Here is a 112,255-nt window from a genome sequence, read left to right as displayed (position 1 = left end):
CGCAGCTTGCCGGACGAAAGGCGGGCGGATTCAGGGTTTTTTGTCGGCGGCCTTGAGCTGAAAAGTTTCGAGAAAAGTGCGGCTCATAAGTTAAAAGAAGGCTCTAGACCAACGTGGGGGGTGGTCTTTGAGAACAGTAGCGCTACACTCGAAACGCTGTCTTTCTGTCCACCCTGGCTGGGATAAAAAAATGAAAAATAATAATAGCCTGCTGCGCCATGTCCCTTGGCTGCTGCTGGCAATCGTAGGAGCGTGCGCCCTCGGCGTAGTTGCATTGCGTCGCGGCGAGGCGATCAACGCCTTGTGGATTGTGGTGGCCGCGGTGGCCATCTATCTGGTGGCGTACCGGTATTACAGTCTGTTCATTGCCAATAATGTGATGCAGCTGGACCCTCGTCGGGCCACTCCCGCTGTGCTCAACAACGATGGTCTGGACTATGTGCCGACCAACAAACACATTCTCTTCGGTCACCACTTCGCGGCCATTGCCGGCGCAGGTCCCTTGGTGGGCCCGGTTCTGGCGGCGCAGATGGGCTACCTGCCCGGCACCCTGTGGCTGATTGCCGGGGTGGTCCTGGCCGGTGCGGTACAGGACTTCATGGTGCTGTTCCTGTCCACCCGGCGTAACGGTCGCTCCCTGGGCGACATGGTTCGTGAGGAAATGGGCCGTATCCCCGGCACCATCGCGCTGTTCGGCTGCTTCCTGATCATGATCATCATCCTCGCGGTGCTGGCGCTGATCGTGGTCAAGGCCCTGGCCGAGAGCCCGTGGGGCATTTTCACGGTGATGGCGACCATCCCGATCGCGGTGTTCATGGGCGTGTACATGCGCTACATCCGCCCGGGGCGCATCGGCGAAATTTCGTTGATCGGCGTGCTATTGCTGCTCGGCTCCATCTGGCTGGGGGGCCAGGTGGCCGCCGATCCGGTCTGGGGCAAGATGTTTACCTTCACCGGCATCCAGATCACCTGGATGCTGATCGGCTACGGTTTTGTCGCTGCGGTGCTGCCGGTGTGGCTGATCCTGGCGCCCCGTGACTACCTGTCGACCTTCCTCAAGATCGGTACCATCATCGCCCTGGCGATTGGCATCCTGATCACCATGCCCGAGCTGAAAATGCCGGCCCTGACCCAGTTCACCGATGGCACTGGCCCGGTATGGAAGGGCGGCCTGTTCCCGTTCCTGTTCATCACCATCGCTTGTGGCGCGGTGTCCGGCTTCCACGCGCTGATCTCCTCGGGGACCACGCCGAAGCTGCTGGATAACGAAGCCAACGCTCGCTACATCGGCTATGGCGGCATGCTCATGGAGTCCTTCGTGGCGATCATGGCCATGGTCGCGGCCTCGGTGATCGAGCCCGGCGTTTACTTCGCCATGAACAGCCCGGCGGCCATTGTTGGCGGTGATGTGGTGGCTGTGGCCCAAACCGTCAGTAGCTGGGGTTTTGTCATCAGCCCGGAACAACTCCAGGCTGTGGCCAAGGACATCGGTGAAAACACCATCCTGGCCCGTGCCGGCGGTGCGCCGACCCTGGCGGTGGGTATCGCACAGATCCTCCACCATGTACTGCCGGGTGAAAACACCATGGCGTTCTGGTACCACTTCGCGATCCTGTTCGAAGCCCTGTTCATTCTTACCGCTGTGGATGCCGGTACCCGTGCCGGTCGTTTCATGCTCCAGGATCTGCTGGGGTCTTTCGTTCCCGCGCTGAAACGCACTGAATCCTGGACCGCCAACCTGATCGCCACGGCCGGCTGTGTCGCCCTCTGGGGTTACCTGCTGTACCAGGGCGTGATCGATCCGCTGGGTGGCATCAACACCTTGTGGCCGCTGTTCGGCATCTCCAACCAGATGCTGGCCGGTATCGCCCTGATGCTGGGCACCGTGGTCCTGATCAAGATGAAGCGTCAGCGCTACATCTGGGTCACCCTGCTGCCGGCTGTCTGGCTGCTGATCTGCACCACTACCGCAGGCTTCATCAAGCTGTTCGACGCCAACCCGGCGATCGGCTTCCTGTCGCTGGCGAAGAAATACAGCGATGCGATGGCCAATGGTCAGATCCTCGCTCCGGCCAAGGACATCACGCAGATGCAGCACGTGATCTTCAACGCCTACACCAACGCGACCCTGACGGCATTGTTCCTGCTGGTGGTGTTCAGCATCCTGTTCTACGCGCTCAAGGTCGGTATTGCGGCTTGGGGCACCAAGGAACGTACGGATAAAGAATCGCCCTTCCAGGCTGTGCCAGACGCGTAACCCGAGGATTGCAACGATGTTCAATGACCTGAGTCGCCTCGGTAAATACCTCGGTCAGGCCGCGCGCCTGATGGTCGGCATGCCCGACTACGACAACTACGTCGAGCATATGCAAACCAAGCACCCGGACAAGCCGGTGATGTCGTACGAGGCGTTCTTCCGTGAACGCCAGGAAGCCCGGTACGGCGGCAAGGGCGGTCCGAAGTGCTGTTGAAGTACAGCGTGTAAGTCACACCCATGTAGGAGCCGGCTTGCCGGCGATAGCGATTCTTCGGACGCCATCGCCGACCAGCCGGCTTCTACGTTTTCATGCGTGGGAGATCCTGTTTTGCAAAATCCTATTCCTGTCACCGTGCTCAGCGGTTTCCTCGGTGCCGGCAAGACCACCTTGTTGCGTCACCTGCTCAAGGCCGAGCATGGTTTGAAGATCGCCGTGATCGAGAATGAGTTCAGTGATGCCGGTATCGACACCCAGCTGCTGGGGGACGAGCCGGTCCAGGTCATGACCCTGTCCAATGGCTGTGTCTGCTGCACCATCCACACCGACCTGACCAAGGCCCTGTACTTGCTGCTGGAACGCCTGGACAGTGGCGAGATCGCCTTTGATCGACTGGTGATCGAGTGCACCGGATTGGCCGATCCGGCGCCGGTGGCGCAGACCTTTTTCATTGATGAAGAGTTGCGCGAGCGCTACATCCTCGACGGCATCATCACCCTGGTGGATGCCAAGCACGCCGAGTTCCACCTGACCCAGACCATCGCCCAGGCGCAGATCGGCTTTGCCGACCGGCTGCTGGTGAGCAAGCGCGACCTGGTGGATGAACAGACCTTCGACGCCCTCAGCCAGCGCCTGACGCGGATCAACCGCCGGGCGCCGATTCGTCTGGTGGAGCAGGGCCAGATCGATCTGGCGGAGCTGCTGGATGTACGGGGCTTCAACTTGAATGCTGATCTGGGCGGCGGCATCAGTCTGCGACCGGTGAGCCAGGCACCCTCGGTGGACCGGATTTCCAGTCTGGTACTGCGCACCGAGCAGGCCCTGGATCTGGATCGCCTCAGCGAGTTCATGAATGAGCTGCTGGAGGATCATGGCAAGCAATTGCTGCGTTACAAGGGCGTGCTGAATGTGATCGACGAGCCACGGCGCATGGTGTTCCAGGGCGTGCTCAAGCTTTATGGCTTTGACTGGGATACCCAATGGGCTGAGGGCGAGGCGCGGGAGAGTGTGATGGTGTTCATTGCCGACGATCTGCCGGAAGAGAAGATCCGGCAGGGCTTCGAGAAAATGCTGGGGGGCTGAGGTTTTCGCCGGCAAGCCGGCTCCTACAGGTCGGCGGGTGCTGTGCCTAGCAGGCGTTGTTGCAGATGATCCAGGTGTCGGTTCATCAGGGCTTCGGCCTTTTCGACGTCGGCCGCCTGTAGCGCGTCGATGATCGTCGCGTGCTCTTGCCAGGCGCAGCAGTGGCGGGCGCGGCCTTCAAACTGAGCGATGGCCAGGGAGGTCAGCGGCACCAGACTGCCGAGAAACTGCGCCAGTGGTGCATTGCCGGCCACTTCAGCCAGTTGCAGGTGGAACTCCCCGGACAGGCGAATGGCCGGGCCTCGTTGGTCGCGCTCGATGGCCTCTCGTTCCCGGGCGATCAGTTGCCGAAGGGACTGCAACTGGCGCCGGGGTTGCTGGCAGGCCAGGCGCACCAGGGTGATTTCCGTCAGGCGCCGGGCGTGCAGGATCTGCCGGGTCTGCTCCAGGTCAGGAGCCGCGACCTGGGGGCGGTAATTGGGCCGCAGGATCACCACTTGCTGGTGGGACAACCGCGCCAGGACCTGGCGGATGATGCTGCGGCTGACGCCGAAGGCCTGCCCGAGGCTGTCTTCGGTGAAGCGGCTGCCGGGGGCGATGCGCTGTTCGAGAATAGCGTCGAAGATCTGCGGATAGACATCATCGACCAGCAGTTTTTTTTCGCCGCACTGACGCCGAGGCAGGCTGGCCACCAGGGTGAAGGGGTTGTTTTTCAGGGCGTAGCTGACCATGGCCTGTCTCCAGTCCAGTTGCTGACTCGGGGGTTGATTACAGGGCGTTGGAGCCCAGGTGATCGTCCGGAATATTCAGTTCGATGCCCATGCGCTGGCCCTCCTGGAGGATGTGCCGACGCATCTCGGCGCTGGCCAGGGCGCTGTTCTTGTTACGGATCGCCCGCACTACCGCTTCATTCTCTTCCAGGCGCTCGGCCAGGTGCTCCGGCGAATTGCGCAGGATCTGCGCACTTTGCTTGAGGGCATTGCTGGTCTGTTGCACCACGTTCTGGAAGATCGGGTTGCTGGTCAGGGTGAACAGTTCCTCGTGGAAAGCGATGTAGGCATTGACCCCGGCTTCGCTGTCATTGGCCTCCAGGGCTTCGCGCATGTCCATCAGGGTCAGGCGCAGTTGGCCGACTTCCTTGCTGCTGATGGATTGCGCCACCAGCCCGACGATGAAGGGTTCCAGGGTGTAGCGCAGTTGCAGCACGTCCTCGAGGCTGGCGCCGGCCACACTGCTCTCGGCACCCTGGGCTTCGCCCAGGGGGGCGTCCAGCACCACCACGCCCTTGCCGGGCATGGAGCGCACCAGGCCCAGGGTCTCCAGGACGATCACTGCTTCACGCAGGCTGGGGCGGCTGATGCCCAGTTGCTCGGCCAATTCACGTTGCCCGGGCAGCATGTCGCCGGAGCGCCACTGGCCTCGGGCAAGGGCGGCCCGGAGCTTTTCTACCACTGAATTCACAACCGTTGACGAGCTGATCACTGTTGACTCCATGAGCTATCGGTAGCGCGCTGTTGCCGCGCTGATTGTTGTGCCTGCCGTCGGCAGGCACAAGGTCGGATCAAAATTCCTGCTGGTGGGCACCGGCCACCGGTTTTCGTGCCTGGAAGGTATAGCCCTGTTGACCACTGAGCACTTTGTTGGCCCGTTGCACGTCGATGTCCTTTTCCCAGCGGGCGATGGCCACGGTGGCCACGCAGTTGCCGATCAGGTTGGTCAGGGCGCGGCCGATGCCCATGAACCAGTCCACTGCCAGCACCAGCACCAGGCCCACCACCGGAATCGCCGGGATCGCGGTCAGCGTCGCTGCCAGAATCACCAGGGCCGAACCGGGAATACCGTGGGCGCCCTTGGAGGTGATCAGCGACACCAGGAGGATGGTCAAAAGGTCCGACATGGACAACGGCGTGCCGGTGGCATTGGCGATAAAGACGATGGCCAGGGTCAGGTAGATGGAGAAACCGTCCAGGTTGAAGGAGTAGCCGGTGGGAATCACCAGACCCACGGTGGAGCTGCCGATGCCCAGATGCTCCAGCTTGCGCATGATCTGCGGCAGGACAGCGTCGGAGGAGGCGGTGCCGAGGACGATCAGCAACTCTTCCCGCAGGTATTTGAGGAAGGGCAGCATGCGCAGGCCCGACAGCCGCATGACCAGGCCGAGGATCACCGCGACGAAGGCGAAGCAGGTCAGGTAAAACAGGCCCACCAGGCTGCCCAGGTGCTGTAGCGAATCCAGGCCGTATTTGCTGGTGGTGAAGGCGATGGCACCGAACACGCCGATGGGCGCCAGGCGCACGATCATGCCCATGATGCGGAAGATCACATGGCTCAGTTCATTGATCAGCCGGGAGATGCCGGAGGCGGCTTCGCCCACCAGGTTCAGGGCACTGCCGAACAGTACTGAGAACAGCAGCACCTGGAGGATATTGTTCTCGGCAAAGGCACCGATCACCGAGGTGGGGATCAGGTCCATGAGGAACTGGGTGGTGGTGTGCATGTGCTGGCTGCGCTGGGCGATATCGCCCATGTCGGCGGTGGACAGCTGCTCCAGGTGGATATTGGCGCCGCTGCCGATGCCGGTGCTGAAGGCCATGACCAGGCCGATCACCAGGGCGATGGTGGTGAGTATTTCGAAGTAGATCACTGATTTGAGGCCGATGCGGCCGACCTTCTTCAGGTCGCCGGCGCCGGATATGCCGCTAACCACCACGCAGAACACGATCAGGCCGATGAGCATCTTGATCAGCTTGATGAAGCCGTCGCCCAGTGGTTTGAGTTGTGAGGAGTATTCGGGGAGGGTGAGTCCGCAGACGATGCCGAGCATCAGTCCGAGCACAACCTGGAGGAAAATCGAACGCGAGCACCATCTGAGCATGGGGAGGAATCCTGGTCGGTGTCCTGTCTGCCGTGCGCCGGGAGCGCAGCGGATGGAGGACTTAATTATTGTGGTCTTACCGGTATGTCCAGTGCAGGCGCAGTCTACGCTCGGCTTTCAGCGGTTTACAAGAGGAATGGCGCAAATTGGCATGACCGGTCTGACCAGTGGTTTGGCTCTATGGATCATGCGTTGCGAACGCTGCTGGTCGCAGCTTGTGGCATGGCCTGCAAGAGGCGCTTGGGTAGGCTCGCTGGTATTTCGCCGGCATAAAAAAGCCCGGCACTGAGGCCGGGCTTCTTGTACTGCAGTCTGCGGGCTGATTAAGCGCCGTATACCGGCAGCTTCTTGCAGATGGCCTTGACCTTCTCACGTACGGCGTCGATCACCGCTTCGTTGGAAAGGTCCGCCAGGATGTCGCAGATCCAGCCGGCCAGTTCCTTGCACTCGGCTTCCTTGAAGCCGCGGGTGGTCACAGCCGGAGTACCGAAGCGCAGGCCGGAGGTGACGAACGGAGAGCGTGGATCGTTTGGCACGGAGTTCTTGTTCACGGTGATGAACGCTTTGCCCAGAGCGGCGTCGGCGTCTTTACCGGAGATGTCCTGCTTGATCAGCGACAGCAGGAACAGGTGGTTCTTGGTACCGCCGGAAACCACGTCGAAACCGCGTGCGATGAACACTTCGGCCATGGCCTGGGCGTTCTTCACCACTTGTTCCTGGTAGGCCTTGAACTCAGGCTGCAGTGCTTCCTTGAAGCAGATCGCTTTAGCGGCGATCACGTGCTCCAGCGGGCCACCTTGGGCGCCCGGGAATACCGCGGAGTTCAGCTTCTTCTCGATGTCGGCGTTGGCGCGAGCCAGGATCAGGCCGCCACGTGGACCGCGCAGGGTCTTGTGGGTCGTGGTGGTGACCACGTCGGCGAATGGCACTGGGTTCGGGTAGACGCCAGCGGCGACCAGACCGGCCACGTGGGCCATGTCGACGAACAGGTAGGCACCGACCTTGTCGGCGATTTCGCGGAAGCGCGGGAAGTCGAGAATCTGCGAGTAGGCGGAGAAACCGGCCACGATCATTTTTGGCTTGTGCTCAACGGCCAGGCGCTCGACTTCGTCGTAGTCGATCAGGCCGTTGGCGTCGATGCCGTACTGAACAGCGTTGTACAGCTTGCCGGAGGAGGATACCGCGGCACCGTGGGTCAGGTGACCACCGTGGGCCAGGCTCATGCCCAGGATGGTGTCGCCGCCTTGCAGCAGGGCCAGGTAGACCGCAGCGTTGGCTTGGGAGCCGGCGTGTGGCTGGACGTTGGCGTAGTCGGCGCCGAACAGCTCCTTGGCTCTGTCAATTGCAAGCTGTTCAACCACGTCGACGTACTCGCAGCCGCCGTAGTAGCGCTTGCCTGGGTAACCTTCGGCGTATTTGTTGGTCAATACCGAGCCTTGAGCTTCCATCACCGCTGGGCTGGTGTAGTTTTCCGAAGCGATCAGCTCAATGTGCTCTTCCTGGCGCTGAGCTTCTTGCTCCATGGCGGCAAAGAGATCGGCGTCGTACTTGGCAATAGTCAAATCACGGCTGAACATGGCGGTCCTCAAGGATCGGGGGCAGAAAAGGGAGGCATTCTAACCCAATGGGTTTTAGATGGCATATGAAAGGACATCATGTCGCAGACAAGTGGCCTTCACGTCGTAAGTGATCTCTCGTAGGAGCTGGCTTGCCAGCGAAGAGGCCCCTGAATCGCCTTCGCCGGCAAGCCGGCTCCTACGCATGCGAGAGATTTAGTCGAACATGAACAGGGCGTCGTTGCTGAATTGCGCTTCGAAGCGGTTGGCCGGCATCGGTCGGCCGAACAGGTAGCCCTGGACTTCATCGCAGCCGTGCTCACGCAGGAAGTCCAGCTGCTCATGAGTTTCCACGCCCTCGGCGATCACCGCCAGGTTCAGGCTGTGGGCCATGGCGATAATGGCTCGGGCGATCTGCGCGTCCTGCTCGCCGGACGGCAGGCCGTCGACGAAGGTGCGGTCGATTTTCAGCACGTCGATGGGGAACTGCTTGAGGTAGTTCAGCGATGAATAGCCTGTGCCGAAGTCGTCCACCGCGATGCTCAGGCCAAGGTTTTTCAGGCCGTCGAGGATCTGCATCGCCTCGCTGACTTCGCGCATCAGGATACTTTCGGTGAGCTCCAGTTCCAGGCACGCCGGTGGCAGCCCCGTGTCCTTGAGGATGGTGGCGATGCGCATGCCCAACTGGCCGTCGGAGAACTGCCGTGCGGAAATGTTCACCGAGACCTTCGGTACCCGCACCTTGGCCTGGTGCCAGGACTTGAGCTGGCGGCAGGCTTCGCTGATCACCCAGTCGCCGACATCCACCACCAGGCCCAGTTCTTCCAGGACCGGAATGAAGTCGCCCGGCGGCACCAGCCCGCGGCGCGGATGACGCCAGCGCAGCAGCGCCTCGGCACCGGTCAGGCGTTTGCCGTCGCCGCTGAACTGTGGCTGGTAATAAAGCACGAACTCTTCCTGTTCCAGGGCGTGGCGCAGGTCGCTTTCCAGCTCCAGGCGCTCCAGGGCACTGGCGTTCATGTCGGCCTGGTAGAACTGGAAGTTGTTCTTGCCGCGCTCCTTGGCGTGGTACATCGCGGTGTCGGCGTTCTTCATCAACTGGCTCAGTTCGTTGCCGTCCTGAGGGCTCAGGGCGATGCCGATACTGGCGGTGACAAAGAATTCCCGGCCTTCCAGGACGAAGGGCTTGACTAGGCTGGCGAGGATCTTCTCGGCCACATTGATGGCCCGGTTCAGGGCAATCTCGCGGCTGGAGCGGGGTTGCAAGAGCAGGGTGAATTCGTCACCACCCATGCGCGCCACGGTGTCGTCATCGTCGACGCAACCCAGCAGGCGGGTGGCCATTTCCTTGAGCATGCGATCGCCCGCGGCGTGGCCCAGGGAGTCGTTGATCGGCTTGAAGCGGTCCAGATCGAGGAACATCAGCACCACCCAGGACTTCTGCCGCTCTGCCGATTGCAGCGCAGTGTGCAGACGGTCCTGGAACAGGGTGCGGTTGGGCAAGTGGGTCAGGGCGTCGTAGTAGGCCAGGCGGTGAATCCGCTGTTCGCTGGCCTTGCGCTCGCTGATGTCGCTGAAGAAGCACACGTAGCTGGCCAGGTCGCCTTCATCGTCGAGCACCGCAGTGATGCCGACCCAGGCCGGGTAGTGCTCGCCATTGCGGCGCTTGAGCCAGACTTCGCCTTCCCAGGTGCTGTGCTGGTTCAACTGCTTGAGCACATAACGCAGGTGGGCTTCTTGCTGGTCGTCGACGGTGAGCATGTTCGGCAACTGATCGAGCACCTGGGACACCGCGTAGCCGCTGACCCGGCTGAAGGCTTCGTTGGCCTGGACGATGTAGCCGGCGGGGTCGGTGATCAGGATCGCCGAGGTCGAGTGTTCGAATACCGTGGCCGCCATGCGCAGGTCTTTTTCCGCGCGGCGCTGCTGGCTGATATCGCGGCCGACCCCGAGTACGCCCTCAAAGGCGCCATGCTCGTCCCACACCAATACCAGGCGCAGTTCGATGGGAATCTTGCGCCCATCGGCCCGCAGGCAGTCGAACAGAAACAGCTGGGTCTGCACCTGGCTGCGCAATTGCGCCAGTTGCTCGGGTTTGTCCAGAGCTTTGCTGACCCGGTCCATCAGGGTGTAGATGCCGGCCAGTTGCTGTGGATTGGCGATGGTGGACTGCCAGCCATTCTGGAAAATCCACTCCACGTCGTAGCCGAGCACCGCATGCACCGAGGGGCTGACGTAGTTCAGCGACAGCTTGTTGTCAGTGGAGAAGATCACGTCGCTGATGCTTTCGGCGAGCATGCGGTAGCGCTGTTCGCTGTCGCGCAGGGATTCGCTGGCCTCGATCTGGTCGGTGATGTCCTTGGCCACGCCAATGATTCGCGTCACCTGGTCGTAGCGATCCCGGGCCAGGGCCTGCTCGCGGATCTCGAAGCGCCGCCACTGGCCGCTGCGGTGGCGGAAGCGCAGTTGGCATTGCAGGAGTTGGGCATAGGCCGAATGACGCTGTTCCTGGCGCAGGCGGTGATAGAGGTCGGCGTCTTCCGGGTGCAGGAGGATTTCCCAGAAATATTCGCCCATCTGGTGCAGCTCGGTCTTGTTGTAGCCGAGGGTCTGGCCCAGGTGGTGGTTGCTGAAGATCATCCGTTGGCTGATCACGTCCTGCACATACAGGTGATCGGGCACGGTGCGCACTACGTCCGACCAGAAACCTTCGCGCTCCAGCAGCGACAGCTCGATCAGCTTGCGACTGGTGATGTCGCTGATGCTGAGGATCACTGCGCTGTAGTCTTCTGTCGCTTCCGGCAGGCGCAGCACCAGCCATAGATGCTGGTCATTGCCCTGGGCGTCGCTGAGCTTGATCTCCAGTTCCAGCTGTTTCTGCTGGTTGACCACGGCTTCCAGTAACTGGCCGCCGATGGCGTTGCCGTTCTTCGGGCAGCCTTCGATCAGCAGTTGCCAGGCCTGGTCGCTGGATTCGACGTTGAGCAGGCGCAGCGCCACCTGATTGACTTCGGTGATGCGCAATTCTTCCAGCAACTGGCGACGGTGGTCCGGGTGGCTGGTCTGCCAGCGCTTGAGCTGGTCGCTGTTGTGTAAATGGTATTTGCCGAGCAGGTCCGGGAGCCCGGAGATATCCATAACGCAGAGGGCCACCCCTGTGCCCTCGAAAATATCCTGATAGCGTCGCCGGCCCTCGTGGAGCTGGCGTTGGCGCCGACGCATGTTGAGCAGGGCAATCACCGGCAGCAGGGAGAACGCCAGGCCCAGCAGGCACTTGCCGATAAAGGCCGGCAGCAGCTCCTCGATCACCGCACGCTGGTCGAACAGCCCGCGCAGTTGCCAGTCGCTATTGTTCAATGGCACCAGCAGCACACTGCTGGCCATCTCGTCGGGGTCCAGCATGCCCGGGGTCGGCGTGCTGCGTTCGTCGCGCTTGATCACCTGGCGGCTCAGGCGGTTCTCGATCACCCAGGTCGGTTTGAAACCTTCCTCGCTTTGCCGCACCAGGGTCTGCAGGAAGCTGGGGGCCATGCGCAGTATCCAGAAACTGCGGGTCGAGCCGCTGGCCTGGTGTAGCAAGACATGCACCACTGAACCGTCGGCAGGATTGCTGTAGTAATAGCGCTGGGAACGGCTGCGCTGGACCAGTTCGGTGAGCCAGAGAGTGTCCTGGCTGTCGCTGGCGCTGTCGCTGAGGATCTGCCCCTGGCTGTCCAGCAGGGCGAAACTGCGTACGTCCGGCAGGGAGCGCTGGAGCTTTTGCAGCAATTGCTGTTGCTGCTGGCGGTCTTGGGGGGCTTCGACGATCGGTAGCAGATTGAGGGCGATCTGGGCATTGAGCGCCAGGTTCAGGCTCAGGTGGTCGGCCAGGTCGGCGCTGTAGTCGATGGCGTGCTGGCGCTGGTCCTTGCGGGTTTGCTGCAGTTGATCGAGCAGCTGCCAGAACAACAGGGCCAGGAGTAATAGCACCAGGGTAGCCAGTGCGCCTTTGAGTGTGCCCCGCAAAGGATAGGCCGACGCGGAGGCTTTAGCGCGCGCGGGCTGTGGCGAAATGACGTTGGACAAGCTGTGATCCTGCGGTTTGGCTGGGCTGGCGCGACGTGCACTATAAGCCGGACGCCCGAAGGGCGGCTAGCATGCCTTGAGTTGTGGCAAAGTGCCAGTCCCGCCTGGCTGGACCTGGATCGTGCATTGAGGTAGTTTTGCTGGTTACGCGGGAGCGTTCCAGCTCCAGACAATCAGGCTTTTTCCGCCCGCCGGTATTGATCATGGTCAATACCGGTGCAGCGCATGGCCTGGCCCGGGCCCGGCCCGTTCTATTCATCTGTCACTGACGCTAGGTTCACCATGGCTCAATACGTCTTCACCATGCATCGGCTGGGCAAAGTTGTTCCACCGAAGCGGGAAATCCTGAAAAACATCTCTCTGTCTTTTTTCCCCGGCGCCAAGATTGGCGTATTGGGCCTCAACGGTTCGGGTAAGTCCACGCTGCTGAAAATCATGGCCGGCGTCGATACCGAGTTCGAAGGCGAAGCCCGTCCGATGCCGGACCTGAACATCGGCTACCTGCCTCAGGAACCCCAGCTCGATCCAGCCAAGACCGTGCGTGAAGTGGTCGAGGAAGCGGTCAGCGTGATCAAGGATGCCCAGGCTCGCCTGGACGAGGTCTACGCGGCCTACGCCGAGCCGGATGCCGATTTCGACAAGCTGGCCGCCGAGCAAGCCAAGCTCGAAGCCATCCTGCAAGCCAGCGACGGCCATAACCTGGAGCGCCAGCTGGAAGTGGCCGCCGACGCCCTGCGCCTGCCGGCCTGGGACGCCAAGGTCGAGCACCTGTCCGGTGGTGAAAAGCGTCGTGTGGCCCTGTGCCGCCTGCTGCTGTCCGCTCCGGACATGCTGCTGCTCGACGAGCCAACCAACCACTTGGACGCCGACTCCGTGGCCTGGCTGGAGCATTTCCTCCACGACTTCCCGGGCACCGTGGTCGCGATCACGCACGACCGTTACTTCCTGGACAACGTCGCCGGCTGGATTCTCGAACTCGACCGCGGCGCCGGTATTCCTTACGAGGGCAACTATTCGGGTTGGCTGGAAGCCAAGTCCGATCGTCTGGCCCAGGAATCCAAGCAGCAGTCGGCCCATGAAAAGGCCATGAAGGAAGAGCTGGAGTGGGTGCGCAAAGGCGCCAAGGCCCGCCAGTCGAAATCCAAGGCTCGTCTGCAACGCTTCGAGGAAATGCAGTCCCAGGAATTCCAGAAGCGCAGCGAAACCAACGAGATTTACATCCCGGCCGGTCCGCGCCTGGGTGACAAGGTCATCGAGTTCAAGAACGTCACCAAGGGCTATGGCGATCGCGTGCTGATCGACAACCTGTCGTTCTCCATGCCTAAAGGCGCCATCGTCGGCGTGATCGGCGGTAACGGTGCTGGTAAATCCACCCTGTTCCGCATGCTCATGGGCAAGGAAACCCCGGATTCGGGCAGCATCGAAATCGGTGAAACCGTGCAGCTTGCCTGCGTGGATCAGAGCCGTGAGGACCTGGACGGCAGCAAGACCGTGTTCCAGCAGATTTCCGACGGTTCCGACCAGATCCGCATCGGCAACTACGAGATTCCGTCGCGCACTTACGTCGGTCGTTTCAACTTCAAGGGCGGCGATCAGCAGAAGTTCGTCAAGGATCTGTCCGGTGGTGAGCGCGGCCGTCTGCATCTGGCCCTGACCCTGAAAGAGGGCGGCAACGTCCTGCTGCTCGACGAACCGTCCAACGACCTCGACGTTGAAACCCTGCGTTCCCTGGAAGAAGCCCTGCTGGACTTCCCGGGCGCCGCCATTGTGATCTCTCACGATCGGTGGTTCCTGGACCGGGTGGCCACTCACATCCTGGCGTATGAAGACGACTCACAAGCAGTGTTCTTCGAAGGCAACTACACCGAGTACGAAGCCGATCGCAAGAAACGCCTGGGCGAAGCGGCTGCGCAACCGCACCGTGTGCGGCACAAGAAGCTGGCCTGACCGGGTCGCTGCTTGAAAACGAAACGGAGCCCTCGGGCTCCGTTTTTTTTGTTCGTCGGCGAGCCGGTTCCTGCAAAAACAGCACCGTTCCTGTAGAAGCCGGCTTGCCGGCGAAGAGTTTTCTGCTGCTCCCCAAAAACGTGCAAACCCTGAATTTTTTTCCACCAAACCGGTGCACAAAACCCCTGCAAATCGTCGCCATTTATATTTATTGCACCATTTAAATTCAGATCTGCGACATTTTGCGCTGTCGCGGTGCGATTTGAATTGATAAAGTCCGGGGCAAATCTCCCCTTAACGACAATAAATTTGCCGAGACTTCCCATGATCGAATCCGTCGAAGATTTCCTCGCCCGCCTGAAAAAGCGCGATCCGGACCAACCTGAGTTTCATCAGGCGGTGGAAGAGGTTCTGCGCAGCCTCTGGCCATTTCTCGAGGCCAATCCGCACTACCTGAGCTCCGGTATTCTCGAGCGAATCTGCGAACCGGAGCGCACAGTGGTGTTTCGCGTGTCCTGGGTCGACGATCAGGGCAAGGTCCGGGTCAATCGCGGCTTCCGCATCCAGATGAACAGCGCCATCGGTCCCTACAAGGGCGGCTTGCGGTTCCATCCATCGGTCAACATGGGCGTGCTGAAATTCCTCGCCTTCGAGCAGACCTTCAAGAATTCCCTGACGTCCCTGCCCATGGGCGGCGGCAAGGGTGGCTCGGACTTCAACCCCAAAGGCAAGAGCGACGCCGAGGTGATGCGCTTCTGCCAGGCCTTCATGACCGAGCTGTATCGGCATATCGGTGCCGACGTGGACGTGCCGGCGGGAGACATTGGTGTGGGGGGCCGGGAAATCGGTTTCCTCTTCGGTCAGTACAAGCGCCTGAGCAACCAGTTCACTTCGGTGCTGACCGGCAAGGGCATCAGCTATGGCGGCAGCCTGATCCGCCCGGAGGCCACAGGTTTCGGTTGCGTGTACTTCGCCGAGGAGATGCTCAAACGTCGTGGCGACCGGGTCGAGGGCAAGCGCGTGGCGATCTCCGGCTCCGGCAATGTGGCGCAATATGCGGCGCGCAAGGTCATGGATCTGGGGGGCAAGGTGATTTCCCTGTCCGATTCCGAGGGCACCTTGTACTGCGAGTCAGGCTTGAGCGAAGAACAATGGCTGGCGGTGCTGGAGCTGAAGAACGTCACCCGGGGGCGGATCAGCGAGCTGGCAAGCCGCTTCGGCCTGGAGTTCCGTGCCGGTAAGACGCCGTGGGACCTGGCCTGCGACATCGCCCTGCCGTGCGCCACACAGAACGAACTGGATGCCGATGCCGCCCGCAGCTTGCTGCGCAACGGCTGCACCTGTGTTGCCGAAGGCGCCAACATGCCCACCACCCTGGAAGCTGTGGATATCTTTATCGACGCCGGCATCCTGTTTGCTCCGGGCAAGGCATCCAATGCCGGCGGAGTGGCGGTGAGCGGGCTGGAGATGTCGCAGAACGCCATGCGCCTGCTATGGACTGCCGGTGAGGTGGACAGCAAGCTGCACGCCATCATGCAGTCGATCCACCATGCCTGCGTGCATTACGGCGAAGAGAACGGTCGGATCAACTACGTCAAAGGGGCGAACATCGCCGGCTTCGTCAAGGTTGCCGATGCCATGCTGGCCCAGGGCGTGGTCTGAGTCGTCTCAGGCCAGTTCGATCCGGATGATTTCGATCAACTGATCCCCTGCCGGTCGTTGCCACAGGACTTCGTCACCGGGTTGTGCCCCCAACAGGGCACGGCCCAGGGGCGAGGCCCAATTGATCAGCCCCCTGGCTGCATCGGCTTGATCCTCACCGACCAGCTGCACGCTCTGCTGTTGATCCTGTTCATCAGCGAAGGTCACCCGACTGCCGATCTGCACCTTGTCGCAGGTGCTCGCATTGACCACCTGGGCGCTGTGCAGGCGCGACGAAAAATAGCGCAGGTCCCGTTCCAGCTCCGCCACCTGCTGCTGATCTGCGGCGTCACCCAAGTCGGTTTGTGTCGAATGCTGGCTGTGCAGTTCTGCCACCTTGGCCTGCAATTCGGCAAGACCCAGGGGGGTGACGTAGTTGGGCAGGGTGCTGATCTGACGTTCCACGGGTTGCTCGACCTGGGCAGCGGCCAGATCTTCATTGACGAAAGCGCGGCTCATGGTTGTTCTCCTTCAAGGGAGGGATGGACCATGGTTGCAGGCTTTTGACCCGGGCGGTTAGCTGAAAACGACTTATTGCGAGCGATAGGCTCGAGCCGCGTCACGGTCCTTCTCCTGCTGCCAGGCGCGCTCCCGTTCGTCCCAGTGACGTTCCCGGTACTCATTGCGGTCCTGGTTCTCCAGCATGCCCTGGCACTGGCGGAAACCATCGTTCCAGCCCTCGGCATACTGCGGGTCCTTGAGGTAGCGCGGAACGTCCTTGCGATACTCCCCGCTCATCGATCCTGCCGCTTGACGGCCGCTGACGCAGCCAGCGTCGAACCCGTCGACAAAGGCCGGCGGATAGCCTTGCTTGAGCAAATACTCGTGGTTTGACTCACAACCACCGATGAGTGCCAGTGCCAGCACTGCCCAACCATAACGCCACATCGAGTAACTCCCAGGCTTCACCTGAGTGAAGTCTAGAAGGACGAGTGTCAGCGACGCGTGAAAACCTTGTCGCTAGCAGCTTGAAGCTCCCAGCAGCCCTTAATAGTGATACCACTTGAGTTCGAGCATGACTTCGTTGACGGGGGTAGCCAGCTGGCTGAACTCACGCTGTGCGCTCAGGCGCAGGCCCAGGTTGCGGGACAGTTCCCATTGCTGGTTGAGGCTCAGGCTGCGGCGGACTTCGCCGTTGGTGAAGTAGTCACCCTTGGCTTCGAGGCTGAAGTTGCCCAGGGGGTTCTTCCACAGCAGCCCTGAGTTGAAGCCCGCCGCCGGAGCGATGAACCCGGCGAAATCGGTGTTGTGTTCTACCCGAACGGTGCCCAGGACAAACCCCAGGGTGTCCTCGCCCAACTGCCAGGTACCGCCAGCGCCGCCATTGACGTGGCTGACCAGGGTTTCATCGTCATGCTTGCCAGGCACCCGCTCCAGGCCGCCAGTGACTTGCCAGGACCAGGGTTGCAGCAGTTCGTTGCGTGGAGTCAGGGAGCGGATGGTCGCCAGGTCCAGTTGCTGCAACTGCCAGTGGTTGCCTTCGTACTGGCGCAGCTTCATCTGCAGGATTTCGATCTGCGCCCCCAGTGGGAAGCCCTCGGCGTTGTCGTTGAGGTCGTGGTACGCCATGCGCAGGCCGTATTCGGCAAAGGCCTTGTCGTCCCGGGTCCCGAGCCCCAGTTGCCAGGTACGGGACTGGTGACCGTCTTCCGGCAGGCCGGGGCGTTCGATCTGCAGTTCCGGCGCGGGGTTCTGGTTGATCGCCCGCAACAGTTCGAAGCTGCGCTGGGAGCGCTCGGTATCGCGCTCCAGCCCGTTGGCCCGGTAACGCTCAAGACGGTAGGCAGCGTCGACGATCAAGGCCTGGCGAGCCCGAGGCAGGGCCTTGAACTCGGCGCCCTGCAGTTGTTTCTGATCGGCGCTGACCTTGAGTACCCATTGCTGTTCGTCGTGGCTCAGGGGCTGGGCGCGGCTGAGCAGCTCCCGCTCCCGGGAAGGGCGATAGTCGATGCGCTCCACCAGCCCGGCGTCCTTGACCGCCTTCACCGTATCGGTGGGAATGGCGGTCAAGGGGAATTGTCCGGTCAGGCGCAGGCTGGGCCTGGCGACCTGTAGCAACTCCAGCAGGCGGTAGGAGCAGTTCTCGTCGAAGAAGAAGTAGTCGAACTTGATCTGCTTGAGTTCCCAGACGTGCTCCACCATGCGCTCGGTTTCAACTTGCGTCAGGTTCAGGCGGTACTCCCACAGGTCGCGGTTTTCCAGGCTGCGGTACTCCGACAGCTTCTCCTGGTAGGGCACCAGGGCGAACAGTCCGGGGTAGCCGCCCATCAGGCCTTTCCAGGCGTAGAGGATGCTGTTGTCCGAACCTTCGATATAGGCACCGAAGTTGATCGCGTAGCTGAGCAGGGCCGTGTTGTTGCTTTGCACGTCGGCCTGGTCGATGCGTAGCAGGGTATGGCCGAACATCGAGGATGGGCTGTTGAGGTAGGCCGCGGGGAAAATCATCACGGTGCTGTGGGGCGAGACATCCTTGAACCATTGTTTGAATTCGGTGCATTGAACCTGGGGCAAGTCGTTCAGCCCCAGTTGCGTCTTGAGCCAGCGGGTGCGGGACGGATAGACGCACTGCGCATGCCGGTCACCGGCATCGGGGGCAGCGTACAGGGCGTTCAGAGTCGCGCTCAGCTCTGCATCGGGATGGTGGGCGCCATCGGCTGCGAGAAAGAACTTCGGATCACTGACATAACTGCGCCAGCCGCCCAGTTTGGAGGTTTCATAGTGTCCGATGGAAATCCAGAACGGGTCATTGGCCAGTTGCTGCAAACGTTGGGGATCGATGTGGGGCGCGGCATACAGCGGGGCGCAGACAAAGAGCGCCAGGTAGGCAAGGCGTTTGAGCATGGTGGGCAACTTAAGTCGGAAATACAAAGACCCAAGATGGGCAAGGTCCAGAAGACAAAACCCGCTCCCCGGGGGGGAGCGGGCGGGTCGAGCTTAAGCCGGAGTGGCGTATTTCGCCAGGCGCGCATCGTTCTTCAACACGGCCAGGGTATTGGTGTGCACATCTTCCGCGGTCACGTCAGCCTTGCTGAAGATCTGTTGGAAGTGTTCGTGGGTGACCGCAGCAAAGTGCGCACGGTCTTCAGGAGCGACACCGAGTACCACGGCGTAGGTGGTCAAGGCTTCGCCTTGCCCCTTGGCCATGTCTTCGGAGAGCTCGTTCATCATGCCGTTCATGGCGAACCAGGATTTACCACCGTAAGTCAGTGACGCATTGGTGGAGCAGCCGTTGGTGCCGGAAGTCATGCCGAAGGTCGCGTTGCCGGAGGTGCCGTTGGTGGTGGACGCCAGGAAGTGCGCTGGAGTGCCACGCTGACCTTCGAACAGCATGTTGCCCCAACCGCAATCCGGACCGCCGGGTGCTTGTGCCATGGCGTTGAGGGATACAGCGGTGAAAAGAGTACCGAGAAGAATCCGTTTCATAGCGTTGTTCTCTTTGTGTGCATACCAATGGACGGGGGAGACTGGCCCTTAGGGGCGCCAGTGGGCCGGTTATCTATCCAGCCGCGCAGTTTGGAGTTTAGGCATGTTCCATGGGTTCCGTAGAATTTTACAAAACAATGCCTGAAACAGCTGGTTTTACATGGGACGGGTAGCTGCATCCGCCTTGTCTATGCTTTCCCCTGAGGCGCGCCTTGCCAGCCGGGCATACCCGGCGCCAGAATGCCGCCATCTGCCCCGCCTGATGTAAGGAAGCCCGATGCCTGATCCTGTTGCTGCCAGCCTGCGTCTTGCGCCTGAAGCGCTGACCCGCCCTTTTTCTGCTGAACAGTTCAGCTTCTCGACCACCAATGATTTGGAGCCCTTTCGCGGTGTGCTTGGCCAGGAACGTGCGGTCGAAGCCTTGCAGTTCGGCGTCGCCATGCCACGCCCCGGTTACAACGTGTTTGTCATGGGTGAACCGGGCACGGGACGCTTCTCTTTCGTAAAGCGCTATCTGAAGGCTGAAGGCAAGCGCCTGCAGACCCCGTCTGACTGGGTCTATGTCAACAATTTCGACGAGCCCCGGGAGCCTCGGGCGCTGGAACTACCGGCCGGTGCCGCGGGCAGTTTCATCAGCGACATCAACGGTTTGATCGATAACCTGCTGGCGACGTTCCCGGCAGTCTTCGAGCATCCGTCCTATCAGCAGAAGAAGAGCGCCATCGACCGCGCCTTCAACCAGCGTTATGACCGCGCGCTGGACGTGATCGAGCGCCTGGCCCTGGAAAAGGATGTGGCGCTGTACCGCGACAGCAGCAATATCGCCTTTACCCCGATGCTCGATGGCAAGGCCCTGGACGAAGCCGAGTTCGCCCAACTGCCGGAGGCTGATCGCGAGCGTTTTCACGAGGATATTTCCGCTCTGGAAGAGCGCCTTAATGAAGAGCTGGCGAGCTTGCCGCAGTGGAAGCGCGAGTCGAGCAACCAACTGCGTCAGCTCAATGAAGAAACCATCACCCTGGCTCTGCAGCCGTTGCTGGCGCCACTGTCCGAGAAGTACGCCGAGAACGCTGCGGTCTGCGGTTACTTGCAAGCCATGCAGGTCTATCTGCTGAAGACTGTGGTCGAGCAACTGGTTGACGACAGCAAGACCGATGCGGTGGCACGCAAGTTGTTGGAAGAGCAGTACTGCCCAAGCCTGGTGGTGGGCCACCCGGCCAGTGGCGGCGCTCCGGTGGTGTTCGAGCCTCATCCGACCTACGACAACCTGTTCGGCCGGATCGAGTACAGCACCGACCAGGGCGCGCTCTACACCACGTACCGGCAGTTGCGTCCCGGTGCACTGCATCGAGCCAATGGCGGCTTCCTGATCCTGGAAGCCGAGAAGATGCTCAGCGAACCCTTTGTCTGGGACGCCCTCAAGCGCGCCTTGCAGTCGCGTAAGCTGAAGATGGAGTCGCCCCTGGGCGAGATGGGTCGTCTGGCCACCGTGACCCTGACGCCGCAGATGATTCCGCTGCAGGTCAAGGTCATCATCATTGGTGCTCGCCAGCTGTATTACACGCTGCAGGACCTGGATCCGGACTTCCAGGAAATGTTTCGGGTGCTGGTGGACTTCGACGAAGACATCCCGATGGTGGATGAAAGCCTGGAGCAATTTGCCCAGTTGCTGAAAACCCGCACCTCGGAGGAGGGCATGGCCCCGCTGACCGCTGATGCGGTAGCGCGCCTGGCCACTTACAGTGCGCGTCTTGCAGAGCACCAGGGGCGTCTGTCGGCGCGGATCGGCGACCTGTTCCAATTGGTCAGCGAGGCCGACTTCATCCGCCACCTGGCTTCCGACGAGATGACTGACGCCGGGCATATCGAAAGGGCGCTGAAGGCCAAGGCCACTCGTACCGGTCGGGTATCGGCGCGGATTCTCGATGACATGCTGGCCGGCATCATTCTCATCGACACCGATGGTGCCGCCGTGGGCAAGTGCAACGGCCTGACTGTACTGGAAGTGGGGGATTCGGCGTTCGGCGTGCCGGCGCGGATTTCCGCCACGGTCTACCCCGGTGGCAGTGGCATCGTCGACATCGAGCGTGAGGTCAATCTTGGCCAGCCCATCCACTCCAAGGGGGTGATGATCCTGACCGGTTACCTGGGCAGTCGCTATGCCCAGGAGTTCCCCCTGGCGATTTCCGCGAGCATTGCCCTTGAGCAGTCCTATGGTTATGTGGACGGCGACAGTGCTTCCCTGGGGGAGGCCTGCACGTTGATTTCGGCGCTGTCGAAAACTCCGCTCAAACAGTGTTTCGCCATCACCGGCTCGATCAACCAGTTCGGTGAGGTGCAGGCCGTGGGCGGGGTCAACGAGAAGATCGAAGGCTTCTTCCGCCTGTGCGAAGCCCGCGGCTTGACGGGAGAGCAGGGCGCGATCATTCCCCAGGCCAACGTCGCCACTCTGATGCTCGACGAGAAGGTGCTGCAGGCAGTACGTGCCGGAAAGTTCCACGTGTACGCGGTGCGTCAGGCTGATGAGGCCCTGAGTCTGCTGGTGGGCGAGCCGGCGGGTGAACCGGATGCCGAAGGGCAGTTCCCCGAAGGCAGCGTCAACGCGCGGGTGGTGGAGCGCCTGCGGGTCATTGCCGAGATGATCAGCGAAGAAGACCTGAAAGAAGCGGAAAAGGAACTGGCGCAAGAGGCTCTGACAGAGACCAAGCCGGCGTGACGGTGGCTGCTGGCGAGGGCACTGATCCTCGCCAGTGGCGTCAGGGGGCTGACGCCAATTTCTCAAAATAGACCATTCGGCGCCTGTTGGATCGGTCAACTTTGTTTATCAGGCTTTTCTTCTATTCTCAGGGCAAGGAGAACGACAGTCGTCGCTGGATCGAAACAGCCCTCTACTGAAGGCTGAACAGTGGTTCTACCGAGGGTCGCCGCCATGTCGCGCAACCTTTGCCTCACCCGCCAATGCCTTGGCCTGGTCACCCGTATCGAATGCAGCGTCCGCCCACTGGCGGGGGACAACGGTATGTGGACCCTTCTCTTCGCCGCCGGAATGGCGGGTGAACAACCCTCAGCGATCAAATCCCAGGGCCCGTTCTGTGGGCCTGTGGTGGCGGAGTCGATCCTTGATTCGATTGTTGAAAGCCTGACCACCCACGGCTATCAGCTGGCCGATGATCCACAGATCTGGTGCCTGCATCTGCAGGCCCAGTTACGTCAGATCAATGGTGAGCGGGGACGCAATGCCGGTGATTTCCAGTTCCATCCCGAACACTGATCCCTAGGGGGCCGGAGGCGCCGACTCGGCTTTTTCGAGTTTGACCTCGAAGCCGTATTCCACAGTGTCGAGCTCGCTGCGGGTGTAGCTTTCCAATTGGCTGGGCTGGCCGTAGAAGTAGTGCACATCGAACAAGGCCGGACCGTCGGCCGAGGCGCTGTGGCTGCTTGCAAGAATCTCCTTCAAGTATTGGCCGCTGGCGTCCTTGGCATAGAAGCGCCAGGCGTCAGCGGGAAAGAGTTTCTGATCGACGATCAAGGCGTTGCCCTTGAGTTCGAGGCCTTTGGGCAGCTGTTGAGCGTTGATGCTGCTCTTCTCGATGGTGGCCAGGAACAGAGGAATGGAGCCCACGGCGTAGGCGGGGGTTTCCGGAAAAAGGTTGAGGTCGTAGGTGATGACGCTCCGCAATGGATCGATGTCGAAGGCTTCGTCCGGCAGTTCGATCGGTTCGCCCCTCTGGCCCTTCTCGTTCTGGGTGAAGAAGGTCAGCGGGGTATTGCTGGTGCTGAACTCCGAGCCCAGCAACTCGTCATTGAAGGTTCGTGGATGGCTGAACTCGATACGCGCCGCGCTGGCATCTTCCACCGACTGGCTGATGGTCACGGATTTTTTCAGTGACTCTTCGTCCAGCTGTGCGCCCTTGAGGTAGTGGGTGGCTTGATCGTCATAGACCACCACCGGCATTGGCAGCGGTTGAATATTCCTGTCGGTGGTATTGCGGTCGAAACGATGTACCGGCAGGTCAAGGTCCTTGCGCGTCACACTGGCCTGGGAGAAATCCAGTACTGCGACCTCCAGCCGATCCACCAGGCCATTGAAATACACCTTGGCGTAATGATTGGTGTGTTGTTGGTCGAAGACCTGTTGCTCGTCCTCCAGTTGTTTTTCGAATGCCTCGCTCCACCCCTTCTGCTTTTGCATCTCGGCCAACTGCTGTCTGTAGAAGGCAATCTGCTGGGCACTTTCGTTGATCGAGCCGGCGCGGGAAAGAATCTGTCCACTGCTGTCGCGGGCCTGGGTCAGCAAGGGATTGAGGGAAGCATCGTTGGCTTCTTCGGGAAGGGGGGCGCTATTGCTCAGCTCGATCTCGGCGACGTTCCTGTCCAGTGTCAACAGGGTCAGGCGGATATTGCCGTCCTGGCGCGGTTTGCCGATGTCGGCCCTGGTCAGTTCAAAATCGAGTACCCGACCTGGGGCTATCACCTCCAGCTTGCCTTGCAGGGAAACCGGCTGCGGTTGGTTCTTGTTGTCCACCTCCAGGCCCTCGATGAAGGGGTAGGTGATGGTCAAGTCATCCGGATTGGTCAGGTTGGAGCTGGAAGGGCTTAGCTGGATACCCGGATCGGTCTCTGACCATTCGGGTTGGAAGGGGATGACTTTTTTGTTGCTGAGGGTCACCGACTGCCATTCCAGGCCGTGGGGAAACGGGAACTGTGCGGGCATGTTGAAGCTGAAGGGGAAGACTGGCTGCAGATCGGTCAAATAGTCGGAGCTGGAGGATTTGCGCAGTACGAACAGACCGTTGACGTAGGTGTCCACCAGAGCTTGGGCGGTGGGGTAGTGCTTGAGCAGGGCCAGGCTGTCGTCGCCGTATTCGGTTTCCAGTGGCTTGCTGTCGAGCTTGAGCTGTGCCCGTTCCAGCAGCAGAAGGGAGCCGCCAAGATCGGCGATGGCGTCCTTGAGCTTAGGGTCCTGGATGGCATCCAGCGACTGTTCAAACTGTGCGGTTTTCTCTTCGAGGCTCGCCTGTTTCTTTTCGTCGCTGGGGGAACAGCCGCTGATCAGCAGCGCCAGACCAAGGCCGACACTGGCCAAAGGCAATCGCACATCCATTTCCAGTCTTCCTGTCCAATGTCGGTGAGCGTTAGCAATGGCTTCGACACTAGCAGAAAAAACCACCGGAAAAACCCGTGGGTCAGGTGATTGTCTGTGGTTTATGGGGTTTTCGGGCGCTGATATACTCGCCGCCGTTTTTACACCGGGTGCGAGATTCAATGGAACGTTTTATCGAAAATGCAATGTATGCCTCACGCTGGCTGCTGGCGCCGATCTACTTCGGTTTGTCCCTGGGCCTGCTGGCACTGGCATTGAAGTTCTTCCAGGAAGTCTTCCACGTCATTCCCAATGTGTTTTCCATGGCTGAGTCCGACCTGATCCTGGTGCTGTTGTCGTTGATCGACATGGCGCTGGTGGGTGGCCTGCTGGTGATGGTGATGATCTCCGGTTATGAGAACTTCGTGTCGCAACTGGACATCGACGAAGACAAGGAGAAGCTCAGTTGGCTGGGCAAGATGGACTCGTCGTCGTTGAAGATGAAGGTGGCCGCGTCCATCGTGGCGATTTCGTCGATCCACCTGTTGCGAGTGTTCATGGACGCCAAGAACACCCCCACCGAATACCTGTTGTGGTACGTGGTGATTCACATGACGTTCGTGATTTCGGCGTTTGCCATGGGTTACCTGGACAAGCTGACCAAGCACTGACAGGTCCCGCTGCTTGATTGAATGCCGCCCGGCCGTTGCGAAACGGACGGGCGGCGTTGTTTGTGGCTTGTGCTTTTCCTGGCTGGGGCATATGCCTGTAGCTGTCAGGGCTGTAAAAGCACGAGGTGCGCTCATGAACCTGCAGGAAATGAATGCCTACGCTATTGCCGGAAAGGTCGACGAATTGAACCTGATCTCCCTGGAGGGCGGGATCTATCTGCTTGAGGCGCGCATGCATGGGGCGGCTTATCCTCTGAGTGATGCCCAGGGCCAGATGTTTCATCTGCGCTCTGTGGAGCATGCCCGTGAAGTCCTGCAGTCCTTTCCCAGGTTGCCGTTCAACCTGATTCACACCTCAGTGCATGACGAGATGTGTGGTTTGTCCGCGGGTGTCGAGGAAAGCCTGAAAGTGCCCATCACCTTGCACTCGGGGGGGTAAGGCCCTGTACGGCGATGATCCGTGCCGGGCTTCTGTGCTAGTCTGCTCGCCCTTTTGATTCCGGGCGCTCCGGGAGGCGCTGTGTTCCTGCGGCCTTTCCCGAGCCGTCCGCACAGCGGAGCAGTGTCATGTCCGAAGTAAATCTGTCCACCGACGAAACCCGCGTCAGCTACGGCATTGGCCGTCAGTTGGGCGACCAACTGCGCGACAACCCTCCACCGGGCGTGAGCCTGGACGCGATCCTCGCGGGTCTGACTGATGCTTTCGCCGGTGAGCCAAGCCGTGTGGGTCAGGAAGAGATGTCCGCGAGCTTCAAGGTCATCCGCGAAATCATGCAGGCTGAAGCCGCTGCCAAAGCCGAAGCTGCTGCAGGTGCCGGTCTGGCCTTCCTGGCAGAAAACGCCAAGCGTGAAGGCATCACCACTCTGGCTTCCGGCCTGCAATTCGAAGTGCTGACCCAGGGCGATGGCGCCAAGCCATCTCGTGAAGATAGCGTGCGTACTCACTACCACGGCACCCTGATCGACGGCACTGTATTCGACAGCTCCTACGAGCGCGGCCAACCTGCTGAATTCCCGGTAGGCGGCGTGATCGCTGGCTGGACCGAAGCGCTGCAACTGATGAACGCCGGTAGCAAGTGGCGTCTGTACGTGCCGAGCGAACTGGCTTACGGCGCACAAGGCGTGGGCAGCATCCCGCCGCACAGCGTTCTGGTGTTCGACGTCGAGCTGCTGGACGTTCTGTAACCTGTGTAGGAGCCAGCCAGCTGGCGATGACGGTAGCGCATTGCACTTTGTTCATCGCCAGTTAGCTTGCCCCTTCATCGGCTTGGGTTTCATAGACGGATCTTTGCGCTCAGGCTGTGGCCATCGGTTCCGGTCGGCCGCAAGGCTCTGGCGTAGCAGAACAAAAACAGGTTGCGCACCAATTCCTTGAGTACCAGCGGTTCGCTGGAGCTCAAGCCGTTCAGGTCCAGATCTCCCTGGTCCTGCAGCTCGCTCAGGGCTTCCTCTTCCAGTACCGCACAGACTTCCCCGGTTTCCCGATGCAGGATTCGCAGGTAAGGGTGTGGGCGGTCCAGCCAGGCATCAATCAAATAAGTCATGGTCGTTATCTCCTTGAATGGGGTTCAATGAGAATAATTCTTATTCAATGAATAGCAAGTGCCTATTGGCGGTTTCTGTCTTTTTCTGTGTAGAAATTGTTTTCGATCAAATCGACTGGCTTTGTGCTAGCAAGTGCTTGGATCAAGTGGGGCGGGGGGATTGGGGGGTACCCTCTCGCGGCGGGCGCGAGAGGGGGTAGGCATCACACTTTGCGGACGAACTCGGATTTGAGCTTCATCGGGCCGATGCCATCGATCTTGCAGTCGATGTCGTGGTCGCCATCGCACAGGCGGATGTTCTTGACCTTGGTGCCGACCTTGACCACCAGGGACGTGCCCTTGACCTTGAGGTCCTTGATGACGGTGATGGTGTCGCCGTCTTGCAGCACATTGCCCACTGAATCTTTTTTCACGGCTTCATCGGATGCGGCCTCGGCTTCGCCACTGGCGGACCACTCGTGGGCGCACTCAGGGCAGATCAGCTGGGTGCCGTCCTCGTAGGTGTATTCGGAATTGCATTTTGGGCAGGGTGGCAAAGTGCTCACTTAAGCTCCTCAAAGTCAGGATGGCTAAAAAGCGCACATTGTATAGGGTTTTGTTGGGGAGGGGGGCGTAGGGAGTTTCGTCGGTGGCCCGGCTCCTACGGGTCAGTAGGAGCCGAGGCTGTCAGTGGGTGCGGGCGACCGCAAATTCACTGAGCTCCACCAGGGCATCGCGATATTCGCTGGGAGGCAGGGCTTCCAGGCAAGTGATGGCACGAGCGACATAGTCGCGGGCCAGTTGTGCGGTGTAGTCCAGGGAGCCCGAGGCTTCAACGGCTGCACGGATGCTTTCCAGGTCTTCGATACCGCCTTTCTGAATGGCCTGGCGAACCAGAGCTGCTTGCTCTGGGGTGCCTTCGCGCATGGTGTAGATCAGCGGCAGGGTGGGTTTGCCTTCCGCCAGATCGTCACCCACGTTCTTGCCCAGGGTTTCGGCGTCGCCACGGTAGTCCAGCAGGTCGTCCACCAGTTGGAAGGCTACGCCCAGGTGATCGCCGAAGGTGCGCAGGGCTTCAGCCTGTTCCGCTGTGGCACCGGCCAGGGCGGCAGCGCTGTGGGTTGAGGCTTCGAAGAGCATCGCGGTCTTGCCGCGGATGACTTCCATATAGGTTTCTTCGGTGGTGCTGGCGTCGCGTACCTTGGACAGTTGCAGGACTTCGCCTTCGGCGATGATCCGCGTGGCCTGGGACAGGATGCGCATGACTGGCATCGAGCCGAGTTCGACCATCATTTCGAACGAGCGAGAGTACAGGAAGTCTCCCACCAGCACGCTGGGCGCATTGCCCCACATGGCGTTGGCGGTCGAGCGGCCACGGCGCATGCCGGACATGTCGACTACGTCGTCATGCAGCAGGGTGGCGGTGTGCAGGAACTCGATGGTGGCAGCCAGCAGGCGCAAATCGTCGCCTTCGCGCCCCAGTGCCTTGCCACACAGCAGCACTAATAAAGGACGCAGGCGCTTGCCTCCGGCCGAAGTGATGTAGTCGCCGATTTTTGAAACCAGCGGCACTCGGGAAGTCAGCTGTTTCTTGATGATGCCGTCGACGGCGCTAAAATCGTCCGCCACCGCGCGGTAGAAAGCTTGGGGTTGCATCAGCGACAGGTGCTCCAGAAGGGTTGCGCGGCATGCTAGGACCCGCGTCCGCAGGTGTCAAGGCGCGGTCCTGGCGGGACTCCGCGCCGCCTGAACGGCACTTGCATCGCTATTGTGCCTTGCGTACAATCGCGCACCCTGAACTTCCTGGGCAGCACCTGCCTTACGCAATTGCACTTGGGCCGTTCCAGCCCCATGCAGCCATGCCAGCCAATACCTCTTCTTATAAAGAGCTGGGTGAGCAGGATTATCGGAGAAATACCATGTACGCAGTAATCGTTACCGGCGGTAAGCAATACAAGGTCGCTGAAGGTGAATACCTGAAGATCGAAAAACTGGAAATCGCCACTGGCGAATCCGTGACTTTTGACCGCGTTCTGTTGGTTGCCAATGGCGACGACGTGAACATCGGTGCACCTGTTGTTGCTGGCGCAACCGTCAAGGCTGAAGTGATCTCCCAAGGTCGTCACGATAAAGTCCGCATCATCAAGTTCCGTCGCCGTAAGCACCACATGAAGCGTATGGGCCACCGCCAGTGGTTCACCGAGATCAAAATCACCGGTATTCAGGCTTAATTTCAGCCTAATTCCTCACTAGGAGAATTGAACTCATGGCACACAAAAAAGCTGGTGGTAGTACTCGTAACGGTCGCGACTCAGAAGCCAAACGCCTTGGCGTGAAGATGTATGGCGGCCAGGTCATCAAGGCCGGCAACATCATCGTGCGTCAGCGCGGCACCCAATTCCACGCTGGCTACGGCGTTGGCATGGGTAAAGATCACACCCTGTTCGCGAAAATCGAAGGCGTGATCAAGTTTGAAGTAAAAGGCGCCTTCGGTCGTCGTTACGTGAGCGTCGTCGCAGCTTAATTGCGCGATCGCTGGAAAAGCCCTGTCTCGCGACGGGGCTTTTTCGTTTGTGGGATGAGTCTCTTGCAAAACTGTTTGTACGAGCTGCCAGCGTTGGATGTTTCGGTCGTTGATTGAGGTCGCTGCGCTCATTTTTGCAAGAGTCTTATGTCTTGGTTTCTTCAGCTCGCCCGTGCGGCGAGAGGCGTTTGATCATGAAGTTTGTTGATGAAGTTTCGATTCGAGTAAAAGCTGGCGACGGCGGCAATGGCTGCATGAGTTTCCGTCGGGAAAAATTCATCGAGAACGGTGGCCCCAACGGCGGTGATGGTGGTGACGGTGGCTCGATCTACATGGTTGCCGACGAAAACCTCAACACCCTGGTGGACTACCGTTATACCCGGCACTTCGATGCCGAGCGCGGCTCCAACGGTGGCAGCACCGACTGCACCGGCAAGAAGGGTGAGGATCTGGAGCTGCGAGTTCCGGTTGGTACCACCATCATTGATGCCGGTACTCAGGAAGTCATCGGCGACCTGACCAAGGCTGGTCAGCGTCTGATGGTGGTGCAGGGTGGCTGGCACGGCCTGGGTAACACCCGGTTCAAGTCCAGTACCAACCGTGCGCCACGACAGACCACGCCGGGCAAACCGGGTGAGCAGCGTGATCTCAAGCTGGAATTGAAGGTGTTGGCGGACGTCGGTCTGCTGGGTTTACCGAATGCCGGTAAAAGTACCTTCATTCGCTCGGTTTCCGCCGCCAAGCCGAAAGTGGCCGACTACCCGTTCACCACGCTGGTGCCAAACCTGGGCGTGGTCAGTGTCGACCGCTGGAAGAGTTTCGTGATCGCCGATATTCCTGGTCTGATCGAAGGGGCTTCCGATGGTGCTGGCCTGGGGATTCGCTTCCTCAAGCACTTGGCGCGTACACGCATCCTGCTGCACCTGGTGGACATGGCGCCGCTGGATGAAAGCAGTCCGGCGGATGCGGCTGAAGTGATTGTCAATGAATTGGTCAAGTTCAGTCCGTCTCTGGCTGAGCGTGAGCGCTGGCTGGTGCTGAACAAGAGCGACCAGATCCTTGAGGAGGAGCACGAGGAGCGCGTCAAGGAGATCGTTGATCGCCTGGAGTGGACTGGCCCGGTGTATGTGATTTCGGCCATCTCCAAGGATGGTACCGAGCGTCTGAGTCGCGACATCATGCGTTATCTGGAAGATCGTGCTGATCGCCTGGCAGCTGACCCGGCCTACGCCGATGAGTTGGCTGAGCTGGATCAGCGCATCGAAGATGAGGCGCGTGCCCAGTTGCAAGCGCTGGATGATCAGCGTGCCCTGCGCCGCAGCGGCGTCAAGAGTGTCCACGACATCGGCGACGATGATTGGGATGAAGAAGATGTGGATGACGAGGACGGCCCGGAAATCATCTACGTCCGCGACTGATCCTGTGGGTGCGGGCTCGCCCGCGAACACGGTTTATCTGGGCGGGCGCGGTGTTATCATCGCTGCCAGCCAGCTCCCAAGGCGCCGCTCATTCGAGCGGCGTTTTGGTATCTGCAAGGCTTAAATACGAATAACCCCATGAGTGGCGCTCGGTCGCGCCGCTCGCTGGCAAAGGTTGAATAAGATGCGGAGCAAGGTGACGGGTGCGCAGCGCTGGGTCGTTAAGATCGGCAGTGCACTGCTGACGGCGGACGGCAAAGGGCTGGATCGCGCGGCAATGGGCGTGTGGGTCGAGCAGATGGTGGCCTTGCATGAGGCCGGTGTCGAATTGGTACTGGTCTCTTCGGGCGCCGTGGCGGCCGGAATGAGTCGCCTTGGCTGGACCGCACGACCGAGTGCGATGCATGAGCTGCAGGCGGCTGCGGCTATCGGCCAGATGGGTCTGGTGCAGGCCTGGGAGTCGAGCTTTGCCGAGCATGGTCGGCATACGGCGCAAATTCTCCTGACCCATGACGACCTGTCGGACCGTAAGCGTTACCTCAATGCTCGCAGTACCCTGCGGGCGCTGGTGGAGCTCAAGGTGATTCCGGTGATCAATGAAAATGACACCGTGGTGACCGATGAAATCCGCTTCGGCGATAACGACACCCTGGCGGCGCTGGTGGCCAATCTAGTGGAGGCTGACCTGCTGGTAATCCTCACGGATCGCGATGGTATGTTCGATGCTGATCCGCGCAACAATCCCGATGCGCGGCTGATTTACGAGGCGCGGGCCGATGATCCGGCGCTGGACGCCGTGGCTGGTGGTACCGGTGGGGCGTTGGGGCGTGGCGGTATGCAAACCAAGCTGCGAGCGGCGCGGCTGGCGGCGCGCTCCGGGGCGCACACCATTATTGTTGGTGGGCGTCTGGAGCGGGTGCTGGATCGCCTGAAGGCGGGGGAGCGCATTGGTACCCTGCTGTCGCCGGAGCGTGGCATGTTGGCGGCGCGCAAGCAGTGGCTTGCCGGGCATCTGCAAACCCGCGGTACCCTGGTGCTGGATGAGGGGGCTGTGTCGGCCCTGTCTCAGGGCAACAAGAGTCTGTTGCCGGTGGGGGTCAAGCAGGTCCAGGGTGGTTTCCGTCGCGGCGAAATGGTGGTGTGCGTGGCGCCTGATGGGCGTGAAATTGCCCGTGGTCTGGCCAACTACAGTGCGCTTGAGGCGCAGAAAATCATCGGTCAGCCCTCTGATGCGATTGTCGGTGTCCTGGGTTATATGGCTGAGCCGGAATTGGTTCACCGCGATAACCTGATTCTGGTGTAAGTGACCTAAGGAAAAGCGAATGCGCATAGCAAAAGGATTGTTGGGTCTGCTCTTGGCGATGCCGCTCATGGTGTCGGCCGAGGAAATTGGCCAGGTGTCCACGGTGTTCAAATTTGTCGGGCCGAACGACCGGATCGTGGTCGAGGCTTTCGATGATCCCAAGGTGGATGGTGTGACTTGTTATCTGTCGCGAGCCAAGACGGGTGGTCTCAAGGGTGGGCTGGGCTTGGCGGAGGATCGTGCCGAGGCGTCCATTGCCTGTCGTCAGGTGGGGCCGATCGCGTTCAAGGGTGAGCTCAAGGATGGTGATGAGGTCTTCAAGGAGCGCACCTCGCTAGTGTTCAAGACCATGCAGGTGGTGCGCTTCCTTGATAAGAAACGCAACACCCTGGTGTATCTGGTTTATAGCGATCGTGTGATCGAGGGTAGTCCGCAGAATGCGGTAACGGCGATCCCGATTCTGCCTTGGCCTCATCAGTGATCTGTTGAGCGCTGGCGAGCCGGCTCCTGGTGGGGGCTGGCTTGTTGTGGTGGGATAAATTGCAGGCAATAAAAAACCGACCCTTGGGTCGGTTTTTTAACAAGCGTGTCGCTTAGGCTGCAGCAGCAAGGTTCAGAGCCTTGATGTGGCCATTCAGACGACCTTTATGGCGAGCAGCTTTGTTCTTGTGGATGATGCCTTTATCGGCCATACGGTCGATAACTGGCACGGCCAGAACATAAGCAGCTTGCGCTTTAGCAGCGTCTTTGGCGTCGATGGCCTTAACTACGTTCTTGATGTAGGTACGAACCATGGAACGCAGGCTGGCGTTGTGGCTGCGACGCTTCTCAGCCTGTTTTGCACGTTTTTTGGCGGAAGGTGTGTTGGCCACCGTCGAGCTCCTCGAAAGACTTTTTGGGAAATAGCAAACAAAATAGGCCGCGAATCATGCCGATGAGTTGAAGTCTTGTCAAGGGCAGCTGATGCGTTCCGCTGAGTGGTCGATCTGAAGAGGCGGGATATTTATTTCCGGCGCTTGACCTGTAAACTCGCGAGCTTTGGCTCTGTGCTGTTGCGGCGCGGAGTATCGCATAAGTGGGCGTCTTTTCGCCTGCTGTTTATCTACAGGCAAACAACCTTTTCATGAACCTGCTCAAGTCATTGGCCGCGGTCAGCTCTATCACGATGCTTTCCAGGGTACTGGGGTTTGTCCGCGATACCATCATCGCGCGCACGTTCGGCGCCGGGATGGCTACGGATGCCTTCTTCATTGCCTTCAAGTTGCCCAACCTGTTGCGGCGAATCTTTGCCGAGGGGGCCTTTTCCCAAGCCTTCGTGCCGATTCTGGCGGAGTACAAGAGTCAGCAGGGGGAGGAGGCGACTCGAACCTTCATTGCCTATGTTTCGGGCTTACTGACCCTGGTCCTGGCCCTGGTCACTGCCCTGGGCATCATCGCTGCACCCTGGGTGATCTGGGCGACGGCGCCGGGTTTTGTCGACTCCCCGGAAAAATTTGCCCTGACCTCCGATCTGCTCCGGGTGACCTTTCCTTATATATTGCTGATCTCGCTGTCTTCCCTGGCCGGGGCGATTCTCAATACCTGGAACCGCTTCTCGGTGCCTGCGTTCGTGCCGACCCTGCTCAACGTCAGCATGATCATCTTTGCGGTGTTCCTGACGCCTTACTTCGATCCGCCGGTCATGGCCCTGGGCTGGGCGGTGCTGGCCGGTGGCCTGGCGCAGTTGCTCTATCAACTGCCGCATCTGAAGAAGATCGGCATGCTGGTGCTGCCACGCCTGAATTTGCGCGATACCGGCGTCTGGCGGGTGCTGAAGCAAATGTTGCCGGCGATCCTCGGGGTCTCGGTGAGCCAGATTTCGCTGATTATCAACACTATCTTCGCCTCCTTTCTGGTGGCCGGTTCGGTGTCCTGGATGTATTACGCCGACCGCCTGATGGAGTTGCCGTCCGGTGTGCTGGGGGTGGCGCTGGGCACCATTCTGCTGCCGACCCTGGCCAAAACCTACGCTAGCAAGGACCGTCAAGAGTATTCGCGGATTCTCGATTGGGGCCTGCGCCTGTGTTTCATCCTGGTGTTGCCGTGCTCCCTGGCGCTGGGCATCCTCGCCGAGCCGCTGACCGTGTCACTGTTTCAGTACGGTGAATTCAGCGCTTTCGACGCGTCCATGACCCAGCGTGCCCTGGTGGCTTACGCCGTAGGTTTGCTGGGGATCATTGTGATCAAGGTGCTGGCGCCGGGGTTCTATGCGCAGCAGAACATTCGCACGCCGGTGAAGATCGCCATCTTTACGCTGATCGTCACCCAACTGCTCAACCTGGCGTTTATCGGTCCCTTGAAGCATGCGGGCCTGGCTCTGGCCATCAGTGCCGGGGCATGTATCAATGCCGGTCTTCTGTTCTATCAGTTGCGCAAGCAGCAGATGTTCCAGCCGCAACCCGGCTGGGGGGGATTCACCTTGAAGTTGCTGCTGGCGGTAGCCGTCATGTCCGCGGTATTGCTGGGCCTGATGCACTTCATGCCGGCTTGGGACCAGGGCCACATGCTCCAGCGTTTTCTGCGCCTGGGCATGCTAGTGGTGGCTGGGGTGGTGGCGTATTTCGGCATGTTGGCACTGCTGGGCTTCCGTTTGCGCGACTTCAATCGCAAGGCCTTGAACTGACGGCTGTTTAGCTACCAGGGCAGGGCAGACATCGGTTTTGTCGGTTCAACCACATTGGGTGCGGTGCTGCCTGTCGTCGGCCGCCGGGTGTGGTTATAATCGACCACTTTATGAGCAAGAAGCGCGTTATGCAGCTGGTTCGAGGCCTCCACAATCTGCGCCCCCAGCATCGGGGCTGCGTCGCCACTATTGGCAACTTTGACGGTGTTCACCGTGGTCACCAGGCTATCCTGGGCCGGCTGCGTGAACGTGCGCTCGAGTTGGGCGTGCCCAGCTGCGTGGTGATTTTCGAGCCCCAGCCGCGGGAGTTCTTTGCCCCCGAGACGGCCCCGGCGCGTCTGGCCCGCCTGCGTGACAAGCTGCAGTTGCTGGCTGATGCCGGTGTCGACCGGGTGTTATGCCTGGCCTTCAACCAGCGCCTGAGCAAGCTCAGCGCCAGCGAATTTGTCGAGCGAATCCTGGTAGACGGCCTCGGTGTACAGCACCTGGAAGTGGGTGATGACTTCCGCTTCGGTTGCGACCGGGTCGGCGATTTCGACTTCCTGCAGCAGGCCGGCGCGACCCACGGTTTTACCGTCGAGGCGGCGCAGACCGTCGAACTCGATGGCCTGCGCGTCAGCAGCACCCAGGTTCGTAATGCCCTGGCCGCTGCCGATTTCGATCTGGCCGAGCGTCTGCTGGGCCGTCCGTACCGGATTGCCGGTCGGGTACTGCACGGCCAGAAACTGGCGCGCCAGCTGGGAACGCCCACGGCCAATGTGCAGTTGAAACGCCGTCGCGTGCCGCTTTCCGGGGTGTACCTGGTGAGTGTCGAGATCGACGGCAAGACCTGGCCCGGCGTCGCCAATATCGGCGTGCGGCCCACGGTCGCAGGTGATGGCAAGGCCCACCTGGAAGTCCATCTTTTAGATTTTGCCGGCGATCTGTATGACCGGCGTTTGACGGTGGTTTTCCACCACAAGCTGCGTGAAGAGCAGCGTTTCGCCTCCCTGGAGGCGTTGAAGACGGCGATCAATGCGGATGTTGCCGCCGCCCGTGCCCAAGTGGCACGTATCCATAGCGCCAATCGCTAATGAAGAGCCTTAAATGACCGACTATAAAGCCACGTTAAACCTTCCGGACACCGCCTTCCCAATGAAGGCCGGCCTGCCTCAGCGCGAACCACAGATTCTGCAGCGTTGGGACAGCATTGGCCTGTACGGAAAGTTGCGCGAGATTGGCAAGGATCGTCCGAAATTCGTCCTGCACGACGGCCCTCCTTATGCCAACGGCACGATTCACATCGGTCATGCGCTGAACAAAATTCTCAAGGACATGATCCTGCGCTCGAAAACCCTGTCGGGTTTCGACGCGCCTTATGTTCCGGGCTGGGACTGCCACGGCCTGCCGATCGAGCACAAAGTCGAAGTGACCTACGGCAAGAACCTGGGCGCGGATAAAACCCGCGAACTGTGCCGTGCCTACGCCACCGAACAGATCGAGGGGCAGAAGTCCGAATTCATCCGTCTGGGCGTTTTGGGCGAGTGGGACAACCCCTACAAGACCATGAACTTCAAGAACGAGGCCGGTGAAATCCGCGCCTTGGCCGAAATCGTCAAGGGCGGTTTCGTGTTCAAGGGCCTCAAGCCTGTGAACTGGTGCTTCGACTGCGGTTCGGCCTTGGCCGAAGCGGAAGTCGAGTACGAAGACAAGAAGTCCTCGACCATCGACGTGGCCTTCCCGGTCGCTGACGACGTAAAGCTGGCTGAGGCTTTTGGTCTGGCAAGCCTGCCCAAGCCGGCCGCCATCGTCATCTGGACCACCACCCCATGGACCATCCCGGCCAACCAGGCGCTGAACGTGCACCCGGAATTCACCTACGCCCTGGTGGACGTCGGCGATCGCCTGCTGCTGCTGGCCGAGGAGATGGTCGAGGCGTGCCTGGCTCGCTACGAACTGCAAGGTTCGGTGATCGCCACCACTACCGGTACCGCGCTGGAACTGATCAACTTCCGTCACCCGTTCTATGACCGTCTGTCGCCGGTGTACCTGGCTGACTACGTGGAGCTGGGTTCGGGCACCGGCATTGTTCACTGCTCGCCCGCCTACGGCGTGGATGACTTTGTCATCTGCAAGAAGTACGGCATGGTGAATGACGACATCATCAACCCGGTGCAGAGCAATGGTGTTTACGCGCCTTCGCTGGAGTTCTTCGGCGGCCAGTTCATCTTCAAGGCCGACCCGTCGATCATCGAGAAGCTGCGCGAAGTCGGTGCACTGGTGCAATCCGACACTATCAAGCACAGCTACATGCACTGCTGGCGTCACAAGAGTCCGTTGATCTACCGTGCCACCGCGCAGTGGTTCATCGGCATGGACAAAGAGCCAGTCAGCGGAGGCACCCTGCGTGCGCGCTCGCTCAAAGCGATCGAAGACACCAAGTTCGTCCCGGCCTGGGGGCAGGCGCGCCTGCATTCGATGATCGCCAACCGTCCGGACTGGTGCATTTCCCGCCAGCGCAATTGGGGCGTGCCGATCCCGTTCTTCCTGAACAAGGAAAGCGGCGAGCTGCACCCACGCACTGTCGAGCTGATGGAAGAAGTGGCTCAGCGTGTTGAGCAGGAAGGCATCGAAGCCTGGTTCAAGCTGGATGCCGCCGAGCTGCTGGGCGACGAAGCGCCGCTGTACGACAAGATCAGCGACACCCTCGACGTGTGGTTCGATTCCGGCACCACTCACTGGCACGTGCTGCGCGGATCGCACCCGATGGGCCACGTGAACGGCCCACGTGCCGACCTGTACCTGGAAGGCTCTGACCAACACCGCGGCTGGTTCCACTCTTCGCTGCTGACCGGTTGCGCCATCGACAACCACGCGCCGTACCGCGAACTGCTGACCCACGGTTTCACCGTCGACGAGACGGGCCGCAAGATGTCCAAGTCGCTGAAGAACGTGATCGAGCCGAAAAAGATCAACGACACCTTGGGCGCCGACATCATGCGTCTGTGGGTAGCTTCGACCGATTACTCGGGCGAAATCGCCGTGTCGGACCAGATCCTGGCCCGTAGCGCCGACGCCTACCGCCGTATCCGCAATACCGCACGCTTCCTGCTGTCGAACCTGACCGGCTTCAACCCGGCCACTGACATCCTGCCGGCCGAGGACATGCTTGCCCTGGACCGTTGGGCCGTGGACCGTACCCTGTTGCTGCAGCGCGAGTTGCAGGAGCACTACGGCGAATACCGCTTCTGGAACGTGTACTCGAAGATCCACAACTTCTGCGTGCAGGAGTTGGGTGGTTTCTATCTCGACATCATCAAGGACCGCCAGTACACCACCGGCGCCAACAGCAAGGCACGTCGTTCGGCGCAGACCGCGCTGTATCACATCTCTGAAGCGCTGGTGCGCTGGATCGCTCCGATCCTGGCCTTCACCGCCGACGAGCTGTGGGAATACCTGCCGGGCGAGCGCAACGAGTCTGTGATGCTCAACACCTGGTACGAAGGCCTGACCGAACTGCCGGCCGACTTCGAGCTGGGCCGCGAGTATTGGGAAGGCGTGATGGCGGTCAAGGTAGCGGTGAACAAGGAGCTGGAAGTTCAGCGTGCGGCCAAGGCCGTCGGTGGCAACCTGCAAGCCGAAGTCACCCTGTTTGCCGAGGATGGCCTGACCGCCGACTTGGCCAAACTGAGCAACGAGCTGCGTTTCGTACTGATCACCTCGACCGCCAGCCTGGCACCGTTTGCCCAGGCACCAGCAGACGCCGTGGCTACCGAAGTACCAGGCCTCAAGCTCAAAGTCGTCAAGTCGGCCTTCCCTAAGTGCGCCCGTTGCTGGCACTGCCGTGAAGACGTTGGCGTGAACCCTGAGCACCCGGAAATCTGCGGTCGTTGTGTGGATAACATCAGCGGTTCGGGCGAGGTTCGTCACTATGCCTAACGCCGCAGGCCGTTTTGGCCGTTTGGGCTGGCTGTGGTTGAGCGTGCTGGTCCTGGTCATTGACCAGGTCAGCAAGCTGCACTTCGAAAGTTCGCTGACCATGTACCAGCAGATCGTGGTGATCCCTGAGTACTTCAGCTGGACCCTGGCCTATAACACCGGTGCAGCCTTCAGCTTCCTTGCGGACAGCTCCGGCTGGCAGCGCTGGCTGTTCGCCCTGATCGCGATCGTGGTCAGCGCGGTGCTGGTGGTCTGGCTCAAGCGCCTGGGGCGTAACGAAACCTGGCTGGCCATCGCCCTGGCCCTGGTGCTGGGCGGTGCCCTGGGCAACCTGTATGACCGCATTGCCCTGGGCCATGTGATCGATTTCATCCTGGTGCACTGGCAGAACCGCTGGTACTTCCCGGCATTCAACTTCGCCGACAGTGCTATCACTGTTGGTGCAGTGATGCTGGCCCTGGATATGTTCAAGAGCAAGAAAACCGGAGAAGCCGTTCATGACTGAACAGGTATTGACTGAGCAACGCATCGGTCAGAACACGGAAGTCACTTTGCACTTCGCATTGCGCCTGGAGAACGGCGATACCGTAGACAGCACTTTCGACAAGGCCCCGGCGACCTTCAAGGTCGGCGATGGCAACCTGCTCCCTGGTTTCGAGGCGGCGCTGTTCGGCTTCAAGGCCGGTGACAAGCGCAACCTGACGATTGAGCCGGAAAACGCCTTTGGCCAGCCCAACCCGCAGAACGTGCAGGTCATCCCGCGTTCGCAGTTCCAGGACATGGAGTTGTCGGAAGGTTTGCTGGTGATCTTCAATGACGCGGCGAACACTGAGTTGCCGGGTGTGGTCAAAGCCTTCGATGATGCTCAAGTCACCGTCGACTTCAACCACCCGCTGGCCGGCAAGACCTTGACCTTCGACGTGGAAATCATCGACGTCAAAGCGCTTTAACCGTATCGCTGGCATGCCGTGCCCTATTCTGTAGGAGCCGGCTTGCCGGCGATCGGCTGTCTACAACGATCTAACTTCTTGCGCGCAAGACACGAGGCACAGCATGCAAATCAAACTCGCCAACCCCCGTGGCTTCTGCGCCGGTGTGGACCGGGCGATTGAAATCGTCAATCGCGCCCTGGAAGTCTTCGGGCCGCCGATCTACGTCCGGCATGAAGTGGTGCACAACAAATTTGTCGTGGAGGATCTGCGCAATCGTGGCGCGATCTTCGTCGAAGAGCTGGAGCAGGTGCCGGATGACGTCATCGTCATCTTCAGCGCCCACGGTGTCTCCCAGGCGGTGCGCAGCGAAGCCGCCGGCCGCGGTCTCAAGGTGTTCGATGCCACTTGCCCTTTGGTAACCAAGGTGCATATCGAGGTGGCGCGCTACAGCCGCGACGGTCGTGAGTGCATCCTCATCGGACACGCCGGCCACCCTGAAGTCGAAGGCACCATGGGACAGTACGACGCCAGCAACGGCGGCGCCATCTACCTGGTGGAAGACGAAAAGGATGTAGCCGAGCTGCAGGTGCAGAACCCCGAGCGCCTGGCGTTCGTGACCCAGACCACCTTGTCCATGGACGACACCAGCCGGGTGATCGATGCCCTGCGCACGCGTTTCCCGGCCATCGGCGGGCCGCGCAAGGACGATATCTGCTACGCCACGCAAAACCGTCAGGATGCGGTCAAGCAACTGGCCGACGAGTGCGATGTCGTGCTGGTGGTGGGCAGTCCCAACAGTTCGAACTCCAACCGCCTGCGCGAGCTGGCCGAGCGCATGGCCACTCCCGCCTACCTGATCGACGGTGCCGAGGACCTGCAGCGCAGCTGGTTCGATGGTGTCGAACGCATCGGTATCACTGCGGGGGCTTCGGCGCCGGAGGTCCTGGTGCGTGGGGTGATCCAGCAGTTGCAGGCCTGGGGCGCCACGGGTGCCGACGAGTTGGCCGGTCGCGAAGAGAACATCACCTTCTCCATGCCCAAAGAGCTGCGGGTTCGTTCCCTGCTCTGATCAGCCCACTCCCGCGCAAAGGGCCTGCTCAGCGGTTTCGCTGCGCAGGCTGACCCGCCCGCTGCGCGACAGCACCACTTGATGGCGACTGTGTTCCTGGTCTGCCTGGCAGATATGCAAGGTGCCGGCCTGGAAAGCGCCACTCGGTAGCAACGGATTGCCCTGGGCACTGAAACGCACGAAGTGCTGTACCGGACGGTTGCCCACAATCAGCACTTGCCCACCGCTCTGGCGTTCGATCAGCAGCGGATTCTTCGGGTCCTCCAAACCCTTGCCACTGACATCCAGAATGACGCGCCAGCCCTGGCTCCAGTCGTCGTTCAGGCTGTGTATCAGCGCGGTGCGCTGATACAGGATGGCCGCCGCCCGTGCATTGCGCAGGCCGCTGGCGAGTGTTTGCGCCGCGTCCTGCTGTCGATTGGTACGTAATAGTTCACTGAGCGCAGCCGTGGACAGCGGCAGCAAAAGTGCCAGCAAGGCCAGCGCGGTCAGCAGTTCAATCAGGCTGAAGCCCTTTTCATGCATGGTGTCTCCTCCCTGGAGATGAGGCTTTCACGCTATCCGTGCGTAGGCGCTGAGCACATGATCAAAGCGCCTTTCTGGGATGGATCGAGTCGCAGTCCGTTATAGCCGATGCCTGTTCCAGGGCGGGTGGTGTATTTGCGTACAAAGGGTTTCAAGCCGTTGAAGCTGCTCGGCGCCTGGGCCGTTGCGCCTGTGTCTCAAGGGCGCGGGTTGTTGGCAAGGAGGCTGGGGGCAATGTATTGCGGGTTGTTCCGAGAAGCAGCCCGGGGCTGACTCTGGCACTAACCTTTGAAGTCGAGGGCATTGGCTTCCATCGTTTCTGCGGGCTCACACGATCCCGCTTCATCGGCTATCGGTGGTTGCCTCCATGGACCGAGGGGTGTGACGGAGATTGAAAGATGAGGGAGCGGCATGCACAGGATGGCATGACCCTGATCGAGGTGCTGGTGGCGCTGTTGATTCTCTCGGTGGGGCTGCTGGGGGCTGCCGCGGTCCAGATCAAGGCCCTGCAGTACACCGACAGTTCACGGATGAGCACCCAGGCCAGCTTTATCGCCTACGACATGCTTGACCGGATCCGTGCCAATGCGGCGGCCGACTATGGTGTTGTCACGCCCACCGTGGGCAGCCCGGGCAATGTGCGGGATCAGGACCTGCATGATTTTGCCGGCAACGTGGCGAACTTCGGTGGCCCGAGCGCCAAGGGCAGTATCGGTGTCAACCAGCAGGTCTACACCATCCGCATCACGTGGGACGATTCCCGGGCCGAGGGTCATCCGGAGAGTGAGCGCAGTCTGGTGCTCAGCAGTCGTGTGGCCGTGGATTCGGGAGGTGTTCGATGAGGTCGGGCAGCCATGGCTTTGGCCTGGTGGAGATAATGCTGGCGCTGGCTTTGGGCCTGGTACTGGTGCTGGGTGTGGCTCAGGTATTTATCGCGACAAAGGCTACTTACCTTAGCCAGAACGCCTCGGCCTACTTGCAGGAGGATGCGCGTTTTGTTCTGAGCAAGATGCTCCAGGAAATTCGCATGACGGGACTTTTCGGTTGCCTGCGCACCGTCAGTGATCGCAGTACGGCGAAGGAGTTTTCCCGCTACGCCGCCACCCCGATTCAGTGGAGCAATGTCGAGCGCAAGCTGACCTTGGTCACCGCCGACATCGGTGATGATGGTGGGGTGCCGACCTGGAGCCTGGTCACCGACTGTCGGCGCAGCGCCGTGGTCTATTCGGGGGCTCATCAAGGGGGGAGCGGGCAACAGGTCCTGGCCTTGCGTCGGCTTTTCTATAGCTTCCAGGACCATCAACTAATGCTGGGCAGCGGCTTGGGCAGGCAGCAGGCGGTGCTGTTGGATAATGTCGAGGCCTTCGATGTTAGTTTCGGCATGGCCCGTACCGCAACGGATAATGCCGCCTCCAGCTACAGCCGCAACCCGGTAGATCCAGCACGTATCCGCAGCGTGCGGCTGCAACTGATCTTGGCTGATCCCCAGAAGCGTGTGCGTCCACAGCGCTTTACGCTAGTGGCAGCCTTGCGTAACAGGTTGCCCTGATGCCTGGCGTCAATGGAGCAGGGCGCTCCAGGGAGAGAGGCATGGCGCTGTTGGTGAGCCTGGTGTTCTTGCTGCTGCTGACCATGATCGGCCTGTCATCGCTGCAGAACGCCATCCTCCAGGAAAAGATGAGCGCCAGCTTGAGCTTGAACAACCGCGCATTCCAGGCTGCAGAAACCGCCTTGCGCATAGGGGAAAACGCAGTGCGCATGGATGACTATCGTTTGCCGGTATGCGCCGGTCCTTCTCAATGTGTCCCTCCCGCTGAGTCTGCAGCGGTCAGCAGCGCAGGCTTCAACAGTGTTTCCGCCGTGACCTGGATCGCCACCGGAGAGGGTTTCTATGGGGTACAGAACCTGGGGGCTTCTGCGGATGCGGTCAACTTGCCGATCAATACCGCCGCCACCTTGTATCGAGTGACTGCAGTGGGTTTGGCCGGTCATTCGCGCAGCGTGTTGGAGAGCATTTATGCCAAGTATTGAACCCGGCTCGAAAGGTCGTCGGCTTTTGCTCGCCGTTGCCGCTACGTTGCTGGGCAGTTTGTGGCAGGGGGCACCTGCTCAGGCTTGCTGCCCCGCCGATAGCCCGCTCCCAGGCGCGGTTGCAGTGGCGCCTGAAGTCGTAACCAGCATTCCTTATGTTCGGCAGTTAACTGCGCCCGTAGCACGCAGACCGGTCTGGCCTTGTGCAGCAGTAGGTAGTACCGGCCAGCCCATGGGTGTGATTCCGTGGCGGTTGGAGCATGTTCGTGACACTAGGCGGGTGGCCTGCACGCCCCTGAAGTTCAAGGCCGGTGGCCCCGACTCAAACACTGGCAGCGGGAAATTGATCGAGCTGCAAGCGTTCAGCGGTAAGATGCTCGACGCTGCGGTTGCGGATACCCATGGCACCCGCAAGAGCATCCGCGATTCCAGTGCTGGCATCAGCGCTCGGGTGGAAAAAACCGGCGGTGGCAGCCGGCGCATCCTGTGGCGACAAATTCAGTAAGCGAGATTCTTGACCATGCGCAGATTCAACCAAGGGCTCACCCTGATCGAAATCATGATCGTGATTGCGATCATCGGTCTGGTCCTTACCTTGAGCCTTCCCAGCATCACCGAGTACATGAAGAAGCCCCATCGCAGTGAAATTGCCGTGCTGCTCACCGAGCAGGCGCAGCAGCTTGAGCGCCACTTCTCCAAGACCGGTGCTTACAGCAACGCCCCGGACCTGAGTGCCGGCAATGATTACTACAGTATCACTCCGACTCTGAGCGACAGCGGGTTCTCGCTGACCGCGACGCCAAAAGCCGATGGAGTGATGGCGGGTGACAAATGCGGCAACTTCAGCATCGATCAGACAGGTGCCACCAGCATCAGCGGTCAGGCCGACGGTCTGGCGGCGAAGGATTGCTGGGGACGCTGAGTCCCTGTATCGGGGAGCTGCGGCGCCCACTGTCTTTCTCATGATTGGATCGGATTATGGCTAAGCAACAGCAAGTGCTGGTGGTGGGCGGCGGAGTGATCGGCCTGCTCACTGCTTTCAATCTGGCATCCCAGGGTCAGCAGGTGCGGCTTGTAGAGCGTTCGGACCTGGGACGCGAGTCGTCGTGGGCCGGCGGAGGCATCGTCTCGCCGCTGTACCCTTGGCGCTACAGCCCGGCAGTCACGGCGCTGGCTCATTGGTCCCAGGACTTTTATCCACAGCTGGCGGAGCAATTGCTGGGGGCCACCGGGGTCGACCCCGAGGTGCATACCACCGGGCTCTACTGGCTGGACCTGGACGATGAGGCTCAGGCCCTGCAATGGGCGCAGCGTGAGGGGCGGCCACTGAGTGCTGTGGATATCTCGGCGGTACATGATGGGGTGCCGGTGCTGGGCAGCGGCTACCAGCGGGCGATCTACATGGCCGATGTGGCCAATGTGCGTAATCCGCGGCTGGTCAAATCCCTCAAGGCCGCTTTGCAGGCTTTGCCCAACGTGCACATCGACGAGCAGTGCAGCGTCAGCGGCTTTATTTGTGAAGGCCGGCAGGTGGTAGGCGTGCACAGTTCGCTGGGTGAGATTCGCGCCGATCAGGTGGTGCTCTGCGCGGGGGCCTGGAGTGGTGAGTTGCTGGGCAGCCTGGGGCTTGTATTACCGGTGGAGCCGGTCAAAGGGCAGATGATCCTGTACAAATGCGCTGCCGACTTCCTGTCCAGCATGGTCCTGGCCAAGGGCCGTTATGCGATTCCCCGGCGTGACGGACACATCCTGGTGGGCAGTACCCTGGAGCACGAAGGGTTCGACAAGACGCCGACTGCATCCGCTCTGGAAAGTCTCAAGGCTTCTGCTGTCGAGCTGATTCCAGCACTGGCGGACGCTGAGGTAGTGGGGCATTGGGCCGGGCTGCGTCCGGGGTCACCAGAGGGCATTCCCTACATCGGGCCAGTTCCAGGATTTGCCGGTTTGTGGCTCAACTGCGGGCATTACCGTAACGGCTTGGTGCTGGCACCTGCTTCCTGCCAACTCTTCTGCAACCTGCTGCTGGGACAGGCACCGATTATCGATCCGGCACCCTATGCGCCCGAAGGTCGAATTTAATCCAGGCCGAGCTTTTTCATGCGGTAACGCATCGAACGCAGGGACAGACTCAGGCGTCGGGCCGCCGCTGTACGGTTCCAGCGATTTTCCTCCAGGGCCTGGAGCAGCAGATGGCGCTCCACCTGTTGCAGGTGCAGCGCGAGGTCCAGGTTGGGGAGGCGCGAGGGAGAAGGGGGGGCCTGGTTTTCACTGACAGGCAGATGCAGGTCGGCCAGTTCAATCCACGGGCCCTCGCAAAGGGTCTGGGCCCGTTCCAGTAGGTTCTCCAGTTCACGTACGTTGCCGGGAAAGTCGTAGCGCTCCAGGGCTTGCAGTGCTTGCCGGTGTAGTTGGGTGGCAGGCTTGTCGCTGGCGTCGGCCAGGCGTTGCAGAATGTGCCGCGCCAGTATCCCGATATCGTCCGGGCGCTCGCGCAGGGCGGGGACTCGCAGTTCGATGACATTCAGGCGGTAGTAGAGATCCTGGCGAAAGCGGCCGGACTCTACCTCGCACTTCAGGTCCTTGTGAGTGGCGCAGAGAATCCGCACATCGACGGCTCTTTCCTCCTGGCTGCCTAGCGGGCGCACGGACTTTTCCTGTAGCGCACGCAGGAGCTTCACCTGCATGGCTAGAGGCAGGTCGGCGACCTCGTCGAGGAACAGGGTGCCCCCCTGAGCGGCCTGGAACAGGCCGGGCTGATCAGTCAGGGCGCCGCTGAAGCTGCCTTTGCGGTGACCGAAAAACTCACTCTCCATCAATTCGCCAGGAATGGCCCCACAGTTGACCGGAATGAAGGGCTCCCTGGCCCTGGGGCCCAACTGGTGGATCAGGCGTGCCACTCGCTCTTTGCCACTGCCGGATTCGCCGCTGATGTAGACCGCCGCCAGGCTGGGGGCCAACTTGTCGATGTGTCGGCGCAGGTTGTCCATGGGCAGTGAGTCCCCCAACAACTGATGCTCGGGTAGGTTTTTTGTGGCAGTGGACAGCCGTTTCAGCCTGCTGCTTATCCATTCTCGGAGGCGCACGGGGTGAAGAGGCTTGTGCAACAGGTCGCAAGCCCCGGCTTCCAGGGCTCTGGCCTGCATGCCAGGGGCATCGCTTAAAAGCGCGACCGGCAGTTGAGGGTGGCATTGGCGAATATGCAGCAGCAGATCCAGTCCGCTGCCATCCGGCAGATGCAGGTCGGTCAGGCACAGGTCGAAGTGCTCTCGGGCCAGGTGAGCCCGGGCTTCCTGCAAGGTGCGGGCACTTTGGGTGTGCAGGCGCATGCGGCCGAGGGTGATTTCCACCAGGGCGCGGACTTCCGTGGCCTCATCGACCACCAGCACCCTGTGCATTGGGCTCATGGCGGCTGCCGTTTTCATTGGTGAGTCAACAGCGGGCAATAGCGCCCGTGTTGGGGGGCGAGAGTTCAGTCTAGGCCGCCAGGATGGGCGGCGCAGGGGGCTGGGGGCGGGTTATTTTGTCGCCAATTGTGCGGGCGATCAGGTAGGACTCAGCGTTGCTGGTTGTCCGGGCCCTGCTCCAGATGCGCCTGGCTGCAGTACCACTGTTGCGACAGGCTCAGCGCCCGGTCCTGAGGCAGATGTACGCCGCAGTGGGCGCAGCGCACCATTGGCGTGCTGGCCGGCTCGTGGGGTGTGCGGGGAGTTGCAGCGGGGCGCTTGAATTTGCGCCAGAACCATACCGCAGCGGCAATCAGAGCGATCCAGAACAGTAGACGAACCATGGTGACCAGCTTTATGGGAAAAAGAGCGAGCAGTTTATCCAAGCGCCCGGCGGGCGCACAGGCCCATAAAGCTGCGGGCATGAAAAAGGGAGACTTAAAGTCTCCCTTTTTTTACTGCGGCACTGTTCAGTCGAACACGCCGAAGGTCATGTAGCTGAACCAGGAGCGGTCACTGTTGTTGCCAGTAGCCTCGTGCTCTTCTTCCTCGACCACGTCGCCATTGCTGTCTTTAGGCTTGAGCTCCGACGGGATCGCGTCCTTGGCATCCTGGTACTGCTTCATCACGTCCTGGTTGGCGCGGGTTTCTCCCGGCGGCAGCGGTGGACGGGACTCGATCAGGCCCAGGGTGGCTTTGCTCAGCCAGGAGCGGTTGTCGGCTTCGGCCACTCGTGGCACGAACTGACCGTCAACCAGACTTGGGTGGTTCGGGTAGTTGAGCTTCAGGGTTTCCAGGCTGGTGGCAGCCAGTTCGTCCAGATGCAGGCGCTGATAGGCCTCGGTCATCACCGCCAGGCCGTCACCCACGGAAGGGGTTTCCTGGAAGTTTTCCACCACATAGCGGCCACGGTTGGCGGCGGCGACATAGGCCTGACGGGTCAGGTAATAGTCGGCCACGTGGATTTCGTAGGCAGCCAGCAGGTTGCGCAGGTAAATCATGCGCTGCTTGGCGTCCGGGGCGTAGCGGCTGTTGGGGAAGCGGCTGGTGAGTTGGGCGAACTCGTTGTAGGAGTCGCGGGCGGCACCCGGGTCACGCTTGGTCATGTCCAGTGGCAGGAAGCGCGCCAGCAGGCCTACGTCCTGGTCGAAGGAGGTCAGGCCCTTGAGGTAGTAGGCGTAGTCCACGTTCGGGTGCTGGGGGTGCAGGCGAATGAAGCGCTCGGCGGCGGATTTCGCGGCCTCGGGCTCGGCATTCTTGTAGTTGGCGTAGATCAGCTCGAGCTGTGCCTGATCGGCGTAGCGACCAAAGGGATAGCGCGATTCCAGGGCCTTGAGCTTGGCGGTGGCGCTGGTAAAGCTGTGGTTGTCCAGGTCGGTCTGCGCCTGCTGGTACAACTCGACTTCGCTCAGGTTTTCGTCAACGACTTCCTTCGATGAGCAAGCAGCGGTCAGTGCGAGGATGGCGATCAGCAGCAGGTGTTTCACTTGCATGGCGGCTTGCGTCCCTATGACGGCCGCTGTCTTGGGCGGGGCCGTCCTGTTATGATGAGCGCCCCGTTGAAAGCCTCGGGGCAAAAGACGCCGTATTTAACCACAAGCGCGCAGCCGAAACCAAAGGCTGTGCCGACGCCCAGTCCGAGCATGTCCGATAAAATTGAACTTCGCGCAGAGGTGCCGTCCGAACTGGGCGGTCAACGCCTCGATCAAGTCGCCGCCCAACTATTCGCTGAGCATTCGCGCTCGCGCCTTTCCGCCTGGATCAAAGACGGCCGCCTGACTGTGGACGGAGCGGTGATCCGCCCTCGGGACATTGTGCACGGCGGTGCCGTTCTCGAACTGACCGCCGAGCAGGAGGCCCAGGGTGAGTGGATCGCCCAGGACATCGAGCTGGACATCGTCTATGAAGACGATGACATCCTGGTGATCAACAAGCCTGCGGGCCTGGTGGTGCACCCGGCTGCCGGCCATGCCGATGGCACCCTGCTCAATGCCCTGCTGCATCACATCCCCGACATTATCAATGTGCCGCGGGCGGGTATCGTCCACCGTCTGGACAAGGACACCACCGGTCTGATGGTGGTGGCCAAGACCATTCAAGCGCAGACCCAGTTGGTGGCTCAGTTGCAGAGCCGCAGCGTCAGCCGCATCTATGAATGCATCGTGATTGGTGTAGTGACTGCGGGGGGCAAGATCAATGCGCCCATCGGTCGCCACGGCCAGCAGCGCCAGCGCATGGCGGTGATGGAGGGTGGCAAGCAGGCTGTCAGCCACTACCGCGTGCTGGAACGCTTCCGTTCCCATACCCACGTGCGGGTCAAGTTGGAAACCGGTCGCACCCACCAGATCCGGGTGCACATGGCGCACATCAATTTCCCGTTGGTGGGCGATCCGGCTTACGGCGGTCGCTTCCGCATTCCGCCGGCGGCCAGCCAGACCATGGTCGAGTCGCTGAAAAACTTCCCGCGTCAGGCCCTGCACGCGCGTTTCCTGGAGTTGGACCATCCGACCACCGGTCAACGCATGAGCTGGGAGTCGCCGTTGCCGGATGACTTCGTCTGGCTGTTGTCGCTGCTCAAGCAGGACCGTGAGGCGTTCATCGGATGAGTGATTGGCTGATTCCTGACTGGCCCGCGCCGGCCGGGGTCAAAGCCTGTGTTACCACCCGCGATGGCGGCGTCAGCCTGGCGCCGTTCGACAGCCTCAATCTGGGCGACCACGTTGAGGATCAGCCTCAAGCGGTGGCCGAGAATCGCCGGCGCCTGACCGAGCACTTCGATATAGCCCCGGCCTGGTTGCAGCAGGTGCATGGGGTCGCTGTGGCCCACGCCGATCCTGGCGTAGTGGTCTGCGCCGATGCCAGCTGGTCTGCCACGCCCGGCGTTGCCTGTACGGTGATGACCGCCGACTGCCTGCCTGCGTTGTTCTGCAACCGTGCCGGAACCCGGGTCGCGGCAGCCCATGCCGGCTGGCGCGGGCTGGCAGCCGGCGTGCTGGAAGCCACTCTCGACAGCCTGGATGTACCGCCCGCTGAGGTACTGGTATGGCTGGGACCCGCCATAGGCGCACAGAGCTTTGAGGTCGGGGCGGAAGTGCGTGAAGCGTTCGTTGCCCAATTGGCGGCAGCGGAGCAAGCCTTTGTCCCTAGTGTCAATGCCGGGCGCTTCATGGCCGATATCTATCAGTTGGCGCGCCTGCGTCTGGCGGCCCGAGGTGTGACGGCGGTCTATGGCGGTGGCTACTGTACGGTGACCGACCCACGCTTCTTCTCTTATCGACGCAGCCCGCGTACTGGGCGTTTCGCCTCCCTTATCTGGCTTGAGCGCTAGACTAATCTGACTTGCGTCAAGCAGCTGACGCTTGAATCTCCCAGAATCGACCGCATCTAGAGAATCATCTGGCAGGTTTCTCTATTTAGGTGTGTCCATCGCTCCGGCCTGCTCAAAAGGAAGGTGACTAATGCGTATAGACCGATTAACCAGCAAATTGCAGCTGGCTTTATCCGATTCTCAATCCCTGGCGGTTGGCCTCGATCATCCAGCCATTGAACCGGCGCACCTGATGCAAGCGCTGCTTGAACAGCAGGGCGGCTCAATCAAGCCCTTGCTGATGCAAGTGGGCTTTGACGTCAACAGCCTGCGCAAGGAACTGAGCAAAGAGCTCGACCAACTGCCGAAAATCCAGAACCCCACTGGCGACGTGAACATGTCCCAGGATCTGGCGCGCCTGCTCAACCAGGCCGACCGCCTGGCGCAGCAGAAAGGTGACCAGTTCATTTCCAGTGAGCTGGTGCTGCTGGCAGCCATGGACGAAAACAGCAAGCTCGGCAAATTGTTGCTGGGTCAGGGCGTGAGCAAGAAAGCCCTGGAAAACGCCATCAATAACCTGCGCGGCGGCGAGGCGGTGAATGATGCCAACGTCGAGGAGTCGCGTCAGGCCTTGGATAAATACACCGTCGACCTGACCAAGCGTGCCGAAGACGGCAAGCTCGATCCGGTGATCGGCCGTGACGATGAAATTCGCCGGACCATCCAGGTACTGCAACGCCGGACCAAGAACAACCCGGTATTGATCGGTGAGCCCGGTGTGGGCAAGACCGCCATCGCCGAGGGCCTGGCCCAGCGAATCATCAATGGCGAAGTGCCCGATGGCCTGAAAGGCAAACGTCTGCTGTCCCTGGATATGGGCGCGCTGATTGCCGGTGCCAAGTACCGTGGCGAGTTTGAAGAGCGCCTGAAGTCCCTGCTTAACGAGCTGTCGAAGCAGGAAGGGCAGATCATCCTGTTTATCGACGAACTGCACACCATGGTCGGCGCCGGCAAGGGCGAGGGCTCGATGGATGCGGGCAACATGCTCAAGCCGGCCCTGGCCCGTGGCGAGTTGCATTGTGTGGGTGCCACCACGCTCAACGAGTACCGCCAATATATAGAGAAGGATGCAGCCCTCGAGCGACGCTTCCAGAAAGTGTTGGTGGATGAGCCGAGCGAGGAGGACACCATTGCTATCCTCCGCGGCCTGAAGGAGCGCTATGAAGTGCACCACAAGGTGGCGATCACCGACGGTGCGATCATTGCTGCGGCCAAGCTCAGCCACCGCTATATCACTGACCGGCAACTACCGGACAAGGCCATCGACCTGATCGACGAGGCTGCCAGCCGCATCCGCATGGAGATCGATTCCAAGCCGGAAGTGCTGGATCGTCTGGAGCGGCGCCTGATTCAACTGAAAGTCGAATCCCAGGCGCTGAAGAAGGAAGACGACGAGGCGGCGATCAAGCGCCTGGAAAAACTCCAGGAAGAGATTGTCCGACTGGAGCGCGAGTACGCTGACCTGGAAGAAGTCTGGACCTCGGAAAAAGCCGAAGTGCAGGGTTCCGCGCAGATCCAGCAGAAAATCGAGCAGTCGCGTCAGGAACTGGAGGCGGCGCGGCGTAAAGGCGATCTGAACCGCATGGCTGAGCTGCAGTACGGGGTAATCCCGGATCTGGAACGCAGCCTGCAAATGGTCGACCAGCACGGCCACAGCGAGAACCAGTTGCTGCGCAGCAAGGTCACCGAGGAGGAAATCGCCGAGGTGGTGTCCAAGTGGACCGGTATTCCAGTGTCGAAAATGCTCGAAGGTGAGCGCGACAAGTTGCTGAAGATGGAAAGCCTGTTGCATCAACGGGTGATCGGCCAGAACGAGGCTGTGGTGGCAGTGGCCAACGCAGTGCGTCGCTCCCGGGCCGGCTTGTCCGATCCGAACCGGCCAAGTGGCTCGTTCATGTTCCTCGGCCCGACTGGGGTGGGTAAGACTGAACTGTGCAAGGCCCTGGCGGAATTCCTCTTCGACACAGAGGAGGCCATGGTGCGAATCGACATGTCCGAGTTCATGGAAAAACACTCCGTGGCTCGCTTGATCGGTGCGCCGCCTGGCTATGTCGGTTATGAAGAGGGCGGCTACCTGACCGAAGCCGTGCGTCGCAAGCCGTATTCGGTGATCCTGCTGGACGAAGTGGAAAAGGCCCATCCGGATGTGTTCAACATCCTCTTGCAGGTCCTGGAAGATGGCCGCCTGACGGACAGTCACGGGCGTACTGTGGACTTTCGCAACACGGTGATCGTCATGACCTCCAACCTGGGCTCGGCACAGATCCAGGAACTGGTAGGGGATCGCGAGGCGCAACGTGCGGCGGTGATGGACGCGGTGTCCACCCACTTCCGGCCGGAGTTCATCAACCGGGTCGACGAAGTGGTGATCTTCGAGCCTTTGGCGCGGGATCAGATCGCCGGTATCACGCAGATCCAGCTGGGTCGCCTGCGTAGCCGTCTGGCGGAGCGCGAGTTGAGCCTGGAGCTGAGTGACGAGGCCTTGGACAAGCTGATCGCCGTCGGTTACGACCCGGTGTATGGCGCGAGGCCGCTGAAGCGGGCGATCCAGCGCTGGATCGAGAACCCGTTGGCCCAGTTGATCCTGTCTGGTGGTTTCCTGCCAGGAGCGACAGTCACTGCGTCGGTGCAGGACGATGAAATCGTCTTTGCCTGATCGCACGGTGGCGTATTGATAAAGAGGCCTCGCATTACGAGGCCTTTTTTTTCACTAGGGCGTTGAACTGAAAGGAAAAGGCTTGTAAAGTGCGCCCCGCAGTCAGTCACCCCCAGGGTTTTTTCTGATCAGGAAGAAGCCGGCAATGAAGTCGCAAATCATTGTCTTAAAAGCAATTTAAGGGGTTGACAGGGGTTTTTAAGATTGTAAAATAGCGCGCCTCAGAGACATGAACGTAGCGATACGGGCAAGTCGAAGAGGATGAAGTAAAAACGTTGTAGCTTGAAATATGTAGTTCCGTGATAGCTCAGTCGGTAGAGCAAATGACTGTTAATCATTGGGTCCCAGGTTCGAGTCCTGGTCACGGAGCCAATTTCAAACCGGGGTATAGCGCAGTCCGGTAGCGCGCCTGCTTTGGGAGCAGGATGTCAGGAGTTCGAATCCCCTTACCCCGACCATTTTTGGGTCGTTAGCTCAGTTGGTAGAGCAGTTGGCTTTTAACCAATTGGTCGTAGGTTCGAATCCCACACGACCCACCATTTTTGAAACCAGTTCGCTGGAATCGAATCTTAAGATCAGAGGCCAAAAGCGCTGATCGAGGAAGGCGCCTCTTGTAGGTGCCTTTTTTTTACCGGGGTATAGCGCAGTCCGGTAGCGCGCCTGCTTTGGGAGCAGGATGTCAGGAGTTCGAATCCCCTTACCCCGACCATATTCACGAAAAAGGGCACCTCTAGAGGTGCCCTTTTTCGTTTGTCTGCAAAAAAGCGCTGAATCAAGGGGCCGCCCGGGAGGCAGCCGCCTTGTTGTCAGCCGAGGGGCAGTTCCTCCCAGGCCTTGCGTTGTTCAAGCAGGCGCTGTTCGAGGGTGACGATGGCCTGTTTCACCTGTTCCACGCATTCCGTGACCATGTCCAGGGACAGGTCAGGGCTCAGGCAGGCATCTTCTAGCTGGCGACAGCTCTCTACCAATTGTTCGCCCTTGACCACGCGCGCAGCACCCTTGATGCGGTGCGCCAACTCTGCCAGCTCGGCTGTCGCCTGCTTCTGGAGCGAGGTGTCGAGGCTCTGCATGTCCGTGCGATTGTTGCTGAGCAACTCACTCAAAATGTGATGCAACATCGTCGGTTCGCTGCCCACCAAGGTATGCAAGGACTCCAGGTCGAATACCCGGGGAGAGCGGGCGCTGGCTGGCTTCGGGGGCTGTTGGTTCTCGCGTTCCCCCTCATCGGCCTGTCCCATGGACAGCAGACGTTCTTCCAGCTCATCCAGGCTGATGGGTTTGATCAGGCAATCATTCATTCCCGCCTGGATGCAACGCTCCACTTCCTCCTGCTGGGCGTCGGCGGTCAGGCCGATGATCATCATTGGCTCGCAGGCGTTGTCCCGTTCCTCCTGGCGAATTGCCCGGGTCATCTGGGCGCCATTCATGATCGGCATGTGACAGTCGGTGATGATCACGTCAAAGGCCTGCTCACGCCAGAGATGCAGTGCTTCCAGGCCGTTCTCCGCCTCGAACACGTCATGTCCGAGAAAGCACAGTTGTTGCTGCAGGACCTGGCGGTTCACCGGATGATCGTCCACCACCAGAATCTGCAAACGGTACATGTGGCGCTTCCTGACCTGAGGCGGACGCTCAGAGGTGGCCACGCGCTCCAGTGCTTGCAGGCGCAGCTCCACATCCACCCGGGTGCCATGGCCCAGGGCGCTGCTCATCGACACCTGTCCACCCATCATTTCGCACAGGGAACGGCAAATCACCAGGCCCAGGCCTGTGCCCTCGATGTTCTGCACATTGCGCTCTACTTGGGCGAACGGTTGGAACAGATGCTGCTGGCTGCAGGGAGAAATACCAATTCCCGAGTCTTCGACACTGAGCCTGACCCGTAGCAAAGAGTTTTCCACCAGATCGCCGGAGATGGTCACCTTGATAAAGCCGGCTTCGGTGAACTTGATGGCATTGCTCACCAGATTGGACAGGATCTGCTTGAAGCGCATCCCGTCCACCAGCACGTCGCCGTTGATGCTGGAGTCGATCTCGAGGATCAGGCTCAGGCATTTCTGCCGAGCGAGTCCCTCGAATACCCGGGCCACCGACTCCACCAGTTCGCGCAGGTTGGCGCGTTTTGGCGAGAGGCTCAGGCGTCCGGACTCGATGCGGGCGATGTCGAGGATATCGCCGATGAGCTCCAGCAGGCTTTTGGCCGAGCTGTAAGCGATTTCAATGCTGGAGCGCTCGATCCGATCGCTGTCGGCGCGTTTGAGCGCCAGTTCCAGAATGCCGATGATGGCGTTCATCGGCGTGCGTATTTCATGGCTCATGGTGGCCAGGAAGGTGGTCTTGGCCCGGCTGGCCTCGTCGGCGAGATTCTTCGCCTCCTTCAACTCCTGGACCAGATGACGGTGCTTGGTAATGTCCAACCAGCCACAGATCACGCCCTTAGTGACACCGTTGGCGTCCTGGAATGGCTGAATCCAGTGCTCGATCCAGACGTCCTTTCCCTGCAATTGCACGGCATACACGGAGGTAATGGTCTTGCCGTCGTTGATCGCTTGCAGGTAGTTCTGGTGCAGGTCGGGCTCTGCTGAAAAGTGCTCATTGGGCAGTTGCTGCACGGTCTTGTTCAAGACTTCTTCGGCAGTCAGCCCGACGCTCTGCAGATAGCTGCGGTTGCAGGACAGCATGTTGCCTTCGATGTCCCGGATATAGAGGGCCGGAGGCATGTTTTCTGCCAGGGTCTCGATAAAGCGCAATTGTTCATTGAGGGTTTTCTCGGCCTTGACCCTGCGGCGCAGATAGACGACCCAGAGCAGCGACAGTAGAAGCAGCAACGAAGCGCCGGCAATGATCTCGGCGATCATCAACGCATAGTCGCGCCAGGTTTCGCTGCTCATGCCCGGTGGCGAGCGCCAGTGGTTGGCGATGGCGTTCAAGTCGTCCGTCGGGAGGCTGATCAGGGCCTTGTCGAGGATGGACTGCAGTTCCGAATCGCTTCGTCGCAGGGCAAAGCTAGCGGTTGCCTGGCTGGTGTGAATCAGGTCGGCAACCGCCAGGCGATTCTGGAACAGGCGGACAATGTAGTAACGCGAGGCCGGTAATGACACCACTGCGGCATCGGCGCCGCCGGCATAGACCATGTTCATGGCGTCCAGCGAGGTACCAACTTCGATCACTTCGGCTTTCGGGTAGAGCTTGCGCACATGTTGCAGTGTCACGTGCCCGGTAGGGATGGCCAGGCGCTTGTCTGTCAGGTCCCCTGGCCGTTGTGCCTTGCCTTCTTTGTCGGTCTGGGTCACGAGGACGAAGGGGCTGGTCAGAAAGGGACGGGTAAAGCGCAGGTTGTCCTCACGTTGTGTACTGGCGGTCATGATGGCCAGGTCGGCCTCTGATTTGCGCAAGGCTTCAATCTGTTCCGGGTAGCCGCCGTTGCGAGCGGTGACTTGGAAGTACAGCCCGGTGCGCTGTGATATTACTTCCAGCAGTTCAGCGGTGACGCCCGAGAAAATGCCGTTAGCGTCGAAGAAGGCAATGGGCGCCAGGTCGTCATTGATCACCAGGCGTATCACCGGATTACGGGCGATCCAGCGCGACTCTTCAGGCGTCAGTGCCACCTTTTCGTCCGACGGAATGAAGCCGCTACCTACCCAGCGTCGACTCAGGCTGAGGAGCTTTTCCTTACCGATAGCGTCGATGCTCTGGTTGAGAATCCGCAGCAGGCGCTGGTTATCCTCTTGCAGCGCATAGCTGTAGCCGCCTCGGGAAAAGTCGGCGAAGCGCTCGAACTTGAGAAAGCCGTAGTAGGAACGATTGATACGGAAGTAGGCGCTGAGGACATCGTCCACGTACATGTCGGTATGACCAAAGGCGGCTGCGGCTATGGCCTCGTCATGGGTGGGATAGACCATCAAGCGGGCCAAGGGAAAGCGTGACTGCAGTTGCGCGCTGTGTTCCTGGGCCACAGAAACTCGTAATCCGGCCAGATTGGAGGGAGATTTGCGTGACTCGTCATTGCGTTTGAACAGCGCCAAACGACCCTCGGCGAAAGGTCGGCTGAACCTGATGGCGTCGGCAGGCGGCTCGGAGCTGAAGCTGCCCAGCAGGTCGATGTTGTCAGTCTGCAACGCCTGCATGGCCTCGGCCCGGGTGGCGAAGGGTACGATCTTGATGCGAACCCCGAGCATCTGCCCAATCAGAGCGCTGACGTCAGCGGTAATGCCCTCGTAGTGATTGTCGTTGTAGCTGACGTTGAAGGGGGGCGGTTCTGTAGTCACGGCGCCGATTTTCAGTTCCGACTTGTGGCGCAGCCAGCGCCAGTCTTCATCCTCAAGGGCGAGGTCGTGGTGATCGAGGCGTACCGTGCTGTACAGCGTATTGGGCAACGTCGGAGGCTGGGCCGCTGCCGGTTGAGCACTCAATATCGCCAAGCAGATAAAAAGCCAGAAAAGTCGTGAATGCATGATCGCTTCAGATAGTAGGGGGCCAGATGACTCTATCAATGAGTAACAACGCAATGAGCGCGGGGCGGACGGTACAGGAACCTGTGCGACGGGTCGCCACTTTGATCTGTTGTCACAAGGGACTAACGGGTGCAGTAGGCAATGAAATGACTTTCCGGCATCGGCCGTGCGAACAGAAAACCCTGGGCTACTTCGCATCCCAGCTCCAGTAGGCGATCCTGCTGCTCGCGGGTTTCCACTCCTTCGATAATCAACGACATGCCCAATGAGCGGGCGAGCGCCACCGTATAGCTGATGACGGCGCTGCGTCTGGGTTGATGCCCCATCTTGCGCACGAAAGTGCCGTCAAGCTTGATCTGGCTGAAGGGCAGCTCGCACAGGCGATCCAGGGAGGAGTAGCCCGCACCGAAATCGTCCATGGCCAGACCGCAGCCCATCACCCGCAGGCGTACCAGGTTCTCCAGGCTACTGGCGGGGGCGCTGATCAGGCTGGTTTCGGTGATTTCAAAGGTGATGCTGCTGGGTGGAACCTGAAACAGCGTGAGCAGTGAGGCGATGGATTCGGTCAGAGTCTGGGACGCCAGCTGTGATGGATGCAGATTGAACGAGAAACCCAGGGGGATGCCTTTTTGCGCCAGTTTGCGGCGCAGGGCCAGGCCCTGGTCGAACAGCTGCCAGAACAGGCGGTCCAGCAAGCAGTGGTGTTCCATGATGTGCAGGAAGTGTGAAGGCGGCAGTACTCCCAACTGTGGATGATTCCAGCGAGCCAGCGCTTCCGCACCCTGCAGAGACGCGTTGTCGAGTGTCACCTTGGGTTGGTAGTAGGGTTCGAATTCGCCGTTGTCCAGGCCGCGAATCACGTCCGTCAGGGTGGGGAGTTCGGACTTTTTCAGCGTTGTGACCAGACTGTGGCGCTGGTTCTGATAACGCGTCAGCAAGGTGGTCAGACGCTCCAGATTGAAGGGCTTGCCCAGATCACCGAGGAAGTTCAAGCCCAGGCGCTTGATCATCGAGACGGTGGTGTGTCGCAGAACCGGATCGATCTGGCTGCACAGGATCACCGAGTGCAGCTTTGCGCTTTGGCTGGCATGGCGCAGAAATGCCAAGCCGTCCATTCCGGGCATTTTCAAGTCACAGATGGCAATGTCCATCCTTTCGCACTGCTCCAGCAGCGCGAGTGCCTCACTGCCACTGGCCGCCTCATGCACCTGCCCGGGCATCACTTTTTTCAATGCCGTGACGGTAACCAGGCGTTGCAGCGGTTCATCTTCCAGAACCAGAACATTTAAATGTCGCATTGCCGGCTCATGTCATTATTTGACGGTCATAGTGCTTAAGGCTCTTGAGTCGCGGCCATGAGGCAAATCCCCATGTACAGTAGGAAATTTCCTATTGAAAAATCAGACCGTCTGATTCCTTAAGGAGAAGTCATTAACCCCTTGTATCGTTGGTTATTTGCCAGGAATCTGAATTTTCTGGGGGGCATCAAGGTATTACACACGCAATACCTATATGACATCAGCGTTTTATACAGATACGTAAGTTGCAGCTGATTGAGGTGCGGTTACGTATATTTTCCGGGCGGTCCGGCTCACCCGAAGGCCGGGTTTTTAAGGTGAAGTGACAATATGCACAGCGTATTGATAGTTGACGATCATCCCGTTGTTCGGCTCGCCGTTAAGGTTTTGCTGGAAAAGAACAACATGCGGGTGGTGGCCGAAACAGACAATGGATTGGATGCGCTGGAGCTGGTGCGCGAGCATGGGCCGGATGTGGTGATCCTCGATATCGGTATTCCCAAACTGGATGGCCTCAAGGTGCTTGCGCGCATCAAGGCACTGGGCCTGCCTACTGAAGTGCTGGTGCTGACCTCGCAGTCGATTGAGAGCTTCTGCCGACGCTGCATTCAGCTTGGTGCTCGGGGCTTTGTCAACAAGGAGGAGGACTTGGGCAATCTGGTAGTGGCTCTGAATGCAGTGTTGGCCGGTTACACCTTTTATCCGTCCCTGGCTTTGGACGTTTCCATTCCCGCAGCGGAGCAGCAGTCCGAGGCCGAGCAGATAGGCCAGCTGACCGATCGGGAAATGATTGTGTTGCAGTACCTGGCACAGGGTTATTCCAACAAGGCCATTGGAGAAAAACTGTTCTTGAGCAACAAGACAGTCAGCACCTACAAGACCCGACTGTTGCAGAAGCTGGGGTTGGGGTCGCAAGTAAGCCTGGCGGAGTTTGCCAAGCGCAATGCGTTGATTCCGTGAAGTGAACAGGGTCGGCTACTTGTAATGTCTGGTTTCACTTAGTTGTGTCTGTATCGCAACTGAACCATAGGGGCATGCTGATTTTGTTCTTTCTGCATGACTTGAAAAGTGCCAGGGCAGGCACCTAAGTGAAATGGACGGCATATGTTTTGATTGGGTTTCAGGGCCCATCCTGGATAAGCCCTGAAAGCTCTTGTTGCTTAAGATTTTTCTTGTTGGATTTCAGCGGTAATCGCTGCACTCTTCACGGTTTTTTTGCTTTGCAGATGCAGAGTCATCAAGAGAGCATTGAATATCCGAGCCGGGCGGTTCTGATCGTCGCTTCAGCGGTCGATGATGTTGTGCTGTGGTCCATAGGGTAGCCGGGTGATGTTTTCCGCGCCCCGGGAACTGACGATCAGAATGTCGTGCTCCCGATAGCCACCGGCACCTGGCCTGCCTTCGGGCAACCTGATCATCGGCTCCATGGACACCACCATGCCGGGCTCCAGCACTGTGTCCACGTCCTCACGAAACTCCAGCCCGGTCTCGCGTCCGTAGTAGTGATTGAGGATGCCGAACGAGTGGCCGTAGCCGAAGGTTCGGTATTGCAGCAGGTCGTGTTCCAGGTAGATTTCGTTCAACTCTCGGGCAATGTCGCTGCAGCGGACGCCGGGTTTGATCAACCGCAATCCGGCCTCATGCACCTTGAGGTTGATTTCCCAAACCCGCAGATGAGCGTCGGGGCAATGGCCAAGGAACAGTGTGCGCTCCAGCGCGGTGTAGTAACCGGCGATCATCGGGAAGCAGTTGAGGCTGAGGATCTCTCCCGGCCTGATTCGCCTCGAGGTCAGCGGATTGTGTGCGCCGTCGGTATTGATCCCTGATTGAAACCAGGTCCAGGTGTCCATCAATTCGGCTGCGGGAAAGGTCCTGGCGATTTCCCGAACCATGGCCTGTGTGGCGTGCAGGGCCACATCGTACTCCGGCACCTGATCCTGCAGGGCGTCGATGGCGGCGGCCCCACCGATGTCGGCGATGCGTGCGCCCTGGCGGATCAGCGCCTGTTCTTCTGCTGACTTGAGCATGCGCATGGTCATGCACTGCGCGGCGATATCCAGTAGTTGTGCCCGGGGATAAAGCTCGACGAAGGCTTGGTGGCTGGGCAGGGTGAGCTGGTCGAACTCCAGGCCCAGCCGTGTTGCCTGGGGCAAGGCCTGTTTGACCGCAACGAAGAAATTGCCCCGTTGCCAGTCGGTGTAGACCACCTGAGCATCACAGACTGCGCGACGCCCAGGCTGCCCTCCGTCGATATTGGCGCTGATCAGCACCGTGCGCTCCCGGGTCACTACCAGGGCGTACTGGCGGCCGAAAGAGCAATACAGGAAGTCGGCGTAGTAGTTGATGTTGTGATACGAGGTGAACAGCGCCGCGTCGATATCCTGTCGGGCCATGTAGGCTCGCAGCGTGCTCAGGCGCTGGGCGTACTCCTGCGCTGAGAAGGTTGAAGGGACTTTTTCACCGTTGCGGATCTGAAGGGTCTTGGGCATCTGCATGGCACGGGTCCTTGTCTGCAATGAGCGATGCGCGGCGCCACACTCGGGTGGGCCATGAAGTGGCATTGCAACAGATAGGGGCGGTGCAGGCATGCGTGGTACCGACCTTGAGGTGGTCGCCAGCGCTGCTTTTCAAAGGGGCTGGGGGAGGGTGCAACATGGGCCTCGTTAATGAAGAGCACGTCGACGGCGGGTAGCACAACCTGGTAGTTCTTATAGGTTTTGCCTGGCCGGTTCCTATCGAGCGTGGCATTCTAGGCCCTGCTGTTAAGGATCAGACAGTAAGGAAACTGAACGGATGCAAAGCAGGCTCGCGGAAGTTAACACACGCCTTTTGCCAGGAAACTCATTGCATGAGCGAATGGCGGGGACCATGGACATGGCCTCGGCGCTGGGGTTCGATGCCCTGGTTTACGACTACAGTCCGGTGCCCTTTGATCAGCAAGGCGAGCTGATCATTCCCAGTGCAATGGTCTGCAATACCCCAAAGGACTGGCTGGAGCTCTGGTGCGACGAGGGGTATTACCATATCGACCCGGTCCAGCAGGTGGCTCTGGACAGCACCTCTCCCTTTATCTGGTCCTACAGGCCCGAGGCGGAAACCGTCTTGCGCCAGGCCATGGGTCAGCAGCACGCGCCGGTATCGAGTTACCTGCAGCATCATCAGATGTCCCATGGCATGACCGTTCCCATCCACTTGCCTGGGGGTGGTTTCGCCAGCCTGACCGGTTTGCGCTCGGGCAGTACCCAGGTGGCCTTGCATGACCTGCAACAGGTCCTGAGGGATTTCACACTTCTTTCTCATGCGCTGCAGGAACACCTCTATCCGCAGCTCAGTAAAAGTATTCGCAGCTATCCGGTTCAACTGACCAGGCGTGAGCGCGAGTGCCTGAAATGGGCGGCCGAGGGCATGACCTCCGGCGAAATTGCTGAGCGCCTGCAGCGTTCCGTGGCCACCATCAACCTGCATCTGACCTCGGCGATGCACAAGTTGGGCGCCAAGAATCGGGTTCAGGCCGTGGTTCGAGCAGTTCACTATCGTTTGTTGGAAAACTGAAGCGAGCACAAGTGGCCCTGTCTTATCGCTGATGCTGGGTGCAGGCCGAAGATTGAAAGACACAGGGTGATCGTCATCAGGGAGTGATGCGCAATGAAAGCAAGTAAACCACCACAGGAAGGTTATGCCTCCTTTGGCTCCTGGCAGACCTGGTATCGGGTGACGGGGGATCTGCGGAATGGTCTGACGCCCCTGGTGATACTGCACGGTGGCCCGGGCTGCACTTATGACACTGTGGATGCCTTCAGGGATGTGGCTGCCAGTGGCCGGGCAATCGTTCAGTTCGATCACCTCGGCAGTGGATTCTCCACTCACCTGGAGGGCAAGCCCTCTTCATTCTGGAGCGTCGAGTTGTATCTGGAGGAGCTGAACAATCTTCTGGATCACCTGCGCATCAGTGAGGATTACGCCTTGCTCGGGCATTCCTGGGGTGGGGCTCTGGCCAGCGAGCATGCCGCGTTGGCCCCAGCGGGCCTGCGTGCCCTGATCATTGCCAATGCTCCGGCCGACATGCGGACCTGGCAGGCTGAAACCCTGGGTTTGCGTGAGGCTTTGCCAGAGGGGGTCTTGCAGACGCTGATTGGCCACGAACAGGCTGGAACCCTCCATAGCGCCGAATATGTGCAGGCCTCGCAAGTATATTTTGAGCGGCACGTTTGCCGGCTTCGGCCTTGGCCGGAAGAGGTGGTGCGAATCTTTTCCAGGGGATGTTGCGCTACCGCGATGGAAGGTGCGCCGCAGCGGGCTGAGAACTTCCCTCTACTGAGCAACCTGCAGGACTGGAGCATTGTCGAGCGCCTGCCACGGATCAAGGTGCCGAGTCTGCTGATCTCAGGACGTTACGACGAAGCGACTCCAGCAGTGGTCAAGCCCTATCTGGAGAACGTTCCGGACATCCGCTGGGCACTGTTCGAGAACTCCAGCCACATGCCTCATATCGAGGAGCGGGTTGCCTGTATGGGAACGGTGGTGAGCTTTCTGGATGAGTGCCTGTAGCCCACCCATGCGCCCCGCTACCTTGCGTAGCGGGGCGTACGTTCAAGCGCTTAGTGCAACTTCAAGCGTGGGTCGGTGCCTCGTCCAATCCGGCTGCCGAGCATCAGCATCGCCGTGCGGAACACCCCGTACAGGGCCATCTGGTGCATGCGGTAGAGCGAGATGTAGAACATCCTCGCCAGCCAGCCTTCGAGCATCACACTGCCGGTGAGATTGCCCATCAGGTTGCCCACCGCCGAGAAGCGCGATAGGGAGATCAGCGAGCCGTAGTCGGTGTACTTGTAGGTCGGCAGATCCTTGCCTTCGATGCGCAGTTTCAGCGACTTGGCCAGCAATGAGGCTTGCTGGTGCGCAGCCTGGGCCCGTGGCGGCACATTACGGTCGCTGCCCGGTTGCGGGCAGGCGGCGCAGTCGCCGAAGGCGAAGATGTTCTCGTCACGGGTGGTCTGCAGGGTTGGCAGTACTTGGAGCTGGTTGATTCGGTTGGTTTCCAGGCCGTCGATGTCCTTGAGGAAGCCCGGCGCGCGAATGCCTGCTGCCCACACCTTGAGGCTGGCGGGAATGGTTTGGCCATCAGCGGTGATCAGACTGTCGGCGGTGACTTCACTGACTGACGCGTTGGTCAGCACCTTGACCCCGAGTTTCTCCAGGGTCTTGTGCACCGGCCCGCTGATGCGCTCGGGCAGGGCCGGCAGCACCCGTGGACCAGCTTCGATCAGGGTGATGTGCATGTTTTCCGGGAGGATCCGGTCCAGACCGTAGGCGGCCAGCTCATGGGCGGCGTTGTGCAGTTCCGCCGCCAACTCCACACCGGTGGCACCGGCGCCGACGATGGCTACGCTGATCTGTTCCACGGCATCTGTCTGCCCGGCGTGGGCTCGCAGGTAGTGATTGAGCAGTTGCTGGTGAAAGCGCTCGGCCTGCTTGCGGGTGTCGAGGAACAGGCAATGCTGGGCGGCACCCTGGGTGCCGAAGTCGTTGGTGGTACTGCCCACGGCGATCACCAAGGTGTCGTAGCCCAATTCACGGGCCGGCAACAGTTCTGTGCCTTCCTCGTCATAGGTGGCAGCCAGTTGGATCTTTTTCTGTTGACGATCGAGCCCGCTCATACGGCCCAGCTGGAACTCGAAGTGGTTCCATTTTGCTTGGGCAACGTAGTTGAGTTCGTCTTCAGAGGAGTTCAGTGAGCCGGCGGCCACTTCATGCAGCAGGGGTTTCCAGATATGGGTCAGGTTGGCGTCCACCAGCATCACACTGGCGGTGCCGCGCTTGCCCAGAGTCTTACCCAGGCGGGTCGCCAACTCCAGGCCGCCGGCGCCGCCGCCAACGATGACAATACGATGAGTCATGGGGATATCTCGCAAGGCTAAAAGAAATCGGTGCAGTCAACCGAGCGAGCGCGATGCAGCTCATAGCGTCAGGTAACTGATAAAACGGCTCAACAGGCCCAGGGCGACCGTCACCACGACCACCACCACAAGGAGCATCCACGGCCGAAAGGGCCGGCGCTCGACTCGGTGCTGGGGCAGTTGCAGGTATTCTTCGACATGGCGTTGGTCGTCGGGGTTCAGGCGGCTGCTCATAAAGGGCCTCGTCAGGTAGACGTCGCAACACAGGGGAATGTTACAGCGCGATGCAATCGAGCATTTACCGAGCATAGCCGCTGCCGCGTGGGGGCTCGATGACGAGGTCCCGGCGTTGGCAGGCAAGAGCGCTTTTTTACCATTGCTCGGGATATTGCGCCATGCCCACGGGAGGCGGATTGACGGACTTTACAAACTGATGCCGACGTCGAAAACGATACTGCGGCCCAGGTTGCTGCGCAGAAACTCCGGCGCATCCGGGTGGGCGAACAGCACCCGGGCGAAGGTCGGTCCCACCAGCGACAGCGACCGCCAGCCCTGGCGCAGGTATTCGGTGGGCGGTGGGAAGTGGCTGTTCAGGTCCAGCACTTCGCGCTTGAGGGCGGCGAAGGCAATGATGTCCAGCTCCCCCAGGTCCATCCCCCGCTCCTTGTAGTTATGGGCCTTTTTGCGCAGGGTCGGCGCCAGGCGCAGCAACAGTTCGTTGGCCGGGATGCGCTTGGGCTTGGCTTCGCGCCGTACCAGTTGGCTCAGGGAAAATGCGCTGCGCCGGCGTTGCAGCTCGTCGCGCCATTCATCATTGAGTCGGCGGCCTTCATCAAGGACGAAGAACACCTCGAAGCTGGCATCGCGAAACAGCACATCCGGCGGCTCCTGCCCAGCGGCGCTGAATTCGTCGTTGCGATAGGGAATATTCAGGCCTTGCAGCAGGCGCTGGCAGACCCAACGCTCACGCTCCCATTTGCGGGCATTGGACAGAAACGCGTTGGCTTGTTCGGCCTGAATGGTGAGCAGGCGCAAAAAATCTGAGTCATCCATATCCCCAAGCTTAGCGCTCAAATATGACCTTAAAAACTACGCTTCTCGAAAAACCTCTGCACCCGGTCTCCGGCAGTGCCTGCTGGAGGCTGCCAAGGGGCGGTGTAGACTGTTTGCCGTCCTACCCCTCGATAAGGAGTGTGCAGTGAAGCGCTGGTCAATTCTGTTGCTGGGCCTGTTGCCCTTGTGGGCCCAGGCCCTTGAAGTCGGTGAGCGTCTGGCACCCTGGACCTTGCTGGATCAGTTCGATCAAGCCTACAGCCTCGATTCCCAGGCGCAGATCCTTCTGGTGGCGCGAGGTATGGACGCGGCCAAGGTGGTGAACGGGGCGCTCAAGGACAAGCCCAAGGATTATCTGCAGGCGCGTCACGGGGTGTTTGTCGCGGATATCCAGCGCATGCCAGCGCTGATCGCCAAGCTGTTCGCGGTGCCGGCCATGCGTGACTATCCCTACCGGGTGATGCTCGACCGCGAAGGGCGTGTGGCCTCTCGTTACCCTGCCGCCGAGGACAAGGTCCTGTGGCTGCAACTGCAGGATGGCCAATTGGTGTCTCGGCAGGAATTCGCTACCGTCGAGCAACTGCAGGCCGCGCTGGAGAAAGTCCGGCCATGATCAGCGCGGCGCTGCTGTCACCGGAAAGCCTGAGCATCGGCTGGCTGCTGTATGTGGCGGTAGTGATCTGGGCGGTGCTGAGGGCGCCCTGGGTCGAGCTGTTCACCGATAGTCGCCGTCAGCATTTACTGTTCGGAACAGTGTTTGCGCTGTTTCTGCTGTGGTTGGTGCGCCGGGATTTCGACACAGGAGTGTCCTATCACTTCATCGGCATGACGGCGGTGACCTTACTGCTGGACTGGCCTCTGGCGATTGTCGGTGGCCTGATTGCGCAACTGGGGTTGCTGGCCCTGGGGCGGCAGGACCTGGCGGCGCTGGGGGTCAATGGCGTTTTGCTGATCCTGTTGCCGGTGGCGGTAACCGAGGCCTGTGCCTGGCTGGTGGAACGGGCCCAGCCGCGCAACCCCTTCGTCTATATCTTCTGCTCCGGGTTCTTCGCGGCGGCCCTGTCGGCGCTGTTCTGCCTGCTTTGCGGCCTGGGGCTCTTGTGGCTCGACGGGCGTTTTGTCATGCCCGAATGGCTGGAGGATTTTGTCGGTTACCTTTGGCTGATCATCTTTCCGGAGGCATTTATCAACGGCATGGTGATCAGTGCCCTGGTGGTGTTCTGCCCGGAATGGCTGGAAACCTTCAATCGCACCCGCTACCTCTCTGCGCCCTGGAAGGATGAGGACCCGCGCCCTTGATCCATATCAACTCCGAGCCTGGGGCCGCGCTGCATGCTCGGCAAAAATCTCAGGAGTGCGGTCATGAGTGTCTATCAGTGGGCTCGGCAGGAAGTGTGCGACAGTCTGCACAGTGCCCAGCAGGAAGGATTTGAACCGGGGTTGAGCCTGCGGGCGCTGCTCAGTGCGGTGGTGCAGCAGAGCAAGAGTGTACGTAGCATCGAGGATCTGGCTGACGAGTTGCAGTTCCTCGCGGAGAACCTCGATGACGATCAGGACTACAGCTTCATGCGGCCCTGATCGGCGTCGGTTCGAGCACTCAGTGAGCGCGGGGCGGCAGTTCTTCCGAGAACAGTTCGTCCTCGGCATCCGGGCTCACTGGAATCTTGTGTTCCTCGGCAGCCCAGGCCCCCAGATCGATCAATTTGCAACGGTCGGAACAGAACGGCCGGTTGGTGTTGGCCGCGGTCCATTCCACGGGGGCGCCACAGGTTGGGCATTCAACGGTCAGGGGTTGGCTCATGACTGGCCTCCACGCAAAGTTAGGTAAAAGTGATGCAGGCGTTCGACCTCACTGCGCAACCAGGCCTGATCGCGGTCATTGACCAGCACATCGTCGGCGTGACGCAGGCGCTCCTCACGGCTGGCTTGGGCCTGAAGAATCGCCTGGACCTGCTGTTCGCTGATCTGGTCGCGCTGCAAGGTGCGTTCGATCTGCAATTGTTGCGGCACATCGATCACCAGAATCCGTTGGGTCATCCGTGACTGGCCTGACTCGATCAGCAGTGGCGACACCAGAATCGCATAGGGCGATTCGGCACGGGCCAGATGGCTGACGATCTCCTCGGCAATCAGCGGGTGCAATAGCGCCTCCAGCCAGCGTCGCTGTTCGGGGACTTCGAAGATCAGCTTGCGCAGGGCCGCACGATCCAGTTGGCCATCGGCCTGCAGCACGCCGTCACCAAAGTGCCGGGCAATCTGTTCCAGGGCCGGGCGCCCGGGCTCCACCACCCAGCGAGCGGCGTGATCGGCATCGATCACATGCACTCCCAGGTCGATGAAGTGCTGGGCGGCAGCGCTTTTGCCGCTGCCGATGCCGCCGGTGAGGCCGAGGGTCCAGGGTGTGTTTACGGAGCGAGTCATTGGAAACCGACAAACTGCAAATAGAAGTCGGTTATTTGACCACCCCAGAGCAAGGCAATCCAGCCGGCAATGGCCAGAAAGGGGCCGAAGGGTATGGGCGTCGAAGTTTTGGCCCGGTTCAGGCGCAACAGGACAGTGCCGAGAATCGCTCCCACCAGGGAAGACAGGAGCAAGGTCAGCGGCAGGATCTGCCAGCCGCCCCAGGCGCCAAGCATCGCCAACAGCTTGAAGTCGCCGTGGCCCATGCCGTCCTTGCCGGTCAGCAGTTTGAACAGCCAGAACACCGACCACAGGCACAGATAGCCGAGCACTGCGCCCCACAAGGCATCCTCCAGGCTCGCCAGCAGCCCGAAGCTGTTGGCGATCAGTCCCAACCACAGCAGTGGCAACACCAGCACGTCCGGCAGCAGTTGGTGATCGGCGTCGATCAGGCTCATGGCCAGCAGCCCCCAGCTGAGGATCAGCAGCAGGCCCGCGGGCCAGCCGAAACCGAAGTGCCAGGCGACGAACGCCGAGATCAGCCCGCAAGCCAGTTCGGTCAGCGGGTAGCGCGGGCTGATGGCGGTCCTGCAGTGAGCACAACGGCCCCGCAGCCACAGATAACTGAGCAGGGGGATGTTCTCCCAGGGCCGGATCGGTTGTGCGCAATGGGGGCACTGGGAGTGGGGCAGCAGCAGGTTGTAGGGCGCCGTCACAGGCTCGGGGGCCAGTCCCAGCACTTCGTGGGCCTGAGCCCGCCAGTCGCGTTCAAGCATCTTCGGCAGACGCCACACCAGCACGTTCAGAAAGCTGCCCACGAGTAGCCCCAGCACCAGGGCGGCAGTCACGAAGGCCATGGGGTAAAGGGTCATGACTTCAGTCAAGGACATGTTCAGATCGCTGTACCGAGTTGAAAGATGGGCAGGTACATGGCTACCACCAGGGCGCCGACGATACTGCCCAGGATGACCATGATCAACGGCTCCATGAGGCTGGTCAGGCTGTCGACCAAGTGGTCCACCTCGACCTCATAATGCGCTGCGACTTTTTCCAGCAGATGATCCAGCGTTCCGGATTCTTCACCGATGGCGGTCATCTGGATCGCCATAGTAGGGAAGACGCCGCTGGCGCGCATGGCAAAGTTCAGTTGCATGCCACTGGCCACCTGTTGGCGGATGCGCTCCACCGCTTGCCTGTAGACCTTGTTGCCACTGGCTCCGGCCACTGAATCCAGGGCCTGAACCAGGGGCACGCCAGCCGCGAAGGTGGTGGCGAGTGTGCGGGCGTAGCGGGCCACTGCGGACTTGTGCAGCAGGGGGCCGGCCAAGGGCAGGCGCAGCAGTCCCTGATCCACAGCGTCCCGCAGGCGCGCTGAGCGCCGATAGGCCTGCCTGATCCCGCCCCCCATCAGCAGGCCGGCACTGAGCAGCCAGCCGCCGTGGCTCTGGATGACGTGGGAAAGGGCGATGACCCATTGGGTCAGTAGCGGCAATTGGGCATTGAACCCGGCGAACAGGCTCTGGAATTGGGGAACCACCTTGAGCAATAGAATGCTGCTGACCAGGATGGCCACGCCGATCACCGCCAGGGGGTAGACCATGGCCTTTTTTACCCGGGCCTTGAGGTTCTCGCTTTTTTCCCTGTAGGTGGCGACCCTTTCCAACAGGGTATCCAGGGCTCCGGCCTGTTCGCCGGCATCCACCAGATTGCAGTACAGCTCGTCAAAGTGGCGCGGATGCCGGCGCAGCGCCGTGGCCAGGCTGGAGCCGGCCTCGATGTCGCGCTTGAGGCTGGCCAGCAGTTGGCGCATCAACGGCTGGACGAAACTCTCGGCAATGATTTCCAAGGCTTGCAGCAGGGGCACGCCGGCCTGCATCAGGGTTGCCAGTTGCCGGGTGAACAGGGCGATCTCCCGGGCCCTGACCCGCTGACCCAGTCGCAACCAGACCCTGGGTTTGCGGCGTACCCGAGTTGGAGTGATGCCCTGCCTGCGCAATTGGGCTCGGATCAGCGCCGGGTTTGCAGCGCTCAACTCGCCGGCCATCTTGTGGCCCTGGCCGTCGGTGCCTTGCCACAGATAGACGCTGGCAACGGGTGCTTTTACCGCCATGGTTCGATCCTTGATGCAGGGGTGAGCTTCCTGAAGCCTAGCTGCCGGGCACCTGCCGCATAGGGTCACGAGATGACGGAATTTGTCAGTTTGTGCGACTCCTTGCGCTCAAGGCCATGGGCTATCACCGCTGCAGCCCTTGAATTCCGTGGGGGCGACCCTGGCACAGGGCATGCTTCAAGCCTTGCTGATTATCCAAGGTGCATTCTTGCCAGGAGGCAGCCCATGAAACATCAATCCGCTTTTACCCTGATCGAATTGCTGGTGGTGGTAGCCATCATTGGCATTCTCGTCACAGTGGCGATGCCGCTGTATGCCAAGTACCAGGTGCGGGCCAAGATGATTGCCGCGCTGGCCGAGGCGTCGGCGCTGAAGGTCAATGTCGAGGACCTGCTCAACCAGGGGACCGATCCGACTCTGGCCCTGGCCGGTGGCACGCCCCTGACGTCGAACTGCCGAATGAATGCCGAGGGCACGGCAGCCACCGGTGAAGGCAGTATTGGCTGCACCCTCCTCAATGCTCCGGGCCCGGTGTTGAACAAGACGCTGGTACTGAGCCGTTCGCCAGCTTCCGGATGGACGTGCACCACCACAGTGGAGGCCGATTATGCGCCCAAGGGCTGCGTTACGGACGACGCCTAAGTCTCGGCAGGCTGCTGTGCAGCGGGCTTGATGGACCGCATCGAAAAAGCCGCAACTTGCATGCAGATTGTTGGGCGGTCATGCATTTTGCATGATGTCGATTTTTCGGCTTTATTATAAGTTATTGTTTTTTATGGATATTTTATGGTGTCTAGACTTGGCACAGCACCTGCAATATCCCTCATAACCCTGTTGCCAGGACACGGCGCAGGCTTTCTAAAAGAACAGGAGTTACTCGTATGAAGAAGTTCGCTATTGCTGCTGCAACTGCTACCGCTCTGACCCTGACCATGGCCAACGCAGCATTTGCGCAGACCACTCAAAGCACCCAGTCGCCTATGGTTGTGGCTGCCGGTGAAGTGACCAAGGCCAAAGAGGCCACCTCCGATACCTGGATCACCACCAAAGTGAAAAGCGATCTGGTAACCGAGAAAGGCATTCCTGGCACCGACATCAAGGTTGAAACCAACAAGGGCGTCGTATCGCTGTCGTCCACCGTGGCCATTACTGAGTCGCAGAAAGCCACTGCAGTGGCAATCACCAAGAAAATCAAAGGCGTTAAAGCGGTCTCTGCCGACGGCCTGAAAGCCGAGTAAGACCCCAAGCTTCTCGCCTGGACAGGGAGAGGGTGCGGTAGACGAGCCAAGTGATACGTCTGCCGCTTCTTTCAAGGGTTCATGCGGAAGATCACAAGGATGTGATCATTACAGGCCCCGGCACATTGTGTCGGGGCCTGTTCTATTAGGCGGGGGTACGCCGCTCAAGGCGGCGCGGGCCTTACTCGCTGTCCAGGTGCAGCGGGGTGACCACCTTGCCGTCGCTTTCGGCCTGGCCGAGGTTGGCATCAATGAAGTAGACCCGGTCATCGGCCAACTGGCCCTTGTCCACCAGGAAGTCCTTGATACTGCTGGCCCGTTCCTGGCCCAGTTGGCGCAGCAACACGTCGCTGCCGCTCCAGAACTTGATCAGCCCCTCACGCAGTTTGGCACTGCGCTCGTCGCGGCTGAGCTGGGCCCATTCGGCTGGAGGTTGCTGTTTCAGGCGGGTGCGGTAGATGCCTTCGAGCAATGGCGATTTCTCGCCCTCGGGAACCTGCAGCAAGGATGCCTGGGCCGGAACCTTGTCGCCGCGCCGTTGCAGGATCTTGTAGTAGTTGTACTGGTATTCACGCTCCAGACGCTGTTCGGCGATCAGTGGACCGTCGCTGCTCTGGGCGCTAGTGCCTTCGATCTCCAGGCGCAGGGTCGGACGCTCCTTGAGGGCCTTGGCCAGGGTGGTGAGGGCCGACTCGGACTCCTTGCTCAACTCGCTGGAGCCCGGGGCGAAGGACACATTGCTCAGGTCTTCGGAACCGCCGCCAGTGACCAGGCCGCCAATGAACTTGAAGGGTGCCTGGGCTGCTCGCAGCACCAGATTGCGCAGGGTCTGCCAGACGATTGGCATTACGCTGAACTGCGGGTTGTTGAGGTCGCCGGAAATCGGCAACTCGATGGAAATCTTGCCGTCGGTGTCTTTCAGCAGGGCCACGGCCAGGCGGATCGGCAGGTCCACGGCGTCCGGGCTGTCGACCTTTTCACCCAGTTGCAGTTGTTCGACCACCAGTTTGTTCTCGGCCTTGAGCTGGCCCTTGGTGATCATGTAGTGCAAGTCGAGGTTGAGTCGGCCCTTGCGAATACGGAAACCGGCGAACTTGCCGGAATAGGGCGTCAGGGTGGTCAGCTCCACTCGCTTGAAGCTGGTGGCGATATCCAGTGCGGCCATTGGATCGAAGGGGTTGACGCTGCCCTTGATGGTCACTGGAGCATAACGGTCGACCTTGCCCTTGACGTCCACTTCCGCCGGCTTGGCCTGGCGGCTGTCGATGGTGCCGATATGCCCGTTGAGTTGCTGGACTGCGGTGGCGAAGTTCGGTGTCAGGCTCAGGTCGGCGAAGTTGGCCGAACCATCGTTGATGGCGATTTCACCAATGTGAATACCCAGTGGCTTGCTGGAGCTTGGGGCGGGCTTGCCCGAGGATTTGCTGCTGCCACCTGCGGGTTGTGGAATCAGCAAGTCGTCGATATTGGTGGTGCGGTCATCGTTGATGATGAAGCGCGCATAAGGCTGCATCAGGTTGACTCGGCTGATGGTCAGGCTGTCACCGTGCTGATAGTTCAGGCCCTCCACCACCACTTGTTTCCACTTTACGAAGTCGCGGGTCTTGAGGGTGTCCAGGGTGTGCAACTGATCCACTTCGGCCCGGCCGGTGATGCTGAAAGTCAGCGGCTCGACTTTCTTCAGGTCCACCGCCAGGTCACTGCCGAGCATGCCGCTACGCAGTTCCAGGCGAATGAACGGGCTGATGTAGGACTGGGCGACCCGCAGGTCGATGTCTTTGGTCTGCACCTTGAGTTTGGCGGTGATGGGGTTGAGGTTGACCTCGCCGGTGGCGCTGACCTTGCCTTGTTTACCCAGGCCGGTATCGAGCTTTAGGGTGAAAGGCGACTGGTTGAGGCTGTCGAAGTTCTTCAGGTCCAGGTTCAGCGGGCCCACATCCAGGGCCACGGCCGGTTTGGCCTGGCGGTCGGCCAGGTGCACCTGATAGTTGCGCAGCTCCACGTCCTTGAGCAGAACCTGCCAGGGCTTGCCGGGGGCTGCGGGATCCTTGGGGGTGTCGGCTGTGGCTGGCTGAGGCTTGGCGGCCGGCTTGGCGGGTTGGCTGGCGAAGAGCTTTTGCCAGTCCAGTTGGCCATCGGCTTCAAGGGCGGCCCAGGTCTCCAGCTTCTGGCTGCGGATCTTGCCGACTATTACGTGCTGCTTGGCCAGGTCCACCATTGCTTCGCTGATATCCAGGCGCTCCAGACGCGCCAGGGGGCGACCGTCCGGGGCCTTGATGGCAAATGGAGCAATGCTGATGGAGGTATTGTCCAGCAGCAGTTCGGTTTCCTTGGTCAGGCTGAATTTATAGTGGGTGCTGAGGTTTACCACGCCGTCTTCCAGCACCAGCGGTACGGCATCACGTACATAGGGCCACCAGGCTTTCATCTTGCCGTCGGTGACTTTCAAGGTGCCTTCGGAAGTCAGCGGGGTCACGCTGAAGTTGCCGCTCCAGTCGATCTGTCCGCCTTCCGGGCCGGTGGCCACCAGGGTCATGTCGGCGCTGTCATCCGGCAGGGTGCTGAGGTTCTTCAATTCAAAGTCGAGTTTGTTGTAGAGAAACTCGATGGGCTCGCTGGGGCGCAGGTCCTTGAAGTGCAGATAGCCGCCCGCCAGCTTGATGCGTTCAATGCGAACGGGAAACGGCTTGGCGTCGGGATCGCTCGGGGTCGGTTCGCTGGCAGGCAGCTTGAACAGGGCCAGGAGGTTGAGCTTGCCTTCCTTGTCAAAGAGGATCTCGGTCTTGGGCTGGTCCAGTTCGACGTCCGCCAGATGCAGGGCGCGTTTCCACAGACTGTCCAATTGCAGATTGGCGTAAAGGCGCTCGAAGGCAATTTGCTCCTTGCCCGGTTCGCCGATGCTCAGGCCCCAGAGGGTCAGTTCCAGGCTGAAGGGGTTGAGTTCGATACGCTGAATATGAGCCGGAGTCGTGGCGTAGTTGGCCAGTTGCTGGTTGGCCACCCGCAAGGCAATGCCCGGCAAAATCAGAAAGCCCAGCAGACTGTAAAGGGCGAGAGCGGTCAACAAGGCGCAGAGAGCGCGAATCAATCCTTTGGTCATGCGAGGCTTCATCTATCTGAATCGGAAGTGCCTTGGAGTATGGCACGCGTTTACGGTTCCGAAACCATCACAGTCTTCAGGATTGTTCAGATTTTTTGCCCTTGATCAAAGTTGCAGGATCAGTGTTTTCAGCGGCGGTTGTCCGTCCTGGGAAGGGAAGTCCGCAGCAGGGGGAAGGACCTGGCAATCGCGCACAGGCCGCCCGGCTTTCTCGGCACAGCGCAACACTTGCTCTCGCCAGTCCTGCAACGACACCTTGGCCAGGTTGTTACAGCAGATCAGCACACCCTCTTCGGCGGTGGCCAGCAGTGCCGGCTTCAGCAGGCTCTGGTAATCACGCAGCAGGTCGACGGTGCCGAAGGCACTCTTGGCCCAAGCAGGAGGGTCCAGCAGGACCAGATCGTATTGGCGTTGTTCAAGACGTGGGTAGCTGGGGAGCTTCTGTCCGCGTCGCTGACTGATGGGCAGGCCCGCCAGTTGGCGGATCGCTGGGAAGTAGTCCGACTGCACGAACTGCATGCCGGGTAGCTGCGGGTTGAGTTGGCCGTTTTCCCGACCTACCGCCAGATTGCCTTCGGCGAAGTCCAGGTTGCAGACCTCCCGGGCGCCTCCGGCTGCAGCGCTGAGGCCGACGCCACAGGTATAGGCAAAAAGATTGAGCACGCTTTTCCCGGCACTGTGCTGCTTGACCCAGCCGCGAGCGTTGCGCAGGTCGAGAAACAGCAACGGGTCTTGCCCGGCATGACGGCCACGGACTCGATAATTCAGTCCCCATTCGTGGCCGACCAGATCCGCCAGGGCGCTGTCCTCGGCGCGGTACACCGAGTCTTCACGGTCGATACGCGAGTTGCCTCGGGAGCGATCGTTGTAGACCAGCAGCGTCGACAGGTTCAGCTGTTGATTGATGGTCTCGTGCAGTTGCAGCAGGGCATCGCGTTCCAGCGTCTGGTGAAAGCTCTGTACCAGCAGTTGCGGCCCATAACGGTCGACGGTCAGGCCACCGGCACCTTCCTGGCTGCCGTGGAACAGGCGATAGCAGTCGGTACCTTGCTGGTGCAGTTCGGCGAGCAGGTCTTGACGGTGATCGAGGGCGGCGCGCAGCGCCTGATTCAAGGAAGACATGCAGGGCGCCTTGGAGAAGAGGAATAAGGCGCCGCAGTTTACCAGCGTCCCGCCAGTTGTAGGAGCCAGCTTGCTGGCGAAAGCGGCCTCACGGGTGCCTTCGCTGGCAAGCCAGCTCCTACAGGGGGCGGTTGTTGCGGGGGTGGTCCGCGCCGGTTAGCGCTCGATGGCCAATGCCACGCCCTGACCGCCGCCGATGCACAGGGTCGCCAGACCTTTCTTGGCATCGCGCTTGAGCATTTCATGCAGCAGGGTCACCAGCACCCGGCAGCCCGACGCGCCGATCGGGTGGCCGATGGCAATGGCGCCACCGTTGACGTTGACCTTGCTCGCGTCCCATTCCAGCTCCTTGGCCACGGACAGGGATTGTGCGGCGAAGGCTTCATTGGCTTCGATCAGGTCCAGTTGGTCCAGGGTCCAGCCGGCCTTGTCCAGGCAGCGACGGGTGGCGGAGACCGGGCCGATGCCCATGATCGCCGGGTCAACCCCGGCGTTGGCGTAGGCGGCGATTCTGGCCAGGACCGGCAGGCCCAGGGCCCGGGCCTTGCTGGCGCTCATCAGCATCACCGCGGCAGCGCCGTCGTTCAGCGCCGAGGCGTTGCCGGCGGTGACAGTGCCGTCTTTCTTGAACGCGGGCTTGAGCTTGGCCAGGGCTTCGGCGGTGGTGCCGGGGCGTGGCTGCTCGTCGGTGGCGAAGGTCAGCGGCTCGCCCTTGCGCTGGGGAATCTGGATCGGGGTGATCTCGTCGACAAAGCGCCCGGCCTCGATGGCCGCTGCGGCCTTCTGTTGGGAAGCGGCGGCGAAGGCGTCCTGGGCTTCACGGCTTATGCCGTACTTGTCCACCAGGTTCTCGGCGGTGATGCCCATGTGGTAGTCGTTGAAAGCGTCCCACAGGCCGTCGCTGATCATGGAGTCGATCATCTGGCTGTGGCCCATGCGCAGGCCGGTGCGGGCGCCGGGCAGTACGTAGTTGGACAGGCTCATGTTTTCCTGGCCACCGGCGATGATCACTTCGGCATCGCCGCAGCGAATGGCCTGGGCGCCCAGGTGCAGGGCCTTGAGGCCCGAGCCGCAGACCTTGTTCAGGGTCATGGCGGGCACGGCGTGGGGCAGACCGGCCTTGATCGCGGCCTGGCGGGCGGGGTTCTGCCCGGCGCCGGCGGTGAGCACCTGGCCCATGATCACTTCGTCGACCTGGGCCGGGTCGATGCCGGTCTGGGCCAGCAGTTGGCGGATCACGGCGGCGCCCAGGTCAACGGCGGGAATGCCCGCCAGGGAGCCCTGGAAACTGCCTACGGCGGTACGAGTGGCGGCAACGATGACGACGTCTTGCATGATCGAATCCTTATGTTCGGTGGCGGGGAGCTGCGACGCGTGGGGCTCGTGAAATGGCCCGCGCAGGCGTTTGCAGTGCGGAAAATCATGGTTGCACACAACCCGGGAGACCGGCCAATCGCGAACCGGCCGGTCGTGTTGTGCATGAGCGGTCGGCTTCTACAGACCCATGCGTCGTTTCGCCCGATGCACTGAACTGTCCCGCACCGCCCAGCGCAGCATCGGTGTACTGCGTTTGACGCTGGCTCGAATCAGCTGACGTTGCAGCGGGTTCTGATTGACGTCGAGCATGGCGCTGGCCCAGTCCGGCAGCAGGTCGATACCGGCCTGCATCATCAATGAGCCAAAGGGCTTGGCCAGGCGACTGGGGGCGGGAGCCGCCTGTAGCAGACGCAGAACCTCCCGACTGCGCTCGTCGCACAGCAGTTGGGGACGCATAGCCTGCAGGTAGTCGGCCACCGCCCGCCGCGAGCGGGGTACATCCCGGGCGCCGAGACGTTCGGCGATCAGAGCAATCTCGTCGTAGTAGCGGTCCTGGTCCGCCCCTGACAGACGAGGGTTGAGGTAGCGCAGGTGAGCGGCGAGAAAACTGCTGACTTCCGCCACATGCACCCAGGTCAACAGTTCCGGATCGCTGGCGGCATAACGACGGCCATCAGGGGCGGTGCCCACTATATGCAGGTGAATAGTGCGTACTTTGTCGATCAGCCACTCGGCGTCCTGACGGGAGCCGAAGGTGGTGCCGGAAATGAACTGTCCGGTGCGGCGCAGGCGGCCGATCATGTCCTGGCGAAAGTTCGAGTGGTCCCAGACCCCGGCCAGAGCCAGGGGGTGCAGGGCTTGCATCAGCAAGGCACTGATGCCACCGATCAGCATGCTGCTGAAGTCGGCATGTACCTGCCAACTGATCGAGCCCGGCCCGAACAGGCCGGGGTCGCCCTTGGGATGCTCCAGGTCGAGTTGCCCCAGGGAGAGGCCTGACAAGCTCATGACCTGGCTTTCGATACGGCTGCGAATGAATTCCATGACAGCTCGGTGCGGGTAGTGAAAAAAGGCGCGGCCATGGCCGCGCCGGTTTCAAGCGTTCAGGCGCTTGGCGATCAGCCCGTCCACCACACTGGGGTCCGCCAGGGTCGAAGTGTCCCCCAAGGTATCCAGTTCGTTGCAGGCGATCTTGCGCAGGATACGCCGCATGATCTTGCCCGAGCGAGTTTTCGGCAGGGCCGCAGCCCACTGGATCAGCTCCGGTTTGGCAAAGCTGCCGATTTCACGGCTGACCAGGGCCAGCAGTTCCTTTTTCAGTTCCTCGTCGGGTTCGATGCCTTGCATCGGCGTGACAAAGGCATAGATCCCCTGGCCCTTGAGGTCATGGGGGTAGCCCACCACCGCCGCTTCGGCGATGCCGTCGTGGAGCACCAGCGCGCTTTCCACTTCGGCAGTGCCGATGCGGTGCCCGGAGACGTTGATCACATCATCGATGCGCCCGGTGATCCAATAGCTGCCGTCCTCGTCCCGACGCGCGCCGTCACCGGTGAAGTAGTAGCCGGGATAGGGCGCGAAGTAGGTTTCGACCATGCGCTTGGGATCGCCGTAGACGCTGCGTATCTGCGCCGGCCAACTGGCCTTGATGGCCAGGATGCCGCTGCCGGTACCTTGAATTTCCTTGCCCTGGTCGTCCAGTAGCACAGGTTGTACGCCGAACATCGGGGTTGAGGCGCAGCCGGGTTTGATCTGCTGGGCGCTGACCAGGGGGCTGAGCATGATGCCGCCGGTTTCGGTCTGCCACCACGTATCGACGATCGGGCAGCGTTGCTCGCCCACTACATTGAAATACCACTCCCAGGCTTCCGGGTTGATCGGCTCGCCAACACTGCCCAAGAGACGCAGGCTGCTGCGGGAGGTGCGTTGTACCGGGTCGTTGCCTTCGCGCATCAGGGCCCGCAGGGCGGTGGGGGCGGTGTAGAAGATGTTCACCTGATGCTTATCCACCACCTCCCAGAAACGCGAGGTGCTGGGGTAGTTGGGCACGCCTTCGAAGATCAGTGTGGTGGCGCCGTTGGCCAGGGGACCGTAGAGGATGTAGCTGTGGCCGGTGACCCAGCCGACGTCGGCGGTGCACCAGAAGACCTCGCCGTCGCGGTAGTCCAGCACGTACTTGAAGGTCATGGCGGCCTGCAGCAGATAACCGCCAGTAGTGTGCAGTACGCCTTTGGGTTTGCCGGTGCTGCCGGAGGTATAGAGGATGAACAGTGGGTCTTCGGCGTCCATCGGCACGGGGGCGCACAGGTCGCTGGCCGCGGCCACGGCCTGCTGGTAGGAAATGTCGCGGCCCTCTACCCAGTTCACGGGGTTGCCGGTGCGCTCGACCACCACCACGCTGCTGACGTCGGGGCAACTGAGCAGGGCCTTGTCGACGTTGCTCTTGAGGGGAATCTGTTTGCCACCGCGCACGCCTTCGTCGGCGGTGATCAGGGTGCGGCAGTCGGCGTTGAGAATCCGGTCGCGCAGGGCCTCCGGGGAGAAGCCGCCGAACACCACCGAATGCACGGCACCGATCCGGGTGCAGGCGAGCATGGCGTAGGCCACTTCGGGAATCATCGGCATGTAGATACACACCCGGTCGCCTTTTTTCACGCCACGGCTTTTCAGCACGTTGGCCAGGCGGCAGACATGCCCGTGAAGTTCTTTGTAGGTGATGGAACGGGAGTCGGCAGGATTGTCGCCCTCCCAGATGATCGCGGCCTGATCACCGCGCTTTTCCAGATGACGATCGATGCAGTTGTAGCTGACGTTGAGCTGGCCTCCGCGGAACCAGCTGGCTTCACCGGTGCGGATATCGTGGCTGTGCACGCTGTCCCAGGGGCTGCTCCAGTGCAGGAAACGCTTGGCCTGCTCGGCCCAGAACACATCTGGTTGCTCAATGGATTGGCGGTAGAGGTGGTGGTAGTCGTCCTGACTCATTTGCGCCGCCCGGCGGACGGCATCGGCTTTCGGAAAAGTGCTGATATCGAACATGACGGTTCCTTATTCTTGTTTTGCGACAAGTCATAAGGGTGCGCACAAGTGTCAGGAAGGTTCAAGGGGGGAGGGCCGGGGCCCAGACGGGAGCCGGCGCACCGGCTCCCGGAGGAGAGAAGGTTGATCAGCCGCGGTGACGGCCGCGGAAGTAGTTGATCAAGCCTTGGGTCGATGCGTCGTCAGCCAGGGTCTCGTCGCTGCCGACCAGGCGGTTGTAGACGCCCTTGCCCAGCTCTTTGCCCAGTTCCACGCCCCATTGGTCGAAGGCGTTGATACCCCAGACCACGCTTTGCACGAAGACCTTGTGTTCGTACAGGGCTACCAGGGCGCCCAGGCGCCGCGGGCTGATGCGCTCCACCACCAGGGTGTTGCTCGGACGGTTGCCGGGAATCACCTTGTGCGGCGCGAGTTTCGCCACTTCGGCTTCGCTCAGGCCTTTGTCCCGCAGCTCGCTCTCGGCTTCGGCGCGGGTCTTGCCCAGCATCAGCGCCTGGCTCTGGGACAGGCAGTTAGCGTACAGCCACTGGTGGTGGTCGGCCACCGGGTTGAAGCTGACGATCGGCACGATGAAGTCGGCCGGAATCAGCTGGGTGCCCTGGTGCAGCAACTGGTGATAGGCGTGCTGACCGTTGCAGCCTACGCCGCCCCAGATCACCGGGCCGGTATCGGTCGCTACCGGAGTACCGTCCTGGCGCACACTCTTGCCGTTGGATTCCATGTCCAATTGCTGCAAGTGCTTGGTGATGTTGCGCAGGTAGTGGTCGTACGGCAGGATCGCGTGGCTTTGCGCGCCCCAGAAGTTGCCGTACCACACACCCAGTAGGGCCAGCAGTACCGGCATGTTCTGTTCGAACGGTGCACTCTGGAAGTGCTGGTCCATGGTGTAGGCACCGGACAGCAGTTCCTTGAAGTTGGACATGCCGATGGCCAGGGCGATCGGCAGGCCGATGGCGGACCACAGCGAGTAGCGACCGCCAACCCAGTCCCACATCGGGAAGATGTTCTCTTCACGAATACCGAAGGCCACTGCCGCCGCATTGTTGCTCGACACGGCGATGAAGTGGCGATGCAACTCGGCTTCGGAGCCGCCCTGGGCCAGGTACCAGGCCCGCGCCGCCTGGGCGTTCTTCAGGGTTTCGAGGGTGTTGAAGGACTTCGAAGAGACAATGAACAGTGTGGTTTCTGCACGAATCTTCGCCGAAAGCTCATGGAACTCGCTGCCGTCGATGTTGGCCAGGTAGTGGCAGCGCACGCCTTTCTGGGCGTAGGACAACAGCGCTTCGGATACCAGTTCAGGGCCGAGGAAGGAGCCGCCGATACCGATGTTGACCACGTCAGTGATGGGCTTCTCGGTGTAGCCGCGCCACAGGCCGTCGTGGATGCGTCCTACCAGTTCGGTGATCTGGTTCAGTACCTTGTGTACTTCGGGCATCACGTTGACGCCATTGACCGACAGCTTGTCGCCCACTGGGCGGCGCAGCGCAGTGTGCAGTGCCGGGCGGCCTTCGGAGGCGTTGACCAGCTCACCGGTAACCATGGACTTGATGGCATCGGCCAGACCGACTTCCTTGGCCAGATTCACCAGCAGTTCGCGGGTCTGGCTGGTGATCAGGTTCTTCGAGTAGTCGAGAAAGAGTCCGCAGCTGCTCAGGGTAAATTGGCTGAAGCGCTGAGGATCGGCATTGAAGGCTTCGCGCATGCTGAAATCCTGCATGGCTTGGCGGTGTTCTTTCAACGCTTGCCAGGCGGGCAGAGCGGTAACGTCGTGAGGAGTGCGGTAGTACGCCATCGCTGCGGTTTTCCTTTTGCTTGAACTGCCTTTTGGACACTGAGAAGCCCGGAACGTCCTGCGCGGTCTCAAGGACCTCGTTCGTTCAGCCCTGTGCTGATTCGATTAATCTCCCAGGGCGATAACAGTAACCCCAGCGTGCTGTTCTGTCTTGGCTTTGTCCGACTTGTGGCCGGTACTATTTTGTACTGGCGGGGCCAATCAGGGCTGCATGGGGGGCTTTCAGCGGGAATAAACGGGGTTGGACTCGGGTGACCTCAACGGGGACCCCATGGCGTTATGGTTCCGCTCGTTGCCGGGGACATCTACAGTCTGCGAGGTTTGAAACTGAGCCGATCGGCAAGATGGCACGCATGGGAAATTCCTGGGTCGGATCCTCGAACAGGACCTGCAGTATTAGCTGCAGGCCCCAGCCGGCGGCAGTTTGCCCGAAGGTTGGCATTCGGGCAATCAGGCGTTCATGCCGGCGTATCAAGGTCCAGATGCAGGTTGTCGATCAAGCGTGTAGCGCCCAGATAAGCCGCCACCAGAATCACCAGGTCGCGGTCTTCGGCAGTGGCAGGACGCAGGTTCTGCCCATGACGAATTTCCAGGTAATCCCGGCGCAGGCCGGCCGCTTCGAGCTGCTGCTGGTGCTCGGCCAGTAGCGTCGGATAGTCACGCTCGCCGTCCCGAATGGCCTGGGCGATCTGGCTGAGGCTGCGGTATAGCACTGGGGCGATGGCACGTTGTTCTGCACTCAGGTAGCCATTGCGCGAGGACAGGGCCAGGCCGTCGGCGGCTCGCACCGTTGGCTCGCCGATGATCTGGATCGGCATGTTCAGGTCATGTACCAGGGCACGAATGACCGCCAACTGCTGATAGTCCTTCTGACCGAAGACCGCTAGGTCAGGCTGGACCATGTTGAACAGCTTGCTGACCACCGTGGCCACGCCTTCGAAATGCCCGGGACGGCTGGCGCCGCACAGGCCTTCGGACAGCTGTGGCACGCTGACCCGGGTCTGTCCGGCCATGCCGTCGGGGTACATCTCTTCGACACTGGGCGCGAACAGCAGCTGGCAGCCGGCTTCGAGCAGTTTTTCCTGGTCGGCGGCCAGGGTGCGCGGATATTTGTCCAGGTCTTCGCCGGCGCCAAACTGCAGCGGGTTGACGAAGATGCTGGCAACCACGAAGTCCACTCGTTGGGCGGCCTTGGCCACCAGGGCGGCGTGACCGCTGTGCAGGTTGCCCATGGTGGGCACGAAGCCAATCCGCTTGCCTTCGCTGCGGGCGCGGGCGACCGCAGCGCGCAATTCGCGCACGGTTTTAACTGTATTCATGCAGAGAACCCGTGTTCGGCGCCTGGGAAGGTAACGGCCTTGACTGCTTCGACATAGGCGCTCAACGCCGCCTGGATGCTGTCTTTGCCGGCCATGAAGTTCTTCACGAACTTGGGCGAGCGACCGCTCAGGGACAGGCCCAGCATGTCGTGGATCACCAGAACCTGGCCGTCGGTGGCGCTGCCGGCACCGATGCCGATTACCGGGATCTTCACGGCCTGAGTGATTTCCGCCGCCAGCTCACTGGGGACGCACTCGAGCAGCAACATGGCGGCACCGGCCTGCTCCAGGGCAATGGCATCGGCACGCATCTGCCGCGCCTGGCTCTCGTTACGCCCCTGGACCTTGTAGCCGCCCAGGACATTCACTGTTTGTGGGGTCAGCCCCATGTGTACGCAGACCGGGACGCCGCGTTCGTTCAACTGGCGAACCGATTCGGCCAGCCAGGCGGCACCTTCGATCTTGACCATGTGCGCGCCGGCCTGCATCAGCTGGGCCGAGCTGCTCAGGGCCTGTTCGGTGGTGGCATAGGACATGAAGGGCAGGTCGGCGAGGATCAATGCACCGTTGTTGCCGCGTTTGACCGCCGCGACGTGGTAGGCCATATCGGCGTTGCTCACGGGCAGTGTGCTGTCGTGCCCTTGCAAGACCATGCCCAGGGAGTCGCCTACCAGCAGGACTTCGACGCCGGCTTCACAGCAGGTGTGGGCGAAGGTGGCGTCATAGCAGGTCAGCATGGTGATCTTCTCACCTTTCTGCTTGAGGCTTTGCAGGGTAGTCAGAGTGATGTCTGGCATGAAAAGGGGTCCTCATTTCAGGCGCTTTGGAAACTACTGCGAGTAACGCGCGTGATTCTTCGTTATTCAGGCGCACGGTCTTTTGTCGTGCTTATACAGCCTGGTTCCAAGCGGTTTGAAAGCAGTACCGGGATTCGCGCTGGTGGCGCTGGACGCATTATTCTGTGCCCAGAAGAGGCTGTGCACCAGCGGGTGCCACCGCCGTTGTACAAGCGCCTTGGCCTAGCGTTTCCTGGGGTCGCCGCGAACAAGCCTCGCTTGAATTGCGCCCTTTAACGCCGGGATGGCGGCAACGGGACGCCTATAGTCGTGATGAGGACTCGGGAAGTCAATTAGATGTGTTACCGCCTTGTTACGTCGGGAGTGTTACCGCCGTTACTGATGCGTTTCAGCGGTTATTTCAGACGTTCCAGGCCGACAAATGGACAGGCAACGAGCAGTTCCTGCAGGGTGCGTCCGTCGGCCAGTCTCAATTCGGCAGGGGCTAGTTCCGCCAGGGGGTAGAGGACAAAGGGGCGGGCCTGCATGTGGTAATGAGGGACTTTGAGGCGCGGCTCGTCGATCAGGCGGTCGCCGAACAGGAGGATGTCCAGGTCCAGGGTGCGGGGGCCCCAGCGTTCATTGCGCTCTCGGCCTTGCTGGTTTTCGATGGCCTGCAGTGCATCAAGCAGTGCCAAGGGTTCCAGATCACTATCCAATGCCGCCACGGCATTGGTGTAGCGTGGTTGGCCGGGAAGCAGGGAGTCGCTTTGATAGAAGGCCGACACGCCATGGAAGTGGCTTGCGGGCAACTGCGCCAAGGCCTCGAGTGCGCTGCGCAGTTGTTCTTCAGGGGCAGCCAGATTGCTGCCCATGCCAATGTAGATACGTTCCATCCATTACTCGCCTGAAGCGCTGGAGCCGCCTGCACGCTTGCGTTTGGCACCGCTGCTGCGCCGACGCTTGCGTGGCGCGCCGCTGGCGTCTTCCTTGCCGCTCAGATCGCGGATCATGTCGCGGCGTTCGGAGTCATTGGCGTCCTGGTAGTCGGTCCACCATTCACCCAGGCCGTCGGTCTGCTCGCCTGCGCTTTCACGCAGCAGCAGGAAGTCGTAGCCGGCACGGAAGCGTGGGTTGTCCAGCAACTGGTCGGCGCGCTTGCCGCTGCGCCGTGGCAGTCGCTCCTGCATGTCCCAGATCTCGCGGATCGGCATGGTGAAGCGCTTGGGAATGGCGATGCGCTGGCACTGTTCGGCGATCAGTTCGTGGGCAGCTTCCTGCATGGCCGGGATTGGCGGCATGCCGCGTTCCTGCAGGCGCAGGACCCGGGCGGGCAGGGCTGGCCAGAGTAGGGCTGCGAAAAGGAAGGCCGGCGTCACAGGCTTGTTCTGCTTGATCCGCAAGTCGGTGTTGATCAAGGCTTCGCTGATCAGCGTATGGGTGTAGGTCGGATTGTATTCCAGGGCTTCGGCGCTGGCCGGGAACAACGGATCGAAGAGTTGCAGGTCCACCAGCATTTCGAAGGTGTCGGCTGCGTAGCCGGAGAGGAACAGCTTGAGCACTTCTTCGAACAGGCGTGCGGAAGGGATCTCTCGCAGCATGGGGGCCAGTTCGCGGATTGGCGTTGCGGTGTGTTTTTCGATACCGAAGTTGAGTTTCGCCGCGAATCGGACGGCCCGCAGCATCCGCACCGGGTCTTCCTGGTAACGCTGCCGAGGGTCGCCGATGAGGCGGATCAAATTGTTGCGAATGTCGTGTACGCCATTGGCGTAATCGAGGATGCGTTCGCTGACCGGATCGTAGTACAGGGCATTGATGGTGAAGTCGCGGCGTTGCGCGTCTTCTTCCAGGGTGCCATAGACGTTATCCCGCAGGATTCGCCCGCTTTCATTACGGGAGGATTGATTGCTGTCTTCCTCGTCGTCGTTCTGCGGGTGATTGGCGCGGAAAGTCGCAACCTCGATGATTTCGCGACCGAAGTGGATATGCACCAGTTTGAAACGTCGGCCAATGATCCGTGCGTTACGAAACTCGGCCTTGACCTGCTCCGGTGTGGCGCTGGTGGCGACGTCGAAATCCTTGGGGGTGATATTGAGCAGCATGTCGCGCACGCAGCCGCCTACCAGATAAGCCTGGTAGCCGGCGTTCTGCAGGCGTTCGACGATATTTACCGCATACCGGCTGAACTGGGCACGTTGCAGCGAATGCTGGCTGCTATTGAGCACTTCAGGGGTGCTGCGTTTATGTTGCGTACGACGCAAGGGAGAACGGAATGACTGGAACAGCTTCTTCAGCATGGGATGCACTGTTTGAAGGAATGTTCGGCCAAAACGAAGAATGACCGCATGATGGGCGGGGATTCTAGCATTTAGTCGAAGGATGGTGTAGGAAGCTGCCGCGACTTGTGCAGGTCTGCGCAAAGGTGCGATCTAGCGGGGCTGGCGTGGGTTTTATGAGGAAAAATGCGAACTCTGGAAACCACAAGGGGAGCCGAAGCTCCCCCAGAATAGTTGCGTGCTCTATTTTTATTATTGGTTTCGGGCTTCTTGTTTTTGTTAAACGCCCTTGTCACTTGGATTACCCAGAGTGACCCTCCCAATCGGGAGCCAAGAGCAAACGGATTGCTTTGATCGCTGAGTTGCAATGACCTTTCGATCCAACCAGTTCAGGCTCTGCCTTAGGGCAGTTTTTGTTGTTCTCGGCCTGGTTGTGGGGCAAGCCCCAAATACAACGCCTCTCCAAAAGAATCAGTTAGCTGCGCCTCCGCCGTGTTGTTTTTATTATGCGTGAGTCGATTCGTCTTATTTTTATTGTCTTGTGCATTGCTTGTTATTGTTCTTGTACCAAACATATAGCAGGTGCCGTGCCAACTTTTGTGATCCCCAGTAAAACAAGGGGTTAGGCGTGCCAGGCGGTGTTTTTCAGGCCAAAAAAAACCGGGGCTTCGTTACCTTTAGCCCCGGCTTTTGTTACGTCCAATTACACAGGTAACAGTTTTTTTCACAAAGTCGAGCGTTACCCGCACTCTGGTCAGCACGGGTTCAGCTTTCGCTGGCTACCCCGCTTTTGCGTCGCGGGATGCCCAGGCGTTGGCGGCGTTCCCAAAGGCATTTGCGGCTGACACCCAGTTTGCGTGCCAACTCGGTCTCGGTCATGTGGTCCTGATGTTCGAGGACGAAGTGCTGGAAGTAGTCTTCCAGAGACAGGTCCTCGGTGGGCTCGTGGCTGGTGTTGCCCTGTTGCGGTGGCAGGCCGACGAAGTCATCGTCCTCGAGGTCACTCAGCTCGATATCGATCCCTAGCAGGTCAGCGGAGATTTCCGGGCTTTCGCACAGGATTACTGCGCGTTCTACCGCGTTCTCCAGCTCGCGCACGTTTCCTGGCCAGGAATAATGGCGAATAGCCTGTTCGGCATCGGCGGCGAACTTCAGGTCCGAACGACCGATGCGTGCACTCTGGCGGGCGAGGAAGGCATTGGCGATTTCAATGACGTCGGCGCCGCGTTCGCGCAAGGCTGGCAGTTTCAGGGCGATCACGTGCAAGCGGTAATAAAGGTCCTCACGGAACTGGCCGATCTTGGAGAGGCTCTTCAAGTCGCGGTGAGTCGCTGCAATCAGGCGGACGTCGACTTTTTGCGACTGCACAGACCCCACGCGCCGGATCTCACCTTCCTGCAGAACCCGCAGCAGGCGCGCCTGGGCCTCCAGAGGCAGTTCACCGATTTCGTCGAGGAATAGTGTTCCGCCGTCCGCTGCTTCCACCAGGCCCGCACGACCGGCGCTGGCGCCGGTGAAAGCACCTTTCTCATGGCCGAACAATTCGGACTCGATCAGGGTTTCCGGAATGGCCGCGCAGTTCACCGAGATCATCGGGGCCTTGGCGCGCTTGGACAGATTGTGCAGGGCCCGGGCCACCAGTTCCTTACCGGTACCGGACTCGCCCTGGATCAGGACATTTGAATCTGTTGGCGCTACTTTGCGGATCTTGCTGTACATATCCTGCATGGGCGGGCAGGAGCCGATGATGCCGATTTCGCCGTTGTTGTTGCTGGCGCCGGCCTTGTCCGCAACCGTTCCCGTCCTGGCTGCTGGGCGATCTGCCGATGCGTTCTCGGCACTTTGTCGGTCGCGGAGAATCCGTGCCACGGCCTGGAGCATTTCATCGTGGTCGAAAGGTTTGGCGATGTAGTCCACCGCCCCCATTTTCATCGAGTCCACAGCCGAGCGCAGGCTGGCGTAGCTGGTCATGATCAGCACCGGAGTGCCCTGGCCGAGCTTGATCAGTTCGGTACCCGGGGCGCCAGGCAGACGCAGGTCACTGACAATCAGGTCGAATGTGGGAATGCTGAAGCGTTCCTGGGCTTCCTGCACCGAGCCGGCTTCGCTGACCTGGTACTGGTTACGTTCCAGCAGGCGGCGAAGGGCGGAGCGGATAATGGTTTCGTCTTCGACGATCAGAATATGCGGCATTGATTCAATTCTCTCGACGGTCTCAGTTCACAGCGGACGTCGCTTCGACATGACGCGGTAAAGTCACCCGAATACGGGTACCGCGTTGGCTTTGTGGATCGGCCGGGCTGTCGATGGTGATTTGTCCATAATGCTCTTCAACGATGGAATAGACCAGCGCAAGGCCCAGTCCGGTGCCTTCCCCAGGGTCCTTGGTGGTGAAAAACGGTTCGAACAATCGATCCATGATGTTCTTGGGAATACCGCTGCCTTCGTCTTCCACGATCAGATCGACCGTGTGCTCGAAAGCCTCGCTCTTGACGCGTACAGCGCTGCCGGGAGGAGAAGCGTCGCGGGCGTTGGACAGCAGGTTGATCAGCACTTGGGCCAGCCGCTGCGGATCACCATCGACCCAGTGGTCGGGATCACACAGATTGAAGAACTGCACTTCGAAATTGCGCCGGTTCAAGGCCAGGAGACCAATGGCATCCTGGGCAACTTCAGCCAGGCATACGGCTTCGTCGTTGTGCTGATGGCTACCGGCGTGGGCAAAGCTCATCAGTGACTGGACGATGCGCGAAATGCGCTTGGTCTGTTCGAGGATCTGCTCACTGATTTCCGTCAGTTCACCGTCTTCTTCACGCTCTTCCCGCAGGTTCTGCGCCAGACAGGCGATGCCGGTGATCGGATTGCCGATCTCGTGAGCCACCCCGGCAGCGAGGCGTCCGATACTGGCCAGACGTTCAGAGTGCACCAGCTTGTCTTCCAGGGTCTGGGTTTCGGTCAGGTCTTCCACCAGTAACACCAGGCCGCTGTTACCCGGTGCCAACGGCTCGTCGATGGCCGCTTTGTGCAGGTTCAGCCAGCGAGTCTGGCCGTCGAGGGCCAGATGCTGCTTGTGCAAGTGCTCGTCCGGCAGGTTGATAAAGCCCTGCAGCAGGTCTTTCCATGGATTGGTGATGGTACTCAGGCGTGACCCCACCACATGCTGGGCGGGAATACCGGTCAGTTCCTCCATGGCCTTGTTCCACATGAGGATCTCCTGATCCTTGGCCAGGGAGCAGACGCCCATGGGCAGTTCCTGCAGGGTTTGTCGGTGGTAGCGGCGCAGGGCATCGAGCTCGGCGGCCAGGCCGGTCAGGCGTGAGTGGTAGTCCTCGAGGCGGCTTTCGATGAAATGGATGTCTTCGGTGACATAGTTTTCTCCGCCGGCCTTGTATGGCAGGAAGGTTTCCACCATGTCCTGGGCGACACTCGGCCCCATCAGGCCGGACAGGTTGGCCTCGATACGGTCACGCAGACGCCGCAAGGCATAGGGGCGGCGTTCGTCGAAAGGCAGATACAGGTCGCGCAAGGCTTGTTCCACCTCCTTTTGCGCAGCCTTGGCGCCCAGCGGCTTGGCCAGTTGAGTGGCGAACTCCTGGGGTGAGGCAGCATGCAGTTCCCGGCGCTGCGGGCGACGCACGTTGTCCACCGCGCAGGCTTCGGCAGCACTGGCTTCTTCGGCGCTGGCGTTGGTGAACAGCGAAATCAGGGTGAACATCAGAACGTTGGCTGCCAGCGAGGCGATGGCTGCCATGTGCCAGCTAGTGTCGTCGAGGACGTAGATCATGTTCAGCAGCGGGATGTAGAAGCCCTGCAGGTTGCCGATCAGAGGCAGCAGCATGGTCACCAGCCAGACCAGAATCCCTGCCAGCAGCCCGGCGATGAAGCCACGACGGTTGGCGGTCGGCCAGTACAACACCGAGAGCACGCCGGGAAGAAATTGCAGGGTAGCGACGAAGGCGACGATTCCCAGGTTGGCCAGGTCCTGTTCGGCCCCCAGCAACAGGTAGAAGGCGTAGCCGGCCATGATGATGGCGACGATCAGGGCGCGACGAGTCCACTTCAGCCAGCGATAGATATTGCCTTCTGCGGGCGGCTGGTAAAGCGGCAGCACCAAGTGGTTCAGGGCCATCCCCGACAAGGCCAGAGTGGTGACGATGATCAGGCCACTGGCGGCCGAGAGCCCGCCGACATAGGCCAGTAGCGCCAGGGCTGGGCTGTTGGCCGCGATACCAATGCCCAGGGTGAAGTATTCCGGGTTGGTGGTGGCGCCGAGCTTGAGTCCGGCCCAGAGAATCAGCGGCACCGCCAGGCTCATCAGCAGCAGGAACAGCGGCAGCCCCCAGCTGGCGCTGACCAGGGCTCGGGGGTTGAGGTTTTCGGTAAAGGTCATGTGATACATGTGCGGCATGACGATCGCTGAAGCGAAGAACACCAGCAGCAGGGTGCGCCACGGACCCTCTTGCAGTGGAGTGTGCAGCGCGGCGAGGGCAGTCTGGTTCTGCAGCAGCCAGAGCTCCAGCTGTTGCGGACCATCGAAGACCCCGTACAGCGCATACAGGCCGACGCCGCCGATGGCGATCAGCTTGATCACCGATTCGAAGGCAATGGCGAACACCAGGCCTTCGTGTTTCTCCCGGGTAGCGATGTGCCGCGAACCGAAGAAAATCGTGAACAGGGTGATCAGCGCGCAGAAGCTCAGCGCTACTCGATGTTGCACCGGTTCATGGGTGAGGATGCCGATGGAATCGGCCACTGCCTGGATCTGCAGGGCCAGCAGGGGCAGGACTCCCACCAGCATGAAAATGGTGGTCAGGGCACCGGCCCAGGTGCTGCGGAAACGGAAGGCGAACAGGTCCGCCAGGGACGACAGTTGATAGGTGCGGGTGATCTTCAGGATCGGATACAGCAGCACCGGCGCCAGCAGGAAGGCCCCGGAAACCCCCAGGTAGCTGGAGAGGAACCCGTAGCCGTATTGATAGGCCAGGCCCACCGTGCCGTAGAAGGCCCAGGCGCTGGCATAGACTCCCAGCGACAGGGTGTAGGTCAGCGGGTGGCGAATGATCGAGCGCGGAATCATGCCGCGCTCACTGATCCAGGCCACCCCGAACAGCACCAGCAAGTAGGCGGCGCTGATCAGGATCATCTGGGTCAGGCTAAAGCTCATCGGCATCTTTTTGGCTCTGCAGGATGAAGGTCACGACGATCAGAATCAGCCAGAGCAGATACGGGCGATACCAGGCGCCAGTAGCATCGATCCACCAATCCATGATGGCGGGGGAGAATAGATAGATCCCCACTACCAGGAGTAGGACCAAGCGATAGATGTACATCTCGGCCTCTCTTTATTGTGTGCGTGCCCGAAAACGTGCGGCGATGGTAACGGATGGGCGCCAAGCTGCAAGGGGCGTCAGCTCAATTGGGCTTCCGGCACGCTCAGTGTGCGTGGAATCAACTCGGCATCCCAGTGGACGATGCCCCACTTCATGATCTGAGCCACGCTCGCATGGGTGAGTTCGACAGGCGGTTTCTGGCCCAGGGCCCGCAGCGCCCGCAGCAGCAAGGGCGGCGCCTGCTCCTCGGCCAGTGGTGGCGAACGGTAGGACTTGCCCAGTTTTTGTCCGTCCGGCTGAGTAATCAGCGGTACATGGAGGTAGCGTGGTTGGGATAGTCCCAACAGTTCCTGCAGGTACAGCTGGCGGGGAGTGGAGTCCAGCAGGTCGGCGCCGCGCACGATATCGGTGATGCCCTGCCAAGCGTCATCGAGCACCACAGCCAATTGATAAGCATAGAGGCCGTCACGGCGTCGGATCACGAAGTCTCCGACTTCCCGGCCCAAGTGCTGGCGATACTCGCCCTGGACCCTGTCGTTGAAGCGGTACTCGAGCTCCGGCACCCGCAGGCGGATTGCCGCGTCTTCCTGGGCGTGACCAAGGTTGCGGCACAGCCCCGGGTAGATGCCGTGGTAGGGCTCCAGTTGTTTGCGAGAGCAGGTGCAGGCATAGGCCAGGCCTTGATGGAACAGCCGGTCAATGACTGCTGCGTAAGCATCGTGGCGATCGCTTTGGCGAACCATTTCGCCGTCCCATTCGAAGCCGTAGCTTTCCAGGGCCTTGAGAATCGCTGCCTGGGCCCCCGGCTCTTCCCGGGGCGGGTCGAGGTCTTCCATGCGCAGCAGCCAGCGGCCGCCGACGGCTCGGGCATCCAGATAGGAGGCAAGAGCCGCGACCAGTGAGCCGAAATGCAGGTAGCCGCTGGGGGTGGGGGCGAAGCGCCCGATGTATGAAGCAGATGTGGAGGCAGTCATGGGCAGGATGCTATCGGGTCTGGCCCCGGAGTGATGACAGGGTCGGGGGGATCGCTTTCGTGAGCTCGCTTCTGCAGAGGAAGGCGGAAACGAAAACGGAGCGTGTATACGCTCCGTTTCAGGTTCAGGCCGACTATTACTTGCCGACTTGCTTTTCCTTGATTTCCGCCAGGGTCTTGCAATCAACGCACATATCGGCGGTTGGGCGGGCTTCCAGGCGGCGGATGCCGATCTCGACGCCACAGGATTCACACCAGCCGTATTCTTCGTCTTCGATCAGTTGCAGGGTCTTGTCGATCTTCTTGATCAACTTGCGCTCACGATCACGGGCGCGCAGTTCAAGGCTGAACTCCTCTTCCTGGCTGGCACGGTCGGCCGGATCAGGGAAGTTGGCCGCTTCATCTTTCATGTGATCAACAGTGCGGTCGACTTCCTGCATCAAGTCCTGTTTCCACTTGTTCAGGATCTTGGTGAAGTGCTCACGCATGGGCTTGCCCATGTACTCTTCGCCCGCAGTTTCAACATAAGGTTCAAAACCGCTGATCGATTGAATCTGTTGCTTTGCTTGGGTGGGCATGAATGGACCGCCTCTACTCTTGTAATCCATTGCGCAGGATTGCTCCATCTCCGACACTTGCCGGCCCTGCGGCTGCAAGCGGGCGAACTTACCAGATCAAACCAGAGCGCGCTACTCCCGGTTGTCGAGCCTATGTCCTGCCTAAGTCCGTAGATACTGGAAAAGGATGACATGGCTTGCAGATCGGTCTGTTCAATCATTGATTTTAGTCAAATCTGCGGTTTCTGTTTGCACCAGTTGGCACAAGGCAACAGACCGCACGGATGTCGCTGGGTTCTCCCGGGCTTCACTGGATGGGTAGAATCGGACTTTTGCTCCCCCCTCGAATGAAGGAAGGCTAATGGCTCTGCCCTACAGTGCGCGCAGTCGCGCTATCGAACCTTTCCATGTCATGGCCCTGCTGGCCCGCGCCAATGAGTTGCAGGCCGCCGGACATGATGTGATTCACCTGGAGATCGGCGAGCCGGACTTCACCACCGCCGAGCCGATCATCAAGGCCGGGCAGGCGGCGTTGAGCGCCGGCAAGACCCGTTACACCGCAGCGCGAGGTATCCCGGAGCTGCGTGGGGCAATCTCTGGTTTCTACCAGCAGCGTTATGGCCTGGATATCGACCCCGAGCGGATCATGATCACTCCCGGAGGCTCCGGCGCGTTGCTGCTGACCAGCAGCCTGCTGGTGGACCCGGGCAAGCACTGGCTGCTGGCTGACCCGGGCTATCCGTGCAACCGGCATTTCCTGCGTCTGGTTGAAGGCGCGGCGCAGTTGGTGCCGGTAGGGCCGGATGTGCGTTATCAACTGACTCCTGACCTGGTGGAGCGTTACTGGGATCAGGACAGCGTCGGCGCTTTGGTCGCTTCTCCGGCGAACCCTACCGGGACTGTGCTCAGTCGTGATGAGCTGGCGGGCCTGTCCGCTGCTATCAAGGCTCGCAACGGGCATCTGGTGGTGGATGAGATCTACCACGGCCTGACCTATGGCACTGATGCCGCCAGCGTGCTGGAAGTGGATGACAGCGCTTTTGTCCTGAATAGTTTTTCCAAGTATTTCGGCATGACTGGCTGGCGCCTGGGGTGGCTGGTGGCGCCGCCTGCGGCTGTGGGTGAGCTGGAGAAACTGGCGCAGAATCTCTACATCAGTGCGCCGAGTATGGCCCAGTACGCCGCTCTGGCCTGTTTCGAACCGCAAACCATCAGCATGCTGGAGGAGCGTCGTGCCGAATTCGGGCGTCGCCGGGATTTCCTGCTCCCGGCCTTGCGCGAGTTGGGTTTTGGTATAGCCGTGGAGCCTGAAGGGGCCTTCTATCTGTACGCCGATATCAGCGCTTTTGGTGGTGATGCCTTTGCTTTCTGCCGGCACTTCCTGGAGACCGAGCATGTGGCCTTCACTCCCGGCCTGGATTTCGGTCGTCACCAGGCGGGACACCATGTGCGTTTCGCCTACACCCAGAGCCTGGAGCGCCTGCAGGAAGCGGTGGAGCGTATCTCCCGTGGCCTGCAGAGCTGGCAAGGCTGATGCGCTTCGATCCTCCCTTGGAAGAAGGGCGTCTGCTGCGTCGCTACAAGCGTTTCCTGGCAGACATTGAAACCGCTGCGGGGGAACAGATGACGATTCACTGTCCCAATACCGGCTCGATGTTCAATTGCATGGTCGAAGGCGGGCAGGTGTGGTTCAGCCGTTCCAACGACCCCAAGCGCAAGCTGCCGGGCACCTGGGAAATCAGTGAAACCCCTCAAGGGCGACTGGCCTGCGTCAATACCGGGCGGGCCAACGGCCTGGTTGAAGAGGCGTTGAGGGCGGGGCTGATCAAGGAATTGAACGGCTTCACCGGGCTGAAGCGCGAGGTGCCTTATGGACAGGAGAACAGTCGCATCGATTTTCGCCTGGATTACCCGGACGGTCCGGCCTATGTCGAGGTCAAGAGTGTCACTCTGGGTTTCGATGGCTGCGCGGTGGCGGCCTTCCCCGATGCGGTGACCCAGCGCGGTGCCAAGCACTTGCGTGAGCTGGCAAGCCTGGCTCGGGAGGGGGTACGTGCGGTTCAGCTGTATTGCGTCAATCTCTCGGGTATAGACGCAGTGCGTCCGGCAGAGGAGATCGATCCGGGGTATGCCGCAGCCCTACGGGAAGCGGTGGCGGCCGGCGTCGAGGTGCTGGCTTATGGCGTTCGCCTGACTGCACAGGAAGTTTGTATCGACCGGCGTCTTGAGGTGTTGCTGCAGGGTTAAAGAGCGACCCAGATACCCTGGCTGTCTTCCTCACAGTCGATGGCCCTCAGGAACTGCCCGGCGCATGGCCCTGCCACACATTCGCCACTTTCGATCAGAAACAGTGCGCCATGGGTGGCGCACTGGATCAGGCTGGCGCTGGGATCGAGGAACTGATCAGGTTGCCATTCCAGGGGCACTCCACGGTGTGGGCAGTGATTGGCATATACGTAAGCCTGCCCCTCGCGGCGCACAGCAAAGAGTTTCAACTCCGCAAGCTGGAAACCCCGGCTACTGGCCTCGGGAAGATCGCTCCCGGCGCAAAGAAATTTCATGTCTATCCTCTTGGTCCGAAGGCTCTGCGCTAAGGCTGTCACAGTTTTCCCGTGGCGGCAGGATGAAACATGTCGACGCTTGACTGCTAAATGAAAACAATTATCAAATGGCCGTCTCGCCCGACACGGGGCGCTTGCTCATTTCGATGCCTGCTCTGCCTGGCATGTCACATGGACAGCTGCTTCGCGGGCCCCACGTCTATAAAGGAAATGTACTTATGCGCCTGAGTGCCAGCGCCATTGCGTTCTGTGCCGGATTGCTGGTGAGCCAGTGGGCCACCGCCGATGAGTTGCCGCAGCGTTGGGTCAGTGCTGGTGGGGCTTTGTCCGAGTGGGTAACGGTTCTGGGTGCTGAGTCGAAACTGGTGGGGGTCGATACCACCAGCCAGCATCCGGCATCACTCAAGGCGCTGCCCAGCATTGGTTATCAGCGGCAGCTATCGGCGGAAGGCATCCTGAGCCTGCGGCCGCAGATCCTGGTGGGTACAGAAGAAATGGGCCCGCCGCCGGTGCTGTCACAGATTCGTAGCGCTGGGGTCAAGGTCGAGCTGTTTTCTGCCCAGGCCGATCTTCCTACCTTGCAGCACACTTTGCGGCATCTGGGACAACTACTGGGCCGCGAGGCGCAAGCCGGAGAGCTGTTTCAGGACTATCAAAAGCAGCTTGAACAGCAACAAGCCTGGGTCAGTGAGGTACAGAAGACCCAGGCGTCGCCGGGAGTCTTGCTGCTGCTGGGACATGCTGGCGGCAAGCCGCTGATTGCCGGCAAGGACACTGCGGCGGACTGGCTCCTGCAGCAGGCCGGCGGGCACAACCTGGCGACTCATACGGGTTACAAACCGTTTTCGGTGGAGTCTCTGGCAGGCTTGAGTCCGCAGGTCCTGGTGTTCTCCGATCGCAGTCTGAGCGGTGATGCGGCCCGGGCTGCTCTGTTCAAGGAAAACCCGGTGCTGGCGTCTACCGCGGCGGTCAAGGCAGGGCGAGTGGTCGAACTTGACCCGACCTTGCTGGTGGGGGGCTTGGGGCCTCGGCTGCCAGATAGCCTGAAACGCCTGGCGGCAGCTTTCTATCCCCAGTCCAAGTTGGCCCAATGAGTCGTCTGGTCAAACCTAGAACGCTGTTTCTCGGGCTGGGAGCCCTGTGCATCCTGGCCATCTGGTTGTCACTGGCCCTGGGGCCGGTCAGTCTGCCTCTGTTCGATACCTTGCGCGCCGCCCTGCGGTTGCTTGAGGTGCCGATCGATGGACAGGGGCTGGAGCAGGCGGAGTTGATCCTCGGGCAGATCCGCCTGCCGCGGACCTTGCTTGGCCTTGCAGTGGGGGGCGTGTTGGCGCTGTCCGGCGTGGCCATGCAGGGACTGTTTCGCAATCCCCTGGCGGACCCGGGGCTGGTGGGGGTGTCCAGTGGGGCGGCGTTGGGAGCAGCGATCGCCATTGTCGGTGGCTCGATGTTCGGCGGTGTGCCGGAAGCTATTGGTCCTTATCTGCTCTCACTCTGTGCCTTTCTGGGTGGCCTGGGAGTAACAGCGCTGGTCTATCGACTTGGTCGGCGCAACGGCCAGACTCATGTGGCGACCATGTTGCTGGCGGGAATAGCTTTGACGGCCCTGGCCGGCTCGGCCGTGGGCTTGTTCACCTACCTGGCGGATGACGCCACCTTGCGAACCTTGACCTTCTGGAACCTGGGCAGCCTGAACGGTGCCAGTTACCAGCGGCTGTGGCCGCTGTTGCTGGTAACGGCGGCGGTGGCTCTTTGGCTGCCTCGTCGGGCCAAGGCCTTGAATGCGCTGCTGCTGGGCGAGTCCGAGGCCAAGCACCTGGGGGTCGATGTCGAAAGGCTCAAGCGCGAACTGGTGTTCTGTACGGCCCTGGGTGTGGGAGCCGCCGTGGCTGCAGCGGGGATGATAGGTTTTGTCGGGTTGGTCGTGCCTCATCTGGTGCGCCTGCTGTCGGGGCCGGATCATCGCACCTTGCTCCCGGCATCGATCCTGGCGGGGGCCAGCTTATTGCTGTTGGCTGATCTGGTGGCGCGTCTGGCGCTGGCACCAGCCGAATTGCCCATCGGTATCGTCACCGCCTTTATCGGCGCGCCGTTCTTTCTGTACCTGTTGTTGCGAGGGCGCGCCTGATGCTGCGAGTCGAGAACCTGCATGTCCGCCGTGGTGGCAAAGATGTCCTGGCCGGTGTGGACCTGCAATTGTTGCCGGGCCAGGTATTGGGAGTGCTAGGTCCCAATGGTGCCGGCAAAAGCAGCCTGCTCGGAGCCATGAGTGGAGAGTTGGCGGCCCATCAGGGCCGAGTGTCGTTGGATGGGCAAGAGTTGGCGCAGTGGCAGGGTACATTGCGGGCGCAAAGGCTGGCGGTGTTGCCTCAGGCGTCGAGTCTGGATTTCGCTTTTCGGGTCGAGGAAGTGGTGGGGCTTGGGCGCTTGCCCCATCAGAGCGGTCGCGTGCGTGATGCGCAGATCGTTGGCGCTGCGCTGGAGGCGGTCGATGTGGCGCATCTGTGGGGGCGCAGCTACCTGGCGTTGTCGGGTGGGGAGCGGCAACGGGTGCATCTGGCGCGGGTTCTGGCGCAGTTATGGCCGGGGCAGAGTGGACACAACCTGTTGCTGGATGAGCCCACGTCTGCCCTCGATCCGTTGCACCAGCACGTCACCTTGCAGGCCATCCGGGAGTTTGCCGATCGCGGCGCGGCGGTACTGATTATCCTCCATGACCTGAATCTGGCGGCACGCTACTGTGATCGGCTGTTGCTGCTTGAAGGCGGACGCCCGCATTCATTGGGTACGCCGGCCGAAGTGCTGCGTCCCGAGCCGTTGCAAGCGGTGTTCGGCCTGGAGGTTCTGGTGCAGCTGCACCCTGAACGCGGGCATCCGTTGATCATTGCCCGTTGACCTGACACACGGAGAGACCTGATGCGTGCACTCCCGTTACTGCTGGCCCTGTTGCTGGCGGCCTGTCACAGCATGCCCGGAACGTTACCGCCGCCGGTGGCGCAGGGGCCTGGCAGCATTATTGATCTGCACAATGGTGAGGCGCTGAGCCCTGGCGAGCTGGTTGAGCGCCTGGCACAGGCGCCCAGGCTGATTGTCGGCGAGCAGCATGACAACGCCGACCATCACGCTTTACAGCTCTGGCTCTTGCGCTCTATGGCCGCGGAGCGGCAACAGGGCAGTCTGTTGCTGGAAATGCTCAATCCGGATCAGCAGGCAAAAGTCGATGGGGTCAAGCGGTCCCTGGAGGGGCGGCGCTTGCCTGACGGCCTACCCGCTGCGCTGGCCTGGCAACCGGGTTGGGACTGGAGTCTCTACGGTCTGCTGGTGGGTTATGCGCTGAAGCAGCCCTATCCATTGTTGGCAGCCAATCTGGATACTCAGGACGTGCGCAGGATATATGCGCAGGCGCCTGTGCTGTCCGGGGCGCGGAGCAATGCGCGCCCGGTGACTCAGCTCTTGTCTGCGCAAATTCGCGAGTCCCATTGCGGTTTACTGCCCGAAAGTCAGGTGCCGTCCATGCTGGCGGTGCAGCAACAGCGGGATCGGCGCATGGCCGAACGGCTGCTGGCGGCACCGACTCCAGCCTTGCTGTTTGCTGGGTCTTTTCATGGGCGCCGAGACCTTGGGGTGCCCTTGCACATGGCTGATCTGGATCAGGGGCAGGAAGTTGTGGTGCTGATTCTGGCAGAGCAGGGTAGTGAGGTTTCCCCGGCATCGGCCGATTACGTTTGGTATACGCCGCCCCAGCCACCCAAGGATTACTGTGCACAATTGAAACCTTGAATGGCTCACTTTTTCACAGGCAAAAAAAGACCCGGCAAGAGCCGGGTCAAATAACCGTGATTAGCCTGATGAGGAGATAATCTGAGAGTCCGAACCACTGGTCTTCCAGGTTATCGACTGATCTCGCGACCAGTTGTGATAATCATAACGATTCTCATTTCGAAGTCAACAAGGCTTTTTCAGTTTTCGCATATTTCGCTAAACGCTTGTTTGGATCCTCTGCTCGTTCAGCCCTGGCTCGGGCTGCTCAAGGCCATAAGACGGGTCACTTCCTTGTTCAGCAGGTCGATGCGCCGCGCCATGCTCTCGATCAGGCTATGGGCGATGCGCGGGTTGCTCTGGGTCAGGCTGAGGAACTGCTCCTTGGGAATCAGCATGATCGTGCTCGGCTCGCTGGCGATCACACTGGCGCTGCGCTTCTCTCCGGTGAAGACCGCCATGGCGCCAAAAATCTCGTCCTTGGGTACATCGCCAACCTTGTGGCCATCGACAAAGGCCTGGGCGTGCCCTTCGAGAATCACGAACACATGATCCGCCTCATCCCCCTGGGCAATCAGCACTTCGCCGGTATTCACCCGTTTGAAGCCGTTGCTGCTGCGTAATTCTGGAGGTTTCAAGCGAGCGACCGCATCAGAGAGCAGGGCGGTCTGGCCAATCAGGTATTGCAGCAACAGTTCCGAGCGCAGCTCGTCGGCGTAGATATGCCGGAATACGTCGGTCCGCAAATAGGGGGTCAATATCAGCGGTGTGTCGCAGCTCAACTGCCACTGCGGATGCTCGACACCCCGACGCAACCCCACCAGATCACCTTCATGCAGGTAAAAAAGTGGCCGCTCTTCAACACTGGCCTGGATCACGCCGCTGTCCAGCAGGAACAGTTGGTGACCGGGCAGTACGCTGGACAGGTCCGCCACCGCTTCAAGTTCCAGGGCAGAACCACTGGGTGAAAGCCCCGCCAGCAGTTGCGTCGGGATACTTTGCAGACGATTGATCAAGGCATCGGCGTAGGCCGGTTGCTCCCCCATCAGGTACATAAGGTTCTGCCAGTCAGTTTTTGTGACGAGAGGAAATGGCGTCCAGCTGTTTGTTCAACGCCTCTTTGCGTTCGGCGGGAAGGTCGTTCCAGTGCATGTCCATCAAGGCTCCTTCGATGGCATATAGCAGGACTTTAGAGGCGCGAAAGCCGCGGGTGCGCACCGCCCGATATGCGTCTACCGCGCCCAGGCGGCGCAAGTCCGAAGCACTATGGATGCCCACTGCATGCAGCCATTGTGCGGATGTCTTGCCAAGGTTCTTCAAATGTTGCAGTTCATCATTCATTAAGCCTCCTGGCGATGGCCGAATGGTGAGTGGGCAGCCTCAAAGGAGTGTAGCGCTCAGTAGCAAACGCGCTGTTCTTTGGTCGGGTTTGGCGCAAATGCTTCTAAGGCAGGGGCATAAAGGCGAGGCAGCCAGGTGCGCTCAGACCTCGTGGGGAAGGGGGGAAGACAGGCGGGGAAACCATAGTCCGGCGCGCAGCTGGGCGCCGAACAGAGCAGTGCAGGGGCTTTCAGCGGGTGTTGTAGCGCAGGCGGGTACCGAAGTTGACCGACATGAGAATCTCGTCGGCAGTCAGTTCCACCGGGAAGTAAGCGCCAGAGATTTGCGCATGGGCCAGGCTGGCGCCTTCCATGGAGGAGTTTCGCAAGTCCAGGCCGCGCAAGTCGGCGGAGCGGAAATAGGCGTCGGTGAAGTCGACCCCTTGGGCGTTCAATTCCCGCAGGTCGAGGCCGCGGAAGTCACCGCCACGCATGTCGATGGGTTGATCCTTTGGACGTTCGCGGTTGAACCCGACGATGTCGTCCTTATGCAGCAGGGCGTAAAGCGGAGTATCCAGAAGTTTCGGTTGGCTCATGGCGACGTCACCAGTGTTGGATTTATGACGCCAGTATAGTGCCACTATTTTTCAGCCGTGAAGTCTTTGCACTTCACGGCTGAAATTATTGCTTACAGGCCCGGGAGGCGCTGACGAATGTTGGCAACCAGGGCATCCAGGCTACCGCTTTCGTTGGTTTCGATACGCTTACTGCGTAGCAGCTCTTCGTCGGTCAAGGCTTCGCGCGTGGCTTGCTGCGTGGCGATCACTTCCAGAGTGGCATCGGAAGGATCGTTCTGATCGGCTTGACGTTGAGCCAGCCAGCTGGCGACCACCGCTTCAGGGGCGTTGCAGTCGATGATCAGGCAAGGGGTGCCAGTGGCTTCGGCCACCTTGGCCGCGGCATCCCGTTGGGCGCGCTTGAGGTAGGTAGCGTCGATCACCACCGGGAAACCAGCGCGCAGGATGGTTTCGGCGATTTCATGCAGGCGGGTGTAGGTGGCGCTGCTGGCGTCGCTGCTGTAGATGCCGGCGTGAGGGTCGTTCTGCACTTGTTGCTCGCCGAACAGACGCTTGCGTTCCACATCTGAGCGCAGGCGAACGGCACCCAGTGCTTCTACCAGACGCATGGCTACGCGGCTTTTGCCAACGGCCGAGATACCCGAGGTGATTGCCAGGAAGCGTGATGGAATGGTGCTGTAGCTTTCCGCCAGATTGGCGTAGTTGCGGTATTGGCGCAGCGTGGTGGCACGCTGCACCGGAGTGGCGTCGGCAGGCATGCTGAACAGGCTGACTTTGGCGCGTACCAGAGCACGGTAGGCTTTGTAGAAGTTCAGCAGTTCCAGGCCCTGATAGTCACCGGTCAGTTCCAGGTACTGGCTGATGAAGCGCCGCGCCAGGCTTTTCAGGCCGCGATCCTCCAGGTCCATGGCGAGGAAGCCGGTGTCGGCATAGACGTCGGTGAAACGGAACGGCTCGTTGAATTCGATGCAGTCGAAAATCACCACCTTGCCGTCGATAAGGGTGGCGTTGCCCAGGTGGATATCACCATGGCATTCACGGATGAATCCTTCGCTCTTGCGTTGGGCCAGCAGTGGCTTGAGGCGTTCGAAGCTAGCCTCGGCCCAGGCCTCCAGGGCTTCGAGTTGCTGCAGGTCGGTCTTATCGCTGAGGAACGGACGGATCTGTTCGAAATTCTGGCGTACTGGCGCCATTACGCTTTCCGGCGTACCGGCTTCATGGGCGGCCGGGACCTTGGGGGCGCTGAGGTGGAACTGGGCGATCTGCTTGGCCATCTCGTCGATGTGCGCGGTGGTCAGCTCGCTGTTGGCTTGCAAGGTACTGAGCAACTGGCTCTGGGGGAACTGGCGCATTTTCAGCGCGTATTCGATGACCGGGCCGCTGCCGCCCAGTTCTGGGGCTTCGGCGCTACCGGTGATCGGCAGGACTTCCAGGTACAGGTCCTGGGTCAGACGCTGGTTCAGGCGCAGCTCTTCACCGCAGAAATGCGCTCGGGCATCCAGGCTGGTGAAATCGAGGAAACCGAAGTTCACCGGCTTCTTCACTTTATAAGCAAAGGGGCCGGTGAGCAGTACCCAGGAGATGTGGGTTTCGATGACCTGAAACCCTTCTACGGGATGAGGATACAAAGCGGGGTTTTGCAGGGCGGCGATCAGTGACTGGCTCACAGGCGATCCTTCAGAGTCGGGAAAATCGAGGGCGTCATTATGGCCGCTGGGAGGGGTAACGCAAACCTCGGGTGGCGCATGTTGAGGATGAATAAAGTGCGTATAATCCGCCGCCATGACTCGTACCCGATCCCCTCGTTCCGCTAAAAAAACTCCCTCTGGTGGCCTGCGCCCCTGGCTGGGCTGGGCGCTCAAGCTCAGTCTGGTCGGCTTGGTGGTGCTCGCCGGCTTTGCGGTTTACCTCGATGCTGTGGTCCAGGAAAAATTCTCCGGCAAGCGCTGGACCATCCCGGCCAAGGTCTATGCCCGGCCGCTGGAGCTGTTCGTCGGACAAAAGCTCAGCAAGGATGACTTCCTGACGGAGCTCGATGCCCTGGGCTATCGTCGCGAAAGCGTCGCCAACGGCCCCGGCGCTGCAGCGGTCAGCGGTAACACTGTCGACTTGAATACCCGTGGTTTCCAGTTCTATGAGGGATTGGAGCAGGCGCAGCCGGTTCGCGTGCGTTTCTCCGGTGACTATGTGGCGGAGCTGTCCGGCAGCAAGGGCGCCAAGCTGGCGGTCGTGCGGCTGGAGCCGCTGCTGATCGGTGGCCTGTATCCGAAAAACCTGGAGGACCGGATCCTGATCAAGATCGATCAGGTTCCACCCTATCTGCTGGAAACTCTGGTGGCGGTGGAAGACCGTGACTTCTATTCGCACTTCGGGGTGTCGCCGAAGTCGATTGCCCGGGCGATCTGGGTCAACACTTCGTCGGGCCAGATGCGCCAGGGCGGCAGTACCCTGACCCAGCAGTTGGTGAAGAACTTCTTCCTGACCAATGAACGCAGCCTGTCGCGCAAACTCAATGAAGCGATGATGGCGCTGCTGCTGGAGCTGCATTACGACAAGCGCGAGATTCTCGAGGCTTACCTCAACGAGGTCTTTGTCGGCCAGGATGGCCAGCGAGCAGTGCACGGTTTCGGTTTGGCCAGCCAGTTTTTCTTCAGCCAGCCTCTGTCCGAACTCAAATTGCATCAGGTCGCGCTGCTGGTGGGGATGGTCAAAGGTCCTTCCTATTACAATCCGCGACGCTATCCGGAGCGTGCTCTGGAGCGGCGCAACCTGGTGCTCGATCTGCTTGAGCAGCAGGGCGTAGCCACTGCCGAGCAGGTTGAAGCCGCGAAGAAAATGCCGTTGGGCGTGACCAAGCGCGGTAGCCTGGCGGACAGCTCGTTCCCTGGTTTCCTCGATCTGGTGAAGCGCCAGTTGCGAGAAGACTATCGGGACGAAGACTTGACTGAAGAAGGGCTGCGAATCTTCACCAGTTTTGACCCTATCCTGCAGATGAAGGCAGAGGCTTCGGTCAACGATACCTTCAAGCGCCTGGCTGGACGCAAGGGTTCGGAAGACGTTGAGGCAGCCATGGTGGTGACCAATCCGGAAACCGGTGAAGTCCAAGCCATGATCGGCAGTCGTCAAGCCAGTTTCGCCGGCTTCAATCGGGCATTGGACGCGGTACGTCCGATCGGCTCGCTGATCAAGCCGGCGGTCTATCTGACGGCTCTGGAAAAGCCCAGCCAGTACACCCTGACCAGTTGGCTTTCCGATGAGGCCTTCTCGGTGAAGGGCGCTGACGGCCAGGTATGGAAGCCGCAGAACTACGACCGTCGCTCCCATGGCACCGTTTTCCTGTACCAGGGCCTGGCCCATTCCTACAACTTGTCCACCGCGCGGCTTGGCCTGGAAGTGGGCGTACCCAACGTCCTGAAGACCCTGGGGCGCCTGGGCGTTACCCGAGAGTTCCCTGCGTTTCCCTCGATGTTGCTGGGAGCCGGTGGCATGAGTCCGATCGAAGTGGCAACCATGTACCAGACCCTGGCCAATGGCGGTTTCAATACGCCAATGCGCGGGATTCGCAGTGTACTGACTGCCGAAGGCGAACCGCTCAAGCGTTATCCGTTCCAGATTCAGCAGCGATTCGATGCCGGGTCTATCTACCTGATCCAGAGTGCGATGCAGCGCGTGATGCGCGAAGGTACGGGTAGTTCGGTTTACAACGTACTGCCCAAGACCTTGGCGCTGGCGGGCAAGACCGGCACCAGTAACGACTCCCGTGATAGCTGGTTCGCCGGTTTCAGCCAGGACCTGCTGGCGGTGGTCTGGCTGGGTCGTGATGATAACGGCAAGACACCGTTTACCGGCGCCACGGGTGCCTTGCAGGTGTGGACCAGTTTCATGCGCAAGGCCGATCCGCTACCGCTGGATATGCCGCAGCCGGACAACGTGGTTCAGGCCTGGGTCGATTCGCGTACCGGGCAAGGCTCCGATGCCAACTGTCCGGGTGCTGTACAGATGCCGTATATTCGCGGCAGCGAACCGCCTCCCGGCGCCTCCTGCGGTGGTGAAACCCCGGCAGGTAGCGATGTGATGGATTGGGTCAAGGGCTGGATGAACTAAGCGATGAGGGTTTGACGTGAACAAGTGGTGGGTTCCAGCTATTACAGCTCTGGCTTTGCTCAACGGTTGCGCCAGTGTGCAGCGCGGCTCCATTCCCGTCGTGGACTCCGGTACGGCCGTGTCCAACAGTGAGCGGATTTCCGCCTCCGGAGGCTTTCGCCAGACGACTATCAAGCGTCCGGCCCAGGCACAGGCTCAGGCGATTCCGGAAGATTCCGGGGTGGTGGTGATGGTTCCCGGTGGCGGGGCAACGGCCTCTGCGCCGATCAGCAGCTCTCCTATTACTCCAGGGCCTATTACCCCGGGGCCGGTGGACGGTTCGAATTATCAGTCGGCGCCGATCAGCCAGGGCAGCTACAACATGCCTTCGACTCCGAGTGGCATTCCGTCGGCTCGTGCCGGTGGCTTGTCGGCTGATGAGCAACTTGACGGGCCGGTACTGGCGTTGCTGACGACTGCCCAGCAACAGCAATCCAGTGGCGACTTGAATGGTGCGTCCTCCAGTCTTGAGCGTGCTCAGCGTGTGGCGCCGCGCGAGCCGCAAGTGCTCTACCGTCTGGCCCAGGTGCGCATGGCCCAGGGTGATGCGCCGCAAGCCGAACAGTTTGCCCGTCGCGGTTTGAGCTTTGCCAATGGCCGTCCGGATCTTCAGGCGAGCTTGTGGGAGTTGATCGCCCAGGCGCGTGAGAAGCAAGGCGATGCTGCTGGTGCTGCCCAGGCTCGGCAGAAAGCTCGGGTTTCACTGTGATGGATGTACGGTTTCCCAAGATCGCCGAACAGTTGTTGCTGATCGAGCGCGAGTTGCGTGGGCAGGGCTTGTGGGGCGAGGTTGCCCCCAGTGCCGAGGCGCTTGCCAGCACCCAGCCCTTCGCGGTGGACACCTTGGAATTCGAGCAGTGGCTGCAATGGATCTTCCTGCCGCGCATGAAGATGATCCTGGAGCAGGATCTGCCCTTGCCCAACGCTTCCGGTATCCAGGAAATGGCCGAGATGGTGTTTTCCACCCGACTCATGCAGGGCCGCGATCTTCAGCTGCGAGTTCTGCTCAAAGAGTTTGATCAGCTCATAGCGGCTACCCGCTGAATTCGATGCTGCCAGGTGTGCCTGGCAGCTCTTCTCCGGCGCACTGCGCGCTCCAGTCTGTTGATGCCTCAGTAGGCGTTTCCCTTTCTATATCTTCTCTTGCTGTGCTGCTCGGCACCCTGGGCGAGTGCCAGTCAATAGGTCAGTGGCGAAAGTCAAGGTTCGCATTTCTGAGTTGCTTGTCGAAGAATGCGCAATTGAAGCGCAGGCAGTTGTCGTTTTGAGGTTTTTTCTTGCGTTCTCATGCGCTTAGTTCGAATTAACTACATAGACGACTTGACTTGAAGAGGACGAAACAGAAGAATCCAAAGTCCGCTGTAGAGGGACTGCCAGAAGCAGACCCACTCAGCAGATCATGAGGCGCACATCCGCGCCGAAGTGCTACACCCGCAACGCGTTACCTCGCGCTGGGTGGGAAAACCCCGCAACACTTTGGGGCGCTCCCAATACTTGCTCAGTCAGTGCTGACGTAGTCGGCGACCACCGTCGCTCATGCTCTGCTGAGAAGTAAACCTATTAAGACCCGCTCCCTTTTGAGGGCGGTATTCTGGCGTTTTAGAGGTGAACAACGTGGAGCTTTTATCTGGCGGTGAGATGCTCGTCCGCTTCTTGCGTGACGAAGGCGTCAAATATATCTACGGGTACCCGGGTGGTGCTCTCCTTCATGTTTACGATGCCCTGTTCAAAGAACCGGAAGTGACCCACATCCTGGTTCGTCACGAACAAGCGGCGACCCATATGGCTGACGGCTATGCCCGTGCCACCGGCAAAGCCGGTGTGGTACTGGTGACTTCCGGGCCGGGCGCAACCAATGCCATTACCGGTATTGCCACCGCCTATATGGACTCGATTCCAATGGTGATCATTTCCGGTCAGGTGCCTAGCACCATGGTCGGTACCGACGCTTTCCAGGAAACCGACATGATCGGTATCTCCCGGCCGATCGTGAAGCACAGCTTCATGATCAAACACGCTTCGGAAATCCCGGAAGTCATGAAGAAGGCCTTCTACCTGGCGCAGTCCGGTCGTCCCGGTCCGGTAGTGGTCGATATTCCGAAAGACATGACCAACCCGGCTGAAAAGTTCGAATACGTTTTTCCCAAAAAAGCCAAGCTGCGCTCCTACAGCCCAGCTGTTCGTGGTCACTCCGGGCAAATCCGCAAGGCGGCAGAAATGCTCCTGGCGGCCAAGCGTCCTGTGCTTTATGCAGGCGGCGGCGTGATCCTTGGTGGTGGCTCCGCACCGCTCACCGAGCTGGCCAAGATGCTCAATCTGCCAGTGACCAATACCTTGATGGGCCTGGGTGCCTATCCGGGTACTGACCGACAGTTCGTCGGCATGCTCGGCATGCACGGCAGCTATACGGCCAACCTGACCATGCACCACGCTGACGTGATTCTGGCCGTTGGCGCGCGCTTCGATGACCGGGTTATCAACGGCGCACCGAAGTTCTGCCCTAACGCCAAGATCATCCATGTGGATATCGATCCGGCCTCCATCTCCAAGACCATCAAGGCCGATGTGCCCATCGTGGGTCCTGTGGAGAGCGTCCTGACCGAAATGGTCGCGGCCCTCAAGGAAATTGGCGAGACTCCGAACAAGGATACGGTCGCCAGCTGGTGGAAGCAGATCGATGAATGGCGTGGTGATCGCGGCCTGTTCCCTTACGACAAGGGCGACGGCAGCATCATCAAGCCACAGACCGTGATTGAAACCCTGTGCGAAGTGACCAAGGGCGATGCCTTTGTCACCTCCGACGTGGGGCAGCACCAGATGTTTGCGGCGCAGTATTACAAGTTCAACAAGCCCAATCGCTGGATCAACTCCGGTGGCCTGGGCACCATGGGCTTTGGTTTCCCGGCGGCCATGGGCGTCAAGTTGAGCTTTCCGGATAATGATGTCGCCTGCGTCACCGGCGAGGGCAGTATCCAGATGAATATCCAGGAGTTGTCCACCTGCCTGCAGTACGACTTGCCGGTCAAGATCATCAACCTGAACAACGGTGTACTGGGTATGGTGCGCCAATGGCAGGACATGAGTTACGGCAGCCGTCACTCGCACTCCTACATGGAATCGCTGCCTGACTTCGTCAAGCTGGTTGAGGCCTATGGGCACGTGGGCATGCGTATCACGGATCTGAAGGATCTGAAGCCGAAGATGGAAGAAGCGTTCGCCATGAAGGATCGCCTGGTATTCCTCGATATCCAGGTCGACACCAGCGAGCACGTCTATCCGATGCAGATCAAAGACGGCTCCATGCGCGATATGTGGCTGAGCAAGACGGAGCGTACTTAATCATGCGGCACATTATCTCCTTGCTTCTGGAAAACGAACCGGGCGCTCTGTCCCGTGTTGTAGGCCTGTTCTCGCAACGTAACTACAACATTGAAAGCCTGACCGTGGCGCCGACAGAAGACCCGACTCTGTCGCGTCTGACTCTGACCACAGTCGGCCATGATGAGATCATCGAGCAGATCACCAAGAACCTGAACAAGTTGATCGAGGTGGTGAAGCTGGTGGACCTGTCGGAAAGTGCTCACATCGAGCGCGAGCTGATGTTGGTCAAGGTCAAGGCTACCGGTGCCCAGCGCGCCGAGGTCAAGCGCACCACCGATATTTACCGTGGGCAGATCGTTGATGTCAGCGCTAGCGTGTATACCGTTCAACTGACCGGTACCAGCGACAAGCTCGACAGCTTCATTCAATCGATCGGTACCGCTTCGATTCTGGAAACCGTACGCAGTGGTGTCACCGGGATTGCCCGTGGCGACAAAGTACTGAGCATCTAACTCAAATTAGCGAATGGCCGGAACGGCCTGATATAGGGGAAATTCATGAAAGTTTTCTACGATAAAGACTGCGACCTGTCGATCATTCAGGGCAAGAAAGTTGCCATCATCGGTTACGGTTCCCAGGGCCACGCTCAAGCTTGCAACCTGAAAGACTCCGGTGTTGATGTGACTGTCGGCCTGCGTAAAGGCTCGGCCACTGTTGCCAAAGCTGAAGCTCACGGCCTGAAGGTAACCGATGTTGCCGCAGCCGTAGCCGGCGCCGATCTGGTCATGATCCTGACCCCGGACGAGTTCCAGTCCCAGCTGTACAAGAACGAAATCGAGCCGAACATCAAGAAGGGCGCCACCCTGGCCTTTTCCCACGGCTTCGCGATCCACTACAACCAGGTAGTTCCACGTGCCGACCTCGACGTGATCATGATCGCGCCGAAGGCTCCAGGCCACACCGTGCGTTCCGAGTTCGTCAAGGGCGGCGGTATCCCTGATCTGATCGCTATCTATCAGGACGCTTCCGGCAACGCCAAGAACGTCGCCTTGTCCTATGCTGCTGGTGTGGGCGGCGGCCGTACCGGCATCATCGAAACCACCTTCAAGGACGAGACTGAAACCGACCTGTTCGGCGAGCAGGCTGTTCTGTGTGGCGGTACCGTTGAGTTGGTCAAAGCCGGTTTCGAAACCTTGGTTGAAGCTGGCTACGCGCCGGAAATGGCCTACTTCGAATGCCTGCACGAACTGAAGTTGATCGTTGACCTCATGTACGAAGGCGGTATCGCCAACATGAACTACTCGATCTCCAACAACGCCGAATACGGCGAGTACGTGACCGGTCCAGAAGTCATCAACGCCGAATCCCGTCAGGCCATGCGCAACGCTCTGAAGCGCATCCAGGACGGCGAATACGCCAAGATGTTCATCAGCGAAGGTGCTACAGGCTACCCATCGATGACCGCCAAGCGTCGTAACAACGCCGCTCACGGTATCGAAATCATCGGTGAGCAACTGCGCTCGATGATGCCGTGGATCGGTGCCAACAAAATCGTCGACAAAGCCAAGAACTAAGTTCGAGTCTTGTCAGAGAAAACGCGGCCTAGGCCGCGTTTTTTCGTTTGGACGGGTAGGTTCTGGTATAAAGCTGGATCCTTTGTGGCCGAATCGCGGCCCTGGGGCACCTGTCGAAACTTTTCACACCGTTGCAAGGTAATGTCCATGAGCGAACGTCCCGAAGAGCCAAACCAGGCCTCTGACGCCGAAAGCCTGCTACCGATCGATGAGCATGTCGAAGAAGGGCATGACGCTGAAGGCCGTAAAGTCCGGCATCGTGGTATCTATCTTCTGCCGAATCTGTTCACCACTGCGAACCTGTTCGCGGGGTTCTATTCCATCATCAGTTCCATGAGTGCCCAGAGTGCACTGAGTGCCGGGGACACAGCGGGGGCGAGCAAGTACTTTGCCTTTGCCGCGATCGCGATTTTCGTGGCCATGGTGCTTGATGGTCTGGATGGGCGTGTTGCCCGTATGACCAACACCCAGAGTGCTTTCGGTGCCGAGTACGACTCGCTGTCCGATATGGTTGCCTTCGGTGTTGCTCCTGCATTGCTGGCTTTTGGCTGGGCCTTGGGTGACATGGGCAAGGTCGGTTGGATGGTCGCCTTCATCTATGTAGCGGGCGCGGCATTGCGTCTGGCGCGCTTCAACACTCAAGTGGGTACTGCCGACAAGCGTTACTTCATCGGTCTGGCGAGCCCGGCAGCTGCGGGTGTTGTGGCCGGGATTGTCTGGGCTTTCAGCGATTACGGCATTCAGGGATCGAAGATGTCGTTCCTGGTGGCGTTGATGGTCGCGGCGGCGGGCATGCTGATGGTCAGCAACATCAAGTACAACAGCTTCAAGGACCTGGATCTGAAGGGGCGGGTGCCTTTTGTAGCTATTCTGGCAGTGGTGCTGGTGTTTGCTGTGGTGTTCAGTGATCCGCCGCGTATTTTGCTGCTGGTGTTCCTGGCTTATGCGGCTTCAGGACCAATCCAGTACCTGCTGCACCTTCGTCGTCGCAAAAGCGTCGAGTGATGTAATTTCCTCCATACTCCGCAGTCTATTGGTGCATCAGTCCTCCAATACTGCGGAGTCGCCATGTTGTTCAAATTCCCCAAGTCCTCCGACTGCAAAGAGTCGGATGTCACGCCTGAGTCCTTCTATATCTCTCGACGTAGCCTGCTGGGCGGTGCGGTTGCCGGTCTTGCAGCGTCTGCCTTGCCACGTTGGGCTGGTGCCGATGAGACGGGGCGCTATGCCGATGTCGAGCCTGGTCGGGCGCCTGGCTGGTTTGTTGAAAAACTGCCAGCAACCCAATGGCAGGCAGTGACCGTCAAGGATGAGGCAATCACTCCCTTTAAGGATGCGACTCACTACAACAACTTCTACGAGTTCGGTACTGATAAGGGGGACCCGGCGGCCAATGCTGGTGTACTCAAGACTGAACCCTGGAGTGTGGTGGTGGATGGGGAGGTCGCCAAGCCGGGTCGTTATGCGCTGGAAGACTTCATGAAGCCTTATCAGTTGCAGGAGCGTATTTACCGGCTGCGATGTGTAGAAGCCTGGTCAATGGTGATTCCCTGGATGGGGTTTCCAATCTCTGAATTGCTCAAGCAGGTCGAGCCCACGAGTAAGGCTAGGTTCATTCGTTTTGAAACACTGCAGGACCCTAAAAGCATGCCGGGACAGCGTTCCGGCTTTGCGCTGATCGACTGGCCTTATGTAGAGGGGCTGCGGCTGGATGAGGCAATGAATCCCTTGGCGATTTTGGCGGTCGGCATGTATGGGCGTGAGCTCCCCAATCAGAATGGTGCGCCTCTGCGATTGGTGGTGCCTTGGAAGTATGGCTTCAAGAGTGTGAAGTCGATTGTGCGTATCAGCCTGGTCAGTGAGCAGCCGAAGACTACATGGCAGAGTATTGCGGCCAACGAGTATGGCTTCTACGCAAATGTGAACCCGACCGTTGACCATCCACGGTGGACACAGGCTCGGGAGCGTCGCCTGCCGAGTGGGCTGTTTAGCCCTAACGTACGAGAAACGCAGATGTTCAATGGCTACTCGGACGAGGTTGCTTCTTTATATAGCGGCATGGATCTTCGGAAGAACTACTGATGCGTTATTCGTTGTGGCGTGTCGGTGTCTTTATTGCTGCGGCTGTCTGGCCTCTGTATTGGCTGTATGAGGCCTGGGCTTCGGTATTGGGGCCAGACCCCGGCAAGGTTTTGGTTGATCGTCTGGGCTTGGGTACTCTGGTGTTGCTGTTGATCACCTTGAGCATGACACCGTTGCAGCGTCTTACCGGGTGGTCAGGCTGGATAGCAGTGCGCAGGCAGTTGGGGTTGTGGTGTTTTGCCTATGTCGTGTTGCACCTGTGTGCCTATGGCGTGTTCATTCTCGGTTTGGATTGGTCGCAGTTGGGGGTGGAGCTGCGCAAGCGGCCATATATCTTTGTCGGTAGTCTGGGCTTCGTCTTTCTATTGCTGTTGGCGGTCACGTCCAATCGTTACAGTCAGCGCCGGTTGGGCGCACGCTGGAAAAAGCTGCATCGGTTGGTGTACTTCATTCTCGGGCTTGGGTTGCTGCATATGCTGTGGATTGTCCGGGCTGATCTGAAGGAGTGGGCGGTGTATGCATCTATAGGTGCACTACTACTGTTGTTGCGTGTGCCGCCAGTCATGCGCCGGATTCCTCGGTTTTTTGCTAAAAAAGCATCTTCTGCAACAAAAACGTAATTAA

Annotated in this window: 101 protein-coding genes and 4 tRNA genes; 57 read left to right on the top strand and 48 right to left on the bottom strand. The window is 60.2% G+C overall.

The window, feature by feature from the left end:
* Positions 1-190 precede the first annotated feature (190 nt).
* From ACSSVC_RS31280 to yjiA, 3 genes are all read left to right on the top strand, one after another.
* Positions 191-2,257 carry a carbon starvation CstA family protein gene (locus tag ACSSVC_RS31280; RefSeq protein ID WP_346635976.1) on the top strand — a complete coding sequence of 689 codons (2,067 nt, stop codon included), beginning with the start codon at positions 191-193 and terminating at the stop codon, positions 2,255-2,257.
* 16 nt (positions 2,258-2,273) lie between these two features.
* Positions 2,274-2,471 (top strand): YbdD/YjiX family protein, encoded by a 198-nt coding sequence (locus tag ACSSVC_RS31275; RefSeq protein ID WP_007937254.1) that lies wholly within the window; start codon positions 2,274-2,276, stop codon positions 2,469-2,471.
* A 114-nt stretch (positions 2,472-2,585) separates the two neighbouring features.
* Positions 2,586-3,557: a GTPase gene (yjiA, locus tag ACSSVC_RS31270; RefSeq protein ID WP_492611850.1), complete on the top strand. Its 972-nt coding sequence runs from the start codon at positions 2,586-2,588 to the stop codon at positions 3,555-3,557.
* A 23-nt stretch (positions 3,558-3,580) separates the two neighbouring features.
* Here the strand turns inward: yjiA and ACSSVC_RS31265 are convergent, their stop codons facing one another.
* The 5 genes from ACSSVC_RS31265 to ACSSVC_RS31245 all read right to left on the bottom strand — a co-directional run bounded on the left by ACSSVC_RS31265 (position 3,581) and on the right by ACSSVC_RS31245 (position 12,053).
* Entirely contained in the window at positions 3,581-4,288 is a 708-nt protein-coding gene (locus tag ACSSVC_RS31265; protein WP_446440426.1) for a GntR family transcriptional regulator, read from the bottom strand.
* A gap of 37 nt (positions 4,289-4,325) precedes the next feature.
* The gene (locus ACSSVC_RS31260; protein ID WP_402893575.1) at positions 4,326-5,039 is read right to left on the bottom strand and encodes a FadR/GntR family transcriptional regulator; all 714 of its coding nucleotides are present in this window, start codon (positions 5,037-5,039) and stop codon (positions 4,326-4,328) included.
* Between the two features lie 79 nt (positions 5,040-5,118).
* Entirely contained in the window at positions 5,119-6,432 is a 1,314-nt protein-coding gene (locus ACSSVC_RS31255; RefSeq protein ID WP_404937703.1) for a C4-dicarboxylate transporter DctA, read from the bottom strand.
* Between the two features lie 323 nt (positions 6,433-6,755).
* Positions 6,756-8,009, bottom strand: coding sequence for a serine hydroxymethyltransferase (gene glyA / locus ACSSVC_RS31250; RefSeq protein WP_123724460.1), 1,254 nt, complete (start codon positions 8,007-8,009; stop codon positions 6,756-6,758).
* Positions 8,010-8,204: 195 nt separating this feature from the next.
* The gene (locus ACSSVC_RS31245) at positions 8,205-12,053 is read right to left on the bottom strand and encodes a sensor domain-containing protein (RefSeq protein WP_404937702.1); all 3,849 of its coding nucleotides are present in this window, start codon (positions 12,051-12,053) and stop codon (positions 8,205-8,207) included.
* A gap of 282 nt (positions 12,054-12,335) precedes the next feature.
* Between ACSSVC_RS31245 and ettA the strand changes: the two genes are divergently transcribed.
* Both ettA and gdhA read left to right on the top strand, forming a co-directional pair.
* Entirely contained in the window at positions 12,336-14,000 is a 1,665-nt protein-coding gene (ettA, locus tag ACSSVC_RS31240; RefSeq protein ID WP_011063569.1) for an energy-dependent translational throttle protein EttA, read from the top strand.
* 324 nt (positions 14,001-14,324) lie between these two features.
* A complete protein-coding gene (gene gdhA, locus ACSSVC_RS31235; RefSeq protein WP_492611849.1) occupies positions 14,325-15,662 on the top strand; it encodes an NADP-specific glutamate dehydrogenase in 1,338 nt (445 codons plus the stop codon).
* A gap of 6 nt (positions 15,663-15,668) precedes the next feature.
* Here gdhA and ACSSVC_RS31230 read toward each other — a convergent pair whose 3' ends face one another.
* The 4 genes from ACSSVC_RS31230 to ACSSVC_RS31215 all read right to left on the bottom strand — a co-directional run bounded on the left by ACSSVC_RS31230 (position 15,669) and on the right by ACSSVC_RS31215 (position 19,124).
* A complete protein-coding gene (locus ACSSVC_RS31230; RefSeq protein WP_346635981.1) occupies positions 15,669-16,160 on the bottom strand; it encodes a GreA/GreB family elongation factor in 492 nt (163 codons plus the stop codon).
* A gap of 72 nt (positions 16,161-16,232) precedes the next feature.
* Entirely contained in the window at positions 16,233-16,589 is a 357-nt protein-coding gene (locus ACSSVC_RS31225; protein WP_346635982.1) for a hypothetical protein, read from the bottom strand.
* 99 nt (positions 16,590-16,688) lie between these two features.
* Positions 16,689-18,542 (bottom strand): Lnb N-terminal periplasmic domain-containing protein, encoded by a 1,854-nt coding sequence (locus tag ACSSVC_RS31220; protein WP_492611848.1) that lies wholly within the window; start codon positions 18,540-18,542, stop codon positions 16,689-16,691.
* Between the two features lie 93 nt (positions 18,543-18,635).
* A complete protein-coding gene (locus ACSSVC_RS31215) occupies positions 18,636-19,124 on the bottom strand; it encodes a DUF3015 domain-containing protein (RefSeq protein WP_011063564.1) in 489 nt (162 codons plus the stop codon).
* Positions 19,125-19,401: 277 nt separating this feature from the next.
* Between ACSSVC_RS31215 and ACSSVC_RS31210 the strand changes: the two genes are divergently transcribed.
* The gene (locus tag ACSSVC_RS31210) at positions 19,402-21,840 is read left to right on the top strand and encodes a Lon protease family protein (RefSeq protein WP_346635984.1); all 2,439 of its coding nucleotides are present in this window, start codon (positions 19,402-19,404) and stop codon (positions 21,838-21,840) included.
* A gap of 213 nt (positions 21,841-22,053) precedes the next feature.
* Entirely contained in the window at positions 22,054-22,395 is a 342-nt protein-coding gene (locus tag ACSSVC_RS31205) for a PA4575 family protein (RefSeq protein ID WP_123724465.1), read from the top strand.
* Between the two features lie 3 nt (positions 22,396-22,398).
* On the opposite strand, the gene ACSSVC_RS31200 is transcribed toward ACSSVC_RS31205, so the two are convergent.
* Positions 22,399-24,228, bottom strand: a complete 1,830-nt coding sequence (locus ACSSVC_RS31200; protein ID WP_346635985.1) for a hypothetical protein — start codon at positions 24,226-24,228, stop codon at positions 22,399-22,401.
* 161 nt (positions 24,229-24,389) lie between these two features.
* Here ACSSVC_RS31200 and ACSSVC_RS31195 point away from each other — a divergent pair, with 161 nt between their 5' ends.
* The 3 genes from ACSSVC_RS31195 to bamJ all read left to right on the top strand — a co-directional run bounded on the left by ACSSVC_RS31195 (position 24,390) and on the right by bamJ (position 26,063).
* Positions 24,390-24,878, top strand: a complete 489-nt coding sequence (locus ACSSVC_RS31195) for a TIGR00645 family protein (protein ID WP_015637095.1) — start codon at positions 24,390-24,392, stop codon at positions 24,876-24,878.
* A gap of 133 nt (positions 24,879-25,011) precedes the next feature.
* Positions 25,012-25,317 carry a DUF6482 family protein gene (locus ACSSVC_RS31190; RefSeq protein ID WP_446440429.1) on the top strand — a complete coding sequence of 102 codons (306 nt, stop codon included), beginning with the start codon at positions 25,012-25,014 and terminating at the stop codon, positions 25,315-25,317.
* Between the two features lie 128 nt (positions 25,318-25,445).
* A complete protein-coding gene (bamJ, locus tag ACSSVC_RS31185; protein ID WP_346635987.1) occupies positions 25,446-26,063 on the top strand; it encodes a BamJ family beta-barrel-assembly machinery protein in 618 nt (205 codons plus the stop codon).
* 89 nt (positions 26,064-26,152) lie between these two features.
* On the opposite strand, the gene ACSSVC_RS31180 is transcribed toward bamJ, so the two are convergent.
* The 3 genes from ACSSVC_RS31180 to ACSSVC_RS31170 form a co-directional block, all read right to left on the bottom strand.
* Positions 26,153-26,422 carry a PA4570 family protein gene (locus ACSSVC_RS31180; protein WP_123724468.1) on the bottom strand — a complete coding sequence of 90 codons (270 nt, stop codon included), beginning with the start codon at positions 26,420-26,422 and terminating at the stop codon, positions 26,153-26,155.
* Between the two features lie 203 nt (positions 26,423-26,625).
* On the bottom strand, positions 26,626-26,967 hold the full coding sequence (locus ACSSVC_RS31175) for a zinc ribbon domain-containing protein YjdM (protein ID WP_016967028.1): 342 nt from the start codon (positions 26,965-26,967) through the stop codon (positions 26,626-26,628).
* 121 nt (positions 26,968-27,088) lie between these two features.
* Positions 27,089-28,057, bottom strand: a complete 969-nt coding sequence (locus tag ACSSVC_RS31170) for a polyprenyl synthetase family protein (RefSeq protein ID WP_123724469.1) — start codon at positions 28,055-28,057, stop codon at positions 27,089-27,091.
* A gap of 263 nt (positions 28,058-28,320) precedes the next feature.
* On the opposite strand from ACSSVC_RS31170, the gene rplU reads away from it, so the two are divergent.
* From rplU to ACSSVC_RS31145, 5 genes are all read left to right on the top strand, one after another.
* Complete coding sequence (gene rplU, locus ACSSVC_RS31165; protein WP_007924746.1) at positions 28,321-28,632, top strand: 50S ribosomal protein L21; 312 nt, start codon at positions 28,321-28,323, stop codon at positions 28,630-28,632.
* 35 nt (positions 28,633-28,667) lie between these two features.
* Positions 28,668-28,925 carry a 50S ribosomal protein L27 gene (rpmA, locus tag ACSSVC_RS31160; protein WP_003228360.1) on the top strand — a complete coding sequence of 86 codons (258 nt, stop codon included), beginning with the start codon at positions 28,668-28,670 and terminating at the stop codon, positions 28,923-28,925.
* A 194-nt stretch (positions 28,926-29,119) separates the two neighbouring features.
* Positions 29,120-30,343: an Obg family GTPase CgtA gene (gene cgtA / locus ACSSVC_RS31155; RefSeq protein WP_123724470.1), complete on the top strand. Its 1,224-nt coding sequence runs from the start codon at positions 29,120-29,122 to the stop codon at positions 30,341-30,343.
* A gap of 184 nt (positions 30,344-30,527) precedes the next feature.
* Positions 30,528-31,646 (top strand): glutamate 5-kinase, encoded by a 1,119-nt coding sequence (gene proB, locus ACSSVC_RS31150; RefSeq protein ID WP_492611847.1) that lies wholly within the window; start codon positions 30,528-30,530, stop codon positions 31,644-31,646.
* 19 nt (positions 31,647-31,665) lie between these two features.
* Entirely contained in the window at positions 31,666-32,127 is a 462-nt protein-coding gene (locus ACSSVC_RS31145; RefSeq protein WP_346635988.1) for a CreA family protein, read from the top strand.
* A gap of 112 nt (positions 32,128-32,239) precedes the next feature.
* Here the strand turns inward: ACSSVC_RS31145 and rpsT are convergent, their stop codons facing one another.
* The gene (gene rpsT, locus ACSSVC_RS31140) at positions 32,240-32,518 is read right to left on the bottom strand and encodes a 30S ribosomal protein S20 (RefSeq protein WP_016967023.1); all 279 of its coding nucleotides are present in this window, start codon (positions 32,516-32,518) and stop codon (positions 32,240-32,242) included.
* A gap of 251 nt (positions 32,519-32,769) precedes the next feature.
* Here rpsT and murJ point away from each other — a divergent pair, with 251 nt between their 5' ends.
* The 6 genes from murJ (at position 32,770) to ispH (ending at position 40,227) form a co-directional block, all read left to right on the top strand.
* Complete coding sequence (gene murJ, locus ACSSVC_RS31135) at positions 32,770-34,308, top strand: murein biosynthesis integral membrane protein MurJ (RefSeq protein WP_346635989.1); 1,539 nt, start codon at positions 32,770-32,772, stop codon at positions 34,306-34,308.
* 128 nt (positions 34,309-34,436) lie between these two features.
* Positions 34,437-35,381: a bifunctional riboflavin kinase/FAD synthetase gene (gene ribF / locus ACSSVC_RS31130; protein ID WP_346635990.1), complete on the top strand. Its 945-nt coding sequence runs from the start codon at positions 34,437-34,439 to the stop codon at positions 35,379-35,381.
* Positions 35,382-35,394: 13 nt separating this feature from the next.
* Positions 35,395-38,226 carry an isoleucine--tRNA ligase gene (ileS, locus tag ACSSVC_RS31125; protein WP_492611846.1) on the top strand — a complete coding sequence of 944 codons (2,832 nt, stop codon included), beginning with the start codon at positions 35,395-35,397 and terminating at the stop codon, positions 38,224-38,226.
* Complete coding sequence (lspA, locus tag ACSSVC_RS31120) at positions 38,219-38,731, top strand: signal peptidase II (protein ID WP_123724474.1); 513 nt, start codon at positions 38,219-38,221, stop codon at positions 38,729-38,731. The genes ileS and lspA overlap by 8 nt, the downstream gene beginning before the upstream one ends.
* Positions 38,724-39,176 (top strand): FKBP-type peptidyl-prolyl cis-trans isomerase, encoded by a 453-nt coding sequence (fkpB, locus tag ACSSVC_RS31115; protein WP_123724475.1) that lies wholly within the window; start codon positions 38,724-38,726, stop codon positions 39,174-39,176. Before lspA ends, fkpB begins: the two co-directional genes overlap by 8 nt.
* 103 nt (positions 39,177-39,279) lie before the next feature.
* Positions 39,280-40,227 carry a 4-hydroxy-3-methylbut-2-enyl diphosphate reductase gene (gene ispH, locus ACSSVC_RS31110; RefSeq protein ID WP_102865452.1) on the top strand — a complete coding sequence of 316 codons (948 nt, stop codon included), beginning with the start codon at positions 39,280-39,282 and terminating at the stop codon, positions 40,225-40,227.
* Here the strand turns inward: ispH and ACSSVC_RS31105 are convergent, their stop codons facing one another.
* Positions 40,228-40,752, bottom strand: coding sequence for a GspH/FimT family protein (locus ACSSVC_RS31105; protein ID WP_492611845.1), 525 nt, complete (start codon positions 40,750-40,752; stop codon positions 40,228-40,230).
* A gap of 398 nt (positions 40,753-41,150) precedes the next feature.
* Between ACSSVC_RS31105 and pilV the strand changes: the two genes are divergently transcribed.
* The 6 genes from pilV (at position 41,151) to thiO (ending at position 44,862) form a co-directional block, all read left to right on the top strand.
* Positions 41,151-41,594, top strand: coding sequence for a type IV pilus modification protein PilV (gene pilV, locus ACSSVC_RS31100; protein ID WP_404937699.1), 444 nt, complete (start codon positions 41,151-41,153; stop codon positions 41,592-41,594).
* Entirely contained in the window at positions 41,591-42,301 is a 711-nt protein-coding gene (locus ACSSVC_RS31095; protein WP_492611844.1) for a PilW family protein, read from the top strand. Before pilV ends, ACSSVC_RS31095 begins: the two co-directional genes overlap by 4 nt.
* A gap of 41 nt (positions 42,302-42,342) precedes the next feature.
* Positions 42,343-42,783, top strand: a complete 441-nt coding sequence (locus tag ACSSVC_RS31090) for a pilus assembly PilX family protein (protein ID WP_492611843.1) — start codon at positions 42,343-42,345, stop codon at positions 42,781-42,783.
* A gap of 232 nt (positions 42,784-43,015) precedes the next feature.
* Positions 43,016-43,288 (top strand): hypothetical protein, encoded by a 273-nt coding sequence (locus ACSSVC_RS31085; RefSeq protein WP_492611842.1) that lies wholly within the window; start codon positions 43,016-43,018, stop codon positions 43,286-43,288.
* Positions 43,289-43,303: 15 nt separating this feature from the next.
* Entirely contained in the window at positions 43,304-43,705 is a 402-nt protein-coding gene (locus tag ACSSVC_RS31080; RefSeq protein WP_402895105.1) for a type IV pilin protein, read from the top strand.
* Positions 43,706-43,761: 56 nt separating this feature from the next.
* Entirely contained in the window at positions 43,762-44,862 is a 1,101-nt protein-coding gene (thiO, locus tag ACSSVC_RS31075) for a glycine oxidase ThiO (protein ID WP_404937697.1), read from the top strand.
* Here the strand turns inward: thiO and ACSSVC_RS31070 are convergent.
* The 3 genes from ACSSVC_RS31070 to ACSSVC_RS31060 form a co-directional block, all read right to left on the bottom strand.
* Positions 44,859-46,187 carry a sigma-54-dependent transcriptional regulator gene (locus ACSSVC_RS31070; protein ID WP_346635998.1) on the bottom strand — a complete coding sequence of 443 codons (1,329 nt, stop codon included), beginning with the start codon at positions 46,185-46,187 and terminating at the stop codon, positions 44,859-44,861. The two genes, thiO and ACSSVC_RS31070, sit on opposite strands and share 4 nt — an antisense overlap.
* 149 nt (positions 46,188-46,336) lie before the next feature.
* Positions 46,337-46,570, bottom strand: a complete 234-nt coding sequence (locus ACSSVC_RS31065) for a PP0621 family protein (RefSeq protein ID WP_346635999.1) — start codon at positions 46,568-46,570, stop codon at positions 46,337-46,339.
* 126 nt (positions 46,571-46,696) lie between these two features.
* Positions 46,697-47,719 carry an outer membrane protein assembly factor BamD gene (locus tag ACSSVC_RS31060; RefSeq protein ID WP_346636000.1) on the bottom strand — a complete coding sequence of 341 codons (1,023 nt, stop codon included), beginning with the start codon at positions 47,717-47,719 and terminating at the stop codon, positions 46,697-46,699.
* 150 nt (positions 47,720-47,869) lie between these two features.
* On the opposite strand from ACSSVC_RS31060, the gene rluD reads away from it, so the two are divergent.
* From rluD to ACSSVC_RS31025, 7 genes are all read left to right on the top strand, one after another.
* Positions 47,870-48,832, top strand: a complete 963-nt coding sequence (gene rluD, locus ACSSVC_RS31055; RefSeq protein WP_102865461.1) for a 23S rRNA pseudouridine(1911/1915/1917) synthase RluD — start codon at positions 47,870-47,872, stop codon at positions 48,830-48,832.
* Positions 48,829-49,554: a peptidoglycan editing factor PgeF gene (pgeF, locus tag ACSSVC_RS31050; RefSeq protein ID WP_446440434.1), complete on the top strand. Its 726-nt coding sequence runs from the start codon at positions 48,829-48,831 to the stop codon at positions 49,552-49,554. Before rluD ends, pgeF begins: the two co-directional genes overlap by 4 nt.
* Before the next feature lie 130 nt (positions 49,555-49,684).
* Positions 49,685-52,249 carry an ATP-dependent chaperone ClpB gene (gene clpB, locus ACSSVC_RS31045; RefSeq protein WP_346636002.1) on the top strand — a complete coding sequence of 855 codons (2,565 nt, stop codon included), beginning with the start codon at positions 49,685-49,687 and terminating at the stop codon, positions 52,247-52,249.
* A gap of 296 nt (positions 52,250-52,545) precedes the next feature.
* Positions 52,546-52,621: transfer RNA gene (locus ACSSVC_RS31040), tRNA-Asn, on the top strand.
* Positions 52,622-52,630: 9 nt separating this feature from the next.
* A tRNA-Pro gene (locus ACSSVC_RS31035) sits at positions 52,631-52,707 on the top strand.
* Positions 52,708-52,712: 5 nt separating this feature from the next.
* Positions 52,713-52,788: transfer RNA gene (locus ACSSVC_RS31030), tRNA-Lys, on the top strand.
* A gap of 93 nt (positions 52,789-52,881) precedes the next feature.
* Positions 52,882-52,958 (top strand) — tRNA-Pro (locus ACSSVC_RS31025).
* Positions 52,959-53,055: 97 nt separating this feature from the next.
* Here the strand turns inward: ACSSVC_RS31025 and ACSSVC_RS31020 are convergent.
* Together ACSSVC_RS31020 and ACSSVC_RS31015 are read right to left on the bottom strand one after the other, a co-directional pair.
* Positions 53,056-56,703, bottom strand: coding sequence for a transporter substrate-binding domain-containing protein (locus ACSSVC_RS31020; protein ID WP_492611841.1), 3,648 nt, complete (start codon positions 56,701-56,703; stop codon positions 53,056-53,058).
* A gap of 122 nt (positions 56,704-56,825) precedes the next feature.
* A complete protein-coding gene (locus ACSSVC_RS31015; RefSeq protein ID WP_346636004.1) occupies positions 56,826-58,001 on the bottom strand; it encodes an EAL domain-containing response regulator in 1,176 nt (391 codons plus the stop codon).
* 330 nt (positions 58,002-58,331) lie between these two features.
* Here ACSSVC_RS31015 and ACSSVC_RS31010 point away from each other — a divergent pair, with 330 nt between their 5' ends.
* Positions 58,332-58,961 carry a response regulator gene (locus ACSSVC_RS31010; RefSeq protein WP_346636005.1) on the top strand — a complete coding sequence of 210 codons (630 nt, stop codon included), beginning with the start codon at positions 58,332-58,334 and terminating at the stop codon, positions 58,959-58,961.
* Positions 58,962-59,284: 323 nt separating this feature from the next.
* On the opposite strand, the gene ACSSVC_RS31005 is transcribed toward ACSSVC_RS31010, so the two are convergent.
* The gene (locus ACSSVC_RS31005; RefSeq protein ID WP_492611840.1) at positions 59,285-60,496 is read right to left on the bottom strand and encodes a M24 family metallopeptidase; all 1,212 of its coding nucleotides are present in this window, start codon (positions 60,494-60,496) and stop codon (positions 59,285-59,287) included.
* Positions 60,497-60,794: 298 nt separating this feature from the next.
* Here ACSSVC_RS31005 and ACSSVC_RS31000 point away from each other — a divergent pair, with 298 nt between their 5' ends.
* Positions 60,795-61,553 carry a LuxR family transcriptional regulator gene (locus ACSSVC_RS31000; RefSeq protein WP_346636007.1) on the top strand — a complete coding sequence of 253 codons (759 nt, stop codon included), beginning with the start codon at positions 60,795-60,797 and terminating at the stop codon, positions 61,551-61,553.
* 93 nt (positions 61,554-61,646) lie between these two features.
* The gene (locus ACSSVC_RS30995; RefSeq protein WP_346636008.1) at positions 61,647-62,549 is read left to right on the top strand and encodes a proline iminopeptidase-family hydrolase; all 903 of its coding nucleotides are present in this window, start codon (positions 61,647-61,649) and stop codon (positions 62,547-62,549) included.
* 50 nt (positions 62,550-62,599) lie between these two features.
* Here ACSSVC_RS30995 and ACSSVC_RS30990 read toward each other — a convergent pair whose 3' ends face one another.
* The 3 genes from ACSSVC_RS30990 to ACSSVC_RS30980 form a co-directional block, all read right to left on the bottom strand.
* Positions 62,600-63,898: an NAD(P)/FAD-dependent oxidoreductase gene (locus tag ACSSVC_RS30990; protein WP_102865469.1), complete on the bottom strand. Its 1,299-nt coding sequence runs from the start codon at positions 63,896-63,898 to the stop codon at positions 62,600-62,602.
* Between the two features lie 60 nt (positions 63,899-63,958).
* Entirely contained in the window at positions 63,959-64,132 is a 174-nt protein-coding gene (locus tag ACSSVC_RS30985) for a DUF3094 family protein (protein ID WP_043274580.1), read from the bottom strand.
* Positions 64,133-64,321: 189 nt separating this feature from the next.
* Positions 64,322-64,951, bottom strand: coding sequence for a DUF1780 domain-containing protein (locus ACSSVC_RS30980; protein ID WP_123724495.1), 630 nt, complete (start codon positions 64,949-64,951; stop codon positions 64,322-64,324).
* A gap of 145 nt (positions 64,952-65,096) precedes the next feature.
* Between ACSSVC_RS30980 and ACSSVC_RS30975 the strand changes: the two genes are divergently transcribed.
* The 3 genes from ACSSVC_RS30975 (at position 65,097) to ACSSVC_RS30965 (ending at position 66,529) form a co-directional block, all read left to right on the top strand.
* Positions 65,097-65,564 carry an FAD/FMN-containing dehydrogenase gene (locus ACSSVC_RS30975; RefSeq protein WP_346636009.1) on the top strand — a complete coding sequence of 156 codons (468 nt, stop codon included), beginning with the start codon at positions 65,097-65,099 and terminating at the stop codon, positions 65,562-65,564.
* Complete coding sequence (locus ACSSVC_RS30970; protein WP_346636010.1) at positions 65,561-66,250, top strand: energy-coupling factor ABC transporter permease; 690 nt, start codon at positions 65,561-65,563, stop codon at positions 66,248-66,250. Before ACSSVC_RS30975 ends, ACSSVC_RS30970 begins: the two co-directional genes overlap by 4 nt.
* 63 nt (positions 66,251-66,313) lie before the next feature.
* A complete protein-coding gene (locus ACSSVC_RS30965) occupies positions 66,314-66,529 on the top strand; it encodes a hypothetical protein (RefSeq protein WP_346636011.1) in 216 nt (71 codons plus the stop codon).
* 19 nt (positions 66,530-66,548) lie between these two features.
* On the opposite strand, the gene yacG is transcribed toward ACSSVC_RS30965, so the two are convergent.
* From yacG to ACSSVC_RS30945, 4 genes are read right to left on the bottom strand one after another with little or no spacing between them, the layout of a single operon-like run.
* Entirely contained in the window at positions 66,549-66,752 is a 204-nt protein-coding gene (yacG, locus tag ACSSVC_RS30960; RefSeq protein WP_060841142.1) for a DNA gyrase inhibitor YacG, read from the bottom strand.
* Positions 66,749-67,372: a dephospho-CoA kinase gene (gene coaE / locus ACSSVC_RS30955; RefSeq protein ID WP_346636012.1), complete on the bottom strand. Its 624-nt coding sequence runs from the start codon at positions 67,370-67,372 to the stop codon at positions 66,749-66,751. Before coaE ends, yacG begins: the two co-directional genes overlap by 4 nt.
* Positions 67,369-68,241 carry a prepilin peptidase gene (locus ACSSVC_RS30950; RefSeq protein WP_492611839.1) on the bottom strand — a complete coding sequence of 291 codons (873 nt, stop codon included), beginning with the start codon at positions 68,239-68,241 and terminating at the stop codon, positions 67,369-67,371. The genes coaE and ACSSVC_RS30950 overlap by 4 nt, the downstream gene beginning before the upstream one ends.
* Before the next feature lie 2 nt (positions 68,242-68,243).
* The gene (locus tag ACSSVC_RS30945; RefSeq protein ID WP_492611838.1) at positions 68,244-69,461 is read right to left on the bottom strand and encodes a type II secretion system F family protein; all 1,218 of its coding nucleotides are present in this window, start codon (positions 69,459-69,461) and stop codon (positions 68,244-68,246) included.
* Positions 69,462-69,686: 225 nt separating this feature from the next.
* Between ACSSVC_RS30945 and ACSSVC_RS30940 the strand changes: the two genes are divergently transcribed.
* Together ACSSVC_RS30940 and ACSSVC_RS30935 are read left to right on the top strand one after the other, a co-directional pair.
* Positions 69,687-70,103, top strand: coding sequence for a pilin (locus ACSSVC_RS30940; protein ID WP_346636015.1), 417 nt, complete (start codon positions 69,687-69,689; stop codon positions 70,101-70,103).
* A gap of 239 nt (positions 70,104-70,342) precedes the next feature.
* Entirely contained in the window at positions 70,343-70,699 is a 357-nt protein-coding gene (locus tag ACSSVC_RS30935) for a BON domain-containing protein (protein ID WP_346636016.1), read from the top strand.
* Positions 70,700-70,880: 181 nt separating this feature from the next.
* Here the strand turns inward: ACSSVC_RS30935 and ACSSVC_RS30930 are convergent, their stop codons facing one another.
* The 15 genes from ACSSVC_RS30930 to dksA form a co-directional block, all read right to left on the bottom strand.
* Positions 70,881-73,799: a DUF748 domain-containing protein gene (locus ACSSVC_RS30930; protein ID WP_446440440.1), complete on the bottom strand. Its 2,919-nt coding sequence runs from the start codon at positions 73,797-73,799 to the stop codon at positions 70,881-70,883.
* Positions 73,800-73,904: 105 nt separating this feature from the next.
* Positions 73,905-74,921 carry a class I SAM-dependent rRNA methyltransferase gene (locus ACSSVC_RS30925; protein WP_492611837.1) on the bottom strand — a complete coding sequence of 339 codons (1,017 nt, stop codon included), beginning with the start codon at positions 74,919-74,921 and terminating at the stop codon, positions 73,905-73,907.
* Between the two features lie 156 nt (positions 74,922-75,077).
* Positions 75,078-76,256 carry an acetyl-CoA C-acetyltransferase gene (locus tag ACSSVC_RS30920; protein WP_492611836.1) on the bottom strand — a complete coding sequence of 393 codons (1,179 nt, stop codon included), beginning with the start codon at positions 76,254-76,256 and terminating at the stop codon, positions 75,078-75,080.
* Between the two features lie 159 nt (positions 76,257-76,415).
* Positions 76,416-77,282 carry an oxygenase MpaB family protein gene (locus ACSSVC_RS30915; RefSeq protein WP_346636397.1) on the bottom strand — a complete coding sequence of 289 codons (867 nt, stop codon included), beginning with the start codon at positions 77,280-77,282 and terminating at the stop codon, positions 76,416-76,418.
* Between the two features lie 51 nt (positions 77,283-77,333).
* Complete coding sequence (acs, locus tag ACSSVC_RS30910) at positions 77,334-79,271, bottom strand: acetate--CoA ligase (protein ID WP_346636396.1); 1,938 nt, start codon at positions 79,269-79,271, stop codon at positions 77,334-77,336.
* A gap of 127 nt (positions 79,272-79,398) precedes the next feature.
* Complete coding sequence (gene pgi, locus ACSSVC_RS30905; RefSeq protein ID WP_123725031.1) at positions 79,399-81,063, bottom strand: glucose-6-phosphate isomerase; 1,665 nt, start codon at positions 81,061-81,063, stop codon at positions 79,399-79,401.
* Positions 81,064-81,521: 458 nt separating this feature from the next.
* Positions 81,522-82,382 (bottom strand): pantoate--beta-alanine ligase, encoded by an 861-nt coding sequence (gene panC, locus ACSSVC_RS30900; protein WP_404937686.1) that lies wholly within the window; start codon positions 82,380-82,382, stop codon positions 81,522-81,524.
* Positions 82,379-83,179, bottom strand: coding sequence for a 3-methyl-2-oxobutanoate hydroxymethyltransferase (gene panB, locus ACSSVC_RS30895; protein ID WP_346636393.1), 801 nt, complete (start codon positions 83,177-83,179; stop codon positions 82,379-82,381). The genes panC and panB overlap by 4 nt, the downstream gene beginning before the upstream one ends.
* 395 nt (positions 83,180-83,574) lie before the next feature.
* Positions 83,575-84,054: a 2-amino-4-hydroxy-6-hydroxymethyldihydropteridine diphosphokinase gene (gene folK, locus ACSSVC_RS30890; RefSeq protein ID WP_346636392.1), complete on the bottom strand. Its 480-nt coding sequence runs from the start codon at positions 84,052-84,054 to the stop codon at positions 83,575-83,577.
* Positions 84,055-84,057: 3 nt separating this feature from the next.
* Complete coding sequence (locus ACSSVC_RS30885; protein ID WP_346636391.1) at positions 84,058-85,455, bottom strand: polynucleotide adenylyltransferase PcnB; 1,398 nt, start codon at positions 85,453-85,455, stop codon at positions 84,058-84,060.
* Between the two features lie 744 nt (positions 85,456-86,199).
* Positions 86,200-87,627 carry a sigma-54-dependent transcriptional regulator gene (locus tag ACSSVC_RS30880; RefSeq protein ID WP_346636390.1) on the bottom strand — a complete coding sequence of 476 codons (1,428 nt, stop codon included), beginning with the start codon at positions 87,625-87,627 and terminating at the stop codon, positions 86,200-86,202.
* Between the two features lie 22 nt (positions 87,628-87,649).
* Complete coding sequence (locus ACSSVC_RS30875) at positions 87,650-90,604, bottom strand: sensor histidine kinase (RefSeq protein ID WP_446440683.1); 2,955 nt, start codon at positions 90,602-90,604, stop codon at positions 87,650-87,652.
* On the bottom strand, positions 90,588-90,764 hold the full coding sequence (locus ACSSVC_RS30870) for a hypothetical protein (RefSeq protein WP_003176118.1): 177 nt from the start codon (positions 90,762-90,764) through the stop codon (positions 90,588-90,590). Before ACSSVC_RS30870 ends, ACSSVC_RS30875 begins: the two co-directional genes overlap by 17 nt.
* 77 nt (positions 90,765-90,841) lie before the next feature.
* A complete protein-coding gene (gene gluQRS / locus ACSSVC_RS30865; protein WP_346636388.1) occupies positions 90,842-91,738 on the bottom strand; it encodes a tRNA glutamyl-Q(34) synthetase GluQRS in 897 nt (298 codons plus the stop codon).
* Between the two features lie 136 nt (positions 91,739-91,874).
* Complete coding sequence (gene dksA / locus ACSSVC_RS30860) at positions 91,875-92,315, bottom strand: RNA polymerase-binding protein DksA (protein WP_011063504.1); 441 nt, start codon at positions 92,313-92,315, stop codon at positions 91,875-91,877.
* A gap of 340 nt (positions 92,316-92,655) precedes the next feature.
* Here dksA and ACSSVC_RS30855 point away from each other — a divergent pair, with 340 nt between their 5' ends.
* Positions 92,656-93,828, top strand: a complete 1,173-nt coding sequence (locus ACSSVC_RS30855) for a pyridoxal phosphate-dependent aminotransferase (RefSeq protein ID WP_346636387.1) — start codon at positions 92,656-92,658, stop codon at positions 93,826-93,828.
* Positions 93,828-94,541, top strand: a complete 714-nt coding sequence (sfsA, locus tag ACSSVC_RS30850; protein ID WP_346636386.1) for a DNA/RNA nuclease SfsA — start codon at positions 93,828-93,830, stop codon at positions 94,539-94,541. Before ACSSVC_RS30855 ends, sfsA begins: the two co-directional genes overlap by 1 nt.
* Here the strand turns inward: sfsA and ACSSVC_RS30845 are convergent.
* Entirely contained in the window at positions 94,538-94,855 is a 318-nt protein-coding gene (locus tag ACSSVC_RS30845) for a Rieske (2Fe-2S) protein (RefSeq protein WP_492611835.1), read from the bottom strand. The two genes, sfsA and ACSSVC_RS30845, sit on opposite strands and share 4 nt — an antisense overlap.
* Positions 94,856-95,073: 218 nt before the next feature.
* On the opposite strand from ACSSVC_RS30845, the gene ACSSVC_RS30840 reads away from it, so the two are divergent.
* Genes ACSSVC_RS30840 through ACSSVC_RS30825 form a run of 4 tightly spaced genes read left to right on the top strand, consistent with a single transcriptional unit; the run spans position 95,074 to position 98,635 of the window.
* Positions 95,074-95,949 carry a heme/hemin ABC transporter substrate-binding protein gene (locus tag ACSSVC_RS30840; protein WP_446440681.1) on the top strand — a complete coding sequence of 292 codons (876 nt, stop codon included), beginning with the start codon at positions 95,074-95,076 and terminating at the stop codon, positions 95,947-95,949.
* Positions 95,950-95,999: 50 nt separating this feature from the next.
* Positions 96,000-96,983: a FecCD family ABC transporter permease gene (locus tag ACSSVC_RS30835; protein ID WP_492612596.1), complete on the top strand. Its 984-nt coding sequence runs from the start codon at positions 96,000-96,002 to the stop codon at positions 96,981-96,983.
* Entirely contained in the window at positions 96,983-97,750 is a 768-nt protein-coding gene (locus ACSSVC_RS30830) for a heme ABC transporter ATP-binding protein (RefSeq protein WP_346636383.1), read from the top strand. Before ACSSVC_RS30835 ends, ACSSVC_RS30830 begins: the two co-directional genes overlap by 1 nt.
* 21 nt (positions 97,751-97,771) lie before the next feature.
* Positions 97,772-98,635, top strand: a complete 864-nt coding sequence (locus ACSSVC_RS30825) for a ChaN family lipoprotein (protein WP_346636382.1) — start codon at positions 97,772-97,774, stop codon at positions 98,633-98,635.
* A gap of 227 nt (positions 98,636-98,862) precedes the next feature.
* Here ACSSVC_RS30825 and ACSSVC_RS30820 read toward each other — a convergent pair whose 3' ends face one another.
* From ACSSVC_RS30820 to ACSSVC_RS30805, 4 genes are all read right to left on the bottom strand, one after another.
* Entirely contained in the window at positions 98,863-99,669 is an 807-nt protein-coding gene (locus ACSSVC_RS30820; protein WP_404937682.1) for a Crp/Fnr family transcriptional regulator, read from the bottom strand.
* Between the two features lie 13 nt (positions 99,670-99,682).
* Entirely contained in the window at positions 99,683-99,955 is a 273-nt protein-coding gene (locus ACSSVC_RS30815) for a TfoX/Sxy family protein (protein ID WP_011063495.1), read from the bottom strand.
* A gap of 229 nt (positions 99,956-100,184) precedes the next feature.
* Positions 100,185-100,529 (bottom strand): pentapeptide repeat-containing protein, encoded by a 345-nt coding sequence (locus ACSSVC_RS30810; protein WP_123725046.1) that lies wholly within the window; start codon positions 100,527-100,529, stop codon positions 100,185-100,187.
* 92 nt (positions 100,530-100,621) lie between these two features.
* On the bottom strand, positions 100,622-102,178 hold the full coding sequence (locus ACSSVC_RS30805; RefSeq protein WP_446440678.1) for a bifunctional aminoglycoside phosphotransferase/ATP-binding protein: 1,557 nt from the start codon (positions 102,176-102,178) through the stop codon (positions 100,622-100,624).
* 115 nt (positions 102,179-102,293) lie between these two features.
* On the opposite strand from ACSSVC_RS30805, the gene mrcB reads away from it, so the two are divergent.
* From mrcB to msrQ, 9 genes are all read left to right on the top strand, one after another.
* Positions 102,294-104,615, top strand: a complete 2,322-nt coding sequence (mrcB, locus tag ACSSVC_RS30800) for a penicillin-binding protein 1B (RefSeq protein ID WP_346636379.1) — start codon at positions 102,294-102,296, stop codon at positions 104,613-104,615.
* A gap of 16 nt (positions 104,616-104,631) precedes the next feature.
* Positions 104,632-105,363, top strand: coding sequence for a tetratricopeptide repeat protein (locus ACSSVC_RS30795; RefSeq protein ID WP_346636378.1), 732 nt, complete (start codon positions 104,632-104,634; stop codon positions 105,361-105,363).
* A complete protein-coding gene (locus ACSSVC_RS30790) occupies positions 105,363-105,698 on the top strand; it encodes a YqcC family protein (protein WP_346636377.1) in 336 nt (111 codons plus the stop codon). The genes ACSSVC_RS30795 and ACSSVC_RS30790 overlap by 1 nt, the downstream gene beginning before the upstream one ends.
* Positions 105,699-106,268: 570 nt before the next feature.
* Positions 106,269-107,993 (top strand): acetolactate synthase 3 large subunit, encoded by a 1,725-nt coding sequence (locus ACSSVC_RS30785; protein WP_123725053.1) that lies wholly within the window; start codon positions 106,269-106,271, stop codon positions 107,991-107,993.
* Positions 107,994-107,995: 2 nt separating this feature from the next.
* Entirely contained in the window at positions 107,996-108,487 is a 492-nt protein-coding gene (gene ilvN / locus ACSSVC_RS30780) for an acetolactate synthase small subunit (RefSeq protein WP_123725049.1), read from the top strand.
* Between the two features lie 45 nt (positions 108,488-108,532).
* Positions 108,533-109,549, top strand: coding sequence for a ketol-acid reductoisomerase (gene ilvC / locus ACSSVC_RS30775; protein ID WP_007959661.1), 1,017 nt, complete (start codon positions 108,533-108,535; stop codon positions 109,547-109,549).
* A 147-nt stretch (positions 109,550-109,696) separates the two neighbouring features.
* Positions 109,697-110,554 (top strand): CDP-diacylglycerol--serine O-phosphatidyltransferase, encoded by an 858-nt coding sequence (pssA, locus tag ACSSVC_RS30770; RefSeq protein ID WP_047306129.1) that lies wholly within the window; start codon positions 109,697-109,699, stop codon positions 110,552-110,554.
* A gap of 63 nt (positions 110,555-110,617) precedes the next feature.
* Entirely contained in the window at positions 110,618-111,631 is a 1,014-nt protein-coding gene (msrP, locus tag ACSSVC_RS30765) for a protein-methionine-sulfoxide reductase catalytic subunit MsrP (RefSeq protein ID WP_346636376.1), read from the top strand.
* The gene (msrQ, locus tag ACSSVC_RS30760) at positions 111,631-112,251 is read left to right on the top strand and encodes a protein-methionine-sulfoxide reductase heme-binding subunit MsrQ (protein WP_492611834.1); all 621 of its coding nucleotides are present in this window, start codon (positions 111,631-111,633) and stop codon (positions 112,249-112,251) included. Before msrP ends, msrQ begins: the two co-directional genes overlap by 1 nt.
* Positions 112,252-112,255: the final 4 nt, after the last annotated feature.

This window comes from Pseudomonas sp. E1BtOHC1 (assembly GCF_058744285.1).
This window is presented reverse-complemented; position numbering and strand designations above follow the sequence as displayed.

Bases quoted from the DNA above. Each gene is read 5' to 3' on its own strand.
- ACSSVC_RS30880 (WP_346636390.1), bottom strand. From the start codon at position 87,627: ATGCCGCATATTCTGATCGTCGAAGACGAAACCATTATCCGCTCCGCC.
- ACSSVC_RS31190 (WP_446440429.1), top strand. From the start codon at position 25,012: ATGAACCTGCAGGAAATGAATGCCTACGCTATTGCCGGAAAGGTCGAC.
- ACSSVC_RS31085 (WP_492611842.1), top strand. From the start codon at position 43,016: ATGGGTGTGATTCCGTGGCGGTTGGAGCATGTTCGTGACACTAGGCGG.
- cgtA (WP_123724470.1), top strand. From the start codon at position 29,120: ATGAAGTTTGTTGATGAAGTTTCGATTCGAGTAAAAGCTGGCGACGGC.
- murJ (WP_346635989.1), top strand. From the start codon at position 32,770: ATGAACCTGCTCAAGTCATTGGCCGCGGTCAGCTCTATCACGATGCTT.
- ACSSVC_RS31215 (WP_011063564.1), bottom strand. From the start codon at position 19,124: ATGAAACGGATTCTTCTCGGTACTCTTTTCACCGCTGTATCCCTCAAC.
- yacG (WP_060841142.1), bottom strand. From the start codon at position 66,752: ATGAGCCAACCCCTGACCGTTGAATGCCCAACCTGTGGCGCCCCCGTG.
- ACSSVC_RS30995 (WP_346636008.1), top strand. From the start codon at position 61,647: ATGAAAGCAAGTAAACCACCACAGGAAGGTTATGCCTCCTTTGGCTCC.
- rpmA (WP_003228360.1), top strand. From the start codon at position 28,668: ATGGCACACAAAAAAGCTGGTGGTAGTACTCGTAACGGTCGCGACTCA.
- ACSSVC_RS31210 (WP_346635984.1), top strand. From the start codon at position 19,402: ATGCCTGATCCTGTTGCTGCCAGCCTGCGTCTTGCGCCTGAAGCGCTG.
- pgeF (WP_446440434.1), top strand. From the start codon at position 48,829: ATGAGTGATTGGCTGATTCCTGACTGGCCCGCGCCGGCCGGGGTCAAA.
- ACSSVC_RS31280 (WP_346635976.1), top strand. From the start codon at position 191: ATGAAAAATAATAATAGCCTGCTGCGCCATGTCCCTTGGCTGCTGCTG.
- ACSSVC_RS30840 (WP_446440681.1), top strand. From the start codon at position 95,074: ATGCGCCTGAGTGCCAGCGCCATTGCGTTCTGTGCCGGATTGCTGGTG.
- pgi (WP_123725031.1), bottom strand. From the start codon at position 81,063: ATGGCGTACTACCGCACTCCTCACGACGTTACCGCTCTGCCCGCCTGG.
- ACSSVC_RS31225 (WP_346635982.1), bottom strand. From the start codon at position 16,589: ATGTGGCGTTATGGTTGGGCAGTGCTGGCACTGGCACTCATCGGTGGT.
- ACSSVC_RS31065 (WP_346635999.1), bottom strand. From the start codon at position 46,570: ATGGTTCGTCTACTGTTCTGGATCGCTCTGATTGCCGCTGCGGTATGG.
- folK (WP_346636392.1), bottom strand. From the start codon at position 84,054: ATGGAACGTATCTACATTGGCATGGGCAGCAATCTGGCTGCCCCTGAA.
- ACSSVC_RS30845 (WP_492611835.1), bottom strand. From the start codon at position 94,855: ATGAAATTTCTTTGCGCCGGGAGCGATCTTCCCGAGGCCAGTAGCCGG.
- ACSSVC_RS30830 (WP_346636383.1), top strand. From the start codon at position 96,983: ATGCTGCGAGTCGAGAACCTGCATGTCCGCCGTGGTGGCAAAGATGTC.
- ACSSVC_RS30945 (WP_492611838.1), bottom strand. From the start codon at position 69,461: ATGGCGGTAAAAGCACCCGTTGCCAGCGTCTATCTGTGGCAAGGCACC.
- ACSSVC_RS31020 (WP_492611841.1), bottom strand. From the start codon at position 56,703: ATGCATTCACGACTTTTCTGGCTTTTTATCTGCTTGGCGATATTGAGT.
- glyA (WP_123724460.1), bottom strand. From the start codon at position 8,009: ATGTTCAGCCGTGATTTGACTATTGCCAAGTACGACGCCGATCTCTTT.
- ACSSVC_RS30875 (WP_446440683.1), bottom strand. From the start codon at position 90,604: ATGCCGATGAGCTTTAGCCTGACCCAGATGATCCTGATCAGCGCCGCC.
- ACSSVC_RS30885 (WP_346636391.1), bottom strand. From the start codon at position 85,455: ATGCTGAAGAAGCTGTTCCAGTCATTCCGTTCTCCCTTGCGTCGTACG.
- rluD (WP_102865461.1), top strand. From the start codon at position 47,870: ATGTCCGATAAAATTGAACTTCGCGCAGAGGTGCCGTCCGAACTGGGC.
- gluQRS (WP_346636388.1), bottom strand. From the start codon at position 91,738: ATGACTGCCTCCACATCTGCTTCATACATCGGGCGCTTCGCCCCCACC.
- ACSSVC_RS31090 (WP_492611843.1), top strand. From the start codon at position 42,343: ATGGCGCTGTTGGTGAGCCTGGTGTTCTTGCTGCTGCTGACCATGATC.
- ACSSVC_RS30925 (WP_492611837.1), bottom strand. From the start codon at position 74,921: ATGTCTTCCTTGAATCAGGCGCTGCGCGCCGCCCTCGATCACCGTCAA.
- ACSSVC_RS30940 (WP_346636015.1), top strand. From the start codon at position 69,687: ATGAAACATCAATCCGCTTTTACCCTGATCGAATTGCTGGTGGTGGTA.
- ACSSVC_RS30825 (WP_346636382.1), top strand. From the start codon at position 97,772: ATGCGTGCACTCCCGTTACTGCTGGCCCTGTTGCTGGCGGCCTGTCAC.
- ACSSVC_RS31080 (WP_402895105.1), top strand. From the start codon at position 43,304: ATGCGCAGATTCAACCAAGGGCTCACCCTGATCGAAATCATGATCGTG.
- pssA (WP_047306129.1), top strand. From the start codon at position 109,697: ATGAGCGAACGTCCCGAAGAGCCAAACCAGGCCTCTGACGCCGAAAGC.
- ACSSVC_RS31000 (WP_346636007.1), top strand. From the start codon at position 60,795: ATGCAAAGCAGGCTCGCGGAAGTTAACACACGCCTTTTGCCAGGAAAC.
- ACSSVC_RS30970 (WP_346636010.1), top strand. From the start codon at position 65,561: ATGATCAGCGCGGCGCTGCTGTCACCGGAAAGCCTGAGCATCGGCTGG.
- ACSSVC_RS31005 (WP_492611840.1), bottom strand. From the start codon at position 60,496: ATGCAGATGCCCAAGACCCTTCAGATCCGCAACGGTGAAAAAGTCCCT.
- ACSSVC_RS31275 (WP_007937254.1), top strand. From the start codon at position 2,274: ATGTTCAATGACCTGAGTCGCCTCGGTAAATACCTCGGTCAGGCCGCG.
- ACSSVC_RS30790 (WP_346636377.1), top strand. From the start codon at position 105,363: ATGGATGTACGGTTTCCCAAGATCGCCGAACAGTTGTTGCTGATCGAG.
- ACSSVC_RS30935 (WP_346636016.1), top strand. From the start codon at position 70,343: ATGAAGAAGTTCGCTATTGCTGCTGCAACTGCTACCGCTCTGACCCTG.
- thiO (WP_404937697.1), top strand. From the start codon at position 43,762: ATGGCTAAGCAACAGCAAGTGCTGGTGGTGGGCGGCGGAGTGATCGGC.
- ACSSVC_RS30965 (WP_346636011.1), top strand. From the start codon at position 66,314: ATGAGTGTCTATCAGTGGGCTCGGCAGGAAGTGTGCGACAGTCTGCAC.
- ACSSVC_RS31060 (WP_346636000.1), bottom strand. From the start codon at position 47,719: ATGCAAGTGAAACACCTGCTGCTGATCGCCATCCTCGCACTGACCGCT.
- ACSSVC_RS31195 (WP_015637095.1), top strand. From the start codon at position 24,390: ATGGAACGTTTTATCGAAAATGCAATGTATGCCTCACGCTGGCTGCTG.
- acs (WP_346636396.1), bottom strand. From the start codon at position 79,271: ATGTTCGATATCAGCACTTTTCCGAAAGCCGATGCCGTCCGCCGGGCG.
- ACSSVC_RS30950 (WP_492611839.1), bottom strand. From the start codon at position 68,241: ATGTCCTTGACTGAAGTCATGACCCTTTACCCCATGGCCTTCGTGACT.
- ileS (WP_492611846.1), top strand. From the start codon at position 35,395: ATGACCGACTATAAAGCCACGTTAAACCTTCCGGACACCGCCTTCCCA.
- ACSSVC_RS30815 (WP_011063495.1), bottom strand. From the start codon at position 99,955: ATGAATGATGAACTGCAACATTTGAAGAACCTTGGCAAGACATCCGCA.
- ACSSVC_RS31230 (WP_346635981.1), bottom strand. From the start codon at position 16,160: ATGAGCCGCGCTTTCGTCAATGAAGATCTGGCCGCTGCCCAGGTCGAG.
- ACSSVC_RS31145 (WP_346635988.1), top strand. From the start codon at position 31,666: ATGCGCATAGCAAAAGGATTGTTGGGTCTGCTCTTGGCGATGCCGCTC.
- ACSSVC_RS31070 (WP_346635998.1), bottom strand. From the start codon at position 46,187: ATGAGCCCAATGCACAGGGTGCTGGTGGTCGATGAGGCCACGGAAGTC.
- ACSSVC_RS30990 (WP_102865469.1), bottom strand. From the start codon at position 63,898: ATGACTCATCGTATTGTCATCGTTGGCGGCGGCGCCGGCGGCCTGGAG.
- ACSSVC_RS30810 (WP_123725046.1), bottom strand. From the start codon at position 100,529: ATGAGCCAACCGAAACTTCTGGATACTCCGCTTTACGCCCTGCTGCAT.
- ACSSVC_RS31255 (WP_404937703.1), bottom strand. From the start codon at position 6,432: ATGCTCAGATGGTGCTCGCGTTCGATTTTCCTCCAGGTTGTGCTCGGA.
- ACSSVC_RS30820 (WP_404937682.1), bottom strand. From the start codon at position 99,669: ATGTACCTGATGGGGGAGCAACCGGCCTACGCCGATGCCTTGATCAAT.
- ACSSVC_RS31105 (WP_492611845.1), bottom strand. From the start codon at position 40,752: ATGCATGAAAAGGGCTTCAGCCTGATTGAACTGCTGACCGCGCTGGCC.
- rplU (WP_007924746.1), top strand. From the start codon at position 28,321: ATGTACGCAGTAATCGTTACCGGCGGTAAGCAATACAAGGTCGCTGAA.
- ACSSVC_RS30915 (WP_346636397.1), bottom strand. From the start codon at position 77,282: ATGGAATTCATTCGCAGCCGTATCGAAAGCCAGGTCATGAGCTTGTCA.
- ACSSVC_RS30985 (WP_043274580.1), bottom strand. From the start codon at position 64,132: ATGAGCAGCCGCCTGAACCCCGACGACCAACGCCATGTCGAAGAATAC.
- ilvN (WP_123725049.1), top strand. From the start codon at position 107,996: ATGCGGCACATTATCTCCTTGCTTCTGGAAAACGAACCGGGCGCTCTG.
- ACSSVC_RS31265 (WP_446440426.1), bottom strand. From the start codon at position 4,288: ATGGTCAGCTACGCCCTGAAAAACAACCCCTTCACCCTGGTGGCCAGC.
- dksA (WP_011063504.1), bottom strand. From the start codon at position 92,315: ATGCCCACCCAAGCAAAGCAACAGATTCAATCGATCAGCGGTTTTGAA.
- sfsA (WP_346636386.1), top strand. From the start codon at position 93,828: ATGCGCTTCGATCCTCCCTTGGAAGAAGGGCGTCTGCTGCGTCGCTAC.
- msrQ (WP_492611834.1), top strand. From the start codon at position 111,631: ATGCGTTATTCGTTGTGGCGTGTCGGTGTCTTTATTGCTGCGGCTGTC.
- ispH (WP_102865452.1), top strand. From the start codon at position 39,280: ATGCAAATCAAACTCGCCAACCCCCGTGGCTTCTGCGCCGGTGTGGAC.
- bamJ (WP_346635987.1), top strand. From the start codon at position 25,446: ATGTCCGAAGTAAATCTGTCCACCGACGAAACCCGCGTCAGCTACGGC.
- ribF (WP_346635990.1), top strand. From the start codon at position 34,437: ATGCAGCTGGTTCGAGGCCTCCACAATCTGCGCCCCCAGCATCGGGGC.
- ACSSVC_RS30855 (WP_346636387.1), top strand. From the start codon at position 92,656: ATGGCTCTGCCCTACAGTGCGCGCAGTCGCGCTATCGAACCTTTCCAT.
- ACSSVC_RS31200 (WP_346635985.1), bottom strand. From the start codon at position 24,228: ATGGATGTGCGATTGCCTTTGGCCAGTGTCGGCCTTGGTCTGGCGCTG.
- ACSSVC_RS31220 (WP_492611848.1), bottom strand. From the start codon at position 18,542: ATGCTCAAACGCCTTGCCTACCTGGCGCTCTTTGTCTGCGCCCCGCTG.
- ettA (WP_011063569.1), top strand. From the start codon at position 12,336: ATGGCTCAATACGTCTTCACCATGCATCGGCTGGGCAAAGTTGTTCCA.
- fkpB (WP_123724475.1), top strand. From the start codon at position 38,724: ATGACTGAACAGGTATTGACTGAGCAACGCATCGGTCAGAACACGGAA.
- ACSSVC_RS30920 (WP_492611836.1), bottom strand. From the start codon at position 76,256: ATGCAAGACGTCGTCATCGTTGCCGCCACTCGTACCGCCGTAGGCAGT.
- ACSSVC_RS30980 (WP_123724495.1), bottom strand. From the start codon at position 64,951: ATGGATGACTCAGATTTTTTGCGCCTGCTCACCATTCAGGCCGAACAA.
- lspA (WP_123724474.1), top strand. From the start codon at position 38,219: ATGCCTAACGCCGCAGGCCGTTTTGGCCGTTTGGGCTGGCTGTGGTTG.
- ACSSVC_RS31015 (WP_346636004.1), bottom strand. From the start codon at position 58,001: ATGCGACATTTAAATGTTCTGGTTCTGGAAGATGAACCGCTGCAACGC.
- mrcB (WP_346636379.1), top strand. From the start codon at position 102,294: ATGACTCGTACCCGATCCCCTCGTTCCGCTAAAAAAACTCCCTCTGGT.
- gdhA (WP_492611849.1), top strand. From the start codon at position 14,325: ATGATCGAATCCGTCGAAGATTTCCTCGCCCGCCTGAAAAAGCGCGAT.
- proB (WP_492611847.1), top strand. From the start codon at position 30,528: ATGCGGAGCAAGGTGACGGGTGCGCAGCGCTGGGTCGTTAAGATCGGC.
- coaE (WP_346636012.1), bottom strand. From the start codon at position 67,372: ATGACTCGCTCCGTAAACACACCCTGGACCCTCGGCCTCACCGGCGGC.
- ACSSVC_RS31170 (WP_123724469.1), bottom strand. From the start codon at position 28,057: ATGCAACCCCAAGCTTTCTACCGCGCGGTGGCGGACGATTTTAGCGCC.
- msrP (WP_346636376.1), top strand. From the start codon at position 110,618: ATGTTGTTCAAATTCCCCAAGTCCTCCGACTGCAAAGAGTCGGATGTC.
- panB (WP_346636393.1), bottom strand. From the start codon at position 83,179: ATGCCAGACATCACTCTGACTACCCTGCAAAGCCTCAAGCAGAAAGGT.
- ACSSVC_RS31205 (WP_123724465.1), top strand. From the start codon at position 22,054: ATGTCGCGCAACCTTTGCCTCACCCGCCAATGCCTTGGCCTGGTCACC.
- ACSSVC_RS31010 (WP_346636005.1), top strand. From the start codon at position 58,332: ATGCACAGCGTATTGATAGTTGACGATCATCCCGTTGTTCGGCTCGCC.
- ACSSVC_RS31180 (WP_123724468.1), bottom strand. From the start codon at position 26,422: ATGACTTATTTGATTGATGCCTGGCTGGACCGCCCACACCCTTACCTG.
- ACSSVC_RS31095 (WP_492611844.1), top strand. From the start codon at position 41,591: ATGAGGTCGGGCAGCCATGGCTTTGGCCTGGTGGAGATAATGCTGGCG.
- clpB (WP_346636002.1), top strand. From the start codon at position 49,685: ATGCGTATAGACCGATTAACCAGCAAATTGCAGCTGGCTTTATCCGAT.
- ACSSVC_RS30870 (WP_003176118.1), bottom strand. From the start codon at position 90,764: ATGTACATCTATCGCTTGGTCCTACTCCTGGTAGTGGGGATCTATCTA.
- panC (WP_404937686.1), bottom strand. From the start codon at position 82,382: ATGAATACAGTTAAAACCGTGCGCGAATTGCGCGCTGCGGTCGCCCGC.
- ilvC (WP_007959661.1), top strand. From the start codon at position 108,533: ATGAAAGTTTTCTACGATAAAGACTGCGACCTGTCGATCATTCAGGGC.
- ACSSVC_RS30930 (WP_446440440.1), bottom strand. From the start codon at position 73,799: ATGACCAAAGGATTGATTCGCGCTCTCTGCGCCTTGTTGACCGCTCTC.
- pilV (WP_404937699.1), top strand. From the start codon at position 41,151: ATGAGGGAGCGGCATGCACAGGATGGCATGACCCTGATCGAGGTGCTG.